Below are 115,343 nucleotides of genomic sequence, written 5' to 3'. Positions count from 1 at the left end.
GGCGAAGGGAACCGAATCGGATTTGAGGATTTTGAGGATAATGGGGTTGGCGACTACCCCGGAAACTGGGCCATCAATCCGGATTGGCCTTGGAGTGAACCGTTCAACTCTGTGCAGGCTGATCCTGTTTCGCCTGACGAGGATAGAACCTTTTTCTTGGCGGGAAATGGTTCCAGTGTGACGGGGTCTTTCTTGCCTGGGAGTTACGATTCGGAAGCGATTGCAGTTGAGTTCCGGATCTATTTGCCCGGAAGCAATGGCATCGGGGGAAACCCAGCCTATTTCATATTCGGAGGAGCGAGCGCCATCGCCTATGTAAACGACGACCGGAGTGTATCAGTCCGTCTCGGACATGACGAGAATACCGCGTTGGACGGGCTGTCCCTCGATCGCTGGTACCAAATCCGGATGGAACTGAAACCAGAAACTGGAGTTGCTCGCCTCGTTCTTGTTGGTGAGACCAGAGTTTTCGATCAGGAGAATCTTGGCTTACAGATGGCGATCGATGGATTTTCCCTTGTTTCCAACCTGCTGTTTGCCCCTGCTGAGAGGGCGGATACTCGGATCCTTACGATTTCTCCCCAGGCAGACGCTTTCGGTTCGACACTCGTCACGATCGATCTGATCGCCGGTGATGAGCGGCTTGCCAAGATCTTCAAGTTGGGAATTGCACCCGTCAACGATCCTCCGTCCATTGGGGTGTTGAGTGAACAGGCGATGCTTGAGGATAACGTGAAGGTCGTCCCACTGCCCGTATCCGATCGAGATACCGATCTCTCCGAGCTCAAGGTGATTGCTGCAGCGGCTGAAGCGGATCTGTTCAGCTCGTTGACTGCAGATTACATTGATGGTGAGGGATGGGTCCTTTCAATGGTACCTGTGGCGAACCGAAATGGCAAAACGGAGATCGACGTCACAGTCGATGACGGAGAATTTGAGGTTGCTTCATCGTTCCTGGTCGAAGTCATCAGCGTGCCGGACGCCCCGGAGTTTGTCGCATATCCCGAGTCATTGACCACAACTCAAGGGTCCTTCAGCTTTGCCTTTGCAGTTGAAGTCGGCGATGTGGATACGCTGTCTGAAAGTCTGACCATCGTTCCTTCGATGGAGGATTCCGACTTGATCACGGCCTACAATGTGATTCCCGGGCAGACGGACGGCGAATTCCTGGTCTCAATGGTTCTGGATCCCAATTGGTCGGGCGAAACCATTCTACTCCTGGTGGTGACCGATGAGACGGGAGAATCGGCTCAAGTTGACATCGAGCTCATTGTTGAGCCGGGACCACGGGTTTTCTTTGGATCGATCGGGGAAAGCGGAATCTGCGCCCTTTACATTGATTCTGGTGGAGTCGGAACGTTTCTTGGATGGAACCCTTCGGGTCACGACGTCTACTTCAGCGAAGGCTTTGGTGTCGGGATGGATGGTTCTTTTGTCGTCGGTGGCAACCCGAATGGAGTGGGTGCCTTATCTGGCGAGATCGTTGGATTCGGAGTCTCGGGAGTTCTGGGTCCCATGGACATCGTCTTCAGTGGTCAGCAGTTGGCGATCGGTGGCCCCACCTCGGGCTTTATTGGTGGCTATCTGGGTTTTCTGAATGATCTTTCGGGAGGTATCGGACGGTTGATTGTCGGACCGGACGGTAGGGCTCTTGCGGTCTTGGAATCGAATTCGGATTCCGTTTCGGATGGTGCTTGGGTCGGTGTGGATGCAGAGGGTTTGCTTAGCGGTATTTGGCTGGATTCTCCCATGTTCGAAATGAGGTTGGATCCCTTGATGCGACGATTCACGGGTGATGCCGAGTTCGCAGGCCTGCACTGGGCAGTTGCTGCAACTCAGGATCCGAACGCTCGGGCTTCCAGAATGGTAAACCTGTCGACCCGCTCCTGGTCTGGGATGGGGCCTGAGGCGATTATCGCAGGATTTGTGGTGGAGGGGGCAGGGCCGATCGACCTGCTGGTTCGGGGAATCGGTCCGGGATTGATTCGTTACGGCGTGAACCCGGTTCTTGGCAATCCGGAGCTGGTGCTTCGGGATGGCGGAGGCGTGATCGCATTGAACAAGGACTGGGATTTGAATCCGGATCCTGAGTTCCTGACGGATCTTGCAGGGCAGTTGGGTGGATTTCCGTTGGACCCTGGCAGTGGAGACAGTGCCCTCTTTTCCGAACTCGGAACTGGGAGATTCACGGCCGTTGTCCGACCTGACGGTGACACGAATGGGGTGGCTTTGGTCGAATTGTACGACGCTACGTTTGGTGGGGAGTCTCAGCTCGCCAATCTGTCGACGCGTCTCGTGCTGCGACCATCCACTGCGGGAACGTTGGGATTCGTGATATCGGGTACGACGCGGGTCCAGGTCTTGATTCGTGCAATCGGCCCGGGATTGTCGAGTTACGGAGTCGAAGGTGTGTTGCCCGACCCAATGCTCAGGGTTTTCGATCAAGCCGATCCCCAAGCACCCTTTCTTTCGAACGATGATTGGTGGGATCCCGACGAGGGATTGATCCAGGCGGTTTCAGCAAAGGTCGGTGCCTTCCCGCTCGAATCCGGAAGCCCTGATGCTGTGGTCCTGGTCTGGCTCGATCCCGGGGTCTATTCTGCCAAGGCATCGGATGCCGATGGAGCCGGGGGCGCTGTTCTCACAGAACTCTACGTCGTCCCCTGAGCAGATGGGCGAAAAGGAGTAATCGACCGACCCGAATGGCGCCAGGACAAGCACATCTTTGGGATATTGGGATTCGGGGCCAGCCACATTCTCTTTCGTCCTCTGTGCCTTCGTGCCTCTGTGAGAGCTGCTTTCTGTCGGGTTTTTCTCTCACGGAGACACAGAGACACCGAGCGGATCATCGACGCTTCCGTTCCTGGTGCGGGTGCTATCGATCTCCATCAACGCCTTGGCCGGGTTTAGGAACCCAACCCATTCTCCTTCTTCCTCCGTGCCTTCGTGCCTCTGTGAGAGCTACTTTCTGTCGGGCTTTTCTCTCACGGAGGCACAGAGGCACTGAGCGGATCATTTGGCCGCCGGTGAGAAGCCGGCCATAGGGCTTCAGCTCTTATTGACTCATGCCGAAGAACATGGGAGTCCTTTTACTGTCTGATTGGATTCCGACCATGTTTGCACCGCTGACCGCCATTTCCCGCCTTTTTGCCCGGAAGACCACCGGGTTCTCGTCTCTGCTCTGCTTTGTCATCCTTGTCCTAAGCGGTTGTGAATCAACATCAACGCAGAGCTCGACCTCCTCCTACCCGACGCCGATGGGCGATGTCGGGGCGCCGCCGGTGGAAAACCTGACCCTTTCCGAAGGAGACGTGATCCTAGTATCCTTTCCGGGCGCGCCGGACCTGAATATCACACAGACCATCCGCCGGGACGGGATGATTGATCTCCCGTTGATCGACGAAGTGTCAGCCGTGGGCAAGACTCCGGACGAACTCGAAGCCCTCTTGGTCCAACTCTACGAGCCCCAGCTCGTGAACAGTGAGGTCCAGGTGACTGTCGTCTCTTCCTCCATTCCCATGTTCGTATCCGGATCTGTCGCCCAGCCGGGAAAGATCCTTGTCAGCCGTCGGATAACGGCCCTGGAAGCGATCATGGAGGCCGGCGGACCCATCATGGGGCGCTCCGATCTGAAGAACGTCACCGTTATCCGTGAAGAAAACGGAGTGCGCTCCAACTTCAAGCTGAACATCAAGGATATCCTCGACGGCAAACCTGCCGAATCCTTCATCCTCAAAGCCTCCGACATCGTCTACGTCCCGGAACTGAAGTTTTAGGCGGCAGACCCGCCCGGTAAGAGCGAGGAGGGTAAGGGGTAAGGGAGCGGCCGTAGGTCGCGGTTTTGCGTTATTGGGGTAAGGATCGGGAACAGTGGACGCAGCCCAGAGGAAGAGGTTGTCGCCACCGCGCTGTGTCGCGGTGTTCTCCAACGGGAGCGGAACGGCGACACAGCGCCGTTGCTACAGTTCAGATCCTGCTCGACCTCCGCTCGATCCTTCTGCCGCGACCGCGGCATCCCTGCTATAGTCTCCGTTTCCCACTTTCGTTCATTGCTTGTCCCGGCGTATGATCCAGGAGCCGGACTTGTCCCGGCGAATCAGCGAGGAGCTGGAAGTGAAGCGAGTGTGAGAAAAATCCGACCTGTCCCGGCCCGAAGGCGTCGGGAAGAATCCCTCGCCGAGTCGTGGAACGTCGACATAGCGACGTTGCTACAATTCGTGTCGAGTCCTACTCCGCTTTCAGAACCATCCCGTAAGTCGCGCTCCCGATCTCTTCGAACCGGGATTTCGCAGGGCTCAACTTCATTTCGCCTGCCCTTAGTTACCTTCGTTACCTTGGTAGTTCATTCCCTCCTTCCGAAGAACCCGATCTGCCATCTCCTATCTGCTACCTGTCCGGGCGTATCGAAGAGAAGCCTGATCTCCGCGAGCCACGCTCGCTACTCAAACATCTTTCTCCAGACCGGCTCGGTCAGGGCCATGCGGACCACATCGCGCCGGGCCCCATCGACCACGACATCCTCAAAGAAGACCCCCTCTAGGATGAAACCGAAGTTCGCATTCAGATTCAGGTTCCGGATATTCGCGTCCAGAGTGTGCAGGTAGATCTTCTCATACCCTCGGATGGCAAAGGCGTGGTAGAGAAAGAGGAAGGTCGCCCGCTTGCCGATGCCCTTTCCGCGCATCTGCGGCTTGCCGACCAGCTTCCGCATTTCGGCTTTGCCGGAAGCGAGATCGATTGTCTCCGTGCCGATCGTGCCGACGAATTCGTCCTTGTAGGCAATGGCCAGGTATTCGCGTTCCGGGGCGAGAAGGTGACGTGCCAGATCCTCCACGGAATCCGGGAAGAGTGGATGAAAGCTGTCGCGAATCCTGGGAATCTGCAACCATTCGAGAAGGTCTGGGATGCTCCTCCCGGAGGGAAAATCGTCACGTCATGGACGGACAATCGGTGGGTTCCCAGCCATTCCTGACATCCCGGAGTCTGAACAGACGATTGTAGGCTTCGATCGGTTTGGATTCAGGCGGGCTTTTCAGGGACCACATTGTCGAGCAGATGCCCCGCGACGGTCACGATCTGGGGCTCCTTGACGCCGTAATTGATGAGTTCCCGGTAGAATCCCCGGGCAACCAGCCGCAGCATCTGCTCATGGGGATCGGTGCCGTTCTCGACCCTGTTGTCAGCCATTGGTGGGCATGATGAGAGACTTCAGGCGTTCAGGCAATGCTTTGCGGATTGAGCGGCGTTACCGCTGTTATTGGTTACTCGTTGTTGGTTATTTCTTGCATCGATCGACATAACGTATTACGGTTGTTGGATCGATATGAATACCGTGACTGTCTCACCGAAATTCCAAGTCGTGATTCCCAAGAGCGTTCGCGATGCCCTTCAGCTGAAATCGGGCGAAAAGATGCGGGTGGTCACCTACCGGGATCGAGTCGAGATGATTCCGGTTCGGCCGATCGAGAAGATGCGGGGATTCCTCAAGGGGATCGACACCGTGATCGAGCGGGATGCCGACCGTGTATAACGTCGTCGATTCCTCTGGTTGGCTTGAGATTGCGGATTCGCCCGTGGCCGGGCATTTCTCCGATGCGCTCGAGGATCCAGAACGGCTGATCGTTCCGGTGATTACCATCTGCGAGGTCTTCAAGAAGGTCCTTCGCGAAAAGGGAGAGGGTGAGGCCCTGCAAGTGGCCAGCCTGATGCAGTCAGGAACCGTCGTGAACCTGGACCAGGATCTGGCCTTGGAAGCCGCGCGTTACTCCTTGCCCCTCGCCGACAGCATCATCCTTGCCACGGCCGTCGCTCACGAGGCCGTGCTCTGGACCCAGGATGTTCATTTCCAGAACCTGCCCAATGTTCGGTACTTCCCGAAGGAGTGAGATCGGAGATCGTAGGCCTGTCGCAGGTCTGAGCGCCCGGGAGGCCGCTGTCACAGGTCGTATCCGAATTGTAGCCACGCCTCTACTTGTCCTGGCGTAGCATTGTGAAGCCGGATGCGGCAATCCTTGTTTGAAATCTCTCTACTTCGCCTGCCCAGAGCCCGCCTTTGGTTCCTTGGGCTCTGTAATGAATGTGTCGTTACACTCGGTACTTCGCTACGCTCGTTGAGGTGTCACTTCGTTCGGTAGTGGTCATGTCGTCTTCGACTCGGTAGTTCCTTGGCAGTTCAAACCAAACTCCAACCGGGCCTCATCCGAACGAAAAAGGACGCGGCCGAGGCCGCGTCCTTTGAGAGAGCAGGATTTCCCCGAAGCGATCAGGCCATAAATCGCCGCCGGATCGTGGCCAGGCCGGCCAGGCCAAGCCCGAGCAGCGCCAGGGTCATGCCTCCGTCTGGAACACCGAGGTAGACGAGCTGGTCCTGCTTGTTGACGATTGCGCCGGCAGAGTCTCGATGGGTCAGGTTCATTACCCGGATGGACGTGCCGTCGTAGTTGTCAGCGAAATTCGCAACGTTGGCCTCAATCCAGTCGAAATACACGTTGTCGTTGTCAACCGGTGTTTCGCCTTCCAAGCGCCAAAATGCGTTCTGGAGCTCATCATTGGCGGATCCAGAGGAATAGGAATATCCAGCGATAACCGAATTCAGCTGGCCCGTGGCGAAGAGTCGATAGAGCTCGGCAGTTCCCTTGGAGATCGGATCACCCACTCCTCCTCCCGGTAGTGATTCGTACGGTCCGCCATTTCCGCCTGCTTTGGCGTGGAGGCTCAGTTCGACCTGCAACACCGTTGAGCCGGGAGTGAAGAACTCGTTTCTCTCAAGGCAGAACGTACCGAACTGCGTGGTGTTTTTCGCACCGGCAGCGTAGTTGTCCAGCACCGAGGAAAATTCCCCAAGTGGTGTCGCCTGGTAGTTTCCGGGACCTGAGTTGCTAGCTCCCATGGTAATCAGAAGGCCGAATGCCTGGGTAAGGCCCATCGCACCGACCGCCATAGTTGTCAAAATCAGCTTTTTCATAAATGGTTCCCTCGTATGTATTGGTATCTCCGTGACGCCGATAGTTTCGCAAGTCCTTTACGGTTGGGTCAATCTGCGAATCGAGTGAACCCTCATGAACAGGGAAACCCGGTGTCGAAACGGTATGGTTCCTCCCGTGGGGTACCTAAGGGTTTCTCCTTGTTTTTACACTTGGGCTGATTCTTCAGAGATCGGAGCGAGCTCGTTTTGCAGTATTGTCCCGGAGGCGGGTGGGTCCCCAGTTCATAGATACATTGTGATTCTGGTTGGGGCTGCGGACTGTTTCCGAGTCCGAGCCGGTAGTCTCACAGACGCCAGGCGGGCATCAAGCAAGGCGTGATCGCGATTCTGCGTGGTCGGTCAGATCAGCCCAAGTTTCACCAGACAGATCGCTGTCCGAGGCTGACGAAACCGGTGCGACTCTCGGCGGGCGCGAGAAAAAGTCGCTCCAGCGACGGGAATCGACCCGGGTGCCTCTGCAATAGCGGGTAGGTCTCGAAACCCGCCAGAGCAAAGACAATGGCGGCTAAATCGATCAGGGAACTGTCGTGCGCGTGGGCAGAAGTCTGGAGGTTGCTCCGATCGAAAGAAGACCGAGGCCGAGAAGCAACAGGGTGGTGCCTGAGTCAGGGACCCGGCGAACATCACCCCACGCAACCAGTTTGGCCTCTTTGAGGTAAACATCCTCGCGGCTGTGGGAGGAGTCCGACAGCTTCTGCTGAAGCCGCACGGTGTAGGCGAGTTTCCCATCCGCTTGAAGGCTCCCCATGAGAATCCCGATGCCGGAGATATCCTTTACGTGCCAATCGAAATTGGTCGCCGGGTGAGACCCGTCAACCTCAAGGTCATTCCAGATCTTGGTTGAATCCAGGGTGATATCAACCCACTCGCCAGCGTCGTTTCCGTCATCGGCAAAGGAAAAGCCGACCTTTGCTCCGGTGATGAAGTGAGCCAATGGGTCGAAGCCGTCATTCAGGATGTTGAAAGAACCCTGAAAGCCCAGATCATAGGTCGTGTCCCCGGATCCATAGGGTTCATTCAGAAAATCCAAAGCCGTACCGGTCTTCTTGAAGCCGTCGTAGTCCTTCCAAGTCAGGAGGGCCAGCGCTTGGGAATGCAGGGCGAAAAGGACGGTTGCAATTGCGAGGAGTTTGCTGGTGCGAGCCATCGGAGTTTGGTTTGGAGGAGGGGCGGTCAGAGAGGGTTTCGGGAGGGCGAAAGCTTAATGTGTGCCACGATAATGAGAAAGCTCGAAGCGAGTTGGCAAGTGTGTTTTTAACTATCTGCTAACCAAACGCTTATAAGAGAAGGCCAGCGGGATGAAAATTCCCCTCTCACACGCCCTTCGATTGGAAAGTGTAAACGAAGCCGACGCACCATCGAAAGATCAGGGTCCCCTGGCGGGGCAGGGTTCGCTCGTTTTCGGCCGGACTACTGAATGAATACGGCAACATGAACCGGTCGCGGCTTGGGTTCCTGAGCTTGTAAGTAGCTAAATAACAAATAGTAGTGACTCATTGGGGTTCGATTCCAGACACCTGTGCGACCCGGCGAATCTCGGGGGGATTCGCACTCAGAGCGGACGGGTAAAGGAACTCTTCGGCCTCATTCCTGAGTGTCGGATCAGTTTACAGCTGATTCATCGCTGTGGGAGAAACCTTACGAGCAGCTTCCGATGGACCTAATATTCTGCAGATTTGTAACATAATATGTTACAAACCCGCAGGGGGCGTTCGGTTCCAGGTGATCGCTGTGGCGGTTCGGTCGAAATGTAAAATTCTACTGAAAGGAACGGTATCCCATCGCGGTCCTCATCTCGTCCTTCCCCTTTCGTTTTCCCGACGCTTTCGGGCCGGGATGTTGCCAGGCTCCACTTGAGCGAAGCGGGTATGAACCAATCAATCACACCATCCTCTCGCCCCCTTTCCGGCGCCAGCGCCGGGCCTACACCGCGGTCCTCCGTCGACCGTCCACAGCTTGCCCGTCGAAGCTCGAAGAGCGAAGTCGGGTCCACCGGTGGCTCAGCCGCCTCTCTCAATCCCCAATTTCCCCATTAGATCATAGAGGGTGGGCCGGCTTATGCCGAGCTGCTCGGCGGCTTGGGTGATTTTGCCTTCATTCCGCTTCAGAGCGTCGGTGATCATCTCCCGCTCAAGCGCTTCTCGGGCCTCTTTGAGGTTGGTGGATCTGGCCCGGCCGGATCCATCGCCCAATTCCAGATCCTCGGGCGAGAGTTGTTTCCGGTCGGCCATGATGACCGCGCGTCGGACCTTGTTCTGAAGTTCGCGGACGTTGCCCGGCCATTCGTGCCGGGAGATCGCGGTGAGTGCGGATTTCCCGAAGGTGACTCCGGTCTTGCCGTTTTGTTCGGCGTATTGCTGAAGGAAATACCTGGCCAAGAGCTGGGTATCGTCCCCGCGGTCGCGCAGGGCCGGCAGCTTGATCTCGACCACGCCCAGACGGTAGTAGAGGTCTTCGCGGAAGCTGCCATTGGCCATCGCCTTGGTCAGGTCGATGTTGGTCGCGGCAACCACCCGGGCTTCGACGACGATTTCCTCCCGGCCGCCCACCCGCTCGATCCGCTGTTCCTGGAGGAAGCGCAGGAGCTTGACCTGGATCGGGGCCGAAATCTCGCCGATTTCATCGAGGAAGAGGGTGCCCCCGCTGGCATGCTCGATCCGTCCGAGCCGCTGCGCATGGGCGCCGGTAAAGGAGCCCTTCTCGTGACCGAACAACTCGCTCTCAAGCAGAGTCTCGGGAATGGCGCTGCAGTTGAGCGCGACAAAGGGCCCATCCGATCGTCGGCTGCGGGCGTGGATGGCCCGGGCGACCATTTCCTTGCCGGTTCCGCTTTCGCCGAGGATGAGGACCGGGGCATCGGCCGTGGCGACTTTGCGGATGGACGAGAAGACGGAATCCATCTTTGGACTCGAACCCAGCATGCCCTCGAATTGATCGGTTGGCTGACTCTTACGGATCTTCGAGAACTCCCGTTCGAGCGAAGCTACATGGAAGGCCCGTTTTAGGGTGGGGACCAGGATGTCGACGTCGACCGGCTTGCCCATGAAATCGTAGGCCCCGGCCCCGATGGCCTGCAGGGCGATGGCCTTGTCGTCCTGCCCCGTTATCACGATGACCTTGGCCCGCGGGTCCTCCTCGAGGATCTCGGCCAGCGCCGCCAGACCTTCCTCTGGGGTTCCCGAGTGGGGAGGGAGACCGAGATCGAGAAGCACGACGAGGGGCTTTTCCGAGCGAAAGACCTTCAGCGCCGAGGTCCGGTCCTGGGCCTGAAGGATCTCGTAATCCTCCGCCAGCGCCCAACGCATCTGCGTCCGGATCTCGTCGTCATCATCGACTATGAGGAGGGATTGTTTCATCTCGGGGAGACGGGATAACTGCAAAGGAACGAAGGTAACAAAGGTTTGAACCGAGAAGAGTTTGGGATGGCTTGGATCAGGAGGTTGCTGTTCTAGATCTGAGGAATTTCTCCCTTTATGATCGATTCTATCTTGATCCGGACCTTTGTTACCTTCGTTCCTTTGTAGTTCAATCTTCTTCCTGCTTGGAAATCGGCAGATAAATCCGGAACGTTGTTCCGACGTTCACCTCGCTCTCCACCGAGATCCTTCCGCCATGGGCTTCCACGATCGTCTTGCATTGGAACATACCGATACCCAGTCCCTGTTTCTTTGTCGTTTGAAACGGCCGGAAGAGCCGGGTCCGGATGAAGGTCTCATCCATCCCGGATCCGTCATCCGTCACGGTCAACTCGATACCGTTGTCCGCCACCTCGGATCGGATGTGCACGCTGACCGGATTCCCGGTCGACTGGATCGCGTTTAGGACCAGATTGCTCAGGACGGAGCCGATCTGCTCCCGGTCGATCTCGATCCGCGGGAGGGTCCCAAGGTCGGTCGTCACCGTGGCACGGGGGTGGTCGCCGATTCGGTCGAGAGCCTCCTGGATCACGCCGTTGAAGTCGGCCGGCTCCGGTTTGATCTGCATCTGTTGACGGAACTGGGTCATGCGCGCGATCAGGTCTTCGATCCGGTCAACTGATCTCGAGACCGCCCGGACGGCGTCCTCTCTGAATTCGGGATTGGCATACTGGGTTTCCAGATTCCGTGCCATCAGACGGAGTCCTGAGATGGCGTTCTTCAGATCGTGGACAAAGAAGGTCGCCATTGTCTGGAAGGCCTCGATCTCCTTGATTTCCGCCATTCGCCGGGAGAGGCGAAGATTGTAGAGGCTGGCGGCAAACTGGTTGCCGACGCTCTGGAGGATCTCGAGGTCCTGGGTCCGGAAGGGGATGCCGCCGATCCGGTCGCCGATTGTGACGAGTCCAAGAAATTCCGACTGCACGGTCAGCGGCAGGGCGATGCGTGGCGCATGAAATTCGGGGAATTGACGGGGCGTGCGGTCACGCAGCTGAACAGCCCACGCTTGAGTCGACGACTCATAACTGAACGGTTCGAGGGCTTCGCGATAGGAGTCGATGGCGTCCGGATCGTCGATTCGCTGCAGGTCTTTGTCGGAGGTTCGGGCGGCTCCCTCGGCGGTGGACGCGGCCCGGTGGAGGGTCGGAATTGAACCATTCTCCGAACAGCTCCAGTAGGTTACGCTGTGCGCCTCGAATACCAAAGCGATCAACTCAACCATCCGGGTCCCGAGCTGGTCTTGATCTGTTGCCTTGGCCGTGGCCTCGGTTACTTTCTGCCAGATCGAGCGGTAGTCATGGAGAGGACGCTGGAAATGGCGGCTGGCAAATTGCCGGACGCTGACGCGGACGCGGTCCGACTGCAGCACGAGGGCGGTGGCGACCAGGGCGACAAGAACGAAGAGAGCCTTCAGGGTGAAGCCGGCGTCACCTCCGAGAAAGGCGACGATCTTGGCCATGACACCGACGACAAAAAGATAGAGCCCGGCAAGGAGCAGGGTGATCGATCCGTAGACCACGGTTCTTGGCGGGTAAAGTTCGGTCTGGAAATGGCCGACACGGACCATGGTCCGTGCCATGAGCAGGCCGCCGAGAATGAGACCAAGGCCATCGATGCCCAGGATGGAGAAGTCGATCGCCCGGAAGACAACGGCTTGGCTGCTTGAGTAGAAGAGCACGGCCCAAACCAGCGCGGTGCCCATCAGCATGAACTTGATCCGCCAGCGGGTGCTCCCGACGGAAGCCCGGAAGGTCCGCTCGAGGTGCATCAGGATCAGGACCGCCCCGATGACCACTCCCATGTGAATGGCATAGCCGGTCCAGCCGAGTGCGAGAAAAGCAAGCTGCCCGTCGTCGTCCATGGCCAGCTCGGTGAAGAGCCCGTTGTTGTTGAATATGAAGAGCGCGAGGGGGAGAGCGATCAGGGCGATCAGGCCGAAGGTCCACTGACGGAGGAATGCGAGCTTGTTTCCCCGGGCATAGGTCAGGGCAAAGGCCAGCCAGAGCGCGGGAGCGAGGGCGAGGGCGAGGTGACGCCAGCGCTGGAGGTAAACCGCATGGGCAGGATCGCGTTCCAGCAGACTGAACCCGAGGAAGAAAGCATCGGCGGCCAGGGCGACCATGCCGGCGGCGAAGAGCCAGTGGGTCAGGCTGCGTCCCCGGGGAATGACCGCACTCAGGGCAAGCAGGCAGGCGAGACCTGCTGCAGCGAAGGCAATGATCTCAGTGAGGGACATGTCCGGAATTGAACTGCAAAGGAACGAAGGAACCAAGGTCGAGACCAGAAATAGGGACCCGAATCTGAGTAAGCGAATGGTTTTGCGAATCGATCAAACCAAGGGCACTGAGCAATTGATACTTCGCTACCTTCGTTTCTTCGAGTTCAATTACACACAAAAAAACCGCCACCCCGGAGGGTGACGGTTTGGGAGTGCTGATTTGGTTCGAACGCAGAGGGCCTACGCCTTCATGAAGCGCCGGCCGAATGCCAGACCGGAGAGCCCGAGTCCAAGGAGGATCAGGGTGATTCCTCCATCGGGAACTGTGTTGGCCTGAAGCATGGCTCCCCGCACGTAGAAATCGCCGAGGGTTGACTTGACGCTCCAGTTGAGTGTACCAGCGGTGCCCAAGAAAACGAGAAAGTCCAAGGCGTCGGCACCAACTTGGATGGTTGTCGTCGACCCGTTATTTAACCACCCGACCCAGTCGAGAGGAATAATTCCCAAATCGATACGGGCCAATTCGCCTAGGCCGTCGCCATCATCACTGAGCCAGAAGGTGGCAGCTGCATCGGTGATGGGTGTAAGCGGGGCATAGCCGCCAAGGTCGGAATATCCTCCGAAGGAATCGGTCCCGGGATTGACGATGTCGAAGACTCCCGAGACTGATTGTCCGGTGGATAGTTTCGTGCCGATACTCTGAACGTCGGTGAACGTCACCGCAAACGCACTCGTTGAAAGCAGCACCGCTGCCAAGGATATAAGTTTTTTCATTTTATGGCTGGATATTTTGGTTGGATCGTAAGCGTTCGGTAAGGAAGCACACGCCATGCCAACGAATCTCCACGGCTGAATCCGACTCGGTTGAATATTGCAATAAACAATTGATTATAAGTAATTTAATGAACTTTGTTAACGTGATCTTGCTCGAATACTCAGGAGAGTTGACTGGGGTCTTGTGTAAAGAACTCCGACTGCTTGTCGGATGATCGACGGTTTCAGTGCCGTCCCAGAAGCGAACCGATTGACTCTGGATTCGACTTACAAACAGAAACGCGCCCGGCGAGGTGCCGGACGCGTCTGCAAGAATCGGTCTCTTCGGGTGTGGTATTACCGCCGGAACCGCCGCGCGGCGGCCACCATTCCGAGCATGGCAAGCCCGAGCAAAGTCAGGGTCGAACCCGCTTCCGGAACCGCAGTGGTGCGAAACGCGTGCAGACCGAAGTCGGATTCGTTCTGGGTGGGGGCCGAACTTAGCGGGTAGAGCCTGAGCTGGGTCACGCCGAGAGCACCGAATGGATTGTCAATCCGCCAGGCACCGCCTTCGCCGTTGACCGCAGAGCCGATATTGGTGACGGTGGCGCCTGCAAATCCCGTCCAGGTGGCTGAGGTCGTCCCGGTGGCCTTCAGGGTGAAGACGGTCGCGGATCCATCGGTCAGGGCGGCGGCAATCTCCATATTGTCGTTGTACTCGGGTCCGTCAAAGAGCAGGCCGAGGCTCAGGGAGTCAAATCGCTGCGCAGCTGTGAAATCGATGAGCAAGCTCTGCCCGATGTCGATCTCGTTGCCGGACGGGCCTCCGGTCACCCCGAGGATGGTGAATCCGGCTTGGGACTTGGTGCCGAGGCTTCCACCGACGGCAGTGAAGGTGGCCCCGGACGGTGGCGTCGTCAGGTCCGTGTTGGCGTAGTAGACAATCGCCGGGGCGCTGCCGGCCCCGAGTGCGATCGCAAACAGTGTCGTGATAATGATTCGTTTCATAGTGTCTGGGATTGTCCTGGCTCCTGCGGTCCCTGGTTCTAATGGGAATGTTGATTTGTGGGCGCGGCCGCGAATGCAATTCGAATGCCACCTGATTGGCAAATGATGGAAGCGTTTCCAAAAGAAGGAGTTAATTGGTCCCTGTGCCTGTCGTCAGGGATACCCTGAGGGGAAATCTGTAAGATTGGCCGACGTATTGTCGGGAAATCTGACAGCTCGGGCGGTTAGCCTCTGATCGCTGAGGGTGATTCAGTTCTCACCCCGCGTCGCTTGAGGGATCGCAGATCTCGAATCTCTTCCAATCGTTGCCCGTTGATCTGCGCGTTTCGAGCGGACCTGTCCCGGCCCGAAGGCGTCGGGAGACGAGATGACCGGGGCCCGCGGGCGTGGGCAACTTGAGCATGGGAAGGAATGAAAGAGAACGACTACAGAGCCACAGTCGACCAGGTTTCGCTGGGCTACGCCCGGCAGGCATGACCACAGGAGCCCAGGAACCAGAGAACATAAGGTCCATCTCGCCTTTCAGGGCTCCTGCTCGGCGGGACCGGGCCGTGATCGTTCGATTGTTCGGCGCGGCCCAAGGGCCGGCCTACAGGGGAGGTCCCGGAGAGGTTGCAGCCACGGCAGTCCCTTATCGTGTCGTTGGTAGAAGACGCTTCAACAAGGCAAGGCGACGACAAGACCGTCCATAGTCCATCGTCCTCAGTCCACCTTGTCCCGGCGTATCACCGAGAAGCCAGACCTGTCCCGGCGTATCACCGAGAAGCCGGACGTCCTCCGCCCTCCGACCTATTTTCGTGCCCTTTGGTGCCTTTTTGTGGCTATTGCCATCCTCCGACCTCAGTTTGCCCGTCGAAGCTCGATCAGCGAAGTCGGGTCCACCATCACTCTTCGAGCCTTCTCATGGCCATCGAATCCGCAATTGGCACGCTTTCGTTATCTTCTGTTCCTTGGGCTCTGTTATGAATGTGTCGTTACACTCGGTACTTCGCTACGCTCGTTGAGGTGTCACTTCGTTCGGTAGTGGTCATGTCGCGAAACGCTCGGCACGTGTTCGAACCTCCCTCTACGAGCCGGCCGCGAGAGCGGCCTCCGCTTCCTGGCGGAGCGGCTGGGCCAGACCCAGCTCCATTGCCCTTTCCAGAGAGGCCCGGCCGGCCGCGGTGTCGCCGGACTTGACCTGGCTCATCCCGAGGTAGAACCAGGTGGCGGCTGTTGCACTGGGGGCCCGGGTCGCTTCACCGAGGAGGGTCAGGGCACGGCGGAAATCGCCTTTCAGGTAAGCGAGCTTGCCGAGGGCGGCGGCGACTTCCGGGTCCTGGGGGAAGGCTTGGCGTGCTTCAGATGCCATGGCGAAGGCGGCGTTTACGTCGACCGGATCGGTGGCCATGAGGAGCGCCAGGTGTCTTTTGGCCGGCGAGAAGGCCGGGTAGACGGCCAGGGCACTACGGAGATCGGCCATCGCATCAGCAGGCTCACCTGAATATTCCCGGGCGATGGCCCGGGCCATCAGGGCGGGAACGTTATTGGTGTTCGCGGCAATCAGCTTGTCGAGTCGTTGCAATTCCTTTACTGCCTGGAACGGCTCGTCGATCAGTTGGATCAAACTGAGGAGTGCGTTGGCGTCACTGGCCTGAGCTGAGTCGCGGTGCTTCGTGACAATCCTCTCCAGCTGTTCGCGGGCGACCGCCACCTGGCCGACGGCGTAGGAGGCGCGGGCGACGTCGAAGGCGATCGCGGGATTGTTCGGTTGCGCCCGAGCGGCGGTTTGGAGGACGTTGGCCGCCCAAGTGTATTCCCCCGCCTGGTAGGCGAGGCGGCCAACCGTCGCCGCGACTTCCGGGTCATCGGGCGCGAGCCGATACGCATTGCGGGCGACTTCCAGTCCCCGCTTCGGGTCCTTCTCAAGCCGGGCCTGACCGATGAGCGCCTGCACGTAGTCTGGGTTGGCCTTGAGCGCCGATTCGTAGGCTTCAACGGCGGCTGCTGCGTCGCCCTTTTTTTCGCGAATCCGGCCCAGCTTGGTCAGGGCAACCGGATCACCGGGGTTTCCCTTGATCACCCCTTCGAGGACTGCCACTTCCGACGCTCCAGCCGTGATAGGGTCGATGGCGAGTACGGACTGACGGATCCCGGCTTCCTCATGACCGGAGAAGGTCGGATTCAGCTCAAAGGCCCGGTTGAACGATCCGGCCGCGGCTTCGGTCTGGCCGGCCATGTAGTGGGCCATGCCAAGATGGTAGTGGACCTCCGGCTCGTTCGGCAAACCGTTGGCGCTTTCCTGCAGCAGGCTTATTGCCCAGGGGTAATCGCCGCGCTTGAGGACGATCCAGCCCAGGGTGTCGGCCGTGAACGGGTCTTTCGGTGCGACCTGACGTGCCCGCTGAGCGAGTTCGAAGGCCCGGTCCAGCTCATCTGCTTTCTCGGAATAGAGGTAGGCGAGGTTGTTCAGGGCGGCCATCAGATCGGGATTGATCTCGAGGATGCGTTCATAGGTCGCCCGGGCGCCCGCTTGATCGTCCTTCTGTTGCTGGATCATTGCCTTCAGGGTGAGGGCGCCGACATCGTTGGCGTTCTGCGCGATGAGGGTCTCCAGCTGCTCGAGCGCCTTATCCTGTCGGCCAGTCTGCAGGTAGAGATTGACCAGCAGCATCTGCGGGGTGCGGACCTCGGGGCTGATCGCGATGGCCCGCTTGAGGCTGGTCTCGGCTTCGTCCGTCCGATTGGCGGCCAGGAGGATCCGGGCGAGGAGGAAGTGGGATTCCTGCCGGTCGGGGTAGCTGACGACGAGGGCGCGGGCGCGGGTTTCGGCGGCGGCGGCGTTCGGCTCGGCCAGGTCGAGGTTGATCAGTTGTTCGGCCGCGGGCATGTAATCGGGAGCCACTTCGAGGGCTTCTTCGAAGGCGGTCCGGGCCGCTGAGCGGTTCCCCTGTCGAACGAGGATGAGGCCCTCGGCCAGATGACCCTGGGGGCTGTCCGGGAAGCGCTCGGCCAGGTCGCGATAGACCGCGAGGGCCCCGTCCAGATTGCCCTGGGCCTGGTAGGCGTCGGCGAGAAGGATCCGGGCCTGAGTCAGCTCCGGCTGCTTCTCGATCAGAGACTGCAGTGAAAAGACCGCATCGGTGGCGGCGCCGGTGCGGATCTCGAGCTGGGCGAGAAGCAGGATGGCCTCGTTGAAGTCCGGGGCGAGGGCGACGGCCTGCTTGAGATTGGCGATGGCCTTCTCCCGGTTGTTCTCAGACAGGCAGGCAAGGGCGAGTTGATGATGGATGCGCGCGTTGCCCGGGTAGAGGGCGAGCATGCGTTCAAAGGTTTCGATCGCCTCGGCCGGCTTCTTTTCGATCAGGGCGAGGCGACCTTTCAGCTGCAGGGCATCCGGGTAATTCGGTTCACGCGCCAGTGCTTTCCCGAGTGCATCGGAGGCTGCCGCAAGATCATCTTCGGCGAGAGCGAGTTCGGCGGACAGGGTGAGGGCAGGAAGGTAATCGGGCGCGGACCCGATCAACTGATCCAAGTAGGTCCTGGCCTCTCCGGCTTTCCCGTTCTGGCGGAGGAAACGGACGTATTGGATGCGACGCGGCGAGCGGGTGGGCGAAAGCTCAGCTCCCCGGTCAAGGGACACCCTGGCGGCTTCCTTCTCTCCTCGGGACCATTCGAGGGCACCGAGGGCGGAGTAGGCCGCAGCGAAATCTGGGTCAAGTTCGAGGGCTGCTGCGATGGCAGCGGCTGCGGAGGTAATGTCGTCGGCCCTGAAGGCGAACGTGGCGAGGGCAACCTGAATCGACGCTGTGGGTCCATGTCTTGCCTCGACCTCGGTCAGGGTGGTTTGGACTTCGGCCCGGGTTTCGGCGTCGACGGCGCTCTCAGCCAGGATGATCGGTGCCTGTGGGTCGCCGGGGCGTTGCTCGAGGACGGCGAGGGCCTCCGCTCGAGCGTTGTCAGGCTGGTTTGAGGCCAGGAAAGCGAGGGCGAGGTTGACCCGGTTGTCGAGGTTGTCGGGATTCTGCTGGGCCACCCCGTAGAGAATGGGCGCGGCCTGGGCGAGCCGGCCCTGCTCAAAGTAGATCTGACCCAGGAGGGCCGCCGCATCGGTGCCCTCGGTATCCAGGCGGATGGCGTTTTTAGCTCGATCTCGGCCTTGTCGTATTCACCCGCCGCCATGTAGACCTGAGCCTTCTCCATGTGCCCGGCGAGTTTCTTCTCCGCCGAACAAGCCACGAGGAGGAAGGAAAGGGACGATAGGAGGATTACAGATGCTCCAGTCTTTAGGGAGAAACTGCTAAGGAACAAGGGGCTTCGCATGGTGGACTTGGTTCAGGTGGCAGGAAGAGGTGGGGGACGAGATGAGGAGGATGAGAGCTCCGGATTTTTGGGAGGAACTACTAAGGAACGAAGGTTGAACCTTGGGAAATCCCTATTCGAAGAGATCGGGAGCGCAGCATGCGGATGATTGTGTTGGTCACGAGTTGGGTTCGGATGAAAGGAGATCCGGACGGATGATCCGTCTGATCCCGTTCTTTAGGTGGTTTTCGTTGAAGTTGATCACGAATCCGAGAGAAATGGAACTCAGTTTCAAATACGTAATGACTTGAGCTTTGTGTATGGGCTGGAGCTTCTCAACGGCTTTCAGTTCGACCAGAACGACTTCGTCTACGATTAGGTCTGCCCGGAATCCGACCTCGAGTCGCACTCCTCGGAACTGGATTGGAATTGCTTTCTCTCGGTCCACCCGATGCCCCCGATCCGTTAGTAGATAGGCCAGGCATTCCTGGTAGGCGCTCTCGAGTAGTCCTGGACCCATTTCGCTATGCACCGCATAGGCCGCGTCAAGGACGGCTCTTCCAGTTGTTTCAATCCGATCTGACAGATTATCCATACTGATAACATGAACAATAGTTCACCATCAATGCCACAAAAAAAGAGCATCACGCTCCTAATCTCAATTTCGATTCATCCATCCGGAAGAACCTTCGTTACTTCGTTCCTTAGCAGTTTGATCCACCTCGAAGAATCTCTCCGAGCCGTCCTGTCCCGGCCCGCGAAGTGGTGTCGGGACCTGTCCCGGCCCGAAGGCGTCGGGAAAGCTCTCCGAGCCAGAGGCCATCACCCTGAAAACCTACCCAGAAGTTGCGCTCCCGATCTCTTCGAACCGGGATTTCGCTGGGCTCAACTTGGGCTCTGGTGGTCATGTCGCGAAACGCTCGATACGTCACCTTCCGTTCGTTAAGCGAAGCGGGCGTGCTCAATCCTTCTAAAAAACCTTCGCCCCGGCTTCTTCGGGAAACGCGTCAGCAGAGTGACGCGGCTCTTGCGGCTCAATCCATCCGTCCACCGTTGACAGTCTACCGTCCACTCTCCGAGCCGCTTGGATCAACCTTCGTTCCTTCGTTCCTTTGCAGTTCATCCCTCTTCTCCGATTTCCACAAGATCCACAGCAACAGAAACAACGGCACCAGGCTCAACGCGAAGAAGATCGGACCACCGCGATGGTGAATTGCCGAGTCGATCATCTCCGGACCGATCCGCACACACAACTCACCCAGGACAAAGATACGGAAGCCATTCCGCAGCATCCCGAGCGGAATGATAAAACCGACCAACACCGCCCGTTTCCAGTTCGTCCGGAGGAACATATAGCTGGCCAATGTGCTTGTGATGAAAAGCACCAGGCTCGACCGGATCCCGCTGCACTGTGGAGCCACTTCAAGGTTGATCCCCGGCAACTGAAGCAACAACTCCTCCCTGAAGACCGGTGTCCCGGCCAACCGCATCAAACCATAGGCCGCATCTGCGGACCCATGCTGCAGAAACGTCTCAATCGCTCCGAGCACGGCAGGAGGGAAGGGAACCATGAAGACCAGGAAACCCAGCGGAAAGAGCAGGCCCTTCACTTTCGCCCGTGGCAAAGTGACCAGGCAGATTCCCCAGAACGCGAAGAGAAACGCCCCCATCTGCCAGGCGAGCCGCGACTCAATCGCCGCCTCGGCCCCCAGAATCCGGTCTCCCCCAAACCAATACACCTGAATTGCAATCACCCCGATTGTCAGAAGCGCGACGCCGAGTGCGGTCGCTCGTCCCAATCCGACCTCTGAATCCGCCCTATCTGCCATCTGCCATCTCCGATCTCCGCGAGCTCCGCTCGCCGATATCACAAGATAGATCGAAACTGCCGGTATCAGCACAATATGCGAATAGAGCGAACCGCTGAGCGAGAACGCCACCAGCTGAATCAGTGAGCTGGCGAACAACGCCAGCACCGCCGCCGCCCCGAACCAGAAACGCTTGGGAACGGAACGCAATGAATCCAGCATGGTTCCTGACCAAGATTGTTTAATTGGATCTGGAGTAATGGTCTCAGGCATTGAGAAAAATCGGAGGGTTTGAACTGCTAAGGAACGAAGGTAACGAAGGGCAAGGCGAACGGGTTCTCCATGGTTCGAATTTCCGCAATCCAATGCTCTCACGCCCTGAGAGATAACCTCTTTTGGGAACAACCAAGATTCCCAAGAAAGACTTCGCCGCAATCAGCACAGAAGTCGCGCCCTTCGTTACCTTCGTTCCTTTGCAGTTCAATTCAAACCGAAGAATCCGACCACTCAGATGTGGAGCGCTTCGCGACAAGAGGCCAAGAAAGAGGAGTTGACTCATACACACAAATAGTCAGGTTGCTGTGTATGAAGCGGACAAACATAGTCCTCGACGAAAAGCTTGTTGGAAAGGGCATGAGACTCACCGGCATCGGAACCCAAAAGGCCCTGATCGACTACGCATTGAGAGAATTGGTCCGGAGGAAGGAGCAAAAAAGGATCCTCGACCTGAAAGGAAAGATTAACTGGGAAGGCGACCTTGCGGAAATGAGAAGGAATCGTTTCCAAGAAGGCCCCTAAATGGTTATCGTAGACACCACCGTCTGGATCGACTTCCTGAAAGGCAGGGAAACTGCCGAGGTCGAAAAGCTGGAGCAGCTTCTGGCCGAAGAGACCGACGTCTTCATCACAGGACTCATTGTCCAGGAGATCTTGAGCGGGGTGAAAGAGAGTAAGGATAGAGCCAAGGTGAGGAAGGAACTGGAACACTTCATTTTGATCAACCCCACCCTGGAAACGCACATTCAAGCGGCTGAGATTTTCGATGCATGCAGAAAGAAGGGATTCACAATCAGGAGCATCATCGACTGTCTGATCGCTTCACTGGCTCTCGAATTCGACCTCGCCATTCTGGAAAACGATAAAGACTACGCTTTCATTTCAAGAGTCTTTCCTCTCAAGACATTCCGGAAGAGCTGAGAGGATGTCCCGGGCATTGAGAGGATTCGGAGAGATTGAACTACAAAGGTAACGAAGGAACGAAGGTTCAGACTAACGGTTTAGTTTCATTGGTGGAGAAGTGATCAGGGTGGGTAACTTTCTCAATACTAATTGCGTGAAATCCCAGAGGGTTAGCTATATTGTAGATCCAACGATCAGGTGAGATGAAGTCTGACCACGATAGACAAACTGTTGTGCCCTTCGTGAATCCTGAACCGGATATTCCCCAACCAAAGATTATTACAGAAGCAGCGCCCTTCGTTCCTTCGTTACCTTTGTAGTTAGATCCTCCCCCTACGCTTTCCAGACTTGCCCCTTCTTCGTTTCGATCCCGACCATCGCATTGCGCGTATCCACAATGCAAGCCGCCCAATCCGCCAATTCCTGGTAATTGATCTCTGCGTGGTTGGTGGCAATGACGACGGCATCGAAACTGCCGATCGTCTCCTTGTCCCAGACCACCGACTTTTGGCCGGCCCAATGCGGGTGTTCGCGGGTGGGCTTGATCACCGGCACGTAGGGGTCGTAGTAGGCAACCTCGGCTCCACGCTTGTCGAGGATGTCCATCAGGTGGTAGGTGGGTGACTCGCGGTCGTCGTCGACATTGGGCTTGTAGGCGAGGCCGATCAGGAGGACCCGGCTGCCGTTGACGGCCTTCTTCCGGGCGTTGAGTGCCTCGGCCGTGCGGTTGATCACATACTCCGGCATGGCGGTGTTGATCTCGCCGGCCAGCTCGATGAACTTGGTATGGTGATCGAATTCCCGGGCCTTCCAGGTGAGGTAAAAGGGATCGATCGGGATGCAGTGTCCTCCCAGTCCGGGACCCGGATAGAAGGCCATGTAGCCGAACGGTTTGGTCTTGGCTGCATTGATCACCTCCCAGACGTCGATGTCCATGGCCCCGTAGATCAGCTTGAGCTCGTTGACCAGGGCGATATTCACGCTGCGAAAGATGTTCTCGAGCAGCTTGGTCGCTTCTGCGGCACGGCAGGAAGAAACTGGGACCAGGCGATCAATCGCCTTCCCGTAGAGTTCAATTGCGCGCTCCAGACAGGCAGGCGTGTACCCACCGATCACCTTCGGAATCGATTTGACCACGCTTTGCGGATTTCCGGGGTCCTCGCGTTCCGGTGAAAAGGCGAGGTGAAAGTCGACGCCGGCCGTTAGCCCTGATCCGGCCTCCAGCACCTTTCGCAAATCCTCGTCGGTTGTCCCGGGATAGGTGGTGGACTCCAGAACCACGAGCTTGGCTCGTGGTTCGGTGGACGGAGGACGGTGGACGGAGGACGGAGATTGAAGATCTTCGCCTACCGTAGCGCCATCTCCTGCTCTTTCACTGTCAACTGTCGACTGTCCACTGTCCACCGATCGCAGGTACGGCGCGATCGATTCCGCAGTGCGAAGCACGTAGGAAATGTCCGGCTCCCGGTTCTTGTTCAGGGGTGTCGGGACGCAGATGATGACGGCTTCGACTTCCTTTACTCGAGAAAAGTCAGTGGAAGCCTCAAGCCGTCCCGCCTGGCTTTGCTCACTGACGGCTTCGCCGGTGATGTGCTTGATGTAGCTTCGGCCGGAGTTGATCGCATCGACCTTGGCTTGATCGACATCGAGCCCGAGTACGGATACGCCGGATCGGGCGAATTGAAGAGAGAGTGGAAGGCCGACATAGCCGAGGCCGACAATAGCGATTTTCATAGAGAAAGAGCGGGTTTGCCACAAGAAGGCACGAAAACGGAAGACAACGACTGCCCGGGAGATTTCTGATGTGTCTTGGGAGCAATCGAAAGATGAACGTTCTAAAGAGATCCTCCAGAGAGGGATCGGTCAGGTAATTTTCTTGAAGGTTTGGGTTGGTTGGTCGACTAATTCATCGGGTGCCCGGTTGGTCGGGTGTTTCACTTCTGTTATGAGTTCAACCTGTTCAGTTTGCGGGGGTTCGGATACGACCCCGTTCTTCGAGATACCCGCGATGCCGGTGTCGATCGGTGTGCAATGGCCGACCTTGGAGGAGGCGGTTCGTTGTCGGAGAGGAGACATTCGGTTGGTCTGGTGTCGAACGTGCGGGTTCATCTGGAATGATCGTTTCGATCCGGGAAATCTTGAGTACTCACAGCGTTACGACAACTCCCTGGACTTTTCGCCGGTCTTCCGGGAATTCGCCGACGGCCTCGCTCAGCGTTTGATCAACAGTTACGGGATCCGCGGGAAGAAGGTCATCGAGATCGGGTGCGGGAAGGGCTATTTCCTGTCGTTGCTTTGTCAGAAGGGGGACAATCATGGTCTCGGTTTCGACCCGAGTTACGAAGGTGCCAGGATGGGAGATCTGGAGGAGGATAAGATCACCTACATCGAGGATTTCTACGGAGAGAAATACGCCCAACACCGCGGCGATCTGGTCTGCTGCCGCCACGTCCTTGAGCATATCGTGGATCCAATGAGTTTCCTCGATACGGTTCGCGGGACGATGAAGGACACCGACTCCTGTGCGGTCTACTTCGAGGTTCCCAATGTCCGGTTCATTCTGGAGAAGTTTTCGATCTGGGACATTATCTACGAACACTGCAACTATTTCAGCTCGGAGTCGTTGGGTTTTATCTTTGAGAAGTGCGGTTTCGAGGTTCTGGGACTAGAGGAAGCGTTTGGCGGTCAGTTTCTGTCGATTGACGCGAAACCGGTTCCGCCTGCCGTTCGGCCAGCGGGCTCGCTGAGAGACCTCTCCGAACTTGGAGAACTGGTGGATGCGTTCGCGATAGCGATGAAGAGGTTGACCGCCGAATGGGAAGGCCGGTTGGAGGCCTATCGCAACGCGGGTCAGCGGGTTGTTCTCTGGGGAGGCGGTTCCAAGGGAGTCAGTTTTCTTAATCTCCTGAAGAACGGAAATCAGGTCGACTACGTGGTCGACATCAACCCCTACAAGCAGGGGCGTCATATTCCCGGGACCGGTCAGAAGATCGTGGCGCCGGAAGAATTGAAGGGAATCGCTCCCGATATCGTGATCCTGATGAATCCGATCTACCGCGGAGAAGTTGGCGGGACGATGAATGGGCTGGGTGTCTCGGCGGAGATTGTGGCGGTGGGGTAGCTGGCGCAGATCTGCACGACTGAAGCAGCGAGATTTGTGCCTGTCCGATAGCGTGTTGAGATCTGATCGGGGGATCGGGGTGTAGCAACGCCAGTCCACCGTGAGCCGGTCGAACGGCTGTGTCGACGTTCTTGAAACCGATGAATACACTTCGGCACAGCGAAGTGGCTACAACCGTCGGTGCTGAGATTGCCTCTCAGAATTCCAGTCAAATTCCGGAGATTGCGGTGCCGGCTATACCGGAAGAATCTCGGGATAAACCCCCAACCCATTGAGCATTTCCCGGACTTCCTTTTGATAGACGGGATTCATGAGAATGACGACATCCGGTTTGTCGGCGACCAATGCGTCCGGACCTTTCACCGCATGGCCTGCTCCCGGAATGAACTTCCCGTGCTTGTGCGGGTTGATGTCCACGACATAACGGATTTCATCTCCAAGTCCCAAGGTGGTCAGGAACGATACGGCTTTGCTGCCGCCTCCCCAAAGAATCACCTTCCTGCCCGAATTGTGGTGGCTACTGATGGTGCCTCGCCATTGGTCGGCGATTTTCTGGAACCGGGATGGGAATGACTCGACATCGCCGGCCAGTTCCTCGAGATCATCCTCCAAGGGCAGATTTGGGGTGGAATCTTCCGGAGAGGAGGGTTTGCCGGCGATGATGATATATTGGCCGTCGAATTCCAGATCCAACTCCAGTGGAGTGAATCCAGTCTGGCGGAAGAGGCGTGCGAGAGATCCGCAGGAAAAATAGGAGCAGTGTTCGTAGTAGATATCCCAGAAAGCGGCCTCCTTGAGGACCCGGTGAACATCCGGCAGTTCGAAGAGCAGGGTGGTATCCTTCTGGTCACCAATTGTCTTCTTCACCATTTCCATGAACTGGTGGGTTGGGGCGATATGTTCCAGGGTGTGCCGGCAACAGACCACATCCGCTTTCAAGTGAGTGTAGCGCTCGCTGTAGAGATCCTGGATGAACTCGATCTTCTCTACCGCCTGGCTGCCGAGACGCCCTGGAATATAGGCGGGGTCGATGCCGATTCCACTACCCATGCCCTGTTCAATCATCTCAACGAGGAATTCGCCTTTCCCACAGCCGATTTCGAGAATGCTCTTACCTCTCAGATTATAATCCGCGACCCAGCGTTTGGCTAGAGCGCGGGCAAAGGCATTGAAGGTCGGAGAGAACCCCTGGGACTCTTCGCAGGACGTCGAGTATTCGTGAACCGTCGGGTCGAAGGCGGTATTGGCGATGAATCCGCAGGCCGGACAGAAACCCAGCTTGAGGTCGCGTCGGGGGTAGTTGAGGGCCTTCTCCCGTGTCTCCATCAGAAGCACACTGTGGACGGGAATATTGCGGACTTCATAAAAAACCCGCATGCCTTCCTTCAGGCAGTTCGGACAGGTGATCGGATTGGACGAATCGGTCATTAGGTGGATGGGTTTGGCAGGAGTTCGGGCTAAACTCTCTGGGCCCGCGATTTTTCGATAATTGGTGCGAATAGTGAGACGAATCCTGTAGGAGAGGCTTTACGCCTCGATTCTGCCGTCGGTATCGGGATATCGAGGCGTAAAGCCACTCCTACAAAGGGTTGAGTTGGCTATGGATCGAGGCGTAAAGCCTCTCCTACAGGGATCGAGTTGGCTATGGATATCGAGGCGCAAAGCCTCTCCTACGAGATTATCTGGTGGAGGTGAGATGTCGGGGGTTCTTGAGTGCGCGTGGACTTGCACCATGGATCAGACGATCCTGACCTCCGGGATCGGGATGATGAACTTGCCTCCCCGGTTGCGGTACTCGGACTGTTGCCTAAGGATCTCCTCCGAGAAATTCCAGGGAAGAATCACAACGTAATCGGGCTGGTCTTCGAGCAGCTTCTCCGTGGGAAAGATCTCCAGATGGACGCCAGGCATGAACCAGCCGTGCTTGTGGGTATTGCGGTCGACCACATAGTCGATGGAGGATGAGTTGAGGCCGGCGGAGTTCAGCATGATGGTTCCCTTGGCGGCAGCGCCGTAGGCCGCGATCCGTTTGCCTTCAGCCCGAAGGCGATGGACGAGGTCGGCCAGATCCTTGCGGATAACCTGGACCCTGCGGGAGAAATCCCGGTAGTAGGCGTGGGAGTCTATCCCGACGTCGTGTTCCTCCTTCAGGAGGGCCCGAAGCCGGTCGCTGGGACTCTCGACCTTCTCGACGTAATAGCGGATTGAGCCGCCATGGGTGGGCAGGCGTTTGGCATCGTTGAGGAAAAGGCCGTGACGACGCATCAACTGATCAACCGATGTGAGGGAGAAATAGCAGAGGTGCTCGTGATAGATGGTGTCGAATTCACAATGATCGACGAGATCACGCAGGTAGGGAGCCTCGATGGCCACGATGCCATCCGGCTTGAGCAGGGTATGGATGCCTTCAACGAAACCATGCGTGTCGGCAACGTGGGCGAGTACATTGTTCCCGATGATGACGTCCGCTTGTTTTCCCTGTTTCTTCAGGTCCGTTGCGACTTCAGGATCGAAGAAGGTTTTGAGGGTCGGCACGCCGATCTTCTCTGCGGCAGCAGCCTGACGGGGAGCGGGATCGATCCCGAGTACAGGCACGCCTCTTTCGACGAAGTTCTTCAGGAGATATCCGTCATTGCTGGCCAGTTCGACGACGAGGCTCGAGGCACCCAGTCCACGGCGTTCGATCAGGTCCAGCGCGTTGGCGCGGCAGTGGTCCAGCCAGCTTTGAGAGAATGACGAGAAATACATGTAGTCGTCGCCAAAGAGGTACTTCGGGGGGACCGTTTCGAGAACCTGGACCAGTGAGCAGCTCGGGCAGAACCCGACGTCCAGAGGGAACCGTCGTTCCGGTTCCGCAAGCTGGGCTCTGGTCAGAATGCGGTCGGAAGGCGGCATCTGGCCCAGGTCGAGGACGGGCTTCAGCCCGACCTGGTCACAACCGCGGCAATGGGCCTGTTCACAGCGTTGTTCGAATGTATTCATTTATTGAGTATGGTCAGAAAGTCGAAAGTCTGAAGGTCGAAGGTCGAAGGGTGGAGGTTGGCGGCTCCGCCGCCGGGAAGAAGCCGGAGGTCGGAAGTCAGAGGTCAGATGTATTCGAAGGTGGAAAGTGGGAGATGTAGCCGTGTCGCTCAGTCAACGCGTGTCCATGTATTCCTGGACTCTATGGAATTTCCTCCATGAGTTCGTCGCTGATCGCTGACCTCCGACCTCTGACCTCTGACCTCTAGGCATTCTGGGGCTGGAGGAAACGGAGGTCGTTGTCGATGACGTGGCCTGAGAGAAGCTTCTTGATGTGGGCGAGACGCTGGTACTTGGGCCCTTCGAACTCTTCCAGGGTCACGCCGTACTTGATGTAGGCGGCGTAGCATTCTTCCACACCCTTTCTGGCGTTCCAGACGGGTTTGAAGTGCTTTAATGTGTGGATCGCCTTGTCGAACGAAACCCGGTAGCAGCGCGTATCCGCGGAGGCGCCTTCGGCGAAGCGGAGCTCCGAGTTGGGGACGACGTCGCGGACGATTTCAGCGATCTGCTTCACCCGGTAATTCTCGCCCGGCGCGCCGATGTTGAAGGCCTCATTGTGAATGGCATCGCGGTCCGCCTTGAGGACTGCGATGAAGGCGAGCGAGATGTCGGCGATATGCACGATGGGGCGCCAGGCGCTGCCATCACTCTTGAGGTGAACCTTGCCGGTGGTGTAGGCCCAGGCGGTCAGGTTGTTCACGACGAGATCGAACCGAAGCCTCGGTGATACACCGTAGGCAGTGGCGTTGCGCAGGAAGGTCGGTGAGAAGGTGTCATCGGCCAGAGCTCCGATATCCCGCTCGGCCAGGACCTTGGACTCGCCATACGGTGTCACCGGGTTGAAGGTTGATTCCTCCGTTCGCAGTTCCTCGCCTCCGGCGCCGTAGGTGCTGCACGAAGAGGAGAAGACGAAGCGGGGGACGCCGGCCTGCTTGGCGAGCTTCGCCAGGTGAGCCGATGCGCGGTAATTGATGCTGTAGGTCAGCTCTTTGTCGATGTCACCCAGAGGGTCGTTAGACAGTCCTGCCAGGTGCAGGACGGCATCAAATCCCCTCAGATCTTCGACGGTAGCGTCGCGGATGTCCTTCTGGATATTAGGGACCTTGACGAGATTGTCGCCAAATGTGCTGTTGCGGTAGAGATCGCTGTCCATGCCAACGACGTCATAGCCCTCATTGAGCAGCATGGGTACGAGAACGGTGCCGATATAGCCGAGATGTCCGGTTACGAGTATTTTCATATTGGAAAGTTGGCGGCTTTGCCGCCGGTAAGAGGTAAGAGAGAAGGGGGAAGTCTAAGGTCGAAGGTCAAAAGTCGAAGGTCGAAGGTCGAACGCGCTGGTGGGCCCTCGTTATTCGTTAGTCGTTACTGGTTATAGATATGTGAAAACATGTGTTGCAATCGATTGCAAAGAATTCAGCCCGTCCTCTGTCCTCTGTCCTCTGTCCTCTGTCCTCTGTCCTCTGTCCTCTGTCCTCTGTCCTCTGTCCTCTGTCCTCTGTCCTCTGTCCTCCGCCATCCGACCTCTTCCCCAACCCGCCATCCGGCTCAGTCACTCCACGTCTTCCAGGGGGCGTTGCCTTTCTGCCAGAGGGATTCGAGAAGGACCTTGTCCCGCAGGGTGTCCATGCATTGCCAGAAGTCGTCATGCCGGTAAGCCATCAGTTGACGTTCCTTGGCGAGACGGACCATGGGTTCATGCTCCCATTGAGTCGCATCACCCTCGATGTAGTCGAAAATCTCCGGCTGCAGAACGAAGAAGGCACCGTTGATCCAGCCTTCGGACGCTTGAGGCTTCTCTGAGAATTCCAGCACCGTGTCCCCATCAAAGGTCATATGACCGAAACGGGCCGGCGGGCGCACGGCCGTGACGGTGGCGAGTTTTCCATGGGAACGATGGAATTCGAGGAGCTTGCCGAGGTCGATGTTTGAGACGCCGTCTCCCCAGGTCAGCATGAATGGTTCATTCCCGATGAAGGGCTGAAGGCGCTTTATCCTTCCGCCGGTCAGGGTGGCATTCCCGGTGTCGATCAATTCGACATTCCATTCCGGACTGTCGTTACCGTGAGGGATGACCGAGCCCGATCCGAGCTTCACCGTCAGGTTGCTCTCAAGTGAACAGTAGTCGACGAAGTACTTCTTGATCACCTCGCCCTTATACCCGAGTGCGATCACGAAATCGTTGAACCCGTAGTGGGCATAGTGCTTCAGGATATGCCAGAGAATCGGCCGGGAGCCGATCTCGACCATCGGCTTTGGTTTGATCTGGGTTTCTTCAGAGAGGCGGCTTCCGACGCCGCCTGCGAGGATGGCAACTTTCATAAAGTGTATTCGATTGAGGCAACTGGTGCTCCATTCATTCTCTTGAGGGATGGCACAGACTCAAGGCTGGGTACGACCCGGCACCTCTGTGAACGGCTCTTTGAGGGTTTCCCTGAGCGGGTCTCTGATAGATTCCCGGAGAAGGGGATTCGCTTACGTACTATCGGGCGGCGGTTGTCGCCGGAATCTGGGCCCAAAGGTGAAGAAAACGGAATTGGTTCCAGCCGATGGAAACGATCTCCGGATGACCGTCATTGTCCAGATCCACGGTCCGTGCCCCCAGGTGACTGCTGTGGGGGCCGCGTTCGACAACTGTGGGTATCCACGATCGGGATTCGCGGTCGTTCAGGTAGACCAGAGTCAGATTATCGACGGCTCCCTTGCTCTCGCGAAGATCGGTGTGTTCGGCCACGGCGATGTCGACGGCCCCATCGCCATTGAAATCGGCCAGATCCATGCTGTTCAGAGAACGGTGGCGGGCAATGATGGTGCGATCCCACACGTCCAGCTTTGGATTCCCGGGACCGTGAAACAGGGTCAGATCCGCCATGATGGCCCCATCCTGTCTTTCCTCGGTGACGACGAGATCGAGTCGACCGTCGCTGTCGAAATCGGCGAGGCCGATCCGATCGACCCATGGCTTACCGGATCCGATGGGATGTGTCTCCCATGTGGTGCCCAGAGTCCCTGGGTTTTCCAGCCAGACGAGATGTTCGCCGTCGGCGAGCGACGCTGCCAAGTCCAGGTCTCCATCATGATCGATGTCGCCAGCCGCGATTGCCTCCTCGGATGTCGCGGTTGAAAGCAAGTGAAGGGGCCAGGGCTCTGTTCCGGGAGCGGCAGGAATCTCGAGGCAAAAGAGGTGCTCGCCACGGGAGAATACAAACTGAGGCCTTGGGTTCTCCGTCAGATTGGCAAGAAGGTATCCCTGAGTTCTTCCTTCAGGAATCGACGCGACCGCGGTGGATGTCCAGGGCCCCACGTTGTCGGCAGGCGCTTCGAGCCAGACGATGTTCGGGCCGTCTGATGCCAGGATATCCGTCCGGCCATTGTCGTTGATGTCGAGGGAGACATAGCAGTCCGGAGAACCCGGGAGGGCGGTTCTCGTCCACGGATTGGCGAGGACTCCGGCCGGGTTGAGGTAGAGAAATCCACCTGCGAGTATGTCGGAGAAGCCGTCCCGATTGGCATCCGCAAAACAGAGTCCCATTTTGCCCTGCTCGGACTTTGGCCGGTTCTGATCGACCGGTATGTAGGTCCACGCATCTTTCGGACTCGCGAGGTTTTCCCACATTTCAACCGATCGGCCGATCCCACCGTAATTCTTGCCCACGATGTCGGTATCGCCGTCGCGGTCGATGTCACCGATCTGCATATTGTGGGAGCCCTCCGCGGATAGAACATGAGGGGAGAAGTGGTCTCCTTCATTCAGGTAGAGGATGACCCGACGATCTCGGGAGGTGTGCATCTCGGCGGTCAGAATATCGATGTCACCGTCCAGGTCGAAATCCGCCGTCTGGAGCGAGTGAGCGCCTGTGAGGATGCCCTCGGAAACAGGGTGCTCGATCCAGCGACCGCCTTTGGGCTCTTCCGGGTTCTCAAACCAGGATAGGGGGCCTTCGCCTTCGGAAACGGAGAGAACCACATCCACCCGACCGTCGTTATTGAAGTCATCCAGTGCGACGCGGGTTTCCGCAGGCCAATCGGGAGCGAGATCGTGCTCGGACCACTGTGCTTCGCTATCTGGACCTGGGTTCTCCAGCCAGGTCCCGCCATAGACGATATCCGGATCGCCGTCCCCGTCGATATCACCTTTCGCGAGGCCTTCTCCGGGTCGCCTTAAGAGTGTCTTTTCGACATACGATCCATCGTGATTGTACCAAGCGACCACTGCATTCTTGTCACAGGAGATGACGTCCATATCGCCGTCTCCATCGAGATCAGCGACGTCCAGGTCATGAGCGTAAGCGGCTCCGATCACATGAAGTGGCCAGGCATCGGATTCGGGATGACCGGTGTTTTCATACCAGCGGATCTCACCGTTCTGGCCGGTCAGCGTTCCGATGGCGATGTCCAGATCCCCATCTCCGTCCATGTCTGCGACTTCTCCATCTGTGGTGAACTCACCTTTGGCGACCGGATGTTTTTCCCACGAAGGGAATTCGTACCAGACGAGCCCCGGGTCGGTGGCCTGCTCGGCGCCGAGAACGATATCCAGATTCCCATCCCCATTGATGTCGCCCAGGGCAAGGATATCCGAGCAGCACTCTCTCCCGGTATTCGGATTGGGATCAATCACCCAATGCTTGAGAAACGGGACCTCATCAGTCTTGGGAGGGCAACCTCCTGACAGGAGAGCCAACATGACGATGAGCGCCGCGATCGCATTTTTATGATATGGATTCAAAAAGTTCCCTTTCGAGAATTGTAGGGAATAGGATCCGAATAACCAATAACCAATAACCAATAACCAATTCCCAATAACCAATAACAACCAACAACCCTCAAACTCCTCTCCCTCACCGAATGCCGGTGGCTTCAGAAGCCGCTCTTTCCTGCCCACTCGAGACAAATCCCAGAAGTAGCGGGTAAGCAGTGCAGCAGGCTACGAGGTTCCAGAACAGAAGATTGAGATGGAGCGGTCCGCCGACTTGCAGGCAGGTGGCAAGAAAGGGTAGCGAGCCGATTATCATAACTGTGGACAGGGCGATGGCATGGCGTGAGACCGGCGGCTGGCGATGAAGAAGGAGTGACAGGGGCAGACCGACCAGGCAGACGAGGAGCAGGGCCCCGGCGATCCTTCCTCCTTCGTTGGCGCCCAGCCCAAGGTAGACGAACGGCTCCCGCAGATCGACAGAGCTGAGAGACCGTCCGGTCTGGTCGCGGATGGTGGAGACGCCGTGATCATAGGTGGCGAAAAACCGCTGTGGACTCGCATCGACTGCGCCCCGGATTCGCAGGGCATGGACAAGGCCGTTCTCACCGTTGACCCCGTTTCGGACCCGGAACTCAAGGTCTGCGCCATCCTGTGCCAGGGTGAAGTTTCTCCGATACGGGCCGTCCGACCAAGTCACGATGCGGGCGGGGCCGGTTTGAAGGGTATCCATTGCCTTTATCCCTACCTCGATGCTGAACGCACCCGATTCGATCAGACGTTCGGCCAGAGGGCCGACTGGATGGTCTGGTCTCAGGGATATGGGCTCATCGATCACCAGTGCGGACGGGTTGCTCGTGGTAGAAATGTACTCATCAGGTAATGGGATGGCGAAGTCCGGTGAGGCGATTGTTCCTGAGGGCAGAATCTGGCCGGAGGGAGACTCGTCAAACGAGTAGCCCAAGGCGAGCCCGAGGCGGATGCGGGCGGCATCCCGGTCTTCAGGGGACGCAGCCTCGTTAAGGTCTTCAACAGCGGACTTGGAAAGGCTTCGATCATAGAGACCGACGAAGGCGAGATTTCCCAGCCACGGTCGTGATCCGTCCGTTTCATTGACGAGACAGAACTCCATTCCCGAGTCCCAAGATTTGGTCTGGAGAAAGAAAGCCGGATACAGACCGGCTGAGATCCAGGCAACGAACCCGATGGTGAACAATCCCGCCATCCAAAGGTCCATCCTTTGAGTGAGCACACGAACGAGGGCCAGACGCACCGGCTTTGTCGCATCGAGACGCCCGAGAAGCAGGATGGCTCCACTCACCGCAGTGATGTTGCAGATCAGGTCGACAACCCGGGCGTGTCGATCGGATTGGATGAATTGGAGGGTTTCCACGATCAGGCATCCCAAGGCGACCAGGCAAATCAACGGGAGGATGCGGATCTCGCGGAGTCGTGGGCCGAATGCGAGTTCGATCGCTGTTCCGAGCATCAGGAACGCGAAAAAATGTCCAACGAGTTTCAATCCCAGATCGGGTGCCTGCGGGTTGAACGCTTCTCTCAGTCTGTCCGGGAATTCAGCGACGACAAGAGACGGCTCAAACGGTGAGAGCGAATAGACCAGAACACCGATTGCGATGACAACAAGAGCGAAACGGGTGGCTGTCTGAGTCGACGGGGAGTTCCTTGGGGGCGGAGCGAGTGAACTCATGCCGGATCTGAGTGCGCCGGAATATGCGTGACGCGGAACACTTCGCAGTCATCGAGCAGGCATTCAAGGAATTGGCCATTGGAGACATCCGAGAGAATGGGCCAGTTGGGTTCGTTCTGCAATCGTTCCATCTGGGATCGGTGTGCTGCCAGAGCAGCGCGTTTCCCCTCCAGATGTTTGCTGATGTCGGTGCCGGTTGAGAAGTGGCGGAATGAGGTCAATCCCAGTCCAAACCTCATGGAACGGGCCACCTCTTTCGGGAGCTCCCGAGAGAGGCGGAGTGGAAGGGAAACCCACGGCCATTGATTCCAGAACCAGATCGGGTATTCGAACAGGGTGACACCGTAGTCGATGTCACAGAGTGCCTCGGTCACGATCGCGTAGGTAGCTTCGTGATCCGTGGTGCCATCGAATCGGTAGGGGACGAAGATCTCGGCGGGGCGGTGAGCGAGCAGTCTCTTCCTGACTTCCGTCACGGCGTCCTCGTGGTGGTGACCAAGTCGGCCGTCCGGAAACCTCAGGAAGTCGACCTGTCGCGAGTGAAGCCCGAGAATCCCGGCCGCGTTGAGTGCTTCTTTTTCCCGCAGGACGCGAAGCTCATCCTGGCTGATAAACCTGCTGTGGGATGTGCTGCCGTCGGTCATGAAGACCAGATGAACTGGGGTTCCCAGGGCGGATTTTTGGAGAATTGTGCCTCCGCACCCGAGAGTCTCGTCATCCTGATGGGGTGCAAAAATAGTTGCTTTCTCATCCGGACCTGGACAGCGAGTCATCCCGTGTCTTTGGTGGAGGACTCGCCTGAGCAACTCAAGACGAGGAAGGTTCAATGTTATGCCTCCGAGTGACAAGGTCTGGCACGGTAAACCTCAAGAAGGAGGTCCGCCGATCGCTCCCAGGAGAAATGCCCAACGGCTCGTTTCCGGCCTGCTTCCCCCATCTGTCGCGCAAGTGCAGGGTCCTCAAGCACCTTGCAGATGGCCTCGGCCAGCGCGTTCGGGTTGGCCGGATCGACAAGAAGACCGGTCTCGCCGGGAATCACAGTATGGGCCATTCCGCCGACCCGGGTGGCCACAACCGGTTTCTTTAGCATCATGGCCTCTACCAGACTGATGCCGAAAGACTCGCTTAGCGATGGATTGACGAGTACTGCGGCATTCCGGTAATGGTCTGAAATCTTGTCATGGTCAGCACGACCCTCGAAGGTAATTCGACGGCCGAGTTCGGGTCCCGCTAGTTCCTCGAGGGTTACTAGATAGGGATCCTTTCCGTTCGCAAGTGGCGGCCGCTCGTAGAAGCGGCTGAGATCCTTGACGTAGGGCACGTCGCTCAGGCCTACCAGGTATTCGATGGGTGCGGAACCGGCGGCACCGACCAGATGGAGACTTGCTTCCGGAAATCGCTCGAGGACAAGGTGAAAAGCGGTTATCAGGTCGTGGATTCCCTTTTCGGGAGAGATCCGGCCGACAAACAGGACTTTTTCCCCTGCCGGCACGGCGGCGGATCCCTCGGGGATGACATCGGCCGAATTGGGTACGGTGACACACTTGTCTGCGAACTCGGGAAACCCGTCGGCGACCAACCGGGTGATGTACTCGCTGCATCCGATGATCAGGTCCACCTGGCGCAGACGTGGCTCAATCACTTTGCGAGGAAACTGGGTCAACCACTCGCATTGCATATGCAGGGCGATCCTGACGTCGGGGTAGGCACGCCGGATGACGGGGACGAACTGGGAGTAGCCCATGATGTGGACGACGTCGCATTTCGCGTTTCGAATGTGGCGCGCTACCTCCCGGGCGTAACCCCAATGATGCCAGCCCGCGTTGGTCGAAAGATTTGTCCCCCGCTTCATGCCGATAGCACGTAGCGCGTTTTCCGCGATCCGCCCTAGTCGATTCACTCCCGAATCGACCAGGGTTCGGGTGAAGACATACTCCACTCCATCGTGGCGGCATTTCTTCGAATGGAGTCTGCTGCCGTGGTTCCCGAATACGGTGACTTCATGCCCTCGCCGCGCACAGATGCGGGCCATGTAATAGATCCACATGGACAACGAACCGCCTCGGACGGGCGGAGTCATGTTGTCAAATGGCTGGGAGACGAACGCGATCTTCATGGAATGGACCTGCTGGGTCGAAGGTCTGAAAGGCGAAGGCCTTAGGTCGCAGGTCACCGTTCGAGGTAAAGAGGCGATTCGCCGATCGGAAAGCCGGATCGTAGAGACGGCGGTTCCCTTCCTGATTCAGGCGCTGCTTGATCCGGAGGAACTCTCCGATTCAACGAGGCGTGCCTTCTGGTCGGCGATCACGTCTTCAATAATATTCTCCAGGCTGCGGCTCGGTTGGAACCCGATAAGCTTGTTGATCCGGCTTATATCCGGCTTGCGCCGTTGCATATCCTCGAATCCGGAAGGATAGGCCTCTGCGTAGGGGACCAAGCGGACTTCTGAATCGGAGTGGGTCATTGAGACAACGAGATTCGCGAGATCGCCCATGCTGACCTCGCGGTTCGAGCCGACGTTGAAGACTTTCCCGTAGGTTATGGGGCGAGTGATCAGTTCAACGAGAGCCGGGACCACATCCTTCACGTGGCAGAAACAACGCGATTGAGTGCCGTCACCGTAAACGGTAATTGGAGTTCCTCGAAGAGCTTGTGAGACGAAATTGGGTATGACCATGCCGTATTGCCCGGTCTGCCTGGGACCCACCGTGTTGAAGAGCCGGGCGATGGTGACCGGCAACCGGGTTTCCTGGTAGTAGGCCATGGCCAGGAATTCATCTGTGGCCTTGGAGTTGGCGTAACCCCACCGCGCCTTGTCGGTGGATCCCATGACCGTGTCGTCACCCTCGGCAAAGGCCTCCTTCGTGCTCTTGCCGTAGACCTCGGAAGTGGAGGCCACCAGGACGGTCTTCCGGTAGCGTGAGGCGCTCGCCAGGACGCGCTCAGTGCTGACGATATTGTTGATCAGCGATTCGGTCGGCCTCTCGATAATCAGTCTCACGCCGACGGAGGCGGCAAGGTGATAGATCCGATCGCTCTGGCGGATGAGTTCGTCTATGAGGGACGCGTGACGTATATCCTCGATGAAGACCTGGAATCCGCTGCGGCCTTCGAGGTGTTGGATATTGTCGTACCGACCTGTGCTCAGGTTGTCGATCACGATGACCTTCTCCCCGCGATCGAGGAGATAGTCAGCGAGATGTGAGCCGATGAAGCCTGCGCCGCCTGTTATGAGGTGTGTTGCCATAAGAAATCAGTTTGAGAATTCTGTTTGGAGGAGATGGGAAACTCTTCTTGAAGCACCAGTCGTGCATCAAGGTTCTTTGGAGGCCATTTTTGGTCAGGTCCTGATGTGTGCTTATGAGTTACTTTCGGTGGTGGGGACAAATTTGGGGGCCTCCCTACCAGAGTCGCATCTGGACCAGGCTGCAAGAGTTCGATTGGAGCAGACGTTCCTATCAGCTTCTCAGGGTGCGGAGAAGCCCGCGCCTGGCAAAGCCATGGGCTGCTCGGTCCTTCGGATACTCAGTTCTTGCACCAATTCCCGGCAGAGAACAACTCCACATGGATCGCCCTGAAAGGTTCCCGGGCGATCCCGATCCCTGCCAAGCAACCTAATAGATCACGTACTTTTGGTTGAGGTAGGCTTCGACCGACTGCCTCTCAGAATCGTCGAGAGCCTCGTCGAAGATCAGCACCTCGAAGTATTCGTAGTTGTTGCCCGGCCAGCGTGGTTCGCCGCGCCCACCCAGCACGATGCGCTCGGCACTCAGATTCCCGGTTGAGGGACCGGGGATGCCCGGAACTCCATTGATGAAGCTCATGATCGTGGATCCGTCAAATCTTGTGCCGTAGGTGAAGGTGACCCCGCTTCCCGGGTGCGGGCGAGTGCTGAAGACGATATCGTCCCTGACATCGTAGACATCTCCGCTGTCGGCGGTCTGACCAACGACCAGGGAATGTGGATTGTTCCAATCGTGGTTCTCGAAATCGTGGATACTCAGAATGGCCTCGAGCCACTTTTCCGAAACTCTTCGTGCAACAACGAAGACTGTGTAGTTATTGCCATTCAGACGAGCGGATGTCGAGCGAAGGAAATCCCCAGACCCGTCAAAGCGGATGGAGGGCTTTCCGTTCTGTTGGTTTGTCGAGAAGATCGGTCGATTGCTGTCACCCCCTCCCGTAATGCTCACATGCCACGAGTTCTGGCTCTTGTCGTTCCATCGCCCAACAAACTGGCCATTTGTCGTCACTGGCTGAGTCCCTGCCTCGTTCTGGAAGAGTCCGGTTGAGTCGGATGAGTCGAGCCAGAAGATGACACGTGAATCGCCTATCGGAGAGTAGCCACCCGAAGTCACAACGTTGATGTTGACGGGTATGGAGGAACTGGTGGCTCCCAGATTGTCCGTGGCTGTTGCCGAGATTGAGTAGGTCCCGGCGGTGACACCGTTCCAGGTGAAGCTGAATGGGCTGGACAGATCGCTGCCGATCAGGGTGACGCCGGAATAGAAGTCAACGCGGACAACCGAGCCGTTTGCATCTGAGGCAGTGGAGTTGATGACGATTGACGCCGGTGCGGCGAATTCCGTTCCCGAGGACGGACTCGTGATGCTCACCGTGGGCAGGGAATTGACGACAGAGACCTGGATCGCTGGTGAGGTAGTTGAGGCCCCGAGGTTGTCTGTCGCGACCGCACTCAGGCTGTAGTCTCCAAGAGCCATTCCTGTCCAGTCGAATTCATAGGGGGCGGAGGTATCGGTTCCCAGGAGGGTTGACCCTTGGAAAAACGCGACACTAGCAATAGTCCCGTTGCCGTCGGAGGCATTGGCTTGTATGGCAATCGTTGCGGGTTCCGGGAAGGTTGCTCCGGCTGAGGGACTGGAGATGCTGACTGCCGGAGGCGTATTCTGAACGGAAACCGGAACAAGGGTTGAGGTGTTGCTTGCTCCTTGGTTGTCGGTCGCGACAGCCTGAAGATCATGATCGCCTATCGGGGGATTGATCCAGGAGAAGCTGAACGGACTGGTGGTGTCCGTGTGCAGGAGAGTCGAACCGGCATAAAATGCGACACTTGTAACGATCCCGTCGGCATCAGACGCATTGGTTGAGATCGTAATCGGGTTGGGCGTAATGAACAGGGCTCCAGGAGCCGGGCTGGAGATCGCAATACTCGGTGGGCTGTTCGGAAGGTCACTCGGCAGAATGATCAGGTTCTGGTATTGGCCGGTTTCACCAAAGACCGGCAGGAGCCCTCCTTCGACAAAGCTTCTGTCGAGAAGGTGACGTTCGGCGGATTCCGTATTGAAGCCCACTCCGGCGTCGACCGGAAGGAAGGCACTACATTCTCTGAACGTGGCGGATCCCTGTGCGTAGAACGCACTGAGAAAGAGACTCGAACCTTCGCGGGTCGGGGTGACCACGTCACGAACAACGCAGAACTCAAACACGTTGCCGATTGTGTCTTCGTCGCCAAGAGCGGCGAAGACCAGACTCTCGTGGGAATCGCCTTCGCTGACATATTGACCAATCGCCCGCAGGGCGGTGAGATTGCGGGCAGTGCAGTAGTTCCCGTTGAATTGGACGGCGTGAACGTTGCGGGCATCCGCCGGCAGCGAATTGCAGTCGATAGTCAAATCTGCGACAGTGACATGGTCACCGAAAGCCCTGATCATGGACGCCTCCGCATCTCCACCAGTTTCATTGAAGACCGTGCGATCGCGGATCAGAGTTGTATTGGCGACGCCCGACCCGATAAGCCGGGTTCCGGGACCCAAGGTCCATTTGGATCCGATAGAGGAATCGATGTATCCTTGGGTTTGGTAGGTTCCTGGAGCCAGTTGGATGGTCTTGATGCCTGAGGCAAGAGCGTCAGCCATCAGTGTATCGAAGTCAGTCGCGTCCGAAACCCTGAAGGGATCTGTGTAGCTACCTGTTCCGCCGGGTCCGGTTGGATCCGAAGAAATCCAGATTTCCTTCTGCTTGTTGACCGATACCGTCCATGCTGAGGCAGGATTCGGTGCGACCAGAAGGCCGAGGGCCAACCAGACCGGAGAAAGCGGGAGATGTGACGTCTTGCGGGAGAATTTGGAAAACATAGGAGATTGTGGTGTTGGGCTTGGTTTCTCAAGACCCAGAAATTTCGTTCTCAGGTCCAAGGGAGACTGGACCGAGGAGCCGCGACGGTCAACTCGGCATGAGTGTGGGCCAGCATGAGGTTCGCTTAGGGGTTTCCCGCAGAAATTTAGGGGATTTCCTTATCACAGCAGTTAAGTCGGTGGATCCAGTCTGGTTCATACCGGAGGCTCGGGGTAGATGGGGCGGGTTGCCGATGAGCCGGCGGAGATTTGCGCGAGTGGGACTGGGACCCGCCAATCAGCTATCATCCGCCGTCGTTGCCGGCGGGGACTGTGTGCGGCGTATATCGGGACGGCAACGGCACGGCGACAAACCGGGTGATGAGTCCCCGGACTTCAGGATCCTCCCAATCCCAGTTGCCTCTCTGCAATTTGCCGAGGCTGTCTGGGGTCAGTTCGACTTCCGACGGAATGAACTCCTCAACCGCGGCGCATTCAGAGGCCATTACCTTGTTTGGCCACTCGAAGGAGGCCCTAAAAGCAGATCTGGTTCGATGGACCTTGAAGATCGGATTGATCTGGAGGTACTGGCTGATCGGGTTGAGTGCGGCAAGAGAACTGGAATTGATCTCAGCATCGCCCCGCAGCCCGCCTATCATGGTGAGATTCGGACATCCGGTCAAATCCCGCGGATCGGAGCCCGTCTGCCAATCGGGTGGCCTGCCTGCACTCAGGGACCTCAGGACGGCTGCCTCATCGAATAGCTTTGGGTTGGCCGCTTCAAAACACTTCAGATAGCCTTCGGGCGAGAGAGGTATTCCAGCGGTGAAGTTGGGTTGGAGTTTGTTGTGAAGGTGCGGGAAGACCCAGGCTCCCGACGCCTTAAGTATCCGGGTCAGTTCAGTTACGATGGCTTTCTTCGACCGAAGATAATGAAAGGCATCAAGGCAGAATACGGCATCGAAGGAATTGTCGGGGAAAGGAACCGGCACCTCCGCATCAATGCAAAGGTGGATGGCCTCCGGCGCAAGAAAGCGCCGTGCCAGATAAACGTTCACAAAATCCTGATCCGCCGAGACAATCGACGTTTCTGGGTAGAGAAGGCTCATCAGGAAAGTGGCGTGCCCCGCACCGCATCCAACGTCGAGGACCCGAGGGGGCATGCCGTCGTCCGATTGTCCAATGTTCACGAGCGATCGAATCAGCAGAAGGGGGCCGATGGCGGATAGGAAACTCGTATTTGCGTAACGATGGACGAGATAGTCTGCGAATACCTTGGGGCGCCTCGCCAGTTGGGCGGCGGTGGTGAATGCCATGCGCTTATCGGAGATCAGCCTCCGGCAGTTCAGGTGGTAGTGAACCTGGTGCCAGCGCGATCTCTGAGCCCATGTAATTCGGAACAGGTTCAATGCCTGGAGCAATGCTTGGGTGGCGTTACCCTCTTTGACCAGACTTGTGACGGAAGAGAGGCCGTCGATCTGCTGGATGATTGGAATGCCATCGACGATCGGATACTCGTAGCACTCACAGTTTAGGATTCCGGAACCAGGCGGGTCCGATTCGCTCTGTGGGTTCGACACAGTGCGGTCATGGGAAATCTCGAAACGATTCCCACAATAGGGGCAGACCAATTCAGACAGCAGCTGGAACAGCGAATTGGTTCGTGGGTGTCCGGGTGGAGGGGCGTGATTCATGTTTCTAGATGAGGAATCTGGCGGGCGGCCCGCATTGAGTTCGCCATGGGTGGTGCCCCATACGACTTCGCCACGGCTGTCGCTTGGTGAACGATCAGAGAGCCTCCAGGTTTAGGGAGATGGAGACAGGGGGCAGATGTCGGCCGCCTGCGTCAGGCCGCTCAAGGCAGCGCAAGAGAATGGCCCACAAACCAGTTCGTGTTGGGATAGGAACCCGTAATCCTTTTGATTTGATACCCTTGACTCTGGACCAGGGCGTCCAGATCGTCCCACCGTCGTTGAAGTCCGTCCGGACTAGCGTCGTCGACCTCGTAGAGCAGGATCGGCTTGAATTCCTTCAGAATGGTCCGCATCCCTTCGATCGCCTGGTGCTCCGCGCCTTCAACATCGATCTTGACGAAGTTCGGCGGCCGAAGTCCGTGAGCGAGAGCGAACCGATCAAGTGTAACGACTTCGACTCTGCATTTTCCGGCCATTTCAGTTGCGGGTACGGAATCCTCCAACAGGGATGAGCCGCCCTGCCACTTCGCGAGAAAGAAATCGGCGAATCCTGGCTCTGCACCGACGGCAAGTTCGAAAGTCTCGAGGTTGGTGAAGCCGTTGATTCGGGCATTTTCACGCACGTAGCCGGCGTTCTCCGGGACCGGCTCGAAGGCATAGGTTCTTCCGGTCGGACCAATCCGCCGTGCTGCAATTGCGGAGAAGAATCCCAGGTTGGCGCCGACGTCGTAGAAGACGTCGCCTGCCTTCAGATTTGAAGCGATTGCCCGTTGAATCGGCAGCTCGCTCGTCCCGGAAATGAACTCGGGATTGTGGGAAACCCGGAACCTGAGGCCGGCTCCCTCGCCGGACTCGATCGTCCACGCCCGGCGATGCATCAGGCGATCTCCGACCGAGCCCAGACACCCGGAACGGAGAATCCTCAGCATGATTCGTTGGCAGGTCATGATTTGTCTCGGGCGTTGAAGTTCTCGAAGAGTGTTCCTGTGTCATTCCCCCACTCCCAATTGGCAACAAGGCCCACCTGATTGATGCTCAGGGATTCGCAATGCGGATAAATATCTGACAGCGCCCGATAGAGAACAGGCTCACCGTTGACGTAGCAAAGGAACGTTTCGCCGTTGAAGACTACGCGAAAGTCATAGGGGATGCCCCAGAAGACCCGATCCCCAAGGTTGGTCCAGATTGCATCGAAGAGCTCTTCGTAGCCATCGATGTGGAAGAAGGCGGCGATCGAAAAGCCGTAGTAGTCGTCGACAAACGCACTGAAAGTCAGGTAATTGGCGGCGTCCTGCCATATGATGATGCCCCCCCGTCCACGCTCCCGCTGGCCCCGACCGGTTCCCGGCGGAGTGATGCGAACGGCAATGTCGGCGAAGCCCGAGCTCGACCACGGCACGGTGTAGGCGGTGCGACCGGGGCACGGTTCTTTGAGCGAACCTCTGACTTTCAGTTTTCCGTTCCCGGTCAGTTCGAAGACACCGGTTCCTACCGGCCTCTGCCAGGTGAGTCCCCCGGTGGGCGTCGTCCGCCCCGCCAGGTCGCCGCTCCCTCCATCGAAGTTGTCGCCTGCGACAACGCGGTTGCCGCTTTCGATCCAGGCTTTTCCAAGGTCAAAGCAGTCGGGGATCGGGACGACTCTCGGGTGTCCTTCAATCGATTGAACCGTGACGCGGCCGTCGTCATCCAGAATCTCGAAACCCAGACCGGATTCCTCCGCGAGCCGCGAATCATGCAGGCGATTTCCCAAAATGCGGTCGCCGTTCAAGTAGAGAGCGAAGCTTGCGCCATCGTCAGAGACCTGAAGAGAGTTCTGGGCGTTGGGCAGGAGCCGGACATCAGTAGTGGTGGGGAACTCGATGATTCGACCGTCGAGTTTCAGTGAGAGCATGCATCCAATTGTACCTACACGTATCGACCAGTAGTTCTGAGAATCCCGAGCACGCCAGATCAATCCGACTCCCGATACTGGCTCGGCATCTGTCTGAATCAGGAGATGAACGACGCCTGCGGGTTCCTTCTGTGTTTGGAGGAGAGCGACGCTGCACGGGCACGTGGAGATGACACCGTCTTCAGTTCTTTGCAGGGATCCCTCGGAGACCTTCCATCTGCCACCGGTCTCAGCGGTGGAAGCATCCAGTTGACCTGTACCCCTGAGTCCGTCGGCTGCGAAGGCTGAGCCATACCAGTTCTCGAATCCCGGCAGCTGGGCAATCCGCGTGCCGTAGACCCTGGTTTCGGCCCGAAAGCCGATCTGGCCAAGTGCGCTCTGGTGGATGCCGGCATAGAGCTGAGAATCGGCATGAAAGGAGTCGATTGCGAGAAGTTGCATTCCGGGAGCGGCGACGATATTCCGTGCGTCTGGAATCGAGGCGGCGTAGTAGGCCGCACCCTTCTCTCGGAGCACCACGAAGTAATACATGGGAATATTCTGGAGGCCTCGAATCGTCCGGCGGCAGAAGTCACCCACGCGGAGCCAGACTTCGCCGCATTCCGGGCCGAGTGCATGGATGATGATTCCATTTCCCTGGACAAGGGGGTTGTCCGGCGCCTCCTGAGGGAACCAACCGACAGCGAGATTCTCATCGACCGACTTGGTTTGAAGGAATCGTGATCCCCCGATCAGCCAATGCAGTAATTGTCGGGGAAAGTGCCGCTTCTGTCTGCTCCTGATCCAGACGAAGAACCTTTTGAGAGGTGCCTGTGTCTCGCTCCCGAGGATCCACCGTCTGATCCGCATGTAGACGCCTTCCAGAATCGGACCGCTCTGAGAGGTATTGTGGCAGTTGGACAGAAATGCCCCGAAGGCGAGACCGTTCTGGCGTGGAAACGGGCCATAAGAGACTCCCGCGCGGTTCCATCCAGGACGGACGAGTGGCCGAATTCGAAGAGCCCCGTGGTCAATGGCGAGCACTCGTTCTCTGTCAACGCCTCTGCGCAACACGCCATTAACCGCAGAGCCGATTACTCTTCCGGATGGCCGATCATCTGTGAAGCGGTCGGTCATCCTCACCTCATGAGAGTCGTGATGTTCCGATCGGGAGACGTTCGTGACGTTTAAGCTGCGATTTTTCACTTGAGGGTATGGGAGCAGGCGCTTGGTGGGCCTGAGATATCTGTGCGTAGAAGACCGATCCAGTGGACTTCTGCTGTACGACCCTAGGTTTCACCCCGGAATCCGAATCGATGCAGGATTGCCGCAACCCTGGGTTTCGCCAGGAGGTTTGTAATGAATTGCCTTGACGGTGCGCCGGGTCCACCAATGAGCCAATCGGAGCCGAATAGCGAGATCGTCATAATCCCCGCAAAGCTTCCGCCTGCGACAATCAGGATCGGCCAGTTCATTGCTGGAATCATCGATCGGATCGTGACAAGTAGCCAGTAGGCGAGGGCACCCACAGCGAGAGGTAGGCAGATCATGCGAAGAAACCCGGGGAACGATCGGCCACCAAATAGATAGAACCAGCCGTGAATCACAGCGAGCATTGCTGGGACTGACGCAAGCGCATACGAATAGCCCGCTCCTTCGAGGCCGATCCTCGGGATCAGAATAAGGCTTGAAAAGAGCATGGTCAGTCCTGCGAGGAGGACGGTGACCGTGACCATCCACGGCTTTCCGATCCCCCGGAAGTAGGTTGCGACCGGGGCGTAGGCGCCTTGAGAGATGTAGCTCAGTGCGACGAACTGGCCGACGAGGGAACTCGCAAGGGCAAACTCCGGATCAATCCACAGGGAAAGGAAATCCGGCATCAGGACGATCAACGGTATGAGAAGGATGAGTGAAACGGAGAGTGATGACCACGTACCGTTGCGAAAAAGGTCGCGGGCGACGTCGGCCTCACCTGTTGCGCTGAACCGGGGCATCAGCGTCTCACTTCCACTGGCGACAACCATGTGAAGTCGAAGGGAAACGTTGTCGGGAGTGCCGAGATAGGCAACCGGAGTCGGCCCAAGCTTTCCGGCGAGGATCATTTTTCCGGACTCACGGTGCAACATGAAGAACAGATAGGTAAGAAAGGAAAAAACGCTGAACCCGAAGATCTCCCTCAGTCCATTGAATGAAAATGTGGGGGAGATCCTTACCCCGGGCGCGAGCATCCGGATGACGATGGCCTGGACCGAGATCGTGCCGATCAGGGTGAGCAGGTCCCAGGCGACAATATGGCCGAGCCCGAATCCCGAGACCGCCAGGATGATGTAGCCACCGGAGCGCACGACACTCTGAACCACGCTTATCTTTCCGGTTATGTCGTAGCGGTGAAGCGCCATGGGAATGGCGCCATAGGCCCGCGAGACGATGCCGAGGGAGAAGACGAGGGCAGAAATCCGCAACAACCATTCCACCAGTCCGGTCTGGTCGGCTGGTATCTCAAAACATTGACCAGGTAGGGAGACCCGAGAAAGAGACCGGTGCCTGCAAGCAGGCAGACGACAAGATAGAAAGTGAGGGTGGAGCCCATCACGCGGTTGACCCCGCTCAGGTCGTCCTTGCCAAAATACAGCGCAACGTAGCGGAGAGTCGCCTCACCCATCCCGAAGTTCATGACCCCGAGCATTCCGGTCACGGACCAGATTATCAGGAGAATCCCGTATTGATCCGTCCCGAGATTCTTGATCAGCAGAGGCGCGAGAACGAAGCTGATGGCGATGCCCCAGAACGTTGAGAAGGCATTCCATATGGCATTCCCTGCGGCACTTCGTGGTCCCTTGTTTTTTGTAACAGGCCTATTCATGAAATCACGACAGTTCGTCAGATTCCGGGCGTTGTCCCCCTCGTGGGAGCCTGCGCGGTTGGTTCGGGATGGCGTTCACCGCTCGAAGTCCGACTCCCTCCAATGGCGTCGGTCGGCCCGGATAAGGACGGGAAGAATCGATCTCGAAACCGAAGCACAGGCCATTCGATCACTCGGCTGATGAATGCACCTGAAGCGATCACTCCGATCGTAACCAAGGTGGTGATGAGGAGCCATTCCATAGTGGTCACCTCTCCAGGTGTAGTGAGAATCCGGTCTGAGATGACGCGTTCAAGTATGCCAATCGTCGTCACATGCCAGAGGTAGATGCCGTAGGAGAATACCCCAATCCAGCTCACGACCCTTGCCGCAGATGTTACGAGTTTACGTGAACCGGCGAAATCAGAGGCATGTGTATGAAGGGTTGCCACGAGAAAGGCGGCGGACCCAAGCAGGGTACCGGTCAAGCCGAGTGTCCTGACAAATACGGTAGATGGATCCAGAATGAAGTTCGGGAACCAGCAAGCGAGGCCGAAGATAAGCAATGGAAGGCGCCACCGGCGGAAAGCGGCAAACCGGGCAGGGTGCATCTCGGCAATGCCGCGCAATCCCACCCCGAAAAGAAGCGCCTCAAGTCTCAGGTGGGTGGCGGCCATTGACACGGCATAGGGGTTATCGATGTAGACAGAGAAGCAGCGAAAGCCCAGGAAGACTGGAACCATGAGAATGCAGATCGGTATCAGCCACCTGATTCGTTTGGTCGCGATCAACGTTACGAGTGCGAAGGGAAGAATCAGGTAAAAGTGTTCCTCGACGGCCAGAGTCCACGTGTGGCCTGCAGGGTTCGTTCCGATGTAGTTCTGAAGAAAAAGAAGATTGGGCCAGTAGAGCGACCATTGGGATGTGAATGTCGGGAATAGCTCGCCACCGGACTTGAGGGCCTTTACAGCTGGCCACAGAATCACGTAGGCAATAAACAGGAAGTATAGAGGATAGATCTTTAGACCGCGTCGGATCAGGAACCGGCTTATCCTGATTCTCCCGTTCTTCGCGAATTCTTTGATCAGAAGGCCTCCGATCAGAAATCCGCTGAGGACGAAGAATAGATCAACGCCTATCCATCCGATCTGATACCAACGGTAGGCGAACTCCCCTGCAAGCCCTCCTGGTCGGGGAAGTTCCACGTGCCGACCGATCACAAGGAGGATCGCGATCCCACGGAGGATATCCAGTTGTATATTTCTGGAGGAGATCGGGTTCATGGAATGACGATCAGGAAGAGCGAGATCGGCAGAAGCGTCTGGCCGCAAGGCGAAACTCCAGGCGGATGGATTCGCATCCAAAGGCCTAGCTTCTTGCGGTCCTGTTCAGAAGTCGGGTCTTGATACGCCCGCCAAAGTTCCTGAAACGGCGCCAGTAGTGGGTCGAAACTGCCGCAAGGCAACAGGTCAGGCGGGAATAGGTCGGAATCTCAGCCCTCAGGGCGGACCGGGCCATTTCAAGGATCATTCGGTCCCAGTTCGGCAGTGGAAGTTGCCGCCGGGTTCCATCCGTTGTATACCAGGCTGCCCTGGCTTTTCGGGTGGCGTTGGCCTTCATTGACCGCTTCTGGTGCGCCCGAAGGCGGAAGCAGACGTCCGGGATTTCGTGAATCTGGCCAAGCATCGCCAGTTCACCCAGCAGAACATAGTCTGCCCCGAAGAACGGTCCGATCAGTTGCGTTCGTCGCAGGCAGTCAGCTCGTATGAGACCGAAGACGGGATCGCACATGTTCAGTGACCACAAGACGCGGGACAGCCTTCGGTAGGGTCGTGGATCGGAGGAAGCAATACGATCGAGCGGACTCTCAAGGGTGACTCCTTCTTCGTCTATCAGTTCCCCCAGTGGATAGACCATCGCAACATTTAGCGGTGCCGAGTCGAGGTAGCGGACACACTTGCCGATCATCGACTGATGACACTCATCATCGTGCGCCGCCCATTTGAAATAGGAGCCCTGGGCAAGCTGGAATGTCTTGTTGTAGTTTCCCGCTGCTCCGACATTCGACTCGTTTCGGAAGTAACGGATCCGGGAGTCCCGCTCGAGGTAGGAACGACAGATAGCCTCGGTTGCATCGGTCGAAGCATTGTCTGCAACAATCAACTCGAGATCTTCGAAGTCCTGTTTGAGGATCGAATCGATCGATCGTTCGAGGAAGTTGGCACCGTTGTAGACGGGCAATCCAATGCTGACGCGTGGTGACATCGTCTCAGTGCGTAGCTTGGGCGACTACCAGGAAGTGGGAGGCCAATTCGAAGGCTAGATGGCGAAAGCCCCGCTCGACAATGGCACGCCGTCTTTCAGTGAGTAGAGGTTCGATGGTCGGCGATTGAAACCCAGCTTCCCGGAACCATTGGCGGAGCATTTCGGGATTGACCGGGTGGACACCGGTTCGAACGAACAAGCTGGAAAGAGGCTGAAAGGAACCTTCTTTACAGAGGTCACGAATCCACTCGAGACGGTTGCCCCCGTGGGCCACGCAGGCATAAACGGATCCGTTTCTATTCAAGTACTTCGGTAGAGACCGAAGCCATGAAGCTGGATCGGGCACCAAGTGGAGGCCGTCGGCCATGACGATTGCATCGAATTGGCGCGGACTGAGCTGTTGGAGAGCCTGCTCGAATGGGGCGATGATCGCTGGAATGCCACGATTCTGGAGAACAGCGCCGAAGACGGCATCGATGGGAATCGCAAGTACCTCATGACCGCGTTCCTGCATCCACGCTTCGTTTGAGCCGTTTCCAGATCCGATGGAGAGGATCTTCGAGGCTGCAGTCGGCAGCTTTCGAAGCAATTCATGGTGCTCGGACGAATACAGATCCATCGACCACCGAAATCCGGGTGCGCGGCTGGCGGGTGAGATTAGCCGGCCTTTCCAGCCGCCATTGACTTCGAGTGCTTGGAGCGTTTCAGTGTGAACACGCAGTTCCGATTCGGCAATTCCGAGAACGGGGTAGTACTTGTTTGGCATGTGCGGAAGGACGAAATCATCAATCCGCGAGAGATTGATCAGACGCCTGAATCCGCAGTTTCGATAGAGGTCGGAAGCTGCGGTCTCGAGCATCCCGTAGGTTTCGGCGTGAGGAGGCACGAGGAAGCCGCCTGAAGCGATCGCTACCCTAAGCTGGTCCCGTGTTGCAAGGAAGCAACCGGAGTGATCATTTGAGAGACGGGCAAACTTCTGACCGCCGCGATCGACAATCGAGTCGACCAGCCAGTGGAAATGATGATGGATGCTGGTTATGTATCTGTTGCCTTTGGGGTCTACCTCCGAACGAAGAAACCCTGCGATCTCGTCGCCATTGAGCAACGACTGGGAGTCCAGGAAGGCGTCGACATGGCGCTCTGTGATGTGGATGTCATCCTCGGTATAGATGAAGAGATCAAACTCTTCAACATGCTGCGCAAAAAGCTTTCGATGGGCAAACGGGAGGGAGTAGGGGTTTCGAGATGGCAGACCGACCAGTGTCTCAGCGTCCTCGAACCTCTTGTCCAGGTTTGACATTACGACGATGCGGACAGGGTGCCGGAAGCCCCGGAACTCCTCGATCATTCGAGCAAGGAAGTGATCCTGGGAATGACCATGGGATGCGATTCCCACAAGGATAGATACGGCATCTCGTGGGACCGGCGGACGGGGTTCGCTCGCTATGGTGGACGTATTCAAGTGAGGAGTTCGTTCGGTCGCCGGTCCTCGACGCAAAGTCGCCGGGATCAGTCTCTTCTCAGTTCCTGCGGCCTGTAGTAGCCTCGGGTGATGACCCGACGAAGTGTGCCAACTGTGGAACGCAGTTTCTCTGATAGCGTCAGCTTCATCCAGTTCTTGAAGAGCGAGAATCCGCGGAGCTTAGGAACAGGGAGTCCGATCGCACGCATGGTAGCCAGCCGACCCCAGACGGCGCCGCGTTTGGCAACGAGACCCTTTTGGGACGCTAGCAGCTTCCACGGTTCGGCGGGTTTCAGAACAACGTAGCCGGCTTGAATCGCCTTCTGCAGGATCTCTCTGCCGCGTTCGGTCCGAACCAGCACCAGCGAACTTCCGGCTTCACCCGCCTCAACGGGACGATACCATGGATCGCCGCAGGAGATGTCTGCATCCTCTCCGGTCCCATCCGGGCACAGATGGGTTGAGAACGGTCGGTAGGCCTGAACGAATCCCCAAGATTCGGCATACGACATCAAGGGTCGAGCCTTGGGTTCATCTTTCAACTTGACGGTGAACATTCCGGGCCAGCCGTTGCCACGATAGCGAAAGGACTCGACCGAGTCGGGGTCGATACCTGCGGATCTCAGGAGATCGATAGTCCCCTGGGTGGATGGGGAACCCGCGCAAAAGAACGAAAGGACGAGTGCAAGGTTGCCCTTCAATCGAGGACGAAGCTCCGCTGCCTTACGAGACGCAGTCGCTTCTGAAGGCTGTCCGATGAATACGCAAGGCGCGGGCGCGTCCTCAATCAGTTGTAGTGATTCACAGGCCGAGGCCGGTGCATACCGGGAACCGGTGCGGTTCAGAAGATCCCGCCGGGTCCGGCTCAGAACGGTATGGTTCCGAAGTGGGCGGGCGGGATCTTGTCCTATATGCAGGACACCATGAAATCCTTCGGCCTCGAGGCAGAAGAGCGATAGAGCGGTCAGGATTCCGCCGGAGGACCCCGTGAACCGGATCTCGGGATCCGTCGCATGTCCCTCCCAGATTTCAAGGACCGGACCGAACGCTTCCCGCACCTCAGCGATCAAACCCGAACGGGGGAGAGGCTCTTTGTGGTCAATCCCATGGGCTGGGCAGACAGTCAGGCAATCCCTGCATGCCAGGCAATACTCATCTGCGACCAGTGGCCGTATACCCTCGGATGCGCAGTCGAAAAGCGAGATCTTGTCGTCCGGACAGATATAGGAACACGCACCACATCCGAGGCAAAGGCGCCAATCAGCAATCTGCCTGACAGTTTTCGCCTTCATCTCGGATTGTCTTCGTGATGAGAGTGTAAGTGTGAGGTAGACCAGTTTGTGTTGAAGCCCGGACGGTAGGCTATGGGCAATTTGGTCACTTGAGAAGCGGTAGGTGAAGCCGGAGCTTCGGTCTCTAGTGCTGACTTCTTGCGGGTCACCATTGATTTCACAGATGCGATCGAGCCCAGGGTAAGGTAGAGAAAGACGAAGGACTGATCGAAATAGGAGACTGAGATGCAGGTCGCTGCGTTGGCAAAGAGCGAGGCACCCAGCGCCCATACAAACCGCTGGCTTTCCTGCTCCGTCTCAGGTATCGCCCTGATGGATTGACCGACATAAGAGAATCCGATCACCATCACCACGATGAACAGGATCATCAACGGCAGGCCTCCGAGTACTCCCATGGCAAGGTAATGGTTGGTTATGTCTGTATGGTTGGGATTCCAAGAGACTCCAGTGGGCATCCAGTGCCGGGTGTAGTCCGTTCCGGCCAACCACCACTCGTCGAGATGACGGATTCCCGAGTTGATCAGTTCGGCTCGATGCCACCCGGTGCTCCCACCTGCCAGGTCGAAACGTCCCAGGAGATAGTAGGCGGGAACCTTCATGACCAGGTCCAGGCCGATGTAGGTGAGTACGGCCATCCACCTCAAGGTTCGCATGTGAGTGCGGTAACGCCAGAGAAAGAGTGCACCGATCGCGAAAATGGCGCTCATCATGGGTCCAGATGACCCGCAGGCGAAAACCATTGTCAGACAGGATGCAGAACCCAGGACTGCGCTCCACCGGTGTTTCTGCCAAAAGCCAAGCAGTAGCGGCAGGCAGACGGCACCAACTGTGCCTGCCAGGATCGGATGCATGAACGGACCTTGCGCACGAATCCTTCCCTCCCGGACGGCCGACTCCAGAGAGACGCCTCCGAAGACCGAGAAGCTGTTCTGCCCCGTGAGCTTCTCGGTAAGCATCTCGAAGGCGACCGGAACCAAGAGGAAAGCGCAGACTCGAAGAAGGTGGACAGCATCCTCGACATCCCGGCACCACGTCCGAACAAGAAGATAGACGCCTCCGCAGTCATAGAAGAGGCCCAGTCGATAGATAAGGGCTCCGGAAGGATCATCGTGCCCGAGGCTGCTGACGGCTGCTGCCAAACCCCAAGCGATCATCACCCAGTCGAGGACGATGAACCCTCCCACAATCCTCTCACCGCGCGAGATAGCACGAACGAAACCTGTGAAAATCAGGATTCTGACTACGGTAAAGTTGAGCGCTCCAACTTCAATTCCCTGACCATAAGTGATATAGCAGACCCCGGCGAGCAGTGGGAGGAAGGCCCAACGCCTTGGCACAAGGAGAAGTGCGAGCGCACTCAGGAGAGTGAACGTCAGGGCCAAACCGTTCATGGTGGTGAAGATACCTTCACAAAAACCAGTCCCTTCTGTAAGCGACTGGCCGGGGACTCCTTCTTCGTCGGGTTATCCAAGCAAGATGCGGGGGCAGGCACTGCAACGACCGAATCGGGATTCGATCTCCAAAGCAACCAGTCGGTGGTCCGCCAAGCCGGAGGGCTTACAATCCCCAAAAGAAGCCCTGATGCTCCCGAAACTTGGTGGTCGAGGCGCAGAACGCTACGGGTCCCGTGGATTCCCCATTTGATCCGCAAGACGTGGCGCCTGTATCCAGAAAGAATCTATTGCACAACCAATCCGGTCGGTGCGACTGGAACGGAGGCTCCGGAACTGAATTCCAAATAGCCCGTATCCCAACTGCCGCCGCTACCTCGAGAGGTGCCGTTTCGATCGATCAAGAAGTCGAAATCAGGGAAATCGGTGACCGGCAGATACAGGACGGGATTGGCGCCTGAGTCTACGGCAGGTCCTCCGGATTTAGGGCTCCAATCGGGCTCAGGCGGTGAAGCAAAGATGTCAGTAATCGATGAGTAGGCGCTCTCCGTCGATGAAAGACTCCAGCCTGGTGAACCGACGAAGATGTTATGCTCGTGCTGGATGGATGCGGGTCCTCCGCCATCCAGGATATTGTTTACGAATACATACTGAGCCGATCCCGGGCTGACAACATAAAGAAAAACAGAATCCGGGTTCCTGGCAAAGGTATTGTTGATAAATCCAACGCGTCCGCTCATTCCGAACCATTCGCTCACCGGGCGTGACTTATCCCCGCCATCAATGAGATTCCCATAGAACGTCAGATCACTGCTATCCTCAAAGGTCAAGGGAAGTGTCGCTTCAGAAACAACATTGTTTGCGACTAGAATATCACTCGAACCACTGTAGATCGAAATCGCATTGGAGTGGCTCCCTTTGATATCAGTTACAGTGTTGTTCGCGATGATGCTGCGCTTTGCGCCCATGAACCAGATTCCCTGTCGTGAGGTCCGGCTGACAAAGTTGCCGCTAACGGTCAATCCGGTCGCACTCGAGAGAATGCCAACAGAACGCATGCAGTTGACAATCTCATTGTCTTCGATAATGGAATTCGAGGCGTTGATAAAGATTGAGTATTTGTTGGCGGAACGTAGTCGGCTCACAGAGTTATTCCGTACAATGACACCGGTCGCAGAGGTGCTGGAGGCAGCAACACCCTGGGCGAAGTGCCGAATATCAAACCCCTCAATTACGACATGGCTGGCTGAAGAGAGAGTGAAGGCTGTATCGCGAACCTGGACCGAGTAGAGGTGACTGCCGGCATCGCCGGAGGATCTGGGCCAGACATAGAGCCTGTTTTGAGTGGAATCGTAAGCGTATTCGCCGGGCCTGCTTATAAGGGAAACATGGTTGAGGAGTGAATAATAACTGGGGCGGTCAGTGTAGGGCGCGGCGCCCAGATCCTCGTGGGTGACGGTGTTGCTCGAAGGTGAAAACCCTGTGATAGCCTTCACAGCGACAAGGTTTCCCTGAATCCAAGTGGCGATATGAGCTCCACTCCAGAAATCGCTCTCAGTCTGAGTCAATCGTGTCGCATCAGTGAGGGTTGTTCGGGTCTGCCTGATTGCAGTACTGCCCTTGGGGATAGGGTAGTATTCGGAGATATTGTCATAGTAGAACGGGTCTGCAAGGTCCGGGCCCTGCGAGTACCAGAGAAAGTCCCCGTCTTCGAAGATGCCCGTTAGAAAGCTCGGGAAACCCGGTGGGGAATCTGTGTAGTAGATATTCGCGTAGTATGGATTTCCCTTGGCGAATGCTTGAGAGGGACAGGGGGACCAGGTTGGGCTGATGGGATCTGCGCCTTCAATTCGCGCTTTCTCAGGTCCCCAGGCATTTCCGCTGTAAACGATTGGAAATCCGGGACTCCCACTGCTGGTCACGGAAACGGATCCTCGATAGACAACTCCGCCGCGGAATAGAACCGTGTCTCCCGGGGAGAGGATCGTTCCACTTGGGATCCCAGTTGCGTTCGGATCACCTGGGCTATGCTTCCAGGCACTTGCGGGGGACTGGCCGTTGTAAAAGTCATCTCCCTCGTCAAAATGAACGTAGTAGGTTGCGGCTTCTAGCGGTGCGCAACAGATCAGGATAAAGTAGAGGAGCGAGACTCTGGTCATCTTGATGTTCGGAGTTCCAGGAACATGTACAATCAGTAGTCTATTGGATTTGTAGATCGGACGGAGCGGTCGGAGTGACGCCAATACCAATTGAGAATTCGTAGGCTCCAACATCCCAGGCACCATCCGCACCCCTTCTGTTTCCAAGTCGATCGACATCATAGGGGGGGCCACCGAGTTGGATCCCGGAATTCCGTGCCTGGCTGGATTCGTGCAATCTGAAGTCCATGGAAGAGAGGTTCACGAACGGATCTGCTGTTGCTCGGAGGTTGTTGCTAGCACTAGAAGCGCTTACGTCACTATCTATGCAGTCAAAGAAGAGATTGTTTTTCGCTTCTGTTGAGGATCCATTGAGAAGTATCATAGGGAAGACCGCTGGTTCGACAAAGCCCACAAAGGTATTGTTGTAGACCTTCGTATTTGCTCCGCCGGCGCCTACCCAGCTTGATCCGTTGCCACCCACTAGTATCGACGTGTTTCTTCCTCCGGTTACCTTGCTGTAGAAGATGTTGCCGTAAATCTCATTATTATCCCAAGAGGGACCGTCCCATAGTGCAATTTCTGCGGTCAAGCCAGAAGTGGAATCCTCTGGGTCCGTTTGCGCCGCGTTATAAAAGATATTGTGACGAAATGTAGTATTTGTACAGGAAACTTGACCGCGGATTGCGACCTTGCCCCAACTCGGGCCAAACCAACAGAATTCAACAAGACTATTGGAGACTCCTGCAAATTGCACCATCGTCCCGACAGAGTTGTGAATGAAGCATCTGCTAACAGTCCAATCCGTTTGGGAATAGGCTACCTTGATTGCGTCACCCATTCCGCTGTAATAGGTCTCACTGAAGTTACCGCCCATATCGCAGTATTTGACTGTAATATGGTCACTAGCATTCCCGAAAGCAATTGAGTCGGACGTTATACTGGGCAAACGAAAGCCGTAACTGAGCCCGTTATACCAATTGCTCTCGTCCCGTTTCGAGCCATCGATTACGTAATAGTCGGTAATCATCACAAAGCCTCCCGAGAAGGAAGCTTGTCCGTCCCCATAAGAAGAGGACCAACCGATAGTTGTCCCGTGTTCAGATTCGGTGGCCTTTTTGATGGTTATCTGCGAGGTTCCGGTATTAGGGTCGTCAAAAGTGTAAGATGGGTAACTGCCGTCAGCGATGTAGTAGGTCGCACCCCGTACGAGCGTTGAGGGGAGAGACCCGTAAGCGTTGTTCCAATCGGACCCATTGCCATTCGCACCTTGCCTGACGTGAAAAGTCTGAGCGATGAGTAGTGGCGAGAGGCCAAAGATGGCCGAGACAAGGATCGTGAGGCGAAGGTGGAGCGAGATTTTCACGTTTGCTTTGGATTTGGTTGAATGATCCAGTTACTGGATCAGGTCGTCTGCCCAATTGAGGGAACGGACGTGATTCCTGAAGGTAAATCGAAGTTCTTGCCTTTTACAACACGCTGACAGTGAAACGGTGGATCGATGGCAAAGGTCAGAAGATGCGGAACAACAATGAGATAGCCTTGATGGATTGCGGATTAACGGCGATTTAGGGCGAACTCCGGGGGATCAGTGCCGGCGTTTCGATTTTTCTGAATTCCAGCCCAGATCTCACCTTGCGACAGGAGTATCCAAGACTGGTTCCGTCAGGTGATCGAAGAAGGAGAGGACTCTTCTTCGCACCCCGGGGACGTTCTCGATCAATAGTCTGTGAAGATTGGCGCGGTTTCGGAAGGCATCTAGTATTCTCGCGACTATCTCTTGCGTTTCAGCTGATCGGAGATCCAGAACCTGGTCTGAAAGGCCGACGGAGTTGAAGACGCCACGAAATTTCGGGCTGTAGGCCAGACCGACAGCCGGTATGGTTTGGGACAGGGCGGCAATGCAGGCATGCATTCGCGCGCCGATGAAGAAGGAGCAACTGCCGATAATCGCCTTGAGTTCGTGCTGGTCAAAGTCTCCCGATACCATGGTGAGGTAGGGAGTGAGGGTCGGTGCGAGACTTGCGAGTACCTCCCGGGAAGCGTTCACGTCACTCTCGGAATTTGGGCCGGTACCAAAAACGTGTGGAATGAGTAGGACCTGTGCGCCACCTTCAATCAACCGGTTGATGATCCGATCGACTAGCTCTTTGTGACTGGTCCGCAGTCCGAACATGTTCTCTCGTGTTAACCACCCATGTAAAGGAGTCCACTGATGTTGAAGCCCACGATGGGTCTGTCGGGCACGGTTTGCCCCAAGACTGCGGTCATACGATCCGAATCAATGAATGGCTCGAGAGCAAAGGCCATGTCTGGAGAGAATCGTAGCTTCTTCTGACAATCGGTCCTGACGAGTGTCCGCGCCACTTGGATACTGTCAGTTTCCCTTCCGTAGACCACTGTACTCCGCTGCATGATGAAGCTGGCGATGCGTCGTGAAACAGATCTTCGAAATGGGCCGATTGTCTGAGGAAGAAGAACCAGATCCTTCGCAAGCAGAATCGCCAGGATTTGTGGCAACGCGACGTAAACGAGGCGGCCGAATCCGTAAATGTCACTGAAACTGTCACCGCCGGCGATGGAGAGGACTGTGTCAGCCTCGTAAAGGCTCTTCAGTTCCGGGTATTTCGGAAGGATACGTTGTTCCCAATAGTCATTGGGCAGCAGTCTCTTGAGGAGAGCGACCGCAATGAGGTGTGCGACGTTGTTTCTGAGGAGTATGCGTTTTGAGAAGCGGATATTGACGAGGTCAATTTCGCAGGGACCGATTGTGCTCCGTATGACGGTAGTTGTGGGTTCGTAGCCGTAGTCCAGAAGAAAGACCCGATTGTCCGGGTTTGCCTGGATAGCAGCGTTGATGGTCCCAGCCGCGAGTGCAGATACACCACGATTGTCAGTACCAAAGGAGGCGCCGAGGAGGCAGAGTGTTTTTGGTTGGCGTACGGCTGTCGGCGAAGTTTCAGAACCGCTATTCGTAACGGTTTGTCCGGAACGGCAACTCTGCCCACTCTTCAGATCTGTCTTCAGCATGTTTGCTGTTGAGTGGTCTTTTCTGATCTTTCTGGACCCTGCGAATTCCCGAGGACCTGCTGATGGCACAATTCGAGGACCAACAGAGAGAACAAGTCACTGCCGGTGTCACCGGGTGCTTTGAGGAGGTCCTCAATGGCCGATCGGTTCAAATAGGTCGTCAGGACGGATTGTGGGGCTAGTAATGTGTCGTGTACGTATTCACGGAGTTCGCCACTCAGCCAGCGGCCAAAAGGGACAGGGAATCCGGTTTTCTTGCGTCGTATGATCTCTGGCGGAACCCGGTCGGCGAAGGATCTCTTCAATATTCTCTTGGTCTGACGGCCCTTCACCTTGAAGACCGGTGGTAATGCGGCGGCGAATTCGAGGACTTTGTGATCCAGAAACGGTACGCGCAGCTCAAGGGAGTTGGCCATGGTGATGCGGTCCGCCTTAATCAGGAGGTCGTCTGGAAGCCAGGTCTTGGTATCGACGTAGAGCATCTGATTCACGGGATGCTGACCGGCGACTCTTGCAAAGTGCCTTCGGGTTTGGGCCGTTGCCGCATTCGGGCGCAGTTGATGAAGGAAATCCTGATTGTACAGGTCGTGGCGGTTTCGATTGAAGGTGTCGTTCGGACTCGATACCCGACTGTAGTAGTAGTCGGGCATGTTGCGTTGGGCCAGCGCTCCGTACTTTCGGATTCGTTCAGAGGATGTTGCCCGGCCGATCAGGTCGAGAGCGCGACCGGTCACGCCTCGGACCTGACGAGGGAGCAGGCCTTTCATCCTCTCGAGAAGAGCGTAGTTCTTGTATTCGGGATAACCACCGAAGGCTTCGTCGCCGCCTTCGCCGGAGAGGAGTACCTTCACGTGGGAACGAGCTAATTTCGACACATAGTGGAGTGCGATGGCGGGTGGCTCGCATACCGGCTCTTCCATGTGCCAGACGTAGTCTGGCAGGTACACCTGGAAGTCCTGTGCGGACATGGTGATCTCGTGGTGACGGGTTCCGAATCTTCTGGAAGCCGCTCTGGCATAGGGACGTTCGTCAGCGAATCCCTCCCCGGAGAATCCGACGGTGAATGTCTGGATCTGTTTGCCTGTCTGCTCGACGGCATGGCTGAGCAGAGCGGTGGAGTCAACACCGCCACTGGCAAGAAAGCCGACCGGGACATCACTGATCATATGATCCCGTACGGTCTGACCGAGAAGGTCCTCCAGGGCTTCGGCCGCTTCGTCCATGGATCGCCACGAGGTGCGCTGGGTGAAATCGAGGTCCCAGTATTCGTGGTCGACTATCCTATTGTCACGAAGGAGAAGATAATGTCCAGGAGCGAGTTTATGGACTCCCTGCAGGAGGGTATCCGTGCCAGGCAGGTAACGGAACGTCAGGAACAGGTCGATGGCGTTGGGATTGACCGTCCGGTCGACATCGGGGTCGGTCAGGAGTGCCTTGATCTCCGATGCGAAGAGAAAGGCGCGCGAGGTGCGGGTGAAGTAGAGGGGTTTTATTCCCACCCGGTCGCGCGCGAGGAAGAGCTGCTGATTGCGTTTGTCCCAGATTGCGAATGCAAACATGCCGCGGAGGAACTTGAGGCAGTCGACGCTATACTCCTCGTAAAGGTGAATGATCACTTCGGTATCAGTGCCAGACCGAAAGACGTGGCCTTGGAAATCAGGAAGTTCCTAAGTTCCCTGAAATTGTAGATCTCTCCGTTGAATACGATCCAGACTTTGCCGTTCTCGTTGCACATCGGCTGCGCACCGAGGCTGCTGAGGTCGATGATCGAGAGACGGCGGTGACCCAGGCCTATTGGTCCCTCCGTATAGACACCTTCGCCGTCGGGACCGCGGTGCGCGATTGTTGAAATCATCGCTCGGATCGCTGCCGGGTCGACAGGATGGGCTTGATCAAAGTGGAGTCTTCCGGCGATGCCGCACATAAATAGGTCGAAGCGAGACGGGTGAAAAGTTTATCCTAAGCCTTGTAGAAATGTCGGATCGATGGATGCGCGTGCAGGCTCCATCGGAGCACGGCCCACCACTTGCGGGATGGTGAGGCGTACTTGTGGTTCGATTGACGTGCGGCCCGGCCCGGCCACAATAGCAGAAGCGCTGTCAACCTGCACAGTGCGGAAGTAAACATCGCGGCTCGGTATCCGGCCGCGTATGCAATCCCACGTGTTTTTCGCAAAAATCTCCAGATTGCTTCTCGCATCATCACGATTGAGAAGTCATTGATTGCCTTCTCTGTGCTGCTCCCGCCGTGGTGCACGACTTCTGCGCCAGGCACGTAGTAGTTGCGGAATCCGGCCGAACGGGCTCTAAAGGAGAGGTCAATATCCTCGCCGTACATAAAGAAATCCTCGCTGAATCCGCCAATCTCCTTCCAAACATCTCGACGGAGCATCACGCAAGCTCCGGAGATCGCCTCAACTTCATGTGGTCCTTCGGTGACTTCGAACAACGCGGACATGCCCCAGAGCTTTGAGTGGGGCCAACGGCGACGGAGGAATTCGGAGTCAGCGAATTGGTTAGGAATCGTTGGGATCGCCTGAATACAGCTTGTCTGAACGGTGCCATCAGAGTTCAGCAGCCTGCAGCCCACGCACCCGGCATCAGCATGGGATTTCAGCAGGCTGAGCATACGCGCGAATGCGTTTTCGTGGATCTCCGTGTCGGGATTAAGAAAAAGAAAGTTGCGGCCGCGGGCAATTTCGGCAGCGCGATTGTTTGAGCCTGCGAAGCCGAGGTTTTCGTGGCTCTGAATGAAGATGACCGTGGGGAACTCGTCATCGAGCATCCGATCGCAGCCGTCAAAAGAGGCCGAATCAATGACAATCACTTCGAAATCGAACCCGCTTGTGTGGGTAAAGACCGATGCGAGACATTTCCGGAGAAACTCGACAGAGTTCCAATTGACGATGATGATGGAGAGATCCATCCAAGATACCCATCAAGTTAGCTGCGTTAAGGTTTGCATACTTCCGAAGCAGGGGACGTTTCTATATCCTTGTTGCCCAGATGAATCCTGAGATATCCTTGTAATTCGAAAAGCGTTCAATTCGGAATCCAATGGATTCAAGCTTCTGGCCAAGAGCTCGTCCGGTTCGACCACTTTTCGCTTCGAAATTGTGGTATTCGAGACGTATTTGTCGAATTTGCCGAACACAGTTCGGAGGGGCTGTCTCGAATATCTCATATTCAGCGCCTTCGCAGTTTATTTTCATCAAGTCGATTGAGGTGAAACCATTAGTTTCGAAGATCTCTTCAAGTGTTGTGCATGAAACCAGTTGCCGCCCTTGTAGATCAGGTAGGTCGATTAGTGTATTCAGTGGAGATTCACCTGTGTTCATTGATCGTGAGCCTCTTGATGAAGCAACAGCAGATCGAAATGCCGTAACGAGTTCCGGATTGGTGTTTCTGGCAAGATTGGCGGAGAGATACTCAAAATTCTTCCTCTCCGGCTCATAGCAGACGATTCGGGCTTCGGGACAGGCGCGGGCAGCATAAACCGTAAAGGTTCCCATATTTGCTCCGATGTCGACGATCGATCGGCATCTTTGAATCAAGCCGTATTCCCTTCGAATAAAGACGACTGCAAACGTTCCCGCTAATGTGCCTGTTGCATCAATGAGTTGGTGCCCGGATCGTAGAATGTATGTCGCTGGATTCTGCTTCCGTGAGAGATAGTTTTTGAGATATGTAGTCCAATTTTCGAGTTCGCAGATCGTTCTCGGCAAATAGAATGGGAAAGTAAAGTAGTGGGGAGATATCATAGATTCACGCTTCCTGTCTCTCCGGGAAATGGTATTGGTTGATTGTGAACTCGGGGTTCGGGTTCGTCGAGGGTTCCTCTATTGTCTATTTTGACTCCAGGGAGCTCGAAGCCTGTTTCGTTGTTCTGATCTGAGGAATTGAACGACATCTGGTTCCAAGATAGGCCCTTCACCGGAAATCCGGGCACGGAAATAGCCCACGATCTCAGCAAATGATCCCAAAACGGGGGGGGCGTCAGATATTCGTGAAAGGCACCGCAGTAGCTGAAACAATGCACTGTATCCAAGAGAGTTGAATCTGCGTCCGAGTCTGTATCTAGAAGAAATCAGTCCGGTCGATGCAGTGCCAGTCATTCGGTGTTCGTATGCGTGCAGATCCGGATTCTTCTTGACTTGCCAGCCGTTCATCCTCGCGAGGATTTCGGCTGCGGCGTCAATCCCTCCGAATGGCAGATCGAGGTAGGATGCTCCTATGTCCCGGAAGCATTGGACCCTGAACATCTGAACGGCACCTGCAACACTGTGGAGGGAGTTGTCGTATGAAATAAACCGACGCCCATTCTTGGTGAAGACTCTTCCGCCGGCGATTCCAAGTTGCGGATTGCATGCGAACATCCGTGCTATAGACGAGAGGTAATTAGAGGATACTGAGATATCGGCATCGAGGTTCCCAATAAAATCGAACTTGTCTAGATCGAGACCTTGTATTGCGAAATTGAACGCTCGGGCTTTGCTTCCAAAGGAGTGTCCACCCGGTCGAACTGTAGTTATGAGCCGTACGAAGTAATGCGACTTGGCGAATTCTCTAGCGATTTCCAACGTTCCGTCCGTCGAGGAATCGTCGATGATAACCCACTCTTTGGGGAGAAGGTCCTGACAGGATACGGCTTCCAGAAGACGATGGAGAAGTTGCGACTCGTTGTGAGCCGGAGTAATCAGGAGGATTCTATTCATTGACCGGTGGGCAGCAGGCCTTTAGGAATTGTATCAAAAGATATTTCTAGATTTGTATATCATCATGCGATCTAGGGACGAGGGTTTTCTTCTCTATTCGTTTCATGATCTGTTGGAGCCAATAAAGACAATCATAAGCTCCTTTCAGTTTTGCGGTCATCAACTTCATGTCGTCAGCAGTGTTCGCGGGCAGTCGAGGGATTTGCAGCGGATGAGACTTGCCGGAGCATCGCCCGATTTTGGTTGTAGCATTGGAGGAATAGCCGATGGCTCGAAGGATCCCACTGAGACGCCGAGTGAACTCCCTTTTCGCCTGTGGGAAAGCATAGGGATAGGCAAAGTTGGTGATTTTTTCCTGCAGTTCGTTTTCGAGATGTTCTTTCGAGACAGAGAGTTCCGATTCAATTTCGGGCCACGGGAGGTCTACGAGTTTGGGATGAGTGTGCGTGTGAGATCCGAATTCGACGCCTTGAGACCGGAGTTCGCGAACTTCCGTCCAGGTGAGGCAGTCGCGCCCGTGAAATTCCTTGCGATTGGTACCGATGTAAAGAGTGGGCAAGTACATCGTGGCGCCGAATCCATGCTTACGCAGCACAGGCCATGCTTCGGTATGAAAATCGCGGAAGCCATCGTCGAAGGTAATCGCGACGGGGAGCGGGATGGATGTCGAAGGTCGAAGGTCGACGATCGGAATGTGTGGGTCATGTGGTCGCTCCGGGGCGGCCGAATTTGAGGCATTGAGGTTTCTCTTTTCCTGACTTTCGACTTCCGACCTTGGACTTTCGACATCATCCTTCAGCCATTCCAGTCCTTCGGACAGTGTCACTCCGCGGTAGCCCCAGTCCGTGAGCCACTGCATGTGTTCTGCGAACCGCTTTGGAGAGGTGCAGACCTTGTAGTAGTCACGTGTCCCATTCTCTGGGTCGTCGCTGATGCTGTGGTACATCAGGACCGGCAAGTGGCGGCCCCGTTGTGGAATTAACCGCGAAAGCGGGCGGCCCAGCAATAGGGAGATCTGTCGATCCAGGCGCAAGGCGAGAATGAGAGGGGAAGGCGGCGAGGCTGCCTGTCGAAGGTCGCAGGCCTGGGGCCAATTGAGCCTGTCTAGCGCAGGAAGCAGAAGGCCGGAGCAAAGCGTAGGGAATTGACCGGATGCTTGGGTTGCCTGAATCAGTTGGCAACGTCTGCTGTTTCCTGGAGCAGTTGGGGTCTCAGGTAACTCAAATCACTCTTAACCAGGCGGTCGTCGATGAGATTGTCCACCAACTCGAGATAGGTCTCTTGCCGTTTGGTCCATGAATGGGCCGCGACGTGCGCCCTTCCGCTTTCGGACAGGCGGCTGGCGAGGCTTCCATCCGTGAGGACCTCGACGAGGGCCGCACCGAGTTCGGCGACGTTGCCGGATTCGAAGAAGCGGACCTCGTCTTCGGAGAAATAGAACTGATCGATCTCCGTTCGCGAAAGCACGACCGGTATGCCTTGGGACATGAACTCCATGATCTTGGTGCTGTAGGCACGATTTCCGAATGAGTCCGCCCGCTTGGCCACGACCCCAACATCGGCATTGGCAATGAGGTCGGGGATCCTCTCGAGCGGAACAGGTGGATGGATCCGCACGATGTTCTCGAGAGAGAGCTCCCGGATGAGGAACCGCAGGTCCTCCTCGAATGATCCCGAACCGTAGATGTGAAACTCGGATCGCGGAACAATTGACCTGACTGCCGGCATGGCGCGGATGACAAGGTCGACACCCTGGTGTTGCGAAAGGGACCCGTGAAAGAGAATGATGCGTCGGTCGTCCAAACGTGTTCGTTGCCTCGGGTGAAAGTTCTCAGAGTCGACGTTGTTGATGAAGACGGAGCATTTTTCCCTCTCGATGGACCGTCCGGTGACTTCCTTGACCCAGAGATGATTGGAAATGATGACGTGATGAGCGAATGCGGCGGAGAGGCGTTCCTCCAGACGAAGAAGGCCCGCGGCAATGCGGGCCTTCAATCCGGTGGTCTTGTCCGCGAACAGCTCAGGCACAAGATCATGAAGATCCAGGATGAGGCGCGCCCCTCGCAGTCGAGCCATCCATGCCGTGAAGACAAGAAAATCGGGCATGTTGTGGACGTGGATGAGATCGTAACGATCGCGGAACGTCCGGAATGTCAGGGCGCCGGACACCTGCAGAAAGAACCGACTGACTTTGATGAAATACGCAAGAATGCTGCCTCGAAGGCTGGCTTTCCTGGAGAGCTGTGTGACGTGGACGCCATTCAGTGTGCTTTTCCGACTGCGGCCGAAACTTCCCTGCACAGCCAGAACCTCAACGTGGTCGCCGCGTCGGGCAAGGCTTTCTGCATAGCGCCGGACCCGATTGTCGGTCTCGTAGTCGGAATAAGTGACCATGCCGATGCGTCGGGAACGTCTCGGACACGGAGTCCTCTGAATCGATCTTGAACCTCTGGCGACCTGACGAGGGAGAAGATTCGCGAACTGGTCCCTGAATCGCGCCGCGATGTCCGCAAGAAACTCCCCATAGTGCGAGGATTCGATCTGGTTATTGCCGGGGCTTCGCGTTCCCGGGAAAACCATATAGTCGGGATGTGCGTTGAGCAGCGCCATCCCGCCATGGGCGACGATCCAGTCCAGCTTTCGTTCCCAGAGTCGGGTGGATGTCTCCCAAAGGAGAAAGAAGAGCGTGGAATCCTGCGGCAGGGTGTAGGGAAGCTCAACGTAACCGCTTCGCGGCTTGTTGAGCTTCTCAGAGGTCGGAGGTCGGAGGTCGGAGGTCAGGGAAGAACTGGATGAGGAAGTCGTCCGGCTACTCGTTGATACGCTGGGACAAGAAGGTCGAAGGTCTGCGCCGATTGGCGCTGTTATGGGTGGGGTGTTACCGGTTACTGGTGTATTCGCTATTGATGAGTCTGAATTCTTGTGCTCTTGCTGGCCTCTGACATCTGACCGCTGATCTCTTGCGGCCATCTGGCCGCTCTGCGGCGCAGGTACCCAGAAAGGGAAGATGGTGCCGACGCCGTCGGGTTGGGGTTCAAAGGGGTCGGTGTCGAAGGTGGAGGCGTCATACTCGATCTCAAGGTCGTGGTGCCAGTCGAGATTGTGGAACATGAACCCGGAGCGGTAGCCGACCGCACCCCATTCCTTCAGGTAGTGGTTGATTCGCTGGGCGGACTTGCGGAAGTGCTCCCTGGATTTGTAGAGCTTTCCATCGTGGTGCAGGTCGTGGACACCGACCTCAAAGCCGTTCTCCTTGAGCCAGGCAATGAGCTCCATGGGCACTACGTATTCGCCTTCCGGAACGAAGTAGAAACAGGAGCGGAAACCGAGACTCATCTCGAGTTCGGCCAGCGGACGGACGTTATCGAGACCTCGCTGACCCTCGACATCATGGGTGAGAACAAGAGCGAACTGCTTCCCGTCGGGCCAACCGGGCCACCCGTCAGGTTCTTTGCCCGCGGACTCGAGGATCGGCCAGATATCCCCAACCTTCTTGAGTTTCCGCCGCGCAAACCACCGCCGCACCGCCCACCGCAGACGGGCAGGGATGAAGGGCTTGGCGTTGTAATATGTGTTTCGGAGAAACATGTTTTGCGAAGCAAAACTGTTATTGGTGAAGGCTGACTGCGTCAGTTTGTTATCGGTTAATTGGGGGGGCGCTCTGTGGCGCGGGGAATCACTATTTGGAGAGTAATGCTTTCTCTCTGACAACGAGTAACAATCTTCCGATAACTGCCAGCGCCTAGCGTTGGCTGGCCCTCTTCAGATAGGCCATGTAGCCATTGAGTAAGCGAACTGCCTTGGCTACGTGTTCTCTTCCTTCTTTCAGTTGACCCTCTGTGATCATTTCTTCGTCGTTGGCCGTGATCAAATGATCAAGAACTTCCCACGCTGAACCGCGGGCATTGCTGCAGAATTTGTTGTTATCGGCGTAGTGGAATCGGCCGTAACCTTCCGCGATGTTAGCAGTGGTCGATCTTGCTGCCCGAAACAGTTGGTCGGCAAGGCGATGCTTTTCGGCGGCCGGCAGGTCGTGTATGATGCGGCGGACCACGAATGTTCGTAGCTCACGACAGGCTTTCCAGCACTCAAGGTCTTCGAAACTCCGGATGTGGGTCCCCGCTGTTTCTGCACCTGGCTGGTATTTGTCACCCATGACTCAGGCCTTTAACCCATACCCCTTAACCGATAACAGCTCGGCGGCGGCTTCGCCGCTATTCTCCACCAAGCAGCCCCTCCTGAATGAACCTCGGGACGTATTCTTTCGTCTTGTTGACGACGACCCCGAATTCGACGCCGGTTTCGGCGAGCATTTCACCGGCTTTCTTGACGGTCGTACGGTTGGTCTTTTCGGATTCGACCACCATCAGGGTCGTGTCCATGTAGCGGGCCAGGCTGGTGGCCACGCTGTTGTGGGTGATGGGGGGCATGTCGAAGATGATGTAGTCGAAATCGCTGGCCTTCATCTTCGGAACAAGGCTCGTAAAGCGTGTCGGTAGCATGCCCTTCGGGCCGCTTCCGTTGCTGGCGGTTGATTCCGAAACGACGAACAGGTGTTCGCCGGCCTTCGCTTCATCCCTCCGCTGGAGTTCCAGAGCCTCGTCGAGCCCAACCTGAAGACTGCCTTGACGGAAATGATGCGGGGTGTTCTGGCCGGGCTTCATGTCGACCAATAGTACATTGCCTTCGCCCGTTTCCGAGAGAGAGGCGGCGAGTCCCGCGGCGATCGTGCTGACGCCGGAATCCTCGCCGCACCCCGTGATGCCCACCAACTTGGGTTTCCGGGTCAGATCCCGGGCCTCGAAATTGAAGATCAACCGATCACGCAGGGACTCGCAGACCGGCTTTAGGTCCTGATGTTTTTCCCAGGCACCGACTCCATTTTCGATCCCCTGAAGGGCGAGCGCGGATGATGTGGATTCCTTGCCTTTGCGCCTCCTTTTCTGTTGCCGGAGGCGTGGAATGGAAAAGAACAGCGGCAATCCAAGAATCCCCTCGATTTCCGATGGTCGCCGGAGGGTCTGGTTGAGAAACATCTCGAGGCCGAACGAAAGAGCAATTCCGATGGCCAGACCTCCGATGGCCAAGGCGGCAACCACACCCAGGAGTTTTCCGGTCTCCTCCTTTGGTGGCGATGGATTTTGGACGACTGTGATGTTGGAGATGCGATTGGACCCCATCGCCTCCTCGATTCGTGCCTTTTCCAGACTGGAAGCGAAGTTGCGGTATCTCTCCTCCTGCATCTGTTTCTGACGTTCGAGCCCGATAATCTGGGACTCGACTTCGCTCAGTGCAACTGCGGCAGTTCGCGTCTCTTCGAGTTGACTCTGAAGAATCTTCAGTCGCGACTCAAGAGCACGGATCTGTCGGGCTTCGGCAGCGGCACTGGTTGCTGCAGGGGTGCCGGACGAGTCCGGTGTCGTCAAAGATGGAGTTGAGATATGCGCGAGATCGGGATGTGCCGATTCCATTTCCTTCATTTGGGCGGACTGGGCTGCTATCTGATTCCGGAGGCTCTGAACCGGTGCGCTCTCCTCTCGATACTGCAGCAAAAGCTCCTTAACTCGGAGTTCGAGACGGTGGAGTTGGAGACTCAGACTCTCGTATACCCGCATCACTTCCGGCGGTACTTCCGATTGATTGGTTGGTTGATTTTCGGGTTGATCGGAGATAACTGCTTGAGCACTTTGAAGCCTGTCACCGAGAATTTCTGCGAGGATAGCCTTGTGTTCCGCAATCTCGGTCTGGGTTGTCATAATACCCTCTTGGATCGAAGACAACTGATTGGCATAGAGATCTTTACTTGCCTCAAGAGAAACAATGCCAGATTGTTCCTTGATCCGCCGCAACGATGCTTCGGTTGCTGCCAGACGGGATCTCAATTGGTCAGTCTCCTGAGTCAGGAACTGATCGTAGAGTCCGGGGCCCTGGTGGATCTGGACGTGTTTGGCCAGGTACTGCTGGATATGCTGAGTCAAAATTCGTTGCAGATTTTCGGGATCGGTGCCGATGAGCGCCACAGTGAGGATGCTCGCGCCGCGTGGGGGGACCTCAACCGACAGGCCTCCCTGAATACGCAATCCAGCTACAGTAACCGGGTCCCCAATAATGGGTTTCGAATCATCGAGTATGGTCTCAGGCCCGAGAGTCTTGGCAGTGTCTTTGGCGAGGTCCAGGCTGGTCAGGATTGAGATCTCGTTGACAATCACTTCGGCTCCGCCCCGCCGGATTTGGGTCTCTTCTGTCAGGTCGGCCGATGGTCCTTGAGCCTCCTCAACGTAGCGCACAAACAAACGGGCCTCGGTCCGGTAGAGGGCGACGAGGGGGCCTGGGCGCAGAATGAACACCGCGGTTGCCGCGACAATCCCCAGCACGGAGAAGAGGATGATCTTCCACTTGTGCTTGAAGAGGATGTAAAGGATGTCGGAGGGAGTCATTTCGGAGCCCTACGGGCGAAGATGGGAGATGGGAGATGGAAGATCGGGTCTTCAGAGCGAGCAGAACTCGCGGAGATAGAAGATCGAAGATGGAAGATCGGGCGAATGAAGGGGCGAAACAGAAGGACGAGACTCATCGTGTATTCTGAGTAACTATCAGAAAACCTGGGCAAGTTCGAGTTTCCATTCAGGTGCGGTTTTGAAGCTTCTTTACAGTCGAAATCCCTGATTCTTCTTTAGCTGGCCCGTTGAAGGAGAGAATTCTACGCTACGTGTTTGTAGAGCATGGACCCGACCAGGCGAGCCAAGGGTATGGGCATGAGTCGGAAGAGGGCATTGTGCCAGCCTTGGGTGCGGTCGGGGGATTGGAGGTAACGATCCAGCTTCAGATCGTATTTCAGGTAGTCGATGCGCGATTCGGTCGTTCCCCAACCTCGTTTGAAGTTGCGGAGACCTTTGTTCAGGAAGGAGGTGCGGCCAAAATGCAGGGTTGGGAGACCCAGGTCGGCCAGTCTCTTGATTCCTTCCCACATGATCAGATTGTTGGGGCGGGAGTGAAGGGTCTCTTTGACCGAGGCACCGAACTTGAAGATGGCATGGGTGCCGAAATGAAGAAAAACGGCACCAGCAACAGCGTGGAGTCCCTTACGCCCCAAGATCACGAAGCCGTTTCCTTGACTCAGGATGTCCCGGTGGATGTTTTCGAACATCCTTATGGGCTGCGGTGGGAGCCCGTGGCGCCGGCGGGTGAGGCAGTGCAATGCGTAGTAATCGAGGATGGCATTCCGATCAGAGGACTTCTCGATGCGCAGGCCGCTTCGCTCCGCCTTGCGAATGGCTCGCCTGACCGATGAATAGAAGCCCGAGAACAGTTCGTGATGGGATTTCTTGAGGTCGAGCCGGTGTCCGTAGAATGAGGTTGAAGGGGTGGCATCGGGAACCGAATCGACCCCTCCCCGGCATTCCAGGGTCTGCCAGCCTCTCTCTTTCCCGTAAAGCTGCGCAGCTCGAAAAAGGGCTGCGAATTCCTCAGGATCGACATGGTCTCCATCGCAGTCGTCGGAAAATGGCAGAGCGCTTCCTCGTCTTCCCGTGAGCAGGCTGTAGACCTCCATGATCGGGAGGAGGGAACGGAGGCCGTTGTCGTCGGAGAGAACGAAATAGACGGGCTTGTAACCGTAGGTGTCTCGGAGCACCCGTGCCCAGCCCGAGGAGTGGAAGAACGAATAGCTGGGAAGGGAGAGGACTCTGTCGTCCCAGGATGGGTCCGACAGGGGATCGACGATCTGGATCGTCGATCCGTGGACGGTGGACTGTGGACCGTGGTCGGTGTCTGAAGGTCGCTGGCGCGACGAAGTTGGGAGACCAGGCTCCTCGTTGATACGCCCGGACAAGTCGGAGATGGGGGATGGGGTTTCTTTCGCCCACGAATCTTCACGAATTGACACGAATGTAAAAGGGCGAGCAGGGCTCGCGAAGGTGGGAGATCGAAGATAGGAGATCGGGTCAAACGGTAGCGAATGATTCCTGCGATAAGGCGGAGCGAAGCGTATCGCAGACGTAGGTGACCTGGTCCTCGGTGAGTTCGGGATACATCGGTAGACTGAGGAACTGGGCGGCGCATTGCTCGCTGACGGGGAAGTCCCCTTCTTGGTGGCCCAAGTCCCCATACGCCTTTTGACGGTGGATGGGGATGGGGTAGTGGATGCCGGTGGCGATGCCTTTTTCGTTCAGGGCCTTGGCGAGGGCGTCCCGGTTCTCCACCCGGATCGCGTAAACATGGTAGATGTGCTTGTTGTCCTTCGTCTCCGTCGGAATGGTGATGCCTTCGATGCCCCCGAGGAGTTCGTTGTATTGGGTGGCGTGGCGATGGCGGGCCGCATTCGCAGCGTCGATGTGCTTGAGCTTGATCGAGAGGACCGCTCCCTGGATCCCATCCATGCGGCCGTTCCAGCCGATGTAGTCGTGCTCGTACTTCACGACCTGGCCGTGGTCGCGCAGGATACGGATCTTCCGGGCCAGTTCATCGTTGTTGGTGGTGACCGCTCCGGCTTCTCCGAAGGCACCCAGATTCTTGCCGGGGTAATAGCTGAATCCGGCAGCGATGCCCATTCCTCCGGCCTTCCGACCCTTGTTGGTCGCACCGTGCGCCTGGGCGGCGTCTTCAACCACAGGCAACTCATGTCGGCAGGCGATCGTGTTGATCGCGTCCATGTCTGCGGTCTGGCCATGGAGATGGACCGGCATGATGGCCTTCGTCCTGGGGGTAATGGCGGCTTCGAGCTTGGCGGCATCCATCAGCCAGGTCTTCGGATCCACATCCACGAAGACCGGAGTTGCGCCGGTGAAGCTGATCGCCTCGGCCGTGGCCATGAAGGTCAGGGGCACGGTGATGACTTCGTCGCCCGGGCCAACGCCCAGCGCGAGTAGCGACAGCCAGAGGGCGTCGGTGCCGTTGCCCACGCCGATGGCGTGCTTCACCCCGCAGTAAGCGGCGAATCCCTCCTCGAATTTCGCGACAAAGGGTCCACCCGCGAAAGCGTTGGCATCGACGACCTCGGCAATGGCCGCGAGGAACTCGGCACGATGAGGCTGGTGATGTGCCTTCAGGTCAAGAAATGGTACCTGCATTTTGGTTCTGGGTTTTGGCCCACGAATCTACACGAATGGGCACGAATGAAACGGGGTAGAAGGAGAGGTTGTCGGGATGAGTTTCCTGTGGGATTCTGGCCCACGAATCTGCACGAATCTCCACTAATGATTTCGGAAACTTGGGTGAGAAGAAGTAGGGCGAGATTCTTATGGAGATTCGATCAATGGATTACACTCATAGATTCTGAATGTATCGGGCTTGGATTCGTGTCGATTCGTGTAGATTAGTGGGCGAAAGTCCTAGTTGACCAAGCGTTTCCATTCCAGCATTGGGTGGGCTCCGAAATTGATGAGGACACCTACTTTGAGTTTTGTGGCCTCGAGGTAGTTGATAAGTTGGGCTTCATGCTTTGGAAGCAGTTTGTCTTCGGCTTTCAGTTCCACGATGATCCTGTTTCGGATGACCAGGTCGGGGATGTATTCTTTTTGTAGAACGTGGTCCTTGTATTTCAGCTGTAGTTGCTTCTGTGGTTCAAAAAGGATCTGCCGGTCTGTCAGTTCGATCTCCATGCATTCCTGGTAGACGGCTTCAAGGAAACCAGATCCCATCTCGTTGTAGACTTCGAAGGCGCAGCCAATGATATCGTATACGTCTTGTCCGTGAATCAGGTCTGGCATTGATAGTCAGACGAGGTGCTTAGGTATATTCTGTTGCCCACGAATTGGCACTACTAATCTCCACGAATTGAGTCTGCGGGAGTCTGGAAAGTCCGGTTCCGGATATTTGTGACGATTCGTGTAGATTCGTGGGTGGAAAGTCTTCTCTCCGGTTACCGGAGCTTCCTGACGGGATTTCCCGCGTAGATTCCGGGTTCGGTGATGTTTTTCGTGACCACACTGCCGGCGCCGATGACGACGTGGTCGCAGATGCTGACCGGAAGGATTGTCGAATTGGTCCCGATGCTGACGTGGTTGCCGATCGTGGTGCCTTTCCAGAGGTCTTCCCGGCCTTTGGCGGGGCCACCCGTCGCGAAGAGGTCGTTGATGAACATGGCCCCGTGCGAGATGAAGCAGTCGGAGCCGATGGTAACCAGCTCGCAGATGAAGGCGTGGGACTGGACCCGGGTGCGGGCGCCGACGGTCACGCGCCGCTGGATCTCCACGAAGGGACCGATGAAACAGTCGTCGCCGATCGTGCAGCCGTAAAGATTGGCCGGCTCGATGACGGTCACGTTCTCACCGAAGGTGACGTTGACGATGCCGGATTTGAGGATGCGAGGGGAGGGCATGGGAGAGGCGAGCGGCGCTCGCGGAGATGGCAGATGGCAGATGGCAGATGGAAGATGGGGTCTGTCACGCAGGCCTTGGGGGCTGGTTGACTGTTATGGCACCGGAGGGCGCTGCTTCATGGGAGCTGACCTCTGAAATCTGATCTCTGACCTCTTCCCAGCCCCACTTTCGGGCATGCTGCCGCCACTGGAGACGCGCCTCGTGGCTTGAACGTCTCCCTTATCGTTCTTGCTCTCTGGTTCCGTCAGGTCGGCCAATGGCTCTCCGTGTGGTATCTGCTTAATCGGCGCATTTTACAGGCGGCTGACCGATCGAGCGTGTTTATTTCAAAATAAAATGAAACCAGGCGCGAGCTTTCCTTCGTCAGGGGTGGGCAGGATCGGCCCTTAAGGGTAAACCTTAGGTAGATGGGCAGATGTGTGACATCTGCGAAGATGGGAGATGGGAGATGGAAGATGGGTGTGGACTGACGGAGGACGGAGGACTGTGGACGTCCGGCTTCTTTTCAATACGCCGGGACGAGGTGGACGGGAGGGGAATTGAAGAAGAGGCTCTAGAGAAGAGGTCGGAGGTCGGATGGCAGTGGCCTTGTCGAACGTCTGAAAGTCGCAGGTCGAAGGTCGGTGGACTTTGGGGAAGAGGCTTTGAAGAAGAGGTCTGAGGTCAGATGTCAGAGGAAGGTGGAAAGTGGAATCTGAGTTGACCTGGTCGGATGACCTGGTATGATTGGATCATGAAAACGATGGTGATTTCGGAGTTTAAGGCAAAGTGCATTGCGGCTCTGAAGGAGGCGCAACGCACCCGGGAGCCCATTCTTGTGACCCGTCGGGGGCGGGCTCTGGCGAGAATTGAACCGGTCTTCGATGATCCGCCACCGCGTCGTCTGGGAGTGCTTCAGGGACAAATGGTGATCCGGGGTGATATCGTCGGCGCGGATTTTGACGCGGAATGGGAATCCAAGGTGTGAATCTGCTTCTGGATACCCACGTCTGGATCTGGTCCCAGGAATCACCGGATCGGATCGGCGATCTGGCCCGGCGGGAGCTTCTCCGGAACGACCGATCGATCTATGTTTCGACCATTTCGACTCTCGAAATTGCGCGCCTGGCGGCGATCGGATTGATTGAGTTGAAGGGCCCGCTCGATCTTTGGATCAGGGATTCTCTGGAGGCACTGCAGGCGTCAACGATCGAAATCTCCCATCCCATCGCCATCGGGGCCTATCAGTTGCCCGGTGAGTTCCACAAGGATCCTGCGGATCGCCTGATTGTGGCCACGGCGCGTGAGCATGAGTTGAAACTGATGACTGCAGATCGCCGGATACTGGTCTATCCAGGAGTGGAGACTCTCGATGCCGAGACGTAAGGGGAGCGGCTTTGCCGCTGGTGGGCGGTTGTCGGTGGGAAGTGGACGGAGGACGGTGGACGGCTTTGGGGAAGTGGTAAGGGGTAAGGGTGAGAGGGGCAGGCGGACGAATTCACTTAGGGGGCATTCCCTTATTCATTGGGTCCGTGTGGCTTGAGATGGGGTTGACTGTGCACGTAATGCACGTAATGTGTGCATTATGAAGAATCTGACATTGCGGGTTGAGGAAAAGGATCTCGAGATCGCTCGCCGGGTGGCGGCTGAACGGGCGACTTCCGTCAATTCGTTGGTTCGGGAGTTCCTGGCGGATCTGGCGAAGACGGGGGATCGCCGGGCTGAAATGCGGCGCGAATTGGTCGCACTGAGTCGGAACTCGGATGCCCGGATTGGTTCCAGTCGCTGGAGTCGGGAGAACCTGCATGATCGCTGAGTTTTTCCTGGATACCAATATCCTGGTCTATTCGGTCGATTCGGACCCGGAGAACGTCCGCAAGCGTGAGATCAGCCTGGATCTCATGGAGTCACTCGACTTCGGGGTGTCCGCGCAGGTTCTGCAGGAGTTCTTTGTCACCGTCACCCGCAAGCTGGAAACACCTCTCGAACCGGGCAAGGCTGCCGTGTTCGTCGAAAAACTGAGCCGCTTGCCCGTTGTGGTCACGGATGCGGATCTGGTCATGGAGGGAGTCCTCGGATCCATCAGGAATCGGATTTCTTACTGGGATTCCGCCATCCTGGTGGCGGCCGGCCGGTTGGGATCCCGGGTGGTCTACTCCGAGGATCTGAATCATGGTCAGGTCTTCGGGTCGGTCCGGGTCGTGAATCCGTATCTGTAGGACGTCAGTCCCCGTGATGCTACGCCTGGGCAGCGGCTATTCCGCTGGTCGGCGGAGGGCGCGGCTTTCGGAGGGGATTTGCGGCTTTGCCGCTGGTGGACGGTCGACTGTGGACTGTGGACGGTGGAGGGGAAGAGGTCAGCGACCCGAGGTCGGAGGTCGGAGGTCGGAGGGTGCGGCTTCGCCGCTGGTGGTCGGAGGTCGTCCGGCTTCTTGTCAGTATGCCGGGACGAGATCGCTCCTTGTTATCAGGCCGGGAACGGCTTAGGCGCGGTCTAGGGGAAGTCTCCCCTGAATCCGATCAAGCGGACGCCGCTGCGTCTATGGCAGACACTCGACCGATTCGAGAATCCGCTTGGCGATTTCAATGTCCTCTTCGAAGTATTCGTGTCCGTCAATGGAGTAACGTCCGACATCGATTTCTAGGTGCCAGTATTCTGACGGGTCACATTGGATTACCCTTCTGAAAACCGCCCAAGGTGCATCGGGACCATGTCCGCCTGTCAACCTGTCCAACTCCGAGAGATCGAACGGAGGTACTGAATCCCTTTTGAAATAGATCTTCATCATCGCTCGTGCATCCTGACCGAGTTCTGGGTATTCATCCACAGGATTCAGGTATGCAGACATCCCATTTGGGAGTTGAAGAGCGAGCTTCGAATGATCGGGTGGGAAGAGGAACGATATTCCGGCCTCTGCGATTTCAACCCGCTGGAGATTAGCGAAGTCCTCCCGAATGACCTTCCCGCTTCGGCAACCAAGAATGAGGCAGAGGACGGCCATTGCCGTGGTTGCTACTTTCAGACGACTGATCATTGGATGAACGGGTGGAGCATGAGATGCTGGCTTAGGTCGGATGAATCGATTCCTCCTGGGAACTTTGGGCTCTTGGAAATGGACCGTTGAAGGATGTCGATACTGGCGCCCATGTTTTGAAGGGTCGAGCGCGCTGCCTCGAAGAACTCGAAGTTCCCATCATAAAAATCGGTGAAATCGCGCATGGGTTTACCCATGTGATAATCAGAGCCGACCCCAAGGTTGGTCAGTCCGCCCATCCGGTATTCAAGCGGAAAGGAATGACCGTTGGATTCCAGGATGTGTTGAACCCAGGAACCGCAGTTGAATCGGGTGAATGCGTAGAGAGCGGGGTGGAAGGTTTCGGGGTGGTAGTTGTTGATGTTTCTCGATGCGATGGCTGCCTGGTAGAGGCGAACCTGTTCTACGGTGTCTCGTACCGGGATGCGATAGGCACGGACATCTGAGCCAGTAGATGATCTCAAATCGAAGGGATCAACATCCGATCGGTCGTTGTAGGCAACATATGAACTCTCTGTAGTGGCCGTCCAGAGTCGGTTCAATCTGGTGTCCCCGGAACGAATCGAATCCGGATGAAAGGAAAACGTTTGTGTAGCGTTAGGGTTTGCCGAGTAAGGAAGGTTCGAACTTGGGTCTATGAGACCTGATCCCTGATTGAGACGCTGAACCTCGTTCGCCCAGCGGGCTTTGTCGACTCCGACGTTGTCGAAGGCCAAGTAGACGTGGACAAGGGCGGGCGATGCCCAACCGAGGCCTGTAGTCCTAAGGGGACGGGTGACGGCGTAGACGTTTTCGCCGATGGGGTCGATTTGGTTGACGGGATCGTTTTCCGCGTAGGCGTAGAGATTGGGGCCGGCATCTTCACCGAGTGGGTCGCGGGAGAGCCAGCGTCCCGTTGCCGGGGAATAGTAGCGCCGCCCGAAATAGACCAGGCCGGTTTCGTCGTCCTGGTAGCGGGAACTGAAGCGGATCGGGTTGTTGCTTGCGGGGATGCCGGAGGATCGGAGGATTTCGCCATAGGGGGCATATTCGTATCGTCCGGCAACTTCGCCGGTTTCCGTGTCGACCAGTGCGACGATGTTGCCCATCGGGTCGGAGCAGACCATGAAGCTCGTGTTGCTCTGGTGATCGTGGATCAGGACGAGACCGCCCACGCCGTGGGCGCCATCGAGGGAGCCGCTCAGGTCTTCTCCCCAGGCGTAGGACCGGATAATGCTTGAGGCGTCGAGGAGGTCCAGTTCGGCCACCAGTTTCCAGCCATCGTAAACGAATCCGGTTTCCGCCCGGATGTCCCAGGTTGCGTCAGTCGACGGACGTTCCGAGACACGCTTCCGGATACGACGGTTCAGGGAATCGTAGGCAAACTCGAGTCTGGTCTGAGGAAAGGTGGGGTCTTCGATCGCCTTGAAGACGTCCTCCCGGGTCTGCATGGCGGTGAGCCGATCTTCGGCGTCCCATTGATAGTCCCAGCGTCCGTCCCGGATGAGTCGCCCGTCGTCGTCGTAATCGAAGGTCTCCGGGGCTCCGGGAGTGAATCGATGCAGGTGGGTGGTGCTGACCGCGTCCTGATGTTCGGGACCGGCCTCGGGCAATACCGCGATAACCTCGATTTCCTGCCAAATCGGAGCCTCGGCGGGATCGACAGGAATGGAGATCCGGAATTCCGAGTCCTGACGTTCGACGCGGGTCCGGTTGACTGAGACGATGGCATCTGGGTGGGCCGTTCCTTCGATCCTGTGGGCGTCGGGAACCTGTCGCGTGACCAATTGATTCAGGTGGTTTGCCGATTCCTCCAGTTGTGCGGATTCCCCGGTGATCTGACGTGTGAGGTTGCCTGCCTCATCCCGTTCGTAGCGGGTTGTTAATTCGGTTCCGTCGCTGAGTCTTCGGGTCGCCTGGGAGAGCCAACCCCTGGTGTCGTTGCCCATTGTCCATTCCTCCCGGAATGGTGAGGTCCGGGAGGTGATGCGCCCCGACGGGTCGCGCTCCACGGTGGTGAGGGTGGTGGACCCGGTGTCCGAAAGTGAGGTGGTGACGGCGAGCACCTCGCCGAAGCCGTTGCGCTTGATCCCGAGCCGTGGCCCGGGGCCAGTATCCGTGAGAACCGTTATTGAAATGACTCGTCCGTGCTCGTCCCGGATAAACCCGATCGGACTGCCCTGATGAACGATCTCCTGAACGCGCCCTTCCGGATCGTAGTCCAGTGTGGTATCCAGAATCCTGGCTTCGTCCAGCTCAAGGCGCAGGGCGGTGGGTCTGCCGACCGCATCGAAGTCCCGACTGAGTGCGGCTTCGTGTTGCCCGTCAAGCGAGCGGGCTTCGTTGACGATCTGATCCAGACCGTCGTAGGTCAGTTCGACCGTTCCGAGGGCATCGGTGATGGTCATGGCGCGGCCTAGTCGGTCGCGGGCGATGACGACGTCCGGTGTCTGGTCGGAGTAGGCGATGGAGAGGAGATTGGCGGACGAGTCACGGCTCAGGGTGATGGTTTCGCCGTCCGCCTTTGTCCGAACGGATGGTCGACCGGCTGGGGATGTCTCAGTCTTGAGGAAGGTTTCGTCGGGGAATTCCCTGGAGGTCGGTCGCCCGGTGGAGGGATCGATCTGCCAACGTGTGGTCGCGGTGTCACCGGAATCGGATAGTGTCGTGCGGATTGCGGTGCGCCGCCCCTGTGAATCGTGTTGAAGCTCGATCAAGGGCTGGCGTGGCGCCTCGAGCCGCTCCAGGTTGCCCAGACTGTTATAGGAGCGGGTCTCGGTCGAGCCTTCGGGCAGGATGATCCGGATCGGACGTCCCTCGATGTCGTACTCATAACGGGTTGTCCGGGTGCTCAATGAATCGTCCGGCTCGACCACGGTATGGGCGATCGTCGTCAGACGGTTGTCCCGGTCGTATCCGGCGGTGGCTGACCCGGCTTGGGAATCGACCATTTCAACCATTCGCCCAATCCCGTCGTAGTCATAGCGGATCTCGCGCAAGACCTTGGCCTCGGCGCCGATCACCTGTTGCCGCACCTGATTTCCGTCCCGCCAGGTGGTGCGAAGGGTGGGGGCGTCGGTCGCCGTCCGGGTGATCAGTAGATCGCCATTGGGCTGCAGTTGAGTGAGGGACACGGTGACGTGATCACCGATCGTGGTTCTCTCCTTGCGTTGCGTGAGCCATCGATCGGAGACCTGCACCACCTCCGGCGAATCCTCTCCCGTTTGCGTCCATCGTTCGACCGTGGTCCGCTCGATGGCCTGGCTCTCTTCAGCCAGGTAGGAGCGGGTGGTTCGGGTTACCCGGTCGGAACCTGCGAAGTCGATCTGCCCGTTTCCATTCTGATCGATGGCAACGATGGAGACGAATCCAGCCGGGTCGGAGTCAAAGAGGGTGCGGACACCGTCACGGTCGGTCAATGCGATGAGGTTCCCTTTGCCGTCGTAGCCCCGCGTCTCCCGCGAACCGTCCGCGTATTCGACGAGGTAGGGTCGGGCGGCGAAATCGAACCAGGTGGTGATCCATTCGGTTTCGGCGTCGTCTTCGCCGATGCGGATTTCGCGGGAGAAGAAGCCCTTCTCGCCGACACCGTAGTCAAAACGCTTCGGGTTCTGGCGGGTACCGTCAACCCGGATCGGGCGTCCATCGCGTGCTTTGACCGTCCGGGATGTCGATCCATCCCGATGGGTGACAAGCTCGACCCGGCTTCCGTCCTCCAGGACGGAGTAGGCGGTCGTCTGCTCCCGGCCCTCGGCGTCGACCCGGACCCTGGGGCGCCCGGCGTGATCGAACCGGCTGAGGAGAGTGCTTTCGTTCTCTCCGACAGGATCAATCGTTCGTCGGGCAATCACCCGATTGTCGGCATCGTAGTCATACTCCGTGCGGATGCCGGCCGAGGTTCGTGCGGAGACACGGCCGAGGACGTCGTATTCATGGTAAACAGACAGGCCGTTCGGATCGGTTGTGACGCTCGGGCCACAGCAGTTGTAGGTCATGGTTTCGCTGCTGCCGTCAAGGAACTCGAATCGGATGGGCCGGCCGAGAGAATCGGTTGCAGTCGCCGTGCGCCGGAAGGTCAGGGTGCCGGTTGCGATATCGCGTGCCTCCTCCACCAGCAGGTTTCCCTCCTGATCGGTGGTCCGGACAGTGAGGGTCCCTGTCTCCGGATGTCCCTCTTCATCGGGATCTGTTCCCACCTCTGTGGTGACAGTGAGAAGGCCGCCGGATTGGCTGTAGTGATTGACGACAAGGAGCCCATCCGGATAGCGGACCTCAATCTCCCGACCGATGAAGGGGCCATCGTCGATGGTTGTTCGCACGGTCTTGAGGTTCGACGGATCGTCCCAATCGGCTTCGGACCCGGTGGCAATCATCTCCCACGATTCCCGGGTCGGCTGGCCGTCCGTGCTGCCGGTATCGGAGAGTTTGATCGTGAAGCTTCGGCCGGTGAGCCGATCCTTGACCCGGGTCTCGATCGTTTCGAGAAGCTCCTCGGAGCCATCGCCGTCAAGATCGGGGATGGAGGCGTAGGTGAACCTGCGTTCGATGGAATCGGTGAGGGCGGCATCCGGGGGTGCATTGAGGAACGGTTCGACCAGGCGGCTGATTCTGCCTTCGTCGTTGTATTCGTAGCGGAACCAATGGCCGGTCGGATCGGTCCGCAGACGGATCTGGCCGAAGGCGGCTCCGTCCGACAAAGGGTCGTCATAATAGGCGATGGTGGCGGTGAGGGCGTCGCCATCCGGATCGGCCACTGTTTCCACGAGCGAGCGTCCCCAGGGAAACTCCCGGAAGCGTTCCAGTCTTCTGGATACGAGGTTTCCCTCAAGGTCGAAAGTGGAATAGGTCTCGGTGACAACGCCGTCTTCGGCAACTGACCGCTCAAGACCTTCCCACCGCAGGCCGTCTCCCTCGACCAGTTCCATCTGTCCGTCCGAAAGAAGTTCGCGGTATTCCCGGATGGTCGTCCGTCCGGAGCTTTCCTCGGTGATCCGCAGGGATCGGCTTTCCTCGCCCTCGGCAAACGAGACCTCCTGGGTGGAGGATGCCTCTGTGCCCGGTTCGGGAACTTCGGACGCGCCTCTGTAGTGATCAATGCGGAACCGATCCGTGCCGAGGGGCGTCACGGTGGTGATGCGCCCGGGCGTTCGGACTGAGCGGATCCTGCCGTCGGTATCCCGGTCGACCTGGACATTGGCGGGGTTGGGATTGACGACCTGCAAGGAACCGGCGTCGCCGAGGGCGGGATCTACAGTGGGCGAGCGCATGGTGAGCAAGCCATAGGGGTTACCGGCGGGGTCGGCGCCCAGTGGAACATTGAAGTCGACGTCGGGCAGGCGGTCGGAGGCTAAACCGGTGGTTGGGGAGTCGCAGGATCCGTAGATGAGGGCGCCTGCGATCTCCATGTTCATACCCTTCTCGAGAGGGATCTCGATCCAATCGGTCGGGCCCGGGGCTCGTGAGCTCCAATCGGAGAATTCAACGGTATCCGACACGGCGTGGTTTGGCTCTTCAGGGCGTTCTTCACCGATGGCCCAGCGGTGGTAGAGATAGACGACGGTGTAGGTGCCCGGACAGGTCGGTGGGAAGAGGGCAAAGAACCGGACCTTTTGGGCGTGGAAGGGTACTGGCCTGGTGCGGTCGAACGGGTCCCAGTTTCGCTCGAAGTCGTTGGCGAACGAATGGCTTGAGGTTCCCGTGGTGGCCAGGGCTTCGGCCCGGACCATGGCGTTTTCCTCAGTATCCTGTTCCAGCAGTTCCTCGAATACGGTGTCCTCGGATGTCCAGTAATAGCCGAACCCATTGGCGCAGCTTGAACCTGATGGGGTCGGACTGAAACCGCGCGTCGTCGCGTTGACGGTGAACTCGCCGCAGTAATCGGAACCGCAGTTTCCGCCGGGGAGGCCGTTGATGCCGGTGCGAAGGCTTGTACAGGAACCGGTTTCGGTCGTGCCGGTCGCGTAGCGCAGGATATGGTAGTCGATCGTCTTGGTCGATTGATCGGCGGGGGTGGTGGCCTCGAAGCGCCATTCACCGCTGAAGGCCAGGTCCTGAACGAAGGAACCCCCGCTGTGGACATGATGCAGTGTTCGAACTCCGGACCAGCGTTCGACCAGATACTTGCGGGGTGCCTCATCCGGATCCGTCGGCTGCGTGTATTCGGAAAACCCCTGCAGCTCAAGCGGTAGAAAAGTGCTCTCGCAGATGATGTTGGTGGCGTAGAGAACCGGGGTCTGGCAATCGGTGGCCTGACCAAGGAGGCGGGTTGCGGACTGGGCGATGAGAACTGCCAGGATGTGAATCCGCTTCGCCCGAGCCATCATGGCAGGTTTACATGGATACGGGTCGGGTCAATCGGAAGGTGACCCGGGAACGCATCGATCGGGGTGATCGCGATGCCTTGGTCAGGGTTTTCACTGAAGTGCGGGTCTTCGTGGAGGTGGGATTGGGGAGGGTAGACTGTTTTGGGAAGAGGTCAGCGGTCTGAGGTCGGAGGTCGGTGGTCAGGCGAGGGAGGAGCGGCATGGCCGCTGGTGGACGGAGGACGAAGGGCGGAGACTTTGAAGAAGAGGTCAGCGGTCTGAGATCTGAGGTCAGATTTCAGAGGGCGCGACCTTCGGAGGAGATTGGCGGCTTTGCCGCTGGTCGATGGAGTACGGATTTGAATTGGATTGGCTTCCGTGAGTCGGTTGGTCACGATGGACTTCTCTTACGGATGTCTGGATTTCGGATGATGAAGCTGATCGTTGTCTCCATGGGCTTCAGTGCCATGGTGCATCCATCCTCGGGCCAGACCCGGTCGTCCGCGACCTACGACCCGGTGGTTGAGGATCAGATATTGGGAGAGGCTCGCATGAATATTGAGAACGTGAGGAAGAGCGTGGCCGGACTGTCTTTTCACGATGAAGAAATGAGACCGATCGCAGGTGCCCGGGTGAGGGTCGATCAGATCTCGCAGGATTTCCTGTTTGGGGCGCTCAGCGACGGAGCGCTGTCTCCGAAATTCAGTCCGGATGAGGCTGCACGTTTCAGAGAACTCTTTGTCGACCTCTTCAACTTCACGATTGTGAAGGTTTATTGGGCCGGGTATGAGCCGGAGCAGGGACGTCCCCAATGGCAGGAGCTCGATGGCTTTCTTTCCTGGTGCGTTCAGCAGAATCTCACCGTGAAAGGACACCCGTTAGCTTGGACGCATCCGGCCGGTACCCCGAACTGGCTGCTGGCATTGCCGGATGAGGCGGCGACTTCCTTGCTCGACGCGCGAATTCGTAATCTGGTCGGAGGTTGGCAGGGGCGTATCGATATGTGGGATGTCGTGAATGAACCCGTAACGACTGTCCCGTGGGAGACGGCAATGCTCGATCCCGCCAACACCGACTGGGAGATCGCTTCAGGAAAGCGCTATCACGTGAGTCAGGTCCAGGTCGGCGAGATCGTTCCCTGGGTTGAGCGGGCCTTCCGGAACGCCGCCGAGGCCAATCCTGAGGGCAATTTCATCCTGAACGAGTTCTTCATGATCGCCCGGCCCGAGGTACGCGCGAAGTTTTGCGAGTTGCTTGGGATACTTCTGGATCGAGGCGTGCCGGTCAGGGGTATCGGGATTCAGGCCCATGAACCGCGCGAAATGTGGTTTTCCCCTTCCCAGTTCAAAGAGGCGCTCGACGATCTGGCGAGATTCGGACTGCCGCTGCATATCACCGAATTCATACCGCAATCGGCAGGGAAACCGATCGAAGGCTGGCGCAGCGGGACCTGGACGCAGGAGGCACAGGCGGAGTTTGCCGAGGAGATCTACACCCAGGCATTCGGACATCCGGCGGTTGCTTCGATCAATTGGTGGAGTTTCTCCGACCGTGACACCTGGCTTGAAGGCGGCGGGCTGGTCGATGAGAACCTCAATCCGAAGCCCGCCTACCGTCTTCTGAAGAAGCTCATCCGGGATGATTGGATGACGAGGGAGGTTGATCTGGTCACGGACTCAACCGGGGCGGTCGAGTTCAGTGGCTTCCACGGACGTTACCGGGTTGAGGTCGTTCTTCCGGGAGGCGACGCAAAGAGCATGGAAATCCATCTCGAGCGCGGAGGTGAGAATACCTGGCAGTTCGAGATGTGACGTCCGGCTTCTCTTCAATACGCCGGGACGAGGTGGGCGGTGGAGGGAGGAGGGAAAGAGGCTTTGAAGGAGAGGTCTGAGGACAGAGGTCAGTGTCGGAGGGCGCAACTTTCGGAGGGGATAAACACCCGCTTCGCTTAAGTTGAGCCTGGCGAAATCCCGGCTCGAAGATGTCGGGAGAACGAATGAAACGGAGGGCGCGACTTTCGGGGGGGATTAGCGGCTTTGCCGCTGGTGGTTGGTCGACTGTGGACTGTGGACGTCCGGCTTCTTTTCAATACGTCGGGACGAGGTCGACGGACGGCAGGGGGCGGACCGGGGTGCCTAGACCCCTGACAGGACGTAGGGTTCGACGGGGCGGAAGCCTGGCTGCTCGCAGAGTTCGTCCCGGGTCTCTCTGGTGGCACACAGGTAAAGGGCGTATCCGCCGAACCCACCGCCACAGTATTTCCAGGCCAGCACCGACTTCGACAGGGACTCGGGAATTGTCAGTTTCGCCGATGGATCGCCGGCCAGTGGCGCCATACCTTCGTCAATCTGCAGGGCGTAGGATTGGCGAACGGCGTCGGCCAATTGAGGCAAGCTGGATGCCCAGACGGCGTCGCGGGCCGTCTTTCCGGCTGCTTCGATGGCATCAAAATCCCGCGAGTTCTGGACCACCCCGGGAGTGTCATGAGGCTTGCCGGTCCAGAACAGTGCCATGCAACCGCGCAGGAAGTCCGCGTTGTGCTTGAGCTCCAGATCCGGTCTGGGGCCGCTTCGCCAGATGCACAGGCCCGTCTCGGAAATGACCGCCGGATCCTGCCAACCCACGCCCAGATCCAGTTCGGCGGTCACCCCATTGCGGCCATTGAGGAGCGCCCAGGCTCCGCTGCCACCCAGACCGGAGTTGCGTTCATAGGGCCAGTCGCGAAGCGATACGGTCGGGGAAATCGCGCAGTTGACCACGTAGGCATTGGGTCGCGCAAACCGGGGCACATCGAGCCAACCTCCTCCAAAGTCGACCCGCAAGGGGGCTTCCTGCGGCGCACGGATATAGCGCACGATTTCACTGGTGGAGATGGGAGGGAATTCGGGCGGGGTCTTGGGCAACACCACGTATAGGGCACCAATCTGCGCACAGAGCTCGCGCTTGAGGGCGCCGTACTTGTCGTCTTCGGTCACGACGAGCAGATGGGGGCGGATTCGCAGGAAGTGTTCCCGGAAATCGAGTCCTTCCTCAAGACCCTCGCCGGCGACGACTTCGTCCACGACTCTCAGCCCGGCCAGAAGTGCGCGCTTGTGCTCATCCGGCAGAGAACTCCGGCGCTGTTTGTGCAGCCACAAGACATCGGCCGAGGCGAAGCAGACGGTCAGGAAATCTCCCAGAGCCCGCGCCTCGCGGAAAAACTGGATATGCCCGGCGTGGATGATGTCGTAGCAGCCTGAGACGAAGACCTTGCGCATGGATGCTAGTGATACGCTTCCGGACGGATGCGGAAAGCCAAATCAGGTGGAACGGCACTCGCCTGACTTGGTGGGCGAGCTTGAGGACACTTCGACGCAGCGAAGTGGCTACACCCGGAAACCTCCGGGGCTACCTGCCTCCGTTCCCGTTCTTGTGGAAGCCGTTGTTGAACTCGACGGGGCCGCCGTCCAGTTTCAGCGACTCGGAGGAGGCTTCGAGGATGCGGACGACTTCCAAACCCTTTTCCCCGCAGGTCAGGGATTTCTCGCCCGACTTGATGGAGTCGAGGAAATGCTGGCACTCGGTCTTGAGGGGCTCTGCCTGCTGGATGTGCGGGATATAGATGTCGCCGTAGTGGTAGGCGTACTGGAACTCCGCAAAGGTGTCGTAGTGCGGGGGCCGCTCGACCCGGGCATCGAAGATCTTGATCTTCTCGTTCGTGGCGACGTCGTCGTAAACGATCATGCGCTTGCTCCCGACAATGGTCATCTCCCGGACCTTGCGGGGGTCCAGCCAGCTGCTCTGGACGATGGCCGAGCGCTCCTTGCGGAAGCTCAGGGAAAGTGTCGTGACATCCTCAATACCCTCGGTCACATGAAAGGCGCCCTGGCAATTGATGGTCACCGGGGTTTCTTCCATGATGTGGAGGATGATCGAGATGTCATGGGGGGCGAGGTCCCAGGTAACGTTGATATCCTTCTGGTAGAGTCCGAGGTTGAGACGGCGGGCGCTGATATAGCGGATGTCGCCGATCTCGCCGCGGTCGATGATCTTCTTGATCATGCGAACCGGGGGTGAGTAGAGGAAGGTGTGTCCGACCATCAGGGTCAGGTTGCGTTCGGCCGCGAGATCGATGAGTTCCTGGCACTGGGCGGTGGAACTGGCCATGGGCTTTTCCACGAAGACGTGCTTGCCGGCCTCGAGGGCCGCCTTGGCCAGTGGGTGATGAAAGCGGACGGCGGTGGCGACCGCGATGGCGTCGATCGACGGGTCGTTCAGGAGGCGGTCGTAGTCCTTGACCGCTTCGACTTCGGGGTAGAGGGATTGAAGATGCTTGCGGCGGTCTTCGCTCAGATCGCACATCGCCTTAAGCCTGCAATCTCTCAACGACCGGAAATTCCGCACCAGATTGGGTCCCCAGTAGCCGAGCCCCACAACGCCCACTCCTATTTCGTCGCTCATAAGGTCCGTCGTCAATTTACGCCGTTTTGATCAAAGGTCACGGTATTTCCAACGGATGGGGCTGGAGATTCTGAAGTAAGCTTGACGGTGGGAGCGGCTTTGCCGCTGGTTGACGGTGGACTGTGGACTGTGAACGTTGGACGGCTTTGGGGAAGAAGCCTGAGGTCAGAGGGCGCGGCTTTCGGAGGGGATTCACACCCGCTTCGCTTAAGGAACGAAGGTGACGAAGGATGGAAAAAGAGGACTGTGGTCGGATGTCGGAGGACGGCTTTGCGAGGATGAGGCTTGAAGAAGAGGACGGTGGAGCGGCTTTGCCGCTGGTGGACGGGTGACTGTGGACTGTGGACGGTGGGCCGTGGACGGCGGACCGAACTTGCACCATGGCGAGTCCGACTCCCCGTGGATTCGTTGGGAGTCGTCCGGCTTCGAGCACTACGCCGGGATGTCCGCCGCGCGGATGAATCAGGCGGCTACCGAGGTGCCGACCGAGTTCTCGGTTTGCTTGGCGGCCGGGGCCTTCCGGGTTTCCAGAGCCTGGACGATGAGGGCCGGAATCGTGCGGACGATGATCGAGAGGTCGGTCCGGAGGTTCTTGTTCCGGGCGTAACGGATATCCATCCGCATCATCTGATCAAAGGTGGTGTGGTTCTTGCCGGACACCTGCCAGAGACCGGTCAGACCAGGTAGGGTCTTGAAACGCTCGCGGTGCCAGGGCTCGTATTCGGCGGCCTCACTGACCATGCAGGGACGCGGGCCGACGATGCTCATCTCGCCGCGCAGGACGTTGAAGAGCTGGGGGAGTTCATCAAGACCGGTCGCACGAACGAGGTTGAAGCCCGGGATGAGGCGGGTGTCGCCGGCGTTGTCGAGCTTGGTCATCGGCTTGTCGGCCGAGTGGATCAGGTTCTTCACGTAGTTCTCGTGGACGCCGGTATCGGCGTTGACCCGCATGCTGCGGAACTTGAAGCAGGTGAAGTGCTGGCCGTCCTTGCCCACACGGGTCTGTTTGAAGAGGAGAGCACCGGGTGATAGTATCTTAATCGCCACGGCAATCACCGCTATGATCGGAAGAAGAAACGGGATGGCGAGGAAGCAGATGGTGAGATCGAGGGTGCGCTTCCAATTCGGGGTGGCGAGGGTGGCGGCAGCTTCTGAATCGAGGAGTTTGGCTTCTTGGAAGGTGAGGCTCATGGGGCGAATCGAAAATCGAGAATTGAAGAATGACGAAGGGGGGCTCTACCTGGGGGACTGTCGGGCGGAGGAGCTGCCGGACGGGTCATTCGAGTTCTGTCCTGCGTCGGTCCAGACAGCCCTGTTTAGGAGGCCCGATTTGGCTCCTGTAATTGCTGTGCTTGACTGGCGTTTCCCCCGCGTTTTCACGATTCCTTCATCAACCTTAAGACTCTCGTTCACAACATATTTACGACGCATTAGGGGTCGATCAGGGTAACCCTTAGAACCGTGCAAGTAGGACCCCTAAGGGGGGCATTCCGGAATGCCTGATTTGTGCCGAACCTGTGGCGGTTCAGTCACGGTTTCGTGACCATCAGGGTGCCTCTGGAAAGGGGCCTGATGGGGTATAGGGAACGGGAGTAGGAGCGAGCCGAGCTCGCGAAGATTGGATTGAGGAGGACAGGAAGTCCCGAACGGAGTGACAAGACCGGATCCAGCTCTGCTGGAAACCGGAACAGGGAAGAAGGATGCTCTGGGGATTGGGATGAACACCCGCTTCGCTCAAGGTAACCAAGGTAACGAAGGTCGGGAGGGGAAAGGATGGCCACATGAGGACCCAAGGGTCGCGAAGAGCTCGGGACTATCTGTTAAGTCCCCGAGGTCTTGTCATCGGGCACGTGACCGGCACACTGCGTGGCATGGTTCGGATATCGATCGATTACCAGGGTGGTCTCCATTGTCAGGTCAGGCATGAGCCTTCGGGTTCCACTTTTCAGACCGACGCCCCAAAGGATAATCAGGGGAAGGGCGAGTCATTCTCCCCGACGGACCTGGTCGCGACCGCCTTGGGGAGCTGCATGGCCACCACCATGGCCATCGTGGCGCGACGGCAGGGAATTGAGTTGGAGGGATTCTCCCTGACCGTGGACAAGGAGATGACGAGCGAGGGGCCGCGCAAGATCGCGCGGCTAACAACGCACTTGCATCTCCCCTTTGCCCGGACCGAAGAACTGGGGGCGCTGATTGAGGCGACTGCGACCGGTTGCCCGGTCTACCTCAGCCTGGGCGACTCGGTTGAGAAGCCGGTTCATTTCCACTGGTCCGCGGCCTGATGGGAGGGACGAAGATTTGGGATGACACAAAGTTCCGAGCGTTTCGCGACTACCGAGGAGCTTTGCGACGACCCCTCAACGAACGAAGTGAGAATAACAGACCGGATCCAGCTCTGCTGGAGACCGGAACAGGTAAGGAGGCGCAGGGCGCTGGAGGGCTTGTCGGGTGGGGGAAAGGGATTCTTCGGAGGGGAGAACTCGGAAGTGTCGGAAGGGGACCCTTCGGCAAACTCAGGGCAGGCGAAGTAAGGCTTCAGAAGCTTACGGTCTCCGAGGTCGGTAGGTGGGGAGACGTGAAGCCTCGATAGGCTTAAGGTCCTGGTGGTTCTCGTGATTCTTTTGGTGTGTTTCAGGGTCTGATTGTGGCTGAAATCTGATTGGAAAATCTTTCCTCGAAGGGATCCGGAAGAATGGCTTTCGGGGTTGCCCGACCGGGCATGCTGGGTCACGGTGGGCGAACTGCTTTCTCCTGAATGATTCGGTTAACCCACCTTTTCTGGATATGATGCGAAATCGATTTGTGCACCTTCTGTCAGTCTCCCTGCTCGCCGTATTTCTCAGCCTGCAGGCGGGCTGTGGTCGGGGAGGGGACAGCTCCGCTGCTCCGGAGACCTTCATCTTTGCCCGGGGCAGCGATGCCCAGAAGCTGGATCCTGCGGATGTGGATGACGGGGAATCGGTCAACACCCTGACCCAGATCTGCGAGGGGCTTGTCCGCTTCAAGTCCGGGACCCTCGAGATCGAACCCTGCCTCGCCAAGTCTGTCATGATCGAGCCCGACGGTCTGACCTACCGCTTTGAGCTGCGGGAGGGTGTCACATTCCACGACGGGACTCCTCTGACCGCAGAGGTCGCCCTGTTCAGCTTCCGCCGGCAGATGGAGGACGATCATCCCGGCCACCTTCCCGGTGCCAATTTCCAATACTGGCGTTACCTTTATCAGGATGTGATCGCGGTCGAGGCGGAGGGGCCGATGACGATTGTCTTCCGGCTGAGCCAGCCCAACGCCTCACTCCTCAATTCGTTGGCCATCTTCCCGGCTTTTCTCGTCAGCCCGGCCGGTCTGGACACCTACGGTGCGGATTTTCAACGGCACCCGATCGGAACGGGTCCCTGGCGCTTCGTGAGCTGGGAGCCGAACGAAGCGATCATCATGGAGAGAAATCCGGACTACTGGGACAAGGCCCATGCACCCCAGTTTGAGCGTCTCGTCATGAAGGTGGTTCCGGACAACACCGTCCGCCTGCTCGAACTCCGATCGGGCCGGGTGCACGGACTGGACGGGCTCCAGCCGGCCGAGGTGGTCTATCTGGACGCGGATCCTGGCTTCACCGTCTATCAGCATGCGGGGCTCAACGTCGGATACCTCTCCTTCAATCTGAATCTGCCCAAGTATCAGAACCCGGAGATCCGGGCGGCCATCGCCATGGCAATCAACCGGACCGAACTCGCCATGGTGGCCCTGGACGGGGCGGGTCGGCCGGCGACCTACCCGATCCCGCCGGGCTTTCTCGGCGAGCCTTCGTTGCCGGACCCGATCGTTCGCGATGTCGAGAAAGCCCGCGAGATCATCGCCCGGCATGCGGATCTGTTCACGGAACCGATCAAGCTGCAGGTCATGAGTGCACCGCGTCAGTATTTCCCGGATCCGGTCAAGGTGGCGTCGTTCATCCGGAGCGAGCTCGAGCGTATCGGCCTGCAGGTGGAGATCGTCTCAAAGGATTTCAAGAGCCATCTGGCGGATCTGCGGGATTTCAACTACGACCTGGGCCTGATCGGCTGGGTCGGGGACAACGGCGACACCGACAATTTCCTCGGCATCCTGCTCGGCAGCTGGGCGGCCGTGAAGGGTTCGGCCACGAACTTTTCGGACTACCGGAACGAGGAGATGGACCGGGTGCTGCTCGCGGCGCGGGCGGAGACCAACAAGGCCGTGCGTCAGAAACTCTATGAGGAAGCCCTCGCGATCTGGCGTCGTGATCTGCCGATCGTCCCCCTGATCCATGGCGACAATATCGCCGTCATGCGCTCAGAAGTGACCGGGTTTGAGCTGCAATTGATCGGCGACCTGCGCTTGGGACCGCTGGGTTGGAAGGCGCGGGGGGAAGGTGATCGGTAGGCGGTATGGGAGCGAACGGGGTTCGCGGAGATCGGAGATCAGGCTACTCTTCGATACGCCCGGACAAGCCGGAGTTCGAAGATCGGGAAGAGGACGGTGGACGGATTCTTCTAGTGGGAGGACAGAAAACACGGAAGAACGGAAGACGGATGCTTTGGGGGATGGGATGAACACCCGCTTCGCTCAAGTTGAGCCTGGCGAAATCCCGGCTCGAAGATGTCGGGAGAACGAAAGGTAACGAAAGTGAAATCGGAACGGTCTGGACTTTCCGATGCAGATTCAGGTTCTTGGAAGGGATGCTGTTTAGGTATTGCGATCAACAGATTCGGGTAGGGCGTGACCGCTGGGCGCGCCTCTCTGAACGGGTCGCTCGTGTCGGCGGCGCCATCTCCAGCGGATCTTTGCGAGCTCCGCTCGCCCGGTCATGAGGCGACACGTCTTTCGTTTCCTCCGGTTCGTCGGGCGTAAGTTGGGGCTCTTCGTGGTAATCTTCCTGATCACGAGCATGGCCCTGTTTCTGGCGATTCGGGCCATCCCCGGAGATCCGGTCGCGCTCCGGCTGAAGAACCCGGATCCTGTTCGCGTGGCCGAAGAGCGGGCCCGTCTGGGTCTGGATGAACCAGTGGTGACCCAGTATGTCCTTTACGTGAAGCGATTCTGGACGGGGGATTGGGGCCGCAGCCTCCTTTCGGCCCGACCTGTCGCCGAGGACGTCTCGGGGTTTTTCCCGGCAACCCTCGAACTTAGCCTTTGCGGTCTCTTTCTGGGAATCGTCGTTGGCGTGATCACGGCGGTCTTTGCCGAGGTCTTCCACCTGGATATCCTGCGAAGGCTGTCCTTTCTTCTGGGGACGATCGGATTGACCCTGCCGATTTTCTGGATCGGGCTCCTCGCACTCATCGTCGGCAGTCTCTGGCTGGGCTGGTTTCCGGCGGGCGGGCGGTTTGATTTTGCCCTGATCAAGCCCCCGGAGGTGACGGGGTTTCTGACCATCGACTCGATCCTCGACGGAGATTTGCGGAAACTGGGGGTCGCCCTCAACTTCCTGGCTCTGCCGGCGTTCTGCCTTTCCTTTTATCCGGCGGCTCAGGTCTGCTCGGTCCTGCGGGCCCGTCTGCAGGATCCGCGGCTGAATACCCTGGTGGCCGCCTTGCGAGCGAGGGGACTGGGACCGATCCGGATCTGGATCCACCACGTGCTCAAGGTGGTCAGCGCACCGGTCATCACGGTTATCGGGACCAATTTCGGGGCGTTGCTCGGCGGAGCCGTCCTGACGGAGACCGTATTTTCCTGGCCGGGACTCGGGCGCTACCTGGTGACGGCTGTGCTCGATCGGGACATCTATGTTGTTCAGAACGTGCTGCTCCTCGTCATTCTGCTCGTGGTCTGTGTGGTCTTTCTGGCGGATTTCGTGGTTGTTTTGATCAATCCGGTGGCCACCGGCAGTTCGGAGGATCCCGACTCATGAAGGGCCTTCCGGGAAAGTGGAGTCCGATGGGAGTGGTGGCTTTGGCCTGGGTGGTCTGGTCCCTCCTTGGGCTTGTCTACACCCCCTACAATCCGCAGGCGCAGGATTTTCTGGATCTGCGGCTGACCTGGTGGGCGCCGGGGCATTGGTTCGGGGTGGACGGACTGGGCCGCGACATGCTCAGCCGGCTCTGGCGGGGGTCCGGGGTCACCGTGGTCCTTGGGCTGGCGGCGAGTTCGCTGACCCTGCTTCTTTCGGCGATCCTTGTCGCGCTGGAGCGGAGTGGGCCGCGGGTATTCAAAAAATTAATACGCGGAATGGTCTCGGTCGGGATCGCCCTGCCGGTGCTGTTCGTCGGCCTTCTCTTCCTGGTCTTTCTCGAACCGTCGCCGGGGACGCTCGTCCTGGCGGCGGCGGTGGGAAGCGTGGCCTTCGGCTTCCGGCAGTTGCGGGTGATCTGGGCGGAGCAGGCCGAGGCGCTTCACGTCGTGGCCAGCCGGGCCCTCGGGGCGCGACGCGGACATATCATCCGTTTTTCCATCTGGCCCAATGCGAGGCTGCAGATCGTGTCGCTGGCCAAGTTGTTCTTTGCGGTCGGGGTGCTGGAGCTGAGCGGCCTGACCTTTCTCGGATTGACCGGCGACCCGGATCTGCCGGAACTCGGGACCATCCTGCGCCATAACCAGACCTATCTTTTCCAGCAGCCCATGCTGGTCATCTGGCCCGGCCTGCTCCTGAGCGGCCTGCTCCTCGTCGTGCACCTGTCGAATGTGCAGCGCCGGGTGTGAGACTGGCCAAAGGGTGGACTCGGACGGGATCCGGACTCAGGCGTGGGCGATCACGAATTGCCGCTTGAAAGGGAAGAGCACACGGCCGTCCTTTTGCCGGGGATAGGCGGCGGTCGTTCCTGCGAGGACGGCTTCCTCGAATTGTTGGCGCTCGCTCTCGGTCGTCAGCGCTTCGAGAAAAGGCCGGAGGCCGGTGCCCCGCATCCAGTCCACGATGGCCTGCGGACTCTCGAGTTGATGGAAGTACTCGGTTTGCCAGATATCGATGTGGGCGCTCAGTCCGCTCAGGATGTCATAGTAGAATCCCGACGGGTGTCGGGTCAGGGCATTCAGCGGGCCATCCATCCGGTGCGCCCAGGATGGGTCTCGCGCGACCTTCTGGATGATCTGCTGGAGTGGCGAGTCGTAGTGAAGCGGCATTTGCACCGCCAATACGCCTGCCGGATTCAGCCAACCCATCAATTGGGGAACAAGCCTGGCGTGATCGGGGACCCATTGGAGAGCGGCATTGGAGAAGACCAGATCAAAGTGGTAATCCGGCTTCCAGAGGCGCACGTCCGCATGAATCCAATCGATCAGCGGCAGCGCCGCCCGCGCCTGTTCGATCATCTCATCGGAGTGGTCGAGTCCGATGATTTTCGCTTCGGGAAATCGCTTGAGGAGGATCGCCGTGCTGTTGCCCGGGCCGCAACCCAGGTCAATGATGGTAGCGGGACGGATTTCACCAAGACGGGCAACCAGGTCGATCGTGGGCTGGGTGCGTTCGTTGGCAAATCGGAGGTAGAGATCCGGATCCCAGGTCGGCATGGAATCCACGGTAGGAGGTTGGCTTCGGCAGGGCAATGATCCAGTGGGGGGCTGCGGATTATTCGTGTGTCGGGAAGGGATTGGTGGTTCTGCGGACGGTCAGGAAGATCGCTGGTTTCGCTCCTGTCTTCGCGCCACGTTGCGGCTCAGCCATTTCCGGTTGACTCTCCATCGGATTCGATGGCGTCAGCCGTGATTACGAAGATCGATGCGATGGTTCCCACGCAGAAGATCACCCTGTTGGATGATGGCGACTTCCGGTAATCCGGGATTGAGCTGGAGTTTCCCTGCGCGCAGGGATAGCTCATCGAGGTGACGAGCGATGCAAAGACCAATGGGCAACCAATGGTTTTTTGAAAGGATGAGCGATCGCTTGTGATGGTGGCGACGAAATGGATCAATCCCCTTAATCGGAGACTCAATATGGCAGACGACCCAACTTCAGAGCTTCGCGAATTCGCGAGGCTGTACACGGCGGCCTGGTGCAGTCAGGATCCGGCCAGCGTTGCCGGGTTCTTTTCGCCGGATGGGTCGTTGACCATCAATGGAGGCACGCCGTCATTGGGGCGAGGTGAGATCGCCGAGGCTGCCCGGGGGTTCATGACCGCCTTTCCCGACCTGATGGTCCAGATGGACGACCTTGTGGTGGAACAGGACCGGACCATCTACAAATGGACGCTTGAGGGGACCAACAACGGTCCCGGTGGCACCGGTCACCGCGTCCGGATCAGCGGGTGGGAAGAATGGCAGATGGGGGATGACGGATTGATCGCCAGATCGCTCGGGAATTTCGATGCCGCCGAATACCAGCGGCAGGTCGACCAAGGCAGGTAGGCCCTCCGGAGGGTTATTCCCGACCTCTGGACGCATTGGGCTCACCCCCGGGAATAGGCTGGCTCCGCCAGGTCCTGCGGACTGCCACAAGGTGGCACCCATCTTCGCTTCGCTCCGTCGAACCCGGGTTCGAGCCCGCTGGATCAGGGTATTGGCAGAGCCCTGTTTTCAGTTCGATTCACTTCCTTTACACGGATTTCTGGTACCCCCCCCGGGAATTGGCTGGCTCTGCCAGGTCCTGCGGATTGCCACTTCGTGGCACCCATCTCCGCTTTGCTCCGTCGAACCCGGGTTCGAGCCCCCTCGAATGTTGCGCGTTCAGGGTCCGATTATATCGCCCTACCTGCTGCCCGCAGGCAGATTTCTGGTACCCCCCCGGGGACTCGAACCCCGAACCAATTGATTAAGAGTCAACTGCTCTACCATTGAGCTAGGGAGGCGTACCTTGCTTCCAGAATTGGAAAGGGAGGTTTTTGGGAATGTGAGCGCTTTTGTAAAGCCTGAGTTTGAAAATCCCGGATTTCGGATCCCCTTCGCCCTGACTCAGGCTGGTCACCGAATCTCACCAGGTGGTGATCATGTTGCCCACTCCGGCAGGTCCCGGGGAGTAGATGGCAACACCGGCGCGGAGACCGCCTGTGGGCCATCTGGGTGGCGACGCGACACCGGAAATGATTTCGGGAAAGGCAGCGTAGTCGTCGTCGGCGTCTTCACCCACCTTAATGATGCCGTCAAGATTCTTGTCGAAAAGGATGGCGATCTTGTCGCCATCGAAGCCATCGACCAACTGGCCGCTGGCGTTGATCTCGCCTTCGGAGAAGGTGTAGAAGCGGATCCGTTTTTTGTTACCTGATGCAGTGTCGGTTGCTTCAAGGACGGACCCATCCACGTTCCGTCCGGAAAGAGCCTTTACGAACACGGCCGTATCAGCCGCCGAGGCGATCAGGTTGTCTTCATCCGCGGCGAAATCGAAAGCGGGGTAGAACCCGTATTCCTGACGAAAAGTCTCCAGGGCCGTGGCCCATTGGGTGAGCAGGATCTTGGCCTTGGCCTTGCGGGCGCTGGTTCGGACGGTGCTGACCGTCGGGATGAGGATGCTGATCAGGATGCTGATGATCGCGATGACGGTGAGGAGCTCGACCAGCGTCAGTCCTCTTCTCGAGGGAAGGCCGTTGGCATGGCTCCTCCGCGGTGCACATCGATGCGCCGCAGTGCCTGTCTTGGCTGTTGGGAATGGAATCTCAGGGGGCATCCGGGGTGGTCCTACGATCGAAGAGGAGTTGACGCAAGCCCGTCTTCGCGGGCAAGTCGCCGCAGGGCAAGCTGAATGGCGGCCGGACCCCGGCTTTGGAAACAGCCATTTTGTAACATAATATGTTACAAATGTTCAGAAGTGGTTTTAAATAAGGTGGTTACGATGACACCTTCGTGAGGTGTATCGTGGTTTCTTGGGTTAGGTGCCTGATCAGGAATCCACTGACTTTGTAACCTATTATGTTACAAAGTCGCTCGTCTCGTTGATCAATAGGAGGTTAGGGGAGAGAGGTGGGAGGTATTGAGGGGGTGGTGGAAAGTTGGGGGCTTGGGTGGAGTTTCCCCTTTACATGGGAATCGGGGTCCTGTTGATTGGGCGGTTTCCACGGATTGATCCATGCAGAAAACCAAGAAATCCATCGCCAAGCGGTTCAAGTTGTCGGGAACGGGGAAGCTGATTCGCCGTTCGCCCGGGCAGCGCCATCTCTTGAGCTCAAAGACAGTGAAACAGAAGCGCCGGAACTCCCGGGACAAGCTGGTCGCTCCAGGCCACGCTGCCCAGTTGATGAAAGCCCTTCCGCACGGTCTGAGCTGAGTCGCTTGATTCAAACCAATTAACCGGTCAGGTAAAAACAACGAGGCGACCTGCCCGGTTCCAAACCTATAAGGAAACATGCCAAGATCCACCAATTCACCCGCATCACGCCGTCGGCGGAAGCGGGTTCTCAAGAGCGCGAGAGGCTATTTCGGCAGCAAGTCGAAGCTTTTTCGCTATGCCAAAGACGCGGTCGACCACGCGGGCCAGTATGCCTACCGTGACCGCCGGGCCAAGAAGCGCACCTGGCGTTCCCTCTGGATTGTCCGCATCAATGCGGCCTGCCGGGCGAACGATATCTCTTACAGCCGATTTATCGAAGGCCTGGCCGCCGCTGAGATCGTGCTGGATCGCAAGGTCATGGCTGACCTGGCCGTCCGGGACGAAGCCGGTTTTGCCGGACTGGTGGCCAAGGCCCGCGACGCGCTGAAGGCCAAGGCTTCCGCCTGAAAGAGCGGGGATTTTCCCCGTCTTGTTTGAACTTCGAGGGAGGTCGGGCTGAGAGGCCCGGCCTCTTTTGTTTTCGGGAACAGGGATCGAGGCATAAAGCCTCTCCGAGGGGTTTTCAGCTGGCGACGCTGTCCCGTGGGCTGGTGAAATGGGGCTGGGTTTTTGGTGGAGTTTTTGTGATGGGTTCGTGAGATTGGAATTTTACGATGCAAGAGAAACTGAGAGCGGTGATAGTGGCGGCTTCGGCTGAGGCGGAGGGAATCGGCGAGCGGCCGGCCTTTGAGGCCTTCAAGGCGCGTCTGGTCGGACCCAACGGTCAGCTGACCGCGGTCATGAAGGAGATCGGTCGCCTGCCAAAAGAGGAGCGGCCCGCGGCGGGCAAGTTGATCAACGAGGCCAAGGGTGAGCTCCAATCCATCCTGGATCGGACGCTGGCGGCGATTGAGCAGGCGGAGATCCTGGCTCAGGCCGGACCGGCGGTGGACCCATCCCTGCCGGTGCCCGGGACTGGCCCGGGAGCGAGCCATCCCCTGACCCAGATTCGGGAAGAAATCTGTCGGATCTTCAAGCAGGTGGGGTTCTCGGTGGTCGAGGGATCCGAGGTCGAGACCGAGTATTACTGTTTTGATGCGCTGAATACGCCGCCGGACCATCCGGCCCGGGATCTGCAGGACACGTTTTATTTCCCGGAGAAGGCGCGTTTCGGCAATGTCTCCAGGTTTGACGATGAGCGTTATCTCCTGCGGACCCATACCTCTTCGGTTCAGATCCGCACCATGCTGAAGAAGAAGCCTCCGCTGCGGATCATTTCGCCGGGCCGGTGTTTTCGGCGCGACACGGTGGATGCGACGCATTCGGCGAATTTCAACCAGATCGAGGGGCTTTACGTGGACAAGGGTGTGACCGTCCGTGACCTCAAGGCCCTGCTCGACTATCTTTTCGAGTCTCTGCTGGGGAAGGGAACCAAGACGCGGTTGCGTCCGCATTTCTTTCCCTACACCGAACCGAGTTTCGAGGTCGACTTCTCGTCCAGTCACCTGGCCAAGGTGGGCAGTGAATGGATCGAGATGGCTGGTTGCGGCATGGTCGATCCGGCGGTCTTTGAATCGGTCGGGTATGATCCCGACGTTTATTCCGGGTATGCGTTCGGCTTCGGCATCGAGCGCCTCGCCATGATTCTATACGGCGTGGATGACATCCGCTATTTTTACCAGAATGACCTCCGCTTCCTGAACCAGTTTGCGCGATGAAAGTTTCCTATCGTTGGTTGAAGCAGTATGTGGCCCTTGAGGAAAAGCCGGCTACGATCGAGCGAGCCCTGACCCTTCTCGGATTCGAGGTCGAGGGGGTGGAAGAGACCGGATTGCCGCCACTGGAGAACGTGGTGGTGGGTGAGGTCCTTGAGCGGAATCCGCACCCCAATGCCGATCGCCTGAGCGTCTGCCTGGTCGACGCCGGACCTTCCCACGGCCGCAAGACGATCGTTTGCGGGGCGCAGAACTACAAGGTGGGCGACCGGGTGCCGGTGGCATTACCGGGGGCGGTTCTGCCTGGTGACTTCAAAATCAAGCGTTCCAAGCTGCGGGGAGTGGAATCGGACGGGATGATGTGCTCGGGCAAGGAGATCGGCTATGGCTCCGATGCGGCGGGGCTGCTCATTCTTGAAGGAGCGCCGGCTCTCGGGACAGGGATCAACGATGTCTACCCGGACGGCGATGTTGTCTTCGACCTGGAGGTGACGCCAAACCGGCCGGACTGTCTTTCCCATCTGGGTCTGGCGCGGGAGCTGGCGGCGCACTTCGGACTCGCCCTGACGTATCCGGAGGTTCGTTTCAACGGGGTCCCGGGACCGCAGGCCGGCGGGCGCGGTATTCTCGACAGCATCACGGTCGAGGCGGACGAACTTTGTCCGCTCTACCTTGGTCATGTCATCAGCGGGGTGAAGATCGGGCCGAGTCCGGAGTGGATGCAGCGTCTGCTGACCTCGGTCGGGCTGCGTCCGATCAACAACATCGTGGACGTGACCAACTACGTATTGATGGAGTTGGGACAGCCCCTGCACGCCTTTGATGCCTCCCTCCTGCGTCAAAACAGGATCGTGGTGCGGCTGGCGAAGGACGGGGAGCGCTTCACCACCCTGGATGAGAAAGAGCGGGTCCTGACCGGGCGGATGCTGACGATTGCCGACGGTGAGGGAACGGTGGCGATTGCCGGGGTGATGGGCGGATTGTCCTCGGAAGTCTCCGATTCGACGACGGACATTGTTCTGGAGGCGGCCTGGTTCAAGCCATCCTGTATCCGCTGGACTTCGCGGCGGCTCGGGTTGTCGACGGACAGCTCCTACCGTTTCGAGCGCGGGGTGGATGTGGGTTCCCTGGAGTTCGCCGCGCGCCGGGCGGTCGACCTGATCCTCGAGACGGCCGGCGGAACGGTTGCCGAGCCGATTTTCAAAGTCGGGGCGGAGCGGGTGTGGAAGAACGAGATCCGGATATCCTCGAAGTACGTGACGGAGCGTTGCGGCTTTGAGATCGCTCCCGAGGTCGTCCGGAGTTCCCTCGAGTCGCTGGAGCTTCGGATTGAGCGGGAAGAGACGGTTGAGGAGAGCGGGGAGATCACCTGGACGGTCGGCATACCGAGTTTTCGGCTCGATCTGGATCGGCCGATTGACCTGATCGAGGAAATCCTCCGGGTTTATGGCACGGACAAGATTCCCTCTGGGGTGGTCCGAGCGCCGGGGATCGTGGCGGTGGATGATCCGGTGATGGAGTTTTCGCGGGCGGCGTCGTCCTATCTGGTAGGCCAGGATTTTCATGAATGCATCAACTACAGCCTACGCTCCGGTGAGGAGCTCGGGAGGTGGTTCTCCCAGACGGCGGCGGAGGAGCTGAAGCTGGCGAATCCGATCATCGAGGATCAGACCCATCTGCGGGCAACCCTGGTGGCGGGACTGCTTGATGTCCTGAAGCTGAACCAGGCCCGTCATACGGGCGGTTCCCGCTTCTTTGAGTGTGGCCGGGTCTTTCGTGAACGCGGCGGGGCGGTCGACGAGATGGTCGGGGTGGGCTTTCTCCTGGGCGAAGACGTGGATCGGATCAGCTGGCGCAAAGGGAGCTCTCCGGACTTTTTTGATGCCAAGCAGCGGATCCTGCGATTGACGTCATTGGCCGGGATTGACCCGGCCGGGATTGTGTTTGAGCCGGTAACCCGGCCGGACAGCAGCTGGCAGTCGGGTCAGGCGGCCCGCCATGAGGACCCGGACGGGCGGTTCTCGATCCGATTCGGGATGCTGGATCTGGCCGAGATGCATCGATTGAATGTGCGGGGCAAGGTCTTCGCGGGCATGCTGGCGATGACACCGGAGTTCCTTTCGGTCGGGCGAAAGCCGATGAAGTATGAGCCGTTCAGCAGTTTTCCGCCGGCTCTTCGCGACGTGGCGCTGATGGTCGGGCAATCGGTCCCGGCGGGCTCAGTCGAAGGCATCCTGCGGGAGTTGGGCCAGACGGTGACGAACGGCGCCTTCAGCCTGGAAACGGTAACCCTGTTCGATGTTTACGAAGGAAAAGGGCTGCCTGAGGGGACGAAAAGCCTGGCCTTCTCGCTGGCCTATGCGTCGCCGACCCGGACCCTGACGGACGACGAGGTGAACGGGGCCTTTGACCGCCTGCTGAAGGCGGTCGAGGACAAGACGGAGTATAAGGTCCGTCGGTAGCGGTGAGTCTTCGACGGGCGTGGAGAAAACGGGATGACCAACGGGATATGCAGATTATTGGTGGTGGGTGATGCGAACGGTTCAGTCTGGAGCCGGTTTTCCCGGTCTTTGGGTGTAGCAACGTCGCTGTGTCGGCGTTTTCCTGGGTCGACGGACACCGCGGCACAGCGCGGTGGCTACACTCTGAAGCGGATGGATCAGCTGGAGAAAACGGGATGACCAACGGGATGTGCAGGTTATTGGCGGTGGGTGATGCGAACGGTTCAGTCTTGAGCCGGTTTTCCCGGTTTTTGGGTGTAGAGCAACGTCGCTGTGTCGGCGTTTTCCAGGGTCGACGGACACCGCGGCACAGCGCGGTGGCTACACTCTGAAGCGGATGGATCAGCTGGAGAAAACGACATGAGCACACACGCCCCCATTGATATTGATTACGTGGCCAACCTGGCGCGGATCGCCCTGAGCGCGGAGGAAAAGCGGCTCTTTTCGGGCCAGCTCGAGGAGGTCCTGACCTATATTGAGAAACTCAATACGGTGGAAATCGACGGGGTTGAGCCGACCGCCCATGCCATCCCGGTGACCAATGTCTGGCGTGACGACGAGGTGCGATCCGCCCTGAGTCCGGAAGAAGCCCTGCGCAATGCCCCGGCGGCCCGCGAGGGGATGTTTGTCGTGCCGAAAGTGGTGGAGTGATGCGGAAATGGGAGATGCTAAAATGGGAGATGGGAGATGGGTGATGGGTGACTGGACTCTTGTTGCATGGCTGACGTGATTATTGAGAAGACGGCGTTGGAATTGGGATCGCTCCTGGCGGATGGATCGATCTCGGCCCGGGAGGTCATGTCCGCCCATCTGGATCGGACCAAGGCGGTCGATGGCTCGGTCGGGGCTTTTCTTTCCTATGACGAGGCGGATGCCCTGGCCCAGGCGGACGCCTCGGATCGGCGGCGGGCGGAGGGAATGAGCCGTGGTCCGCTCGACGGAGTTCCGGTCGGGGTCAAGGATGTATTGGCTGTTCGCGGACAGCCTTTGGGGTGTGCCAGCCGGATGCTGGAGGGGTTTGTCTCTCCCTATGATGCCCATGCGGTCGAACGCCTGAAGGCGGCGGGGGCGATTGTCTGGGGTCGGTTGAATATGGACGAGTTCGCCATGGGCTCGTCGACGGAGAACTCATCGGTCAAGGTGACCTCGAATCCTTGGGATCTGACCCGGGTGCCCGGAGGCAGCAGCGGGGGGAGTGCGGCTGCGGTGGCGGCGCGGGAGACGACGCTGGCGTTGGGGAGTGATACCGGGGGTTCGGTGCGACAGCCGGCCTCGTTCTGCGGAGTGGTGGGCCTGAAGCCGACCTACGGCCGGGTCTCGCGCTATGGACTGGTGGCGTTTGCCTCGTCACTTGACCAGGTCGGGCCGATGGCCCGGACCGTGGACGACGCAGCGCTGCTTCTTGGGGCGATTGCCGGCCATGACGGCCGGGACTCGACCTCGGTTGACCAGCCGGTCGGGGACTTCGGGCCGACCGGCGGGAAGGCGGACCGGGTCTGGCGGCTCGGGGTGCCGAAGGAATACCTGGCCGAGGGAATCGACTCCGAGGTCAAAGCGGCGATTGACTGTGCGATTGCCTTTTATGAGGCGAATGGATGCGAGGTTCGGGAAGTCTCTCTGCCGCACACCGAGTACGCGGTGGCGACCTATTATATCATCGCGACGGCGGAGGCCTCATCGAATCTCGCCCGTTACGACGGCGTTCGGTATGGTCACCGGGCGGCCCGGGCGGAGGACGGGATTGATCTCTATTTTCAGTCGCGGGCTGAAGGCTTCGGCCCAGAAGTGAAGCGACGGATCATCCTGGGAACCTATGTCCTGAGCAGCGGTTATTATGATGCCTACTACCTGCGTGCCCAGAAGGTGCGCACGCTGATCCGTCAGGATTTCCTCAATGCCTTCGGGCAGGTGGATGCGTTGCTGACGCCGACATCGCCCTTTGCCGCCTTCCGGAAAGGCGAGCGGTCATCGGATCCGCTGGAAATGTACCTGAGCGACATCTATACGCTCAGTGCCAATCTGGCGGGGATCCCGGGTTTGTCGATACCCTGCGGGTTCACTTCGGCGGGCCTGCCCATCGGGCTGCAGATTCTGGGTCGACCCTTCGGAGAGGCGGAGATCCTGGAACTGGGGCGTCGATTCGAGCGGGGACATGATTTTGTGCGTCAGTCGCCTGTGATTTAGGTTTTGAGGGGAAAACAGGAAGAACGGAAGAAGGGAAGATGGTTGCTTCCCGACGCCTTCGGGCCGGGACAGATCCCGACGCCTTCGGGCCGGGACAGGTCCCGACGCCTTCGGGCCGGGACGGGTGGGCGCTGAAGGGGGGAAGAGTTGGAGGGATGGTGTAGTGGAGTGGAGGTTTTCGGAGAACGATCTCTGGGTTCCGGTTGTGGACGGCCCGGCGGTCCGTCCCTACCTTTGGGGTCTGGCAGCACTGGAAGGAGCGTGGGAATCGGGTCGCGGGCGTTTGACTCTGCGGGGATGAGGCTCATAGATGCGGGGATGAGGAGTTTTAGCCGCCGTCAGGTTCTTGCCGTTGTGCTGGCCGTTTTCTGGCCCGTGCTGCTGATGGCTGATCCGCGTACCGGGACCTGGGCCCATGAGAGCAGTTCCCTGAAGCCGGACCCTGATGTTGTCTGGGGCAGTCTGGAAAACGGGCTGCGCTACGCGATCCTGCCGCATGGGGGCCTCCCGGGGCGGGTCAGTATCCAGCTGCTGGTCCTCGCGGGATCACTGGACGAGAAGGAGAATGAGCGGGGCCTGGCCCATTTCACCGAGCACATGGCCTTCAACGGAACCCGGAACTTCCAGTCCAGCGAGATGATCTCGTTTTTCCAGCATCTCGGCATGGAGTTCGGGAGCGATGTCAACGCGGTGACCACTCACGATCACACAGTCTATATCCTTGATTTTCAGGACAACTCGGATGCGTTGCTGCGTCGAGGACTGGTCCTGCTCAGGGATTTTGCCGACGGGATAGAGTTTTCGCAGGCGGAAATCGACAAGGAGCGTGGGGTGATTCTCAGTGAACTGCGCATCCATGACGGCTTTGAGTTTCGGAGCCAGAATGCATCGACCAGCTTCTTCTTTTCGGGCCTGACTTTGCCGGACCGTAATCCGATCGGACTGACCAAGGTTATCGAGACCGCCAGTCGATCCGACTTCATGGGCTATTATACCCGCAACTACCGCCCGGACCTGATGATACTGGTGGTGGCCGGGGATATTCAAGTGGACGGCATGATCGGGCTGACCCGGGAGTTTTTCGGGAGCATGGCGAAGCCGACGACGCGCGTTCCCGATCGCGATCTGGGGAAACTGAACACGGGCCGCGGGATCCGGGCGGATATCTTTGAAGTCTCCCACGTGGGTTCGGCTTCGATTCAGGTGGCCTCGGTGGAGCCCGACCGCGATCGAACGGATTCCCTGGCGGCTCGGAAGCGCTGGAATGACAGTCAGTTGGCGGCCCAGTTGCTGACCAACCGGCTGCAGAGGATGATTCAGCAGGCGGGCGGAGCCGGAGCCTCGGTTGAGCGATCGGTCGGGATCACGGCGTCGATGGCCGGGCTCTACACGGCGGGGGGCGAAGGGTGGCGCAATGGGCTTCTCTCGCTGGATCAGGTCATCCGGCTGACTTACGAGGACGGATTTCAGGCCAAGGAAGCGGATTGGCTGAAGAAACGGGGACTGCTCGATCTCGGCAAGGCGCGGGCGCAGTATGCGAAACTCGATCCGAACTCGATCGCGTCGGCCCTGGTCGAATCGATCGTGAGCGACCAGGTTTTCATCGGAATCGAGGCGGACCTGGCCATGCGTGAGCAGTTTCTCCGTGAGCTGAATATCGCGGATGTGAACAAGGCTTTTCGCGACAGCTGGAACATGGAGAACATGGCCTATCATATCTCGGGTGAGGTGGTGGTAAAGGGAGGCCCCACGGAGATTGTCGACGACATCCGACGTCACCGGAAAGGAGGCATTTCGTATGTCTCGATGCAGGCGGATCTGACCAAGGAGTTTGAACTGCAGGATTGGGGTCCTCCCGGGGAGGTGGTCGAGCGTCGGGAGGTGCCCGAGTTGAATGCAGGCCTGATGAAATTCAGCAACGGGGTACGGTTCAATTTCGTGGAAAGCCGTCAGGAGCCTTCGATTGTCCGGGCCGTTGTCCGGGTGGGCGGCGGGATGTTCGACCTGAAGGGCAACCGGAAGGCGATTCGGGATTTTGCCCTGGCGACGGTCCTGCTGAGCGGAACCTCGCATTATATGGCGGATGATATCGGTTCCTTCCTCAGCGCCTCGATGCTCGATTTCAGCTTTGATCTTGATGATCACGACGCCTTCACCTTCCGGGGAGCCTTTGGGAGTGAGGATTTGGATACATTTCTTGGCATTGTGACGGAATTTCTTTATCAACCCAAATTCTCCCGTGGAGCCTTCAACAGCGAATTGGTCGGGGCGATGCAGGCTCGGCAGGGCTCGAGCCTGGGACTGCAGGACGGGTTCCGTAAACTTGACAACCATCTCTACCGGACCGATGCGCGCTTTGTCTGGGGGGATCCGATGGACTATGCCACGCTGGGCGTCTCCGACGTGCGAAACTGGGTGGAAAAGCCTTTGACGGAGGGTTATGTCGAGGTGACCCTGGTCGGTGATATTCCCGAAGAGATGGCGGTCGCGAGCATGGCGAGGACCCTGGGGGAGTTGCCGAAGCGAGCGGCGAAGAAGAAGACGGGTTTTGTCCGTCCGGTGAAGATGGCGGCGGGACCGGGTTTTCAGCGGGTCGAATTCGTGGGCGAGGACCATCAGGCGGTGGCGGTCGGGATCTGGCCGATCGAGGGCAAGATCACCCTGCAGGACCGGGCCAACCTCAATGTCCTGAGCCGGATACTTCAGGTCCGGATCAGCCGCGAGGTGCGTGAAGATCTCGGACTGGCCTATTCGCCTTCGTCGGAGCTCATCGCGTATCCGGAATACGAATCATTTGCCCTGATTCAGGCCACGGTGGACTGTTCTCCCGCCGACGCCGAGGCGATTGCCCGGAAGGTCGAGCGGATCGCGGATGAGATCTCCACCGAAGGGGTGACCCGGGAGGAGTTTGACGGGGCGATCGAACCGTTCATCGGGCACATGCGTCAGGCGTTTTCCAACAACGGGTTCCTCATCGAGCAGGTCCTGATGCGCGCACAGGAGGATCCGCAGACTCTCGATGAAGCCATTCAGCTGAAGAAAGAGCTGCCGGAGTTGCTGAGCCTGGAAGAGGTCAATCGATTTGCCGCGAAGGTGATGGGCAGGGAGAACACCCGGACGGTGGCGATTGTCCCCAAGCCGTTTGTCGGGGTCTTTCAGATTGATTCGGGAGGATCGGCAGGAGCGGACGTGATCGGGCGGCCGGGAAGCTAGCGGCGGGCGAAGGGAGAACGACACCATGGAATTCGAAGCGGTCATCGGACTTGAAGTCCACGTGCAGATCAAGACCCGGACGAAGATGTTCACTCCGGTGGAGGCGGGGTTTGCCCACGAGCCCAACCACCTGACGGATCCGGTGGTCCTGGGCCTGCCGGGAGCCCTGCCGGTGATGAACAAGGTGGCGATTGACCGCATCATCGCGACCGGACTTATGTTCGACTGCCGGATCGCGGAGGTCTGCAAGTGGGACCGCAAGAACTACTTCTATCCGGACAGCGCCAAGAACTACCAGATTTCCCAATACGACCAGCCGATCTGTGTCGGGGGTGAGGTCGAGATCGAGTTGCCGGGGCCGTCGCGCAACGTGATGGGGGCCCACCGGAAGGTGCGGCTGACGCGGATTCACCTCGAGGAGGACGTGGGGAAGCTGAATCACTTTGCGAACGACTCACTGGTTGACTTCAACCGGGCGGGAACGCCGCTGATGGAAATCGTGACCGAGCCGGACATGAGTGATCCGGACGAAGTGTTTGCGCTGTTGACCGCCCTGCGCCAGGCTTTGGTCGGGGCGGGCATATCGGATTGCGACATGGAGAAGGGGCAGCTGCGTTGTGATGCGAACATCAGCGTGCGGCCGGTCGGCCAGGAGAAGCTCGGAACCAAGGTGGAGCTGAAGAACCTCAACAGCATCAGCGGGGTGCGCAACGGGGTCGAATACGAGATCCGCCGCCAGATCGGGGCGGTGCGGCGAGGGGAGGCCATCGTCCAGGAGACCCGTCGGTGGGATGCGGATACAGGTGTCTCCCAGCCGATGCGGACGAAGGAGATGGACCACGATTACCGCTATTTCCCGGATCCCGACCTGATGCCGGTGGTGGTCGATGAAGGGTGGAAGGAATCGATCAGGGTGCAGCTGCCGGAAATGCCCTTTGAGCGGCAGCGCCGTCTGATGGAGACATTCGGTCTGCCCTACACGATCACCTCGGTCCTGGTGGCGGATCGGGGTTTGGCCGAGTACTTTGAAGAGGCGGTGGGCGCCGAGACGGGCCGGGCGCAGGCCATTGCCAACTGGGTGACGAACGATCTGCTGCGCGAAATGTCCCAAGCTTCACTCTCCATCGACGAGCTGAAGATTCAACCGGGACAGATTCGGGACCTGGTGGCATTGGTGGAGGGCGGAGTGGTTTCGAGCAGCCAGGCCCGCGAGGTCTTTGCGGAGATGTTCGCTTCGGGCGATGAGCCCGCCGGGATCGTGGAGCGCAGGGGGCTCAAGCAGAATACGGACACCGGCGAATTGGAGGCCTGGTGCGCGGAAGCGATCGCGAACGGCGGGAAGTCGGTCGAGAGCTACCGATCGGGAAATGAGAAAGCCCTCAACGCGCTGAAAGGCCCGGTCATGAAAGCCAGCCGGGGCAAGGCGGACCCGAAGATGGTGGACGAGATCCTGCGGCGGCTTCTGGCACAATGAAGACGATGGGAACGGGACAGCATGAGGTAAAGGGCAGGGGGAGATTTCGATGCTTTCGTCCGGTCGGCCAAGTTTGATCGAGGCGTAAAGCCTCTCCTACAGGTCAGTTTGAACGTCAAGTGGCAGTATCAACCATACATTTTAGGGGATTACGCTTCGATTCACGGGAATCGCTGCTGATATCGAGGCGTAAAGCCTCTCCTACAGGTCAGTTTGAACGTCAAGTGGCAGTATCAACCATACATTTTGAGGGATTACGCTTCGATTCACGGGAATCGCTGCTGATATCGAGGCGTAAAGCCTCTCCTACAGGTCAGTTTGAACGTCAAGTGGCAGTATCAACCATACATTTTAAGGGATTACGCTTCGATTCACGGGAATCGCTGCTGATATCGAGGCGTAAAGCCTCTCCTACAGGTCAGTTTGAACGGTAAGGGGCAGTATCAACCATACATTTTGAGGGATTACGCTTCGATTCACGGGAATCGCTGCTAATATCGAGGCGTAAAGCCTCTCCTACAGGTCAGTTTCAATGGCAAGGGGCAGTATCAACCATACATTTTGAGGCTTTACGGCTCAGGCCACAGGAAACTCTATCCAACAGAAATCGAAACCAACAACACCGACGGAACCAAGATTATGACTAACGAAAACGGATCGGAACTTTCACGGCGCGACTGGCTGAAGGGAATCGGAGCGGGAGCGGCCGTATTGGGATTTGGGGGCGTCCTCCGGGCGGAGGACTCCGCCGCAGGAACGGGCGTTGCCTTGCCCGAGAGCATGGTCGGCTACAGGGACGGGACTTATGTCCTGCCGCCGCTCCCCTATGCCTACGACGCGCTGGAACCGCATATCGATGAGCAGACGATGCGCCTGCATCACGATATCCACCATGCCGGTTATGTTCGTGGCGCCAACATGGCGGCCGAAAAGCTGCGGTCGATTGCGACGGGTGACGGAGACCGTCCCTATTCCAAGCATTGGGCGCGTGAACTGGCTTTCAACGGGTCCGGGCATGCCCTCCATGTTCTGTTCTGGAATTGCATGAGCCCGAACGGCGGGGGCGCACCGAAGGGAAGCCTGGCGATGGCGATCCGGCTGAGTTTCGGCAGCTTTGAAGGATTTGGCGAACTCTTCCGGTCGGTCTCGGGCTCGGTGGAAGGCAGCGGGTGGGGCATACTGGGTCTTGAAAAGCTTTCAGGGAACCTGGTCGTGATTCAGGCGGAGAAACACCAGGACCTGACTTTTCAGGGAACGATCCCGCTTCTGGCGGTCGACGTGTGGGAGCACGCCTACTACCTGAAGTATCAGAACAAGCGGACCGATTATGTGGCGGCATTCATGAACGTGGTCGACTGGGATTTCGTCGGTGCGCGTTACGACGCTGCGATAGGCGGGCAAGGTCGATAGTCGACAGTGCTCAGGATGGATCGCGAGTTGCAGTCGCGGCAGTCTCTTGCCGCGAAGTGATGCGGGTGCGCCCGAGGAGGGTGTTTTGGCCGCACTTCGCCCTCGCTAAAGGACCCGGCTCGGATCTAGCGTTGGATCCCTATGGCTCCAACGGCTGAAAAGAATCCCGGGTCCCCGAGAATCGTGGTGGTCGGCAGTTCCAATACCGATCTGGTGATCACGGGCGAGCGTCTGCCGAAACCGGGCGAGACGCTCCTCGGGGGCGAGTTCAAGCAATATGCCGGGGGGAAGGGAGCCAATCAGGCCGTTGCGGCGGCCCGGGCTGGTGCCCGGGTGGCATTTGTCGGCCGCTGCGGCGCGGACTCCTACGGGGAGGCCACCTGCCTCAAGCTCCATCGCGAGGGCATCAACCTCAGTTACTTCACGGAGGACAAGTCGCGGGCAAGCGGGGTTGCCCTGATCATCATGGGCGGTCAGGAGAAGGAGAACCTGATCGTGGTGGCCAAGTCAGCCAACGACGGGGTCAGCCGGGCAGATGTCCAGGCTGCGGCGGATGCGATCCGGTTGGCCGGAGCGGTGGTCGCCCAGCTTGAGGTGCCGTTGGAAGCGGTCGAGGCGGCCGCGGACATGGCGGGTGCGGCCGGGGTTCCATTTGTGCTGAATCCGGCTCCGGCCCGCGAATTGCCTCCGAGTCTTTTTGCCAAGGTGGACGTGCTGGTTCCCAACCGGGGCGAGGTCTGCCTTCTGGGCGGATCATCCGACGTTGATGAAGCGGCTGAGACCCTTCTGAAGCGGGGGTGCCGGCAGATCGTGGTCACGCTCGGCGCGCAGGGAGCCCGCATCTACAACGCGGAGGGTCGGACGGACATTCCGGTGGTCAAGGTCGAGGCCGTCGACACGGTGGGGGCCGGTGATTGTTTCACCGCCTGGCTGGCGGTCGGGATTGCCGAGGGACTCTCGCTCGAGGACTCGGTCAAGCGGGCGATGAAGGCTGCCGCCATCAGCGTCACCCGGCAGGGGGCCCAGCCTTCCATGCCCAGGCGGAGCGAAGTCCTTTGATATCCAATTCCCCATGACGAAGATCAAGAGCGATTTTCTCCTCGAGCGATTCCTCGCTTACGTCCAGATCGGAACCCGGAGTGATCCGAGCGGACCGGGTATTCCCTCGACACCGGAGCAGTGGGATCTGCTGCATCGTCTGGTCGCGGATCTCGAAGAGATCGGTGTGAAGGACATCACCCTGACGGAGAGTGGTTATGTGCTTGCCCGGCTGCCGGCGACACCGGGGGGAGCGGAGGCCCCCCGACTTGCATTCTTCGCCCATGTCGATACGGCTCCGGATCTTCCATCGGCCGCGAAGCCGATTGTCCATCGCGACTACGACGGGGGCATCATCCGTCTGCCGGACGACCCCGAGCAGATTCTGGATCCGGCGACCACGCCTTGTCTGGCCGGGAAGAAGGGCGAGGATATCATCACGGCATCGGGTCTTTCGCTCCTTGGGGCCGACGACAAATCCGGAGTGGCGGTGCTGATGGCGGTGATCGAAGCTCTCGTGGGTGATGGCTCGATCGAGCATGGTCCGTTGGTCTTCTGCTTCAATCCGGACGAGGAGATCGCCCGGGGAATGCACGGGATCGAAGTCGAGGAGATCGGGGCCGATTTCGGCTACACCCTTGACGGAGAGATGCCCGGCGAGATTGATGCCGAGTCTTTCAGTGCCGACGAAGGTATCCTCGAGGTGACGGGAGTGGCCATCCACCCGGGCTGGGCCAAAGACAAGATGATCAACGCCCTTCGCCTGGTCGGCCGGTTTCTCGATCGCCTGCCGATGGCGGATTCCCCCGAGCGGACGGATGGTCGTGATGGTTTCATTCATCCCAATCAAGTGACCGGGACGGCCGATCGCGCACAGGTGCGGATGATCATCCGCGATTTTGAAATGGAGGGCATGGAGGCCAAGCACCGTCTGCTGGAGCGACTGGCCGCTGAATTGCGGGAGGAAGAGCCCGGTGCGACGATCAAGCTGACCATCCGCAAGCAGTATCGAAATATGCGCTATTGGCTGATTCAGGATTCCCGCCCCGTGGATTACGCGACGGAGGCGGTACGGGCTGTCGGACTGGAACCGAAGCTCAATTTCATCCGGGGTGGAACGGACGGCTCCAATCTGACCGAACGCGGCCTTCCCACACCGAATATCTTCTGTGGCTTTCATGAGGTCCACAGCCAGCGGGAGTGGGTCAGCCTGCAGGACATGGTCAGAGCAGCTGAAACCGTCCTGCAGCTCATCCGCATCTGGTACGAGAAGGGATAGGGTATCAGGCGGCCTTCATTTGCCCACACTTTGTATTAGATGACGGAATCGACTCGCCAGAGCCCCCTCAGTTAGTTTTTGATGAAAAGGTAACCATTTCGGGTGGATGAAAATCTCATCGGTGAGGTCTTCGTCGCCCTCCCAAAACACGTAACTTGCACCAAATAGCCATGATCACGTCCAATTGGCCATTCATCGCCATGATGTCCGATATTCCCCCGCTGTTTTATCTGGCGCCCATCGGAGGCGTTCTTGCCCTCCTGATGGCGCGCGGATTCAACCGGTCCGTCATGTCACTGTCCGAGGGGGATTCCGAGATGATCCGAATCGCCCAGGCTGTTCGTGAGGGAGCGATCGCCTACTTGAAGCGGCAATATCGGGTTGTCTTCATGGTCTTCATCGCTCTCGTCGCCTTTCTTGGTGTGATGACCTTGCTGGATCTTCAGCCGGCACTGACCATGATTGGGGTGCCGTTGGCCGGTTTTCTTTCCGGTCTTTGCGGCTGGTTCGGGATGCGGATGGCGACCAACGCCTCCGCCCGGACGACCCATGCGGTCAAGCATTCCCTCAATGACGGTCTGCGGGTGGCATTCCGCTCCGGTGCGGTCATGGGCCTGAATGTGGTCGGCTTTGCCCTCCTCGACGTTTCCTTCTGGTTCTTCATGCTGAACAGTTTCGGTGAGAAGATCGGCTTCACCGGTGGTATCACCGAGCTGACCACGGTCATCCTGAGCTTCGGCATGGGTGCCTCGACCCAGGCGCTCTTCGCTCGTGTCGGTGGCGGTATTTACACGAAGGCGGCCGACGTCGGCGCCGACCTGGTCGGGAAGGTCGAAGCGGGTATCCCTGAGGATGACGCCCGAAATCCGGCCACCATCGCGGACAATGTCGGCGATAATGTCGGCGATGTGGCCGGCATGGGCGCGGACCTTTACGAGTCCTATTACGGATCAATCCTGGCCACCGCTGCTCTCGGTGCGGCTGCGGCGGTTGCTGCGGCAGGCGTGGGAATGGAGTCGGCGGTGCTGGGCATCAAGTTGGCCGCAGCGCCATTGGCCCTGGCCGGCCTGGGCATCATCTGCTCGGTTTTGGGCATATTTGCGGTCAAGACCAAGGATAACGCCTCCTTCCATGTGCTGCTTAAAAGCCTGCATCTGGGTGTCTATACCGCGTCAGTATTGATCGCGGTCGGGGCTTTCGGCCTGCTTTATCTGTTGTTCGGCAATGACCCGGGACTCGTCGCGAGTGGGACCAGCTGGTGGAAGCTGGGTTTCTCGATTTTCTTCGGCCTTGCGGCAGGACTCGTCATAGCCTACGCGACGGAATATTACACGTCTTATGAATACCGCCCGACCCTCCGGATCGCCGAACAGGCTCTGACCGGTCCGGCCACGGTTATTATTGCAGGTATCGCCGAGGGTATGAAATCGACCTGGGCGGCCCTCCTCACGGTCATCGTCGCGATCATTGGTGCTTTCGCGTTCGCCGGTGGATCCGAGAACTTTCTCATGGGTCTCTACGGTGTCGGCATCGCCGCCGTCGGCATGCTTTCGACACTCGGGATCACCCTCGCCACGGACGCGTATGGGCCGATCGCCGACAATGCCGGTGGTAATGCCGAAATGACCGGGCAGCCTCCGGAGGTCCGCCAACGGACCGACCTTCTTGATTCTCTGGGCAACACGACGGCGGCCACGGGCAAGGGCTTTGCCATCGGTTCCGCTGCCTTGACTGCCATGGCGCTTCTGGCCGCTTATCTCCAGGTCGTCCAGACCCAGATCACGAGACAGGCCGTCGCCTACGGCGAGGCCGTAGTGGAATCTGTCGAAGGTCCGACGGCCATTTATAAGGGTGAGGGGCTCTTCTCGATCATCTATCCCGGAGCGGAGGCTGACGGATCGGCCTATCTGGATGGTGCCTTTTACATGGAACCGCGTCATGCCGGTCCGAACCTCTTCAACCAGATCAAGGTCGACACTCGGTTCAAGCTGATCGGAACGGAAGGGGACCCGAAGACGGCGGCGACCTACTTTGCCGATGTTCCAAGTATCAAGTCCGCGATGATTCTGACCTCGTCCACCCAGGCGGAGATCAGTGAAGTCCTGGAGTATTACAATGTGACCCTGACCAACCCGAGAGTCCTCGGCGGACTTTTTGCCGGCGTCCTGCTCGCCTTCCTGTTCTGCGCGCTTACAATGAACGCAGTCGGTCGTGCGGCCTATCTGATGATGGGTGAATGCCGACGCCAATTCGGCAAGATGCGGGCGGCTTTCCGTAAGGAGGGCATGAGTGAAGAACAGATTGCCGATCCGATGCAGTGGCCCAAGCATGTATCGTTCGAAGGGGTCAGGTATCCGGATTATGCGACCTGTGTGTCGATCAGTACGGCGGGAGCGCAGCGTGAAATGGTTTTCCCGGCCCTTCTTGCAATCCTCTCGCCAATCGCTCTCGGTCTTGTCCTTGGTGTGGCCGGGGTCATGGGGATGTTGGCGGGTGGTCTTGTTTCGGGTTTTGCCATAGCCATCTTCATGGCGAATGCCGGCGGAGCCTGGGACAATGCCAAGAAGCTTCTGGAATCCTACGGCAAGATCACGGCAGGCGACTTCACCGAGAACGTCGCCACCCGGGAGAAAGTGCCGGCCGAAGTGCGCAATGCCATCGGGGCGCGGGCGGAGGAGCTGGTCCGGTCCGGGCATCCGGAAAAGATCGTCTACGGCAAAGGCTCCGATGATCACAAGGCAACGGTGGTCGGCGACACGGTGGGTGATCCCTTTAAGGATACCTCCGGGCCATCGCTGAACATTCTGATCAAGCTGATCTCGATTGTCTCGGTCGTCTTCGCCGGTCTCGTCGTCAAGTACGGTGGCGTGGTCGGGCAGTGGATCGGCCTCTGATCAAGAGCCGGGAATTGCATTTACGAGGCGGGGCCCGGATCGGGTCCCGCCTTTTTTTGGGATTACATCCGGATGTAGGGGCGCGCCTTGGCGCGCCCGAAGGAGAATCCGGCGTAGGGCTGGCACTCGCGCCACGCCGTCAACCAGGCAGGGGGAAGGGTGGCGTGGACCAAGGTCCAGCCCTGCAGGAAAGGTGCGGCCGGCACTTCGGCGCAGCGAAGCGGTTGGTCGTTGATGCAATCCGTTTGTGGGGGCGCGTCTCTTCGGGGCCCTGTTCGGGGAAAGTGGACGGCTCAGCGGTCCGTCCCTACCTCTTGGGTCGGGCATGACAGACAGGCGCGCCGTTCCTGACGCAGCCAAAGGAACGGCGACGCAGCGCCGTTGCTACACGTTCGGAAAATCCGGCTGTCGCGACCGCGCTGTGTCGCGGTGCGCCGGTGGCGTGGACAAGGGCTCGGTTCTACGCTCTTCCCCAGGCCT

84 protein-coding genes, 1 tRNA gene and 1 pseudogene (2 of these 86 cut by a window edge) are annotated in these 115,343 nt (G+C 58.0%); 29 read left to right on the top strand and 57 right to left on the bottom strand.

Features of this window, described 5'->3' with window-relative positions:
- Window positions 1–2,667 carry the 3' portion of a fibronectin type III domain-containing protein gene (locus R3F07_10905; GenBank protein MEZ5276877.1) on the top strand. The gene continues 564 nt to the left of window position 1, outside the view, so the window shows 2,667 of its 3,231 coding nt (coding positions 565–3,231); the start codon falls outside the window, past its left edge; the stop codon is at window positions 2,665–2,667.
- Window positions 2,668–3,113: 446 nt separating this feature from the next.
- Window positions 3,114–3,776, top strand: a complete 663-nt coding sequence (locus R3F07_10900; protein ID MEZ5276876.1) for a polysaccharide biosynthesis/export family protein — start codon at window positions 3,114–3,116, stop codon at window positions 3,774–3,776.
- A 662-nt stretch (window positions 3,777–4,438) separates the two neighbouring features.
- On the opposite strand, the gene R3F07_10895 is transcribed toward R3F07_10900, so the two are convergent.
- Window positions 4,439–4,906, bottom strand: coding sequence for a GNAT family protein (locus R3F07_10895; GenBank protein ID MEZ5276875.1), 468 nt, complete (start codon window positions 4,904–4,906; stop codon window positions 4,439–4,441).
- 113 nt (window positions 4,907–5,019) lie between these two features.
- Window positions 5,020–5,187, bottom strand: a complete 168-nt coding sequence (locus R3F07_10890) for a hypothetical protein (protein ID MEZ5276874.1) — start codon at window positions 5,185–5,187, stop codon at window positions 5,020–5,022.
- Window positions 5,188–5,323: 136 nt separating this feature from the next.
- Between R3F07_10890 and R3F07_10885 the strand changes: the two genes are divergently transcribed.
- The gene (locus R3F07_10885; GenBank protein ID MEZ5276873.1) at window positions 5,324–5,530 is read left to right on the top strand and encodes an AbrB/MazE/SpoVT family DNA-binding domain-containing protein; all 207 of its coding nucleotides are present in this window, start codon (window positions 5,324–5,326) and stop codon (window positions 5,528–5,530) included.
- On the top strand, window positions 5,523–5,885 hold the full coding sequence (locus tag R3F07_10880) for a type II toxin-antitoxin system VapC family toxin (protein MEZ5276872.1): 363 nt from the start codon (window positions 5,523–5,525) through the stop codon (window positions 5,883–5,885). The genes R3F07_10885 and R3F07_10880 overlap by 8 nt, the downstream gene beginning before the upstream one ends.
- A 377-nt stretch (window positions 5,886–6,262) precedes the next feature.
- On the opposite strand, the gene R3F07_10875 is transcribed toward R3F07_10880, so the two are convergent.
- The 8 genes from R3F07_10875 to R3F07_10840 all read right to left on the bottom strand — a co-directional run bounded on the left by R3F07_10875 (window position 6,263) and on the right by R3F07_10840 (window position 20,874).
- Window positions 6,263–6,964 carry a VPDSG-CTERM sorting domain-containing protein gene (locus R3F07_10875; GenBank protein ID MEZ5276871.1) on the bottom strand — a complete coding sequence of 234 codons (702 nt, stop codon included), beginning with the start codon at window positions 6,962–6,964 and terminating at the stop codon, window positions 6,263–6,265.
- A 535-nt stretch (window positions 6,965–7,499) separates the two neighbouring features.
- On the bottom strand, window positions 7,500–8,132 hold the full coding sequence (locus R3F07_10870) for a VPDSG-CTERM sorting domain-containing protein (GenBank protein MEZ5276870.1): 633 nt from the start codon (window positions 8,130–8,132) through the stop codon (window positions 7,500–7,502).
- Between the two features lie 853 nt (window positions 8,133–8,985).
- On the bottom strand, window positions 8,986–10,341 hold the full coding sequence (prsR, locus tag R3F07_10865) for a PEP-CTERM-box response regulator transcription factor (GenBank protein ID MEZ5276869.1): 1,356 nt from the start codon (window positions 10,339–10,341) through the stop codon (window positions 8,986–8,988).
- Between the two features lie 169 nt (window positions 10,342–10,510).
- On the bottom strand, window positions 10,511–12,637 hold the full coding sequence (gene prsK, locus R3F07_10860; protein MEZ5276868.1) for a PEP-CTERM system histidine kinase PrsK: 2,127 nt from the start codon (window positions 12,635–12,637) through the stop codon (window positions 10,511–10,513).
- Window positions 12,638–12,859: 222 nt separating this feature from the next.
- Window positions 12,860–13,393, bottom strand: a complete 534-nt coding sequence (locus tag R3F07_10855) for a hypothetical protein (protein ID MEZ5276867.1) — start codon at window positions 13,391–13,393, stop codon at window positions 12,860–12,862.
- A gap of 336 nt (window positions 13,394–13,729) precedes the next feature.
- Window positions 13,730–14,380: a hypothetical protein gene (locus R3F07_10850; protein ID MEZ5276866.1), complete on the bottom strand. Its 651-nt coding sequence runs from the start codon at window positions 14,378–14,380 to the stop codon at window positions 13,730–13,732.
- 1,066 nt (window positions 14,381–15,446) lie between these two features.
- Entirely contained in the window at window positions 15,447–18,446 is a 3,000-nt protein-coding gene (locus R3F07_10845; protein ID MEZ5276865.1) for a tetratricopeptide repeat protein, read from the bottom strand.
- A gap of 1,276 nt (window positions 18,447–19,722) precedes the next feature.
- Window positions 19,723–20,874, bottom strand: coding sequence for an archaeosortase/exosortase family protein (locus tag R3F07_10840; GenBank protein ID MEZ5276864.1), 1,152 nt, complete (start codon window positions 20,872–20,874; stop codon window positions 19,723–19,725).
- Between the two features lie 180 nt (window positions 20,875–21,054).
- Between R3F07_10840 and R3F07_10835 the strand changes: the two genes are divergently transcribed.
- Both R3F07_10835 and R3F07_10830 read left to right on the top strand, forming a co-directional pair.
- On the top strand, window positions 21,055–21,267 hold the full coding sequence (locus R3F07_10835; GenBank protein MEZ5276863.1) for a type II toxin-antitoxin system VapB family antitoxin: 213 nt from the start codon (window positions 21,055–21,057) through the stop codon (window positions 21,265–21,267).
- Window positions 21,268–21,666: a PIN domain nuclease gene (locus R3F07_10830; protein ID MEZ5276862.1), complete on the top strand. Its 399-nt coding sequence runs from the start codon at window positions 21,268–21,270 to the stop codon at window positions 21,664–21,666.
- A 315-nt stretch (window positions 21,667–21,981) separates the two neighbouring features.
- Here the strand turns inward: R3F07_10830 and R3F07_10825 are convergent, their stop codons facing one another.
- Window positions 21,982–23,382, bottom strand: a complete 1,401-nt coding sequence (locus R3F07_10825) for a nucleotide sugar dehydrogenase (GenBank protein ID MEZ5276861.1) — start codon at window positions 23,380–23,382, stop codon at window positions 21,982–21,984.
- 274 nt (window positions 23,383–23,656) lie between these two features.
- On the opposite strand from R3F07_10825, the gene R3F07_10820 reads away from it, so the two are divergent.
- Window positions 23,657–24,769 carry a methyltransferase domain-containing protein gene (locus tag R3F07_10820; GenBank protein MEZ5276860.1) on the top strand — a complete coding sequence of 371 codons (1,113 nt, stop codon included), beginning with the start codon at window positions 23,657–23,659 and terminating at the stop codon, window positions 24,767–24,769.
- A 234-nt stretch (window positions 24,770–25,003) separates the two neighbouring features.
- On the opposite strand, the gene R3F07_10815 is transcribed toward R3F07_10820, so the two are convergent.
- From R3F07_10815 to R3F07_10640, 36 genes and pseudogenes are all read right to left on the bottom strand, one after another.
- Window positions 25,004–26,197 carry a class I SAM-dependent methyltransferase gene (locus tag R3F07_10815; protein ID MEZ5276859.1) on the bottom strand — a complete coding sequence of 398 codons (1,194 nt, stop codon included), beginning with the start codon at window positions 26,195–26,197 and terminating at the stop codon, window positions 25,004–25,006.
- Window positions 26,198–26,506: 309 nt separating this feature from the next.
- Entirely contained in the window at window positions 26,507–27,751 is a 1,245-nt protein-coding gene (locus tag R3F07_10810; GenBank protein MEZ5276858.1) for a class I SAM-dependent methyltransferase, read from the bottom strand.
- Between the two features lie 244 nt (window positions 27,752–27,995).
- Window positions 27,996–29,033: an SDR family oxidoreductase gene (locus R3F07_10805; protein MEZ5276857.1), complete on the bottom strand. Its 1,038-nt coding sequence runs from the start codon at window positions 29,031–29,033 to the stop codon at window positions 27,996–27,998.
- A 308-nt stretch (window positions 29,034–29,341) separates the two neighbouring features.
- Window positions 29,342–30,115 (bottom strand): glucose-1-phosphate cytidylyltransferase, encoded by a 774-nt coding sequence (gene rfbF, locus R3F07_10800; GenBank protein MEZ5276856.1) that lies wholly within the window; start codon window positions 30,113–30,115, stop codon window positions 29,342–29,344.
- A 160-nt stretch (window positions 30,116–30,275) separates the two neighbouring features.
- Window positions 30,276–32,480, bottom strand: a complete 2,205-nt coding sequence (locus R3F07_10795; GenBank protein ID MEZ5276855.1) for a VCBS repeat-containing protein — start codon at window positions 32,478–32,480, stop codon at window positions 30,276–30,278.
- A gap of 154 nt (window positions 32,481–32,634) precedes the next feature.
- Entirely contained in the window at window positions 32,635–34,197 is a 1,563-nt protein-coding gene (locus R3F07_10790; GenBank protein MEZ5276854.1) for a VanZ family protein, read from the bottom strand.
- Window positions 34,194–34,970, bottom strand: coding sequence for a PIG-L family deacetylase (locus R3F07_10785; GenBank protein ID MEZ5276853.1), 777 nt, complete (start codon window positions 34,968–34,970; stop codon window positions 34,194–34,196). The genes R3F07_10790 and R3F07_10785 overlap by 4 nt, the downstream gene beginning before the upstream one ends.
- Window positions 34,971–35,026: 56 nt before the next feature.
- A complete protein-coding gene (locus tag R3F07_10780) occupies window positions 35,027–36,313 on the bottom strand; it encodes a glycosyltransferase family 4 protein (GenBank protein MEZ5276852.1) in 1,287 nt (428 codons plus the stop codon).
- Between the two features lie 126 nt (window positions 36,314–36,439).
- Entirely contained in the window at window positions 36,440–37,444 is a 1,005-nt protein-coding gene (locus R3F07_10775) for a GDP-mannose 4,6-dehydratase (GenBank protein MEZ5276851.1), read from the bottom strand.
- Window positions 37,445–37,811: 367 nt separating this feature from the next.
- A complete protein-coding gene (locus R3F07_10770; GenBank protein ID MEZ5276850.1) occupies window positions 37,812–40,073 on the bottom strand; it encodes an Ig-like domain-containing protein in 2,262 nt (753 codons plus the stop codon).
- 503 nt (window positions 40,074–40,576) lie between these two features.
- Window positions 40,577–41,587, bottom strand: a complete 1,011-nt coding sequence (locus R3F07_10765) for a class I SAM-dependent methyltransferase (protein ID MEZ5276849.1) — start codon at window positions 41,585–41,587, stop codon at window positions 40,577–40,579.
- 539 nt (window positions 41,588–42,126) lie between these two features.
- On the bottom strand, window positions 42,127–42,912 hold the full coding sequence (locus tag R3F07_10760) for an FkbM family methyltransferase (protein ID MEZ5276848.1): 786 nt from the start codon (window positions 42,910–42,912) through the stop codon (window positions 42,127–42,129).
- On the bottom strand, window positions 42,909–44,705 hold the full coding sequence (locus tag R3F07_10755) for a hypothetical protein (protein MEZ5276847.1): 1,797 nt from the start codon (window positions 44,703–44,705) through the stop codon (window positions 42,909–42,911). Before R3F07_10755 ends, R3F07_10760 begins: the two co-directional genes overlap by 4 nt.
- A 419-nt stretch (window positions 44,706–45,124) precedes the next feature.
- Window positions 45,125–46,300 carry an oligosaccharide flippase family protein gene (locus R3F07_10750; GenBank protein ID MEZ5276846.1) on the bottom strand — a complete coding sequence of 392 codons (1,176 nt, stop codon included), beginning with the start codon at window positions 46,298–46,300 and terminating at the stop codon, window positions 45,125–45,127.
- On the bottom strand, window positions 46,210–46,698 hold the full coding sequence (locus R3F07_10745) for a hypothetical protein (protein ID MEZ5276845.1): 489 nt from the start codon (window positions 46,696–46,698) through the stop codon (window positions 46,210–46,212). Before R3F07_10745 ends, R3F07_10750 begins: the two co-directional genes overlap by 91 nt.
- A 17-nt stretch (window positions 46,699–46,715) precedes the next feature.
- Window positions 46,716–47,960: an acyltransferase gene (locus R3F07_10740; GenBank protein MEZ5276844.1), complete on the bottom strand. Its 1,245-nt coding sequence runs from the start codon at window positions 47,958–47,960 to the stop codon at window positions 46,716–46,718.
- 85 nt (window positions 47,961–48,045) lie between these two features.
- On the bottom strand, window positions 48,046–48,942 hold the full coding sequence (locus R3F07_10735) for a glycosyltransferase family 2 protein (GenBank protein ID MEZ5276843.1): 897 nt from the start codon (window positions 48,940–48,942) through the stop codon (window positions 48,046–48,048).
- Window positions 48,943–48,946: 4 nt separating this feature from the next.
- Window positions 48,947–50,242, bottom strand: a complete 1,296-nt coding sequence (locus R3F07_10730; protein ID MEZ5276842.1) for a methyltransferase domain-containing protein — start codon at window positions 50,240–50,242, stop codon at window positions 48,947–48,949.
- Window positions 50,243–50,451: 209 nt separating this feature from the next.
- Complete coding sequence (locus R3F07_10725; GenBank protein ID MEZ5276841.1) at window positions 50,452–51,696, bottom strand: Coenzyme F420 hydrogenase/dehydrogenase, beta subunit C-terminal domain; 1,245 nt, start codon at window positions 51,694–51,696, stop codon at window positions 50,452–50,454.
- Window positions 51,693–53,087, bottom strand: a complete 1,395-nt coding sequence (locus tag R3F07_10720) for a hypothetical protein (protein ID MEZ5276840.1) — start codon at window positions 53,085–53,087, stop codon at window positions 51,693–51,695. The genes R3F07_10725 and R3F07_10720 overlap by 4 nt, the downstream gene beginning before the upstream one ends.
- 287 nt (window positions 53,088–53,374) lie before the next feature.
- Window positions 53,375–55,246, bottom strand: a complete 1,872-nt coding sequence (locus R3F07_10715; protein MEZ5276839.1) for a right-handed parallel beta-helix repeat-containing protein — start codon at window positions 55,244–55,246, stop codon at window positions 53,375–53,377.
- A gap of 40 nt (window positions 55,247–55,286) precedes the next feature.
- Window positions 55,287–56,591 carry a right-handed parallel beta-helix repeat-containing protein gene (locus R3F07_10710; protein ID MEZ5276838.1) on the bottom strand — a complete coding sequence of 435 codons (1,305 nt, stop codon included), beginning with the start codon at window positions 56,589–56,591 and terminating at the stop codon, window positions 55,287–55,289.
- Between the two features lie 264 nt (window positions 56,592–56,855).
- A complete protein-coding gene (locus R3F07_10705; GenBank protein MEZ5276837.1) occupies window positions 56,856–57,401 on the bottom strand; it encodes a polysaccharide pyruvyl transferase family protein in 546 nt (181 codons plus the stop codon).
- An 11-nt stretch (window positions 57,402–57,412) separates the two neighbouring features.
- Complete coding sequence (locus R3F07_10700) at window positions 57,413–58,255, bottom strand: polysaccharide pyruvyl transferase family protein (GenBank protein MEZ5276836.1); 843 nt, start codon at window positions 58,253–58,255, stop codon at window positions 57,413–57,415.
- Window positions 58,249–60,110, bottom strand: a pseudogene (gene asnB / locus R3F07_10695) (asparagine synthase (glutamine-hydrolyzing)). Before asnB ends, R3F07_10700 begins: the two are co-directional and overlap by 7 nt.
- Before the next feature lie 104 nt (window positions 60,111–60,214).
- Window positions 60,215–61,180 carry a glycosyltransferase family 2 protein gene (locus R3F07_10690; protein ID MEZ5276835.1) on the bottom strand — a complete coding sequence of 322 codons (966 nt, stop codon included), beginning with the start codon at window positions 61,178–61,180 and terminating at the stop codon, window positions 60,215–60,217.
- Window positions 61,181–61,241: 61 nt separating this feature from the next.
- Complete coding sequence (locus R3F07_10685) at window positions 61,242–62,015, bottom strand: FkbM family methyltransferase (GenBank protein MEZ5276834.1); 774 nt, start codon at window positions 62,013–62,015, stop codon at window positions 61,242–61,244.
- Between the two features lie 78 nt (window positions 62,016–62,093).
- The gene (locus tag R3F07_10680) at window positions 62,094–62,969 is read right to left on the bottom strand and encodes a glycosyltransferase family 2 protein (GenBank protein ID MEZ5276833.1); all 876 of its coding nucleotides are present in this window, start codon (window positions 62,967–62,969) and stop codon (window positions 62,094–62,096) included.
- A gap of 46 nt (window positions 62,970–63,015) precedes the next feature.
- On the bottom strand, window positions 63,016–64,002 hold the full coding sequence (locus R3F07_10675; GenBank protein ID MEZ5276832.1) for a polysaccharide deacetylase family protein: 987 nt from the start codon (window positions 64,000–64,002) through the stop codon (window positions 63,016–63,018).
- 137 nt (window positions 64,003–64,139) lie between these two features.
- Entirely contained in the window at window positions 64,140–66,557 is a 2,418-nt protein-coding gene (locus tag R3F07_10670) for a glycosyltransferase (protein MEZ5276831.1), read from the bottom strand.
- Window positions 66,558–66,711: 154 nt separating this feature from the next.
- Window positions 66,712–67,125, bottom strand: a complete 414-nt coding sequence (locus R3F07_10665) for a four helix bundle protein (protein MEZ5276830.1) — start codon at window positions 67,123–67,125, stop codon at window positions 66,712–66,714.
- Window positions 67,126–67,183: 58 nt separating this feature from the next.
- Complete coding sequence (locus R3F07_10660; GenBank protein ID MEZ5276829.1) at window positions 67,184–69,406, bottom strand: cellulose synthase operon protein YhjQ/BcsQ; 2,223 nt, start codon at window positions 69,404–69,406, stop codon at window positions 67,184–67,186.
- A 263-nt stretch (window positions 69,407–69,669) separates the two neighbouring features.
- Complete coding sequence (locus tag R3F07_10655) at window positions 69,670–70,800, bottom strand: GNAT family N-acetyltransferase (GenBank protein ID MEZ5276828.1); 1,131 nt, start codon at window positions 70,798–70,800, stop codon at window positions 69,670–69,672.
- Between the two features lie 112 nt (window positions 70,801–70,912).
- Window positions 70,913–72,037: a DegT/DnrJ/EryC1/StrS family aminotransferase gene (locus tag R3F07_10650; GenBank protein ID MEZ5276827.1), complete on the bottom strand. Its 1,125-nt coding sequence runs from the start codon at window positions 72,035–72,037 to the stop codon at window positions 70,913–70,915.
- Between the two features lie 261 nt (window positions 72,038–72,298).
- The gene (locus tag R3F07_10645; protein ID MEZ5276826.1) at window positions 72,299–72,676 is read right to left on the bottom strand and encodes a GxxExxY protein; all 378 of its coding nucleotides are present in this window, start codon (window positions 72,674–72,676) and stop codon (window positions 72,299–72,301) included.
- A gap of 152 nt (window positions 72,677–72,828) precedes the next feature.
- Complete coding sequence (locus R3F07_10640) at window positions 72,829–73,287, bottom strand: acyltransferase (GenBank protein ID MEZ5276825.1); 459 nt, start codon at window positions 73,285–73,287, stop codon at window positions 72,829–72,831.
- A 734-nt stretch (window positions 73,288–74,021) separates the two neighbouring features.
- On the opposite strand from R3F07_10640, the gene R3F07_10635 reads away from it, so the two are divergent.
- The 4 genes from R3F07_10635 (at window position 74,022) to R3F07_10620 (ending at window position 75,486) form a co-directional block, all read left to right on the top strand.
- Window positions 74,022–74,255 (top strand): hypothetical protein, encoded by a 234-nt coding sequence (locus R3F07_10635; GenBank protein MEZ5276824.1) that lies wholly within the window; start codon window positions 74,022–74,024, stop codon window positions 74,253–74,255.
- A complete protein-coding gene (locus tag R3F07_10630; GenBank protein ID MEZ5276823.1) occupies window positions 74,252–74,653 on the top strand; it encodes a type II toxin-antitoxin system VapC family toxin in 402 nt (133 codons plus the stop codon). The genes R3F07_10635 and R3F07_10630 overlap by 4 nt, the downstream gene beginning before the upstream one ends.
- A 199-nt stretch (window positions 74,654–74,852) precedes the next feature.
- On the top strand, window positions 74,853–75,083 hold the full coding sequence (locus R3F07_10625) for a hypothetical protein (GenBank protein ID MEZ5276822.1): 231 nt from the start codon (window positions 74,853–74,855) through the stop codon (window positions 75,081–75,083).
- Window positions 75,073–75,486 carry a PIN domain-containing protein gene (locus tag R3F07_10620; GenBank protein ID MEZ5276821.1) on the top strand — a complete coding sequence of 138 codons (414 nt, stop codon included), beginning with the start codon at window positions 75,073–75,075 and terminating at the stop codon, window positions 75,484–75,486. The genes R3F07_10625 and R3F07_10620 overlap by 11 nt, the downstream gene beginning before the upstream one ends.
- A gap of 321 nt (window positions 75,487–75,807) precedes the next feature.
- Here R3F07_10620 and R3F07_10615 read toward each other — a convergent pair whose 3' ends face one another.
- A complete protein-coding gene (locus tag R3F07_10615; protein ID MEZ5276820.1) occupies window positions 75,808–76,302 on the bottom strand; it encodes a hypothetical protein in 495 nt (164 codons plus the stop codon).
- Entirely contained in the window at window positions 76,299–82,604 is a 6,306-nt protein-coding gene (locus tag R3F07_10610) for an RHS repeat-associated core domain-containing protein (GenBank protein MEZ5276819.1), read from the bottom strand. Before R3F07_10610 ends, R3F07_10615 begins: the two co-directional genes overlap by 4 nt.
- A gap of 407 nt (window positions 82,605–83,011) precedes the next feature.
- On the opposite strand from R3F07_10610, the gene R3F07_10605 reads away from it, so the two are divergent.
- Window positions 83,012–84,394: an endo-1,4-beta-xylanase gene (locus tag R3F07_10605; protein MEZ5276818.1), complete on the top strand. Its 1,383-nt coding sequence runs from the start codon at window positions 83,012–83,014 to the stop codon at window positions 84,392–84,394.
- Window positions 84,395–84,718: 324 nt separating this feature from the next.
- On the opposite strand, the gene R3F07_10600 is transcribed toward R3F07_10605, so the two are convergent.
- The 3 genes from R3F07_10600 to R3F07_10590 form a co-directional block, all read right to left on the bottom strand.
- Window positions 84,719–85,840, bottom strand: a complete 1,122-nt coding sequence (locus tag R3F07_10600) for an adenylyltransferase/cytidyltransferase family protein (protein MEZ5276817.1) — start codon at window positions 85,838–85,840, stop codon at window positions 84,719–84,721.
- A 130-nt stretch (window positions 85,841–85,970) separates the two neighbouring features.
- Complete coding sequence (locus tag R3F07_10595; GenBank protein MEZ5276816.1) at window positions 85,971–87,023, bottom strand: Gfo/Idh/MocA family oxidoreductase; 1,053 nt, start codon at window positions 87,021–87,023, stop codon at window positions 85,971–85,973.
- 462 nt (window positions 87,024–87,485) lie between these two features.
- Window positions 87,486–88,214: a sugar transferase gene (locus tag R3F07_10590; GenBank protein ID MEZ5276815.1), complete on the bottom strand. Its 729-nt coding sequence runs from the start codon at window positions 88,212–88,214 to the stop codon at window positions 87,486–87,488.
- A 680-nt stretch (window positions 88,215–88,894) separates the two neighbouring features.
- Between R3F07_10590 and R3F07_10585 the strand changes: the two genes are divergently transcribed.
- The 4 genes from R3F07_10585 to R3F07_10570 all read left to right on the top strand — a co-directional run bounded on the left by R3F07_10585 (window position 88,895) and on the right by R3F07_10570 (window position 93,683).
- A complete protein-coding gene (locus R3F07_10585) occupies window positions 88,895–89,308 on the top strand; it encodes an OsmC family protein (protein ID MEZ5276814.1) in 414 nt (137 codons plus the stop codon).
- Window positions 89,309–89,810: 502 nt separating this feature from the next.
- Window positions 89,811–91,427 (top strand): ABC transporter substrate-binding protein, encoded by a 1,617-nt coding sequence (locus R3F07_10580; GenBank protein MEZ5276813.1) that lies wholly within the window; start codon window positions 89,811–89,813, stop codon window positions 91,425–91,427.
- A gap of 424 nt (window positions 91,428–91,851) precedes the next feature.
- Window positions 91,852–92,895 (top strand): ABC transporter permease, encoded by a 1,044-nt coding sequence (locus tag R3F07_10575; GenBank protein ID MEZ5276812.1) that lies wholly within the window; start codon window positions 91,852–91,854, stop codon window positions 92,893–92,895.
- The gene (locus R3F07_10570; protein MEZ5276811.1) at window positions 92,892–93,683 is read left to right on the top strand and encodes an ABC transporter permease subunit; all 792 of its coding nucleotides are present in this window, start codon (window positions 92,892–92,894) and stop codon (window positions 93,681–93,683) included. The genes R3F07_10575 and R3F07_10570 overlap by 4 nt, the downstream gene beginning before the upstream one ends.
- Window positions 93,684–93,719: 36 nt before the next feature.
- Here R3F07_10570 and R3F07_10565 read toward each other — a convergent pair whose 3' ends face one another.
- Window positions 93,720–94,490 (bottom strand): methyltransferase domain-containing protein, encoded by a 771-nt coding sequence (locus R3F07_10565; GenBank protein ID MEZ5276810.1) that lies wholly within the window; start codon window positions 94,488–94,490, stop codon window positions 93,720–93,722.
- Window positions 94,491–94,913: 423 nt separating this feature from the next.
- Here R3F07_10565 and R3F07_10560 point away from each other — a divergent pair, with 423 nt between their 5' ends.
- A complete protein-coding gene (locus R3F07_10560; protein MEZ5276809.1) occupies window positions 94,914–95,324 on the top strand; it encodes an ester cyclase in 411 nt (136 codons plus the stop codon).
- Between the two features lie 365 nt (window positions 95,325–95,689).
- Here the strand turns inward: R3F07_10560 and R3F07_10555 are convergent.
- Both R3F07_10555 and R3F07_10550 read right to left on the bottom strand, forming a co-directional pair.
- Window positions 95,690–95,764, bottom strand: a tRNA-Lys gene (locus R3F07_10555).
- A 122-nt stretch (window positions 95,765–95,886) separates the two neighbouring features.
- Window positions 95,887–96,576: a prepilin-type N-terminal cleavage/methylation domain-containing protein gene (locus R3F07_10550; protein MEZ5276808.1), complete on the bottom strand. Its 690-nt coding sequence runs from the start codon at window positions 96,574–96,576 to the stop codon at window positions 95,887–95,889.
- Between the two features lie 399 nt (window positions 96,577–96,975).
- On the opposite strand from R3F07_10550, the gene rpmI reads away from it, so the two are divergent.
- The 12 genes from rpmI to R3F07_10490 all read left to right on the top strand — a co-directional run bounded on the left by rpmI (window position 96,976) and on the right by R3F07_10490 (window position 114,863).
- Window positions 96,976–97,173, top strand: coding sequence for a 50S ribosomal protein L35 (rpmI, locus tag R3F07_10545; GenBank protein ID MEZ5276807.1), 198 nt, complete (start codon window positions 96,976–96,978; stop codon window positions 97,171–97,173).
- A 78-nt stretch (window positions 97,174–97,251) separates the two neighbouring features.
- Window positions 97,252–97,623, top strand: coding sequence for a 50S ribosomal protein L20 (gene rplT / locus R3F07_10540; GenBank protein ID MEZ5276806.1), 372 nt, complete (start codon window positions 97,252–97,254; stop codon window positions 97,621–97,623).
- Between the two features lie 206 nt (window positions 97,624–97,829).
- Window positions 97,830–98,873: a phenylalanine--tRNA ligase subunit alpha gene (gene pheS / locus R3F07_10535; protein MEZ5276805.1), complete on the top strand. Its 1,044-nt coding sequence runs from the start codon at window positions 97,830–97,832 to the stop codon at window positions 98,871–98,873.
- Entirely contained in the window at window positions 98,870–101,332 is a 2,463-nt protein-coding gene (gene pheT, locus R3F07_10530) for a phenylalanine--tRNA ligase subunit beta (protein MEZ5276804.1), read from the top strand. The genes pheS and pheT overlap by 4 nt, the downstream gene beginning before the upstream one ends.
- Window positions 101,333–101,731: 399 nt before the next feature.
- On the top strand, window positions 101,732–102,022 hold the full coding sequence (gene gatC, locus R3F07_10525) for an Asp-tRNA(Asn)/Glu-tRNA(Gln) amidotransferase subunit GatC (GenBank protein MEZ5276803.1): 291 nt from the start codon (window positions 101,732–101,734) through the stop codon (window positions 102,020–102,022).
- A gap of 66 nt (window positions 102,023–102,088) precedes the next feature.
- Window positions 102,089–103,555 carry an Asp-tRNA(Asn)/Glu-tRNA(Gln) amidotransferase subunit GatA gene (gene gatA, locus R3F07_10520; GenBank protein ID MEZ5276802.1) on the top strand — a complete coding sequence of 489 codons (1,467 nt, stop codon included), beginning with the start codon at window positions 102,089–102,091 and terminating at the stop codon, window positions 103,553–103,555.
- Between the two features lie 318 nt (window positions 103,556–103,873).
- Window positions 103,874–106,768 (top strand): insulinase family protein, encoded by a 2,895-nt coding sequence (locus R3F07_10515; protein MEZ5276801.1) that lies wholly within the window; start codon window positions 103,874–103,876, stop codon window positions 106,766–106,768.
- A 25-nt stretch (window positions 106,769–106,793) separates the two neighbouring features.
- Entirely contained in the window at window positions 106,794–108,242 is a 1,449-nt protein-coding gene (gene gatB, locus R3F07_10510) for an Asp-tRNA(Asn)/Glu-tRNA(Gln) amidotransferase subunit GatB (GenBank protein MEZ5276800.1), read from the top strand.
- 639 nt (window positions 108,243–108,881) lie between these two features.
- Window positions 108,882–109,652, top strand: a complete 771-nt coding sequence (locus R3F07_10505) for a superoxide dismutase (GenBank protein MEZ5276799.1) — start codon at window positions 108,882–108,884, stop codon at window positions 109,650–109,652.
- 141 nt (window positions 109,653–109,793) lie between these two features.
- Window positions 109,794–110,711: a ribokinase gene (gene rbsK / locus R3F07_10500; protein ID MEZ5276798.1), complete on the top strand. Its 918-nt coding sequence runs from the start codon at window positions 109,794–109,796 to the stop codon at window positions 110,709–110,711.
- A gap of 13 nt (window positions 110,712–110,724) precedes the next feature.
- Window positions 110,725–111,969, top strand: a complete 1,245-nt coding sequence (gene pepT / locus R3F07_10495; GenBank protein ID MEZ5276797.1) for a peptidase T — start codon at window positions 110,725–110,727, stop codon at window positions 111,967–111,969.
- Window positions 111,970–112,139: 170 nt separating this feature from the next.
- Window positions 112,140–114,863 (top strand): sodium/proton-translocating pyrophosphatase, encoded by a 2,724-nt coding sequence (locus tag R3F07_10490; protein MEZ5276796.1) that lies wholly within the window; start codon window positions 112,140–112,142, stop codon window positions 114,861–114,863.
- A 62-nt stretch (window positions 114,864–114,925) separates the two neighbouring features.
- On the opposite strand, the gene R3F07_10485 is transcribed toward R3F07_10490, so the two are convergent.
- Together R3F07_10485 and R3F07_10480 are read right to left on the bottom strand one after the other, a co-directional pair.
- Window positions 114,926–115,069, bottom strand: a complete 144-nt coding sequence (locus R3F07_10485; GenBank protein MEZ5276795.1) for a hypothetical protein — start codon at window positions 115,067–115,069, stop codon at window positions 114,926–114,928.
- Window positions 115,070–115,323: 254 nt separating this feature from the next.
- Window positions 115,324–115,343, bottom strand: the 3' portion of a protein-coding gene (locus R3F07_10480; GenBank protein ID MEZ5276794.1) for a sugar phosphate isomerase/epimerase. 736 nt of this gene lie beyond the right edge of the window; only the last 20 of its 756 coding nucleotides appear in the window; the start codon falls outside the window, past its right edge — the gene reads right to left on this strand; the stop codon is at window positions 115,324–115,326.

The sequence above is a fragment of the Opitutaceae bacterium genome (genome assembly GCA_041395105.1).
Classification (GTDB): Bacteria; Verrucomicrobiota; Verrucomicrobiia; order Opitutales; family Opitutaceae; genus B12-G4.
Note: the sequence above shows the minus strand (reverse complement) of the source record. Positions and strands in the feature narration are given on the sequence as shown.

What these genes read in the sequence shown, in the direction of transcription:
- pepT (MEZ5276797.1), top strand. Translation starts at nt 110,725, where the DNA reads ATGACGAAGATCAAGAGCGATTTTCTCCTCGAGCGATTCCTCGCTTAC.
- R3F07_10820 (MEZ5276860.1), top strand. Translation starts at nt 23,657, where the DNA reads ATGCCGGTGTCGATCGGTGTGCAATGGCCGACCTTGGAGGAGGCGGTT.
- R3F07_10565 (MEZ5276810.1), bottom strand. Translation starts at nt 94,490, where the DNA reads ATGCCGACCTGGGATCCGGATCTCTACCTCCGATTTGCCAACGAACGC.
- R3F07_10685 (MEZ5276834.1), bottom strand. Translation starts at nt 62,015, where the DNA reads ATGATATCTCCCCACTACTTTACTTTCCCATTCTATTTGCCGAGAACG.
- R3F07_10785 (MEZ5276853.1), bottom strand. Translation starts at nt 34,970, where the DNA reads ATGACTCGCTGTCCAGGTCCGGATGAGAAAGCAACTATTTTTGCACCC.
- R3F07_10585 (MEZ5276814.1), top strand. Translation starts at nt 88,895, where the DNA reads ATGGTTCGGATATCGATCGATTACCAGGGTGGTCTCCATTGTCAGGTC.
- R3F07_10720 (MEZ5276840.1), bottom strand. Translation starts at nt 53,087, where the DNA reads ATGAACGGTTTGGCCCTGACGTTCACTCTCCTGAGTGCGCTCGCACTT.
- R3F07_10600 (MEZ5276817.1), bottom strand. Translation starts at nt 85,840, where the DNA reads ATGCGCAAGGTCTTCGTCTCAGGCTGCTACGACATCATCCACGCCGGG.
- R3F07_10645 (MEZ5276826.1), bottom strand. Translation starts at nt 72,676, where the DNA reads ATGCCAGACCTGATTCACGGACAAGACGTATACGATATCATTGGCTGC.
- R3F07_10835 (MEZ5276863.1), top strand. Translation starts at nt 21,055, where the DNA reads ATGAAGCGGACAAACATAGTCCTCGACGAAAAGCTTGTTGGAAAGGGC.
- R3F07_10635 (MEZ5276824.1), top strand. Translation starts at nt 74,022, where the DNA reads ATGAAAACGATGGTGATTTCGGAGTTTAAGGCAAAGTGCATTGCGGCT.
- R3F07_10615 (MEZ5276820.1), bottom strand. Translation starts at nt 76,302, where the DNA reads ATGATCAGTCGTCTGAAAGTAGCAACCACGGCAATGGCCGTCCTCTGC.
- pheT (MEZ5276804.1), top strand. Translation starts at nt 98,870, where the DNA reads ATGAAAGTTTCCTATCGTTGGTTGAAGCAGTATGTGGCCCTTGAGGAA.
- R3F07_10755 (MEZ5276847.1), bottom strand. Translation starts at nt 44,705, where the DNA reads ATGCGGATCAGACGGTGGATCCTCGGGAGCGAGACACAGGCACCTCTC.
- R3F07_10560 (MEZ5276809.1), top strand. Translation starts at nt 94,914, where the DNA reads ATGGCAGACGACCCAACTTCAGAGCTTCGCGAATTCGCGAGGCTGTAC.
- R3F07_10575 (MEZ5276812.1), top strand. Translation starts at nt 91,852, where the DNA reads ATGAGGCGACACGTCTTTCGTTTCCTCCGGTTCGTCGGGCGTAAGTTG.
- R3F07_10595 (MEZ5276816.1), bottom strand. Translation starts at nt 87,023, where the DNA reads ATGAGCGACGAAATAGGAGTGGGCGTTGTGGGGCTCGGCTACTGGGGA.
- R3F07_10590 (MEZ5276815.1), bottom strand. Translation starts at nt 88,214, where the DNA reads ATGAGCCTCACCTTCCAAGAAGCCAAACTCCTCGATTCAGAAGCTGCC.
- R3F07_10690 (MEZ5276835.1), bottom strand. Translation starts at nt 61,180, where the DNA reads ATGGATCTCTCCATCATCATCGTCAATTGGAACTCTGTCGAGTTTCTC.
- R3F07_10805 (MEZ5276857.1), bottom strand. Translation starts at nt 29,033, where the DNA reads ATGAAAATACTCGTAACCGGACATCTCGGCTATATCGGCACCGTTCTC.
- R3F07_10680 (MEZ5276833.1), bottom strand. Translation starts at nt 62,969, where the DNA reads ATGAATAGAATCCTCCTGATTACTCCGGCTCACAACGAGTCGCAACTT.
- R3F07_10610 (MEZ5276819.1), bottom strand. Translation starts at nt 82,604, where the DNA reads ATGATGGCTCGGGCGAAGCGGATTCACATCCTGGCAGTTCTCATCGCC.
- R3F07_10875 (MEZ5276871.1), bottom strand. Translation starts at nt 6,964, where the DNA reads ATGAAAAAGCTGATTTTGACAACTATGGCGGTCGGTGCGATGGGCCTT.
- R3F07_10760 (MEZ5276848.1), bottom strand. Translation starts at nt 42,912, where the DNA reads ATGACCTGCCAACGAATCATGCTGAGGATTCTCCGTTCCGGGTGTCTG.
- R3F07_10775 (MEZ5276851.1), bottom strand. Translation starts at nt 37,444, where the DNA reads ATGGCAACACACCTCATAACAGGCGGCGCAGGCTTCATCGGCTCACAT.
- R3F07_10735 (MEZ5276843.1), bottom strand. Translation starts at nt 48,942, where the DNA reads ATGTCACCACGCGTCAGCATTGGATTGCCCGTCTACAACGGTGCCAAC.
- R3F07_10745 (MEZ5276845.1), bottom strand. Translation starts at nt 46,698, where the DNA reads ATGAATAGGCCTGTTACAAAAAACAAGGGACCACGAAGTGCCGCAGGG.
- gatA (MEZ5276802.1), top strand. Translation starts at nt 102,089, where the DNA reads ATGGCTGACGTGATTATTGAGAAGACGGCGTTGGAATTGGGATCGCTC.
- gatB (MEZ5276800.1), top strand. Translation starts at nt 106,794, where the DNA reads ATGGAATTCGAAGCGGTCATCGGACTTGAAGTCCACGTGCAGATCAAG.
- R3F07_10605 (MEZ5276818.1), top strand. Translation starts at nt 83,012, where the DNA reads ATGATGAAGCTGATCGTTGTCTCCATGGGCTTCAGTGCCATGGTGCAT.
- R3F07_10665 (MEZ5276830.1), bottom strand. Translation starts at nt 67,125, where the DNA reads ATGGGTGACAAATACCAGCCAGGTGCAGAAACAGCGGGGACCCACATC.
- R3F07_10890 (MEZ5276874.1), bottom strand. Translation starts at nt 5,187, where the DNA reads ATGGCTGACAACAGGGTCGAGAACGGCACCGATCCCCATGAGCAGATG.
- rfbF (MEZ5276856.1), bottom strand. Translation starts at nt 30,115, where the DNA reads ATGAAAGTTGCCATCCTCGCAGGCGGCGTCGGAAGCCGCCTCTCTGAA.
- R3F07_10620 (MEZ5276821.1), top strand. Translation starts at nt 75,073, where the DNA reads ATGATCGCTGAGTTTTTCCTGGATACCAATATCCTGGTCTATTCGGTC.
- R3F07_10780 (MEZ5276852.1), bottom strand. Translation starts at nt 36,313, where the DNA reads ATGAAGATCGCGTTCGTCTCCCAGCCATTTGACAACATGACTCCGCCC.
- R3F07_10815 (MEZ5276859.1), bottom strand. Translation starts at nt 26,197, where the DNA reads ATGACCGATTCGTCCAATCCGATCACCTGTCCGAACTGCCTGAAGGAA.
- R3F07_10515 (MEZ5276801.1), top strand. Translation starts at nt 103,874, where the DNA reads ATGAGGAGTTTTAGCCGCCGTCAGGTTCTTGCCGTTGTGCTGGCCGTT.
- R3F07_10870 (MEZ5276870.1), bottom strand. Translation starts at nt 8,132, where the DNA reads ATGGCTCGCACCAGCAAACTCCTCGCAATTGCAACCGTCCTTTTCGCC.
- R3F07_10715 (MEZ5276839.1), bottom strand. Translation starts at nt 55,246, where the DNA reads ATGACCAGAGTCTCGCTCCTCTACTTTATCCTGATCTGTTGCGCACCG.
- R3F07_10885 (MEZ5276873.1), top strand. Translation starts at nt 5,324, where the DNA reads ATGAATACCGTGACTGTCTCACCGAAATTCCAAGTCGTGATTCCCAAG.
- R3F07_10810 (MEZ5276858.1), bottom strand. Translation starts at nt 27,751, where the DNA reads ATGAATACATTCGAACAACGCTGTGAACAGGCCCATTGCCGCGGTTGT.
- R3F07_10725 (MEZ5276841.1), bottom strand. Translation starts at nt 51,696, where the DNA reads ATGAAGGCGAAAACTGTCAGGCAGATTGCTGATTGGCGCCTTTGCCTC.
- R3F07_10705 (MEZ5276837.1), bottom strand. Translation starts at nt 57,401, where the DNA reads ATGTTCGGACTGCGGACCAGTCACAAAGAGCTAGTCGATCGGATCATC.
- rbsK (MEZ5276798.1), top strand. Translation starts at nt 109,794, where the DNA reads ATGGCTCCAACGGCTGAAAAGAATCCCGGGTCCCCGAGAATCGTGGTG.
- R3F07_10650 (MEZ5276827.1), bottom strand. Translation starts at nt 72,037, where the DNA reads ATGCAGGTACCATTTCTTGACCTGAAGGCACATCACCAGCCTCATCGT.
- R3F07_10830 (MEZ5276862.1), top strand. Translation starts at nt 21,268, where the DNA reads ATGGTTATCGTAGACACCACCGTCTGGATCGACTTCCTGAAAGGCAGG.
- R3F07_10790 (MEZ5276854.1), bottom strand. Translation starts at nt 34,197, where the DNA reads ATGAGTTCACTCGCTCCGCCCCCAAGGAACTCCCCGTCGACTCAGACA.
- R3F07_10660 (MEZ5276829.1), bottom strand. Translation starts at nt 69,406, where the DNA reads ATGACTCCCTCCGACATCCTTTACATCCTCTTCAAGCACAAGTGGAAG.
- R3F07_10700 (MEZ5276836.1), bottom strand. Translation starts at nt 58,255, where the DNA reads ATGCTGAAGACAGATCTGAAGAGTGGGCAGAGTTGCCGTTCCGGACAA.
- R3F07_10740 (MEZ5276844.1), bottom strand. Translation starts at nt 47,960, where the DNA reads ATGAACCCGATCTCCTCCAGAAATATACAACTGGATATCCTCCGTGGG.
- R3F07_10670 (MEZ5276831.1), bottom strand. Translation starts at nt 66,557, where the DNA reads ATGTTTCTCCGAAACACATATTACAACGCCAAGCCCTTCATCCCTGCC.
- R3F07_10580 (MEZ5276813.1), top strand. Translation starts at nt 89,811, where the DNA reads ATGATGCGAAATCGATTTGTGCACCTTCTGTCAGTCTCCCTGCTCGCC.
- R3F07_10640 (MEZ5276825.1), bottom strand. Translation starts at nt 73,287, where the DNA reads ATGCCCTCCCCTCGCATCCTCAAATCCGGCATCGTCAACGTCACCTTC.
- R3F07_10730 (MEZ5276842.1), bottom strand. Translation starts at nt 50,242, where the DNA reads ATGTCAAACCTGGACAAGAGGTTCGAGGACGCTGAGACACTGGTCGGT.
- R3F07_10490 (MEZ5276796.1), top strand. Translation starts at nt 112,140, where the DNA reads ATGATCACGTCCAATTGGCCATTCATCGCCATGATGTCCGATATTCCC.
- R3F07_10825 (MEZ5276861.1), bottom strand. Translation starts at nt 23,382, where the DNA reads ATGAAAATCGCTATTGTCGGCCTCGGCTATGTCGGCCTTCCACTCTCT.
- R3F07_10770 (MEZ5276850.1), bottom strand. Translation starts at nt 40,073, where the DNA reads ATGGCTGACGCTCTTGCCTCAGGCATCAAGACCATCCAACTGGCTCCA.
- rpmI (MEZ5276807.1), top strand. Translation starts at nt 96,976, where the DNA reads ATGCAGAAAACCAAGAAATCCATCGCCAAGCGGTTCAAGTTGTCGGGA.
- R3F07_10850 (MEZ5276866.1), bottom strand. Translation starts at nt 14,380, where the DNA reads ATGAAACGAATCATTATCACGACACTGTTTGCGATCGCACTCGGGGCC.
- R3F07_10505 (MEZ5276799.1), top strand. Translation starts at nt 108,882, where the DNA reads ATGACTAACGAAAACGGATCGGAACTTTCACGGCGCGACTGGCTGAAG.
- prsR (MEZ5276869.1), bottom strand. Translation starts at nt 10,341, where the DNA reads ATGAAACAATCCCTCCTCATAGTCGATGATGACGACGAGATCCGGACG.
- R3F07_10570 (MEZ5276811.1), top strand. Translation starts at nt 92,892, where the DNA reads ATGAAGGGCCTTCCGGGAAAGTGGAGTCCGATGGGAGTGGTGGCTTTG.
- R3F07_10855 (MEZ5276867.1), bottom strand. Translation starts at nt 13,393, where the DNA reads ATGAAAAAACTTATATCCTTGGCAGCGGTGCTGCTTTCAACGAGTGCG.
- prsK (MEZ5276868.1), bottom strand. Translation starts at nt 12,637, where the DNA reads ATGTCCCTCACTGAGATCATTGCCTTCGCTGCAGCAGGTCTCGCCTGC.
- R3F07_10900 (MEZ5276876.1), top strand. Translation starts at nt 3,114, where the DNA reads ATGTTTGCACCGCTGACCGCCATTTCCCGCCTTTTTGCCCGGAAGACC.
- rplT (MEZ5276806.1), top strand. Translation starts at nt 97,252, where the DNA reads ATGCCAAGATCCACCAATTCACCCGCATCACGCCGTCGGCGGAAGCGG.
- pheS (MEZ5276805.1), top strand. Translation starts at nt 97,830, where the DNA reads ATGCAAGAGAAACTGAGAGCGGTGATAGTGGCGGCTTCGGCTGAGGCG.
- R3F07_10795 (MEZ5276855.1), bottom strand. Translation starts at nt 32,480, where the DNA reads ATGTTGGCTCTCCTGTCAGGAGGTTGCCCTCCCAAGACTGATGAGGTC.
- gatC (MEZ5276803.1), top strand. Translation starts at nt 101,732, where the DNA reads ATGAGCACACACGCCCCCATTGATATTGATTACGTGGCCAACCTGGCG.
- R3F07_10765 (MEZ5276849.1), bottom strand. Translation starts at nt 41,587, where the DNA reads ATGGCATTCACCACCGCCGCCCAACTGGCGAGGCGCCCCAAGGTATTC.
- R3F07_10550 (MEZ5276808.1), bottom strand. Translation starts at nt 96,576, where the DNA reads ATGCCCCCTGAGATTCCATTCCCAACAGCCAAGACAGGCACTGCGGCG.
- R3F07_10625 (MEZ5276822.1), top strand. Translation starts at nt 74,853, where the DNA reads ATGAAGAATCTGACATTGCGGGTTGAGGAAAAGGATCTCGAGATCGCT.